Here is a 115,343-nt window from a genome sequence, read left to right as displayed (position 1 = left end):
GAGACCCGCTTCTTTGAGGAATTTACGTGCAGTTTTTTCATTCTCTACGATATAGGTATCAAGGGCATTAATCGTATCAACAAGATAGGGAGTGAAAGATTTTGCGGAGGCATTCTCTGCCAAAGGGACAGGAATCAGGTATAGTACGCCTTTTTTCATTAGTATATTTTTTTTATTGATCAGTCATATCGCCTGCATTACCTGTGGTTACAGTAATGTTTAAGTAAGAATGCAATGGTTTCGTTGTATTTTATTTTTCTGGTATTGTTTATGTGATACAGCATCTTACTCAGGCTATTCCTGCAAAAGAAAAGAATAAATACTTGGAAAGAGAAAATAAGCGCTAATTAATGAATAATAAACAGTTTGAACACTGTAAGCGCCTGTCATCCAATTCTAATCTTTTAGGAGCTGAAAATTGAAATAAACAAATATAAACACTGTATTCTAAACCAAAAGGATAACTAAATTAGGATTCTTAAAGAATTGCATTGCATATATTCTTTTCTGATTAAACTATTGCAGAAGTTTATACTCATAGTGACATAAGGTTAGGTTAGGTATATTAATTCACACACAAATGAAAAACATCATCAAATTGCCGGCGGTTATCCTCGGGCTCATGCTCCTGGTCACCGGTCTCACACAAAACGCAATGGCTCAGGAAGAGGACGACATCACCCTGGAGACATTTTATGAAGAACTGGCACCTTACGGAAGATGGGCGCAGGACCCTGAGTACGGTTATGTTTGGCAACCAAATGTGGACCGTAATTTCAGACCTTACTATACCGACGGGCACTGGACAATGACTGAATATGGTAATACCTGGGTATCTGACTATGAATGGGGCTGGGCGCCTTTTCATTACGGACGCTGGGTAATGAACCGCTATGAACAATGGATCTGGATTCCGGATACAGAATGGGGACCGGCATGGGTAAGCTGGAGAAGCGGTGACGGATATTACGGATGGGCACCATTGAGTCCGGAATATAATAATATCAGCGATTATGGAGGTTATGATGCTCCTTTAAGCTGGTGGTCGTTCATTCCACAGATCAATATCTACAGTAATAATTATCCCAGCTACTATAACAGGGGACAGGATTTTTACAACCGCACTGCCTTTATCAACTATACTTACAGAGGCGGCGGACGTCCATTTTATACCGGCCCGCGCATAGACGATATCAGGAGAGTAACCAGAAGGGATGTTACGGTGTATCATGTGAATACTTCGAACAGGCCAGGAAGATATAGTTTCTCCAATAATAATATTAATGTATACCGTCCAAGGGTAACCGGCGGAAGAGGCAGCGGAAACAACAGCCCTGGTAATCCAGGCAGGCCCAACAATGCCGGAAACGGCCGTCCGGGACAACCGGGCAATGGAAATTCGAACCCGGGACAACCAGGCAGAGGAAATGGAGGCCAGCCGGGCAGAACTGGTTATACTCCATCGAACGGACAAAATGGTCAGCCTGCCGGCAATAACGGCGGAAGGGGCAACAATGACGGTAGAGGCAATAACCAGAACGGACAGCCCTCAGGAACAAACCCCGGCAATCCCGGAAGGGGAAACAATGGCCAGCCTGCAGGAAGTAACGGCGGAAGAGGAAATAACTCAAACCCGGCTCAGCCAGCTGCACAGCCCGGTTCAGCGAATCCGGCAGGCGGAAGACCTGAAGGTTATACTCCAAGAAGAGGAAATGACCAGGGACAGCGCCCGCCGGTCAGCCGCAGGGACGGTATAGACAGGCCACAGCAGATGCAGCAAAACGATGGCCAGCGCGCACAGCAGGACCTTCAGCGCCAGATGCAGATGCAGCAGCGTCAGCAACAGGCACAACAGCAACAAATGCAGCGTGATGGACAGCAGCGGGCACAACAGGATCAGCAGCGCCAGCAGCAAATGCAACAACGCCAGCAGATGCAGCAACAGCAACGTGATGGCCAGCAGGATCAGCAACGTCAGCAACAACAGCAGCAGCAACGTGCACAGCAGGATCAGCAGCGTCAGCAACAGCAACAACAGCAACAACAACAGCGTGCCCAGCAAGATCAGCAACGTCAGCAACAACAGCAGCAGCAACGTGCCCAGCAAGATCAGCAGCGTCAGCAACAACAGCAGCAACAACAACAACAGCGCGCTCAGCAGGATCAGCAGCGTCAGCAACAACAGCAGCAACAACAACAGCGCGCTCAGCAGGATCAGCAGCGTCAGCAACAACAGCAGCAACAACAACAGCAGCAGCAACAAACCAGGCCTGCAAATACAGAGTCTGGCAGGGGCGGCCGCGGAGGCAGAGGTAACTAAAAGTATAACAGAAACCGGTCATGATAATGGCCGGTTTTTATTTTATATATTATATTTATCTTTGCAGCCTTTATCAAGCATTATGCTTAATCCTTTATGATCCACCCCGAAATAGAAAAAAGAAAAACATTCGCCATTATCAGTCACCCCGATGCCGGTAAAACAACCTTAACTGAAAAGTTTCTGTTATTTGGTGGAGCGATAAACACAGCAGGCGCAGTAAAACGTAATAAAGCCAATCAAAGCAGTACTTCAGATTTCATGGAGATTGAGAAACAACGTGGTATTTCCGTTGCAACTTCTGTAATGGGCTTTGAATACAAAGACAAAAGAATCAATATTCTCGATACTCCAGGCCACAAGGACTTCGCAGAAGATACCTATAGAACATTATCCGCAGTTGACAGCGTAATCCTTGTTGTAGACTGCGTAAAAGGAGTTGAAGAACAGACAGAAAAATTAATGGCTGTATGCCGCATGCGTAATACCCCGGTAATCATCTTCGTCAACAAGATGGACCGTGAAGGTAAGGACGCATTTGACCTGCTGGACGAAATAGAAACCAAGCTGAACATCAGCCTCTGCCCGCTTTCATGGCCTATCGGACAGGGACATACCTTTAAAGGGGTGTACAGCATATACAACAAACACCTTAACCTTTTTGAACCGGATAAAACCAAGATTGCCGATCCGGTCATAGAAGTGAGTGACCTTAATGATGAAAATCTGAATAATTTCCTTAAACCCGCAGAACTGTCAGGATTGAAAAGCGATCTCGAACTGGTAGAAGGTGTTTACGGCTCGCTTGATCCAAATATGTATACTGAAGGTTTACTGGCCCCTGTATTTTTTGGCAGTGCGATCAATAACTTTGGGATCAAAGAGCTGCTGGATACGTTTATCAACATCGCCCCAAGCCCTAGAAGCAGGGAAGCTGAAGAAAGAGAAGTGCTTGTGGAAGAAAAGAATTTCTCTGGTTTTGTATTTAAGATACATGCCAATTTAGACCCCAAGCACCGCGACCGTATTGCATTCTTAAGAATCTGTTCAGGTAAATTTGAAAGGAATAAATTTTACTACCATACCCGTCAGGATAAAAAACTTAAGTTTTCCAATCCGATGGATTTTATGGCCAATGAAAAAAGCATCGTTGAAGAAGCATGGCCGGGCGATGTGGTTGGATTATACGACAGCGGCAACTTTAAAATCGGGGACACACTAACTGAAGGAGAGAAACTTCAATTTAAGGGCATTCCGAGCTTTTCTCCCGAGATATTTAAGGAAGTAGAGAACAGAGACCCATTAAGAACAAAACAGCTGGAGAAAGGCATACAGCAGCTAACAGAAGAAGGCGTTGCACAACTGTTTATCCAGCAGCCCGGTAACAGAAAGATTATCGGTGCGGTTGGAGACCTTCAGTTTGAAGTGATCGCATTCAGGCTTGAACATGAATATGGTGCAAAAGCACATTTCCGCATGTTAAGCTATACCAGGTCTAACTGGGTATCATCTACTGATAAAAAGAAGCTGGAAGAATTTGTGAAGCGTAAACAAATGCATATTGGACAGGATAAAGACGGTAATCCAGTTTTCCTGGCGGATAACGATTTTATGATCAATATGACAAAACGGGATTACCCTGATATTGAATTCCATAAAACATCAGAATTCAAATAGGAATCATTCAAGTTATAAACCAGGGTTTACCTGGCTGATTAAAGCACAAAGGGCTGATCAAAATTGATCAGCCCTTTGTGCTTTATAACTAACAGGGATGCTTAGTGATAGAGTTTTACCAGAGCATCCAGATTTATTTCAACTTGCTCAGGGCAGCTTTTATCCTCGGGATCATCTCATTGATATCTTCCAGGGAACATCCGCCAACAGATGCGCGGAACCAGCTTTTGGTTTCATCGGTACCAAAACATGAAAATGGCACAAACGCTGCCAGTGCTTCCTTAATCAGGTAAGAGTTTACATCCGTGCTGTCTTTCAGCAGATCGCCTGATTCAGTAGTTTTACCGATATAATCAATCTTAAGCGTCAGATAGATTGCGCCCATAGGAACAATCGCATCTACGGCAAAGCCTTCACTTTTTAACTGCTGGAAGCCAACATACAAAGCATTCAGGCTTTCCTGGATCTGTTCTTTGAATGAGGTCATAAACTGATCTACCAGTTCTTTATCAGCAAAGTATTTGGCTACAGCTACCTGCTCGGCTTTAGGCGCCCAGGCACCGATATGCGTAAGCAGCGCTTTCATTTTGGAAACCACTTCAGCAGGCCCAAAACCCCATCCTACACGCACACCTGTTGCCGCAAGGCATTTCGAAATTCCATCGATATAAATCACGTGATCTCTCAGTTCCGGACGTAAACTTACCGGGTTGATATGTTCCTTTCCAAATGTCAGCAGTGAATAGATCTGATCATACATAATGTACAAAGGCTTCTCTCCTGCTGCCCTAGACTTGTTTTCTTCGATGACCAGGTCACAGATTTCTTCCAGCTGTTCTTTACTGAACATGGTACCGGTAGGGTTCAGCGGCGAGCAAAGCGCCAGCAGCGTGGCTCCTTTGACATATGGCCTGAGCAGTTCAGCCGTAGGCATGAAGTTAGTTTCGGCAGTAGTCTCAACCGCGATTCCTTCAGCAGAAGAAAGGTGGCAGTAGTGATTGTTGTTCCATGACGGTGCCGGATAAATCACTTTATCTCCCGGATCCACCAGTGCAAGGTAAGTAGCATAAATCAGCGGCCGTGAGCCTCCTGAAACCAGGATCTCATCAGTATTAAAATCCAGTTCATAGCGGTCTTTCAATATCCCGGAAATAGTTTTTCTCAAAGACAGCACACCGTCTGCAGGAGGATAATTGGTATGATGCTCATTATAGGCATTTACAATTTCATCTTTCAACTCCGATGGAATAGGAAAAATTGAGGGGTCAAAATCTCCGATAGTAAGATTCGCAATTTTAGCACCTTTGCTCTTCAGTTCATTAACCTCATGACCAATTTTTATGATCTCAGAACCAATAAGTGACTTTGCTAATACTGATACGCTCATTTTATTTTTTATTAATGGTTAGAATTTAAGCCAGCAATTGCTGGATTGCTGTTTTTGTTTTTTCAAAATTGAACTGATCCAGGATAGCCTCCATCATCTGTTCAATTTCAGGATTGCAAAGGTTTCCAATACTGCCTTCATGCGTATGGTTTACCTCCACCCCGGGTACAAAGTTACCACTTTCTATAGATTCGCCCACAATCTTATAGGCTTCCCTGAAGGGAATACCCTTTAGCGCAAGGTCATTAACAACTTCCACACTAAACAGGTAGTCGTATTTCTTATCTTTTAAGATATCATCCTTAATGTCAATATGCTGCAGCATGTAGGTGGTCATCTCCAAACATTCATTCAGCGAAACCATAGAAGGGAAAAGGTTTTCCTTCAGCAGCTGCAGGTCACGGTGATAACCCGAAGGGAGGTTGGTGGTCATCATTGCAATTTCATTGGGCAATGCCTGGATTTTATTGCAGCGTGAACGGATCAGTTCAAACACATCAGGGTTTTTCTTATGTGGCATGATGCTCGATCCTGTAGTCAGCTCATCCGGAAATTTGATAAAACCAAAGTTCTGGTTGATAAACAGCGTTACATCCATAGACATTTTTGCGAGCGTTGCCGCTACAGACGACATGGCCTGGGCCAGGATCCTTTCTGTTTTCCCCCTGCCCATCTGCGCATAAACCACATTATAGTTGAGATTTTCAAAGCCAAGCAGTTCGGTGGTCATTGTTCTGTTCAGCGGAAAAGATGATCCGTAACCAGCGGCAGAACCCAGTGGGTTTTTATTACAGATCTTCCAGGCAGCCAGCATCACTTCCATATCATCTACCAGGCTTTCTGCATACGCACCAAACCAAAGACCAAATGAGGATGGCATGGCTATCTGCAGGTGAGTATAACCGGGCACTAATTTATTTTTGTGCTCATTGCTCAGGGCAATCAGCTGCTGAAATAAGGTAACCGTATTGTCAACCATAACTTCGATCCTGTCCCTGAAAAACAGTTTCAGATCTACCAGAACCTGGTCGTTACGCGAACGGCCACTATGGATTTTTTTACCGGCTTCACCAATACGCTGCGTAAGCAGCCATTCTACCTGTGAGTGCACATCTTCTACGGTATCCTCTATTTTAAACTCACCGGCTTCAATTTCGGCATAGATCTTTTTCAGGGCCACCTGTATTTCTGCAAGTTCGGGCGCTGTAAGCAGGCCAATACTTTCCAGCATTTCAACATGTGCCAGTGAACCCAGAACATCAAAAGCCGCCATTTCGAGATCCAGTTCCCTGTCTTTCCCTACGGTGAAACTCTCAATATCTTTATTTACTTCTATATTTTTTTGCCAGATCTTCATTGATATCTATTCTGTTATTCCAGAGAAAAGCACACGGTGCTTGTCCTGTGATGAAAGCTCCGAAACGGAGCACCTATTAATTTACGCAAAAATACAACAATTACCAACGCGGGTACTATTTCCCGTTAATCACCGGTTTAAGCATGTCAATATACAATGCTATTCCCGCAGCGATCTCATCTACATACACATATTCATCCGCCATATGTGATCTTGCAGAATCACCCGGGCCTACCTTAACCGAAGGGATGCTGAGTAAAGCCTGATCTGAGGTTGTTGGAGAACCATATGTGGTTCTTCCCATGGCAACGCCCGACTGAACCAGCGGGTGCTCCTTATCGATCGACGAGGGCTTTAGCCTGATTGATCTTGGCTGCACCTGGCAATCTACATTGGTGCGGATAATTTTGAGCACCTCTTCATTTGTATATGCATCAGTAACGCGTACATCTACGGTAAATGTGCAGGTTGCAGGCACTACATTATGCTGCGACCCGGCGTTGATGATCGTTACCGACATTTTTAAAGGGCCAAAAACTTCAGACACTTTAGAAAACCGGTAATTCCTGAACCAGTCGATATCTTTCAGTGCCTTATAAATCGCGTTGTCGCCCTCTTCCCTCGCAGCATGGCCCGCTTTTCCTGTAACAGTACAGTCCAGCACCAGTAAGCCCCGTTCTGCAATGGCCAGGTTCATTTCTGTAGGCTCACCCACAATGGCAAATTCCAATTCTCCAAGATCAGGGATCACAAGCTCCAGACCGTTGTTCCCTGATATTTCCTCTTCGGCAGTAGTGGCCAGGCAAATATTATAAGACAGTCCTTCCTGATCATAAAAATAAAGAAAGGTGGCGATCAGTGATACCAGGCAACCGCCGGCATCATTACTGCCAAGGCCGTAAAGTTTACCCTCTTCAATTACCGGTGCATAGGGGTCTCTGGTATAGCCAGAGTTTGGTTTTACCGTATCATGATGCGAATTTAACAGCACAGTAGGTTTGCCGGCATCATAATGTTTATTGTAAGCCCAGATATTGTTAAGCTTACGGTGTATTTTAATTTCTCGTTCCTGCAAAAATTGCCCGATCAGATCAGCTGTCTTATCCTCCTCTTTACTGAAAGACTGGATACTGATCAATTCTTTAAGCAACTCTAAACTATCCTTTTGCAGTTTTTCTATCATAATTATTTATCCCTTTGTATATAATTCTCCAGCTTTGGTGGCTGCAAGCTTGATGCCTTTGATCAGGGATGAGCTAAAACCATTGTGTTCCATCTCATTTAAGCCGGCAATGGTACATCCTTTTGGCGATGTTACTTTATCTATTTCCTGCTCAGGGTGCGATTGCATCTGCAGCAGCAGGTCTGCCGCACCTTTAGCAGTCTGCACCGCCATTTTAAGGGCCTCATCTGCATGAAAACCAATTTCTACACCGCCCTGCGATGCAGCACGGATAGCGCGCAGGAAGAAAGCAATACCGCAGGCACATAAAGCTGTGGCCGAAGTCATCAGGTCTTCATTGATCTTGATCACTGATCCTACTGTTTCGAACATCCTGGTCACCTCATCGATATGTTCTTTTGAAGCATTATCAGAGGCCACACAGGTCATGGATTGCCCGATGGCAATTGCTGTGTTAGGCATTGCACGGATCACCTCCAGTCCTTCTGCCAGTTTATTGCGGATATCGGCACAGCTAACGCCGGAAGCCACCGAGATCACTACATGTTTATTGATATTGATGACTGCTCCAATCTCTTCCATCAGCTGGTTCAGCTGCTGAGGCAAGACCGCCAGCACAATTACATCCGCAGCAGCAACAACTGCAGCGTTATCTGTGCTGACCCCAAATCCCTGATCAGCAAAATCCTTTAATTTATTGATATTTCTTCTGGTCAGGCTAATCTGATCAGCTTTCACATAATCTGCTTTAACCAAACCTTTGGCCAGCGAAAGTCCGATATTACCACTGCCCAGTATCGCTATATTTCCTGTAAACTGTCCCATAATCTAATCTATTAATCTGGTTCCAAAACCTTCTGTATCAATTTGAGGCAGTTCATCGGCCTTGCCGATATATACCGCTTTAACTCCCTGCCTGATGGCCTCAAAGGCATTATGCAGTTTGGGGATCATCCCACCGGAAACCACACCTTCATCTTTCAGCTGCTCAAATTCATTCCGTTTGATCTCTGTAACAAGAGAAAGATCATCTTCTACATCGCGGAGTACACCTTTTTTTTCAAAGCAGTAAACCAGACGTGTATCATAAACAGCAGACATTGCCACAGCAACTGCCGAGGCAATCGTATCTGCATTGGTGTTTAACAGCTGGGTATCACCGTCATGGGTAATTGCGCAGAGAACCGGTACCAGGCCGCTTTTCAGCAGGCTGTCCAGCGTTTGCACAGAAACAGAAGCTTCGTTCAGGTCGCCCACAAAACCGTAGTCGATGGATCCTACAGGACGCTTTACCGCCCTGATCACATTTCCGTCTGCCCCGCTCAGGCCGATGGCGTTACATCCCCTGGCCTGCAGCTGCGCCACCATGTTTTTATTGATGAGTCCGGCATACACCATCGTTACGATACGAAGCGTTTCAATATCGGTAATCCTGCGGCCATCTACCATTTTAGGCTCAATACCAAGAGAAGTTCCCAGCTCAGTGGCAATCTTTCCGCCACCATGAACCAGTATTTTATCGCCCGGCAAAGCAGTAAAGTCCAGCAGAAACTGATGCAGCTTCTCCGAACTGTCTATTACATTTCCGCCAATTTTTATAATTGTTAACTGCTTCATCTTTATTTTTTTAAAAAAGCATTGATGATCGGAAATTCCTTCTCAGGCTCTTCAACCTGCGGATTGTGGCCTGATTTCTCAAACATCACAAATTCTGCCTGAGGGCAGTATTCTTTATATTTTACCATCATCCATGGCGTTGCCACTCTGTCAAAACGGCCGCCCATAATCAAAACAGGCATTTTTAAATCCTTAAGCTGTTTACGGAAATCAAAAGTCCCGATATCACCGCCCACATAAAAATCACCATCACGTCCCACCATCTGGTAATACAGTTTGGTATTCATGCTGTTTGGGTAAGGCTTTCTGCCGCGACCGGTAAATTTATCCGGATTATACGCGTATAAAAATCCGTAAGGCACCTTTCCATAAATTTCCTGGTGCAGATCATCACTGGAAACTGCCCCCTGCTCCCGGATCTTCATCAGCTCTGCCCAAACTTCAGGGTAATTTGTTTTTATCTCATGGTTTGAATTGTCGTCGTTCTCCTGCCACATTGCATAACTGTGAAAGGTATTTGCCAGTATCAGGTGACTTACATTTGAAGGATATTTCAGGGCATATCCCTGCGCCACGAGTCCACCATAAGAATGGCCTAAAAGCGATATTTTATCCAGTTTTAAGGCTTTTCTCAGCCCTTCGATATCTTCAATATCCCTTTGCAGGCTATATTCTGTCACCAGTTTTGCGGTATCGGATTTACCCCTGCCAAAGGCGTCAAAATAAATCAGCTGGTGATTTGATGCAGCAAGGGCATCAAAGCTGCGTAAGCCGGGATGTGCACCGCCGGGCCCGCCTGCAATAAAGATCAGCGGATCGCCCGTACCTACAGTTACCACATACAGTTTAGCACCGTTTACGGTTACGTATTTACCGTCCGTCCAGCTATCTACAGTCTTCTGCTGCGCAAATGACATTGCTGTTAAAAAAAACATACAAAACAGAAGTCCGGTTTTCTTCATCATCAGATATTGGTTATTTGTTAAGATACTAAGCCAGACCCTGCAGCAGGTCTTTTAAAACAGCCTGTGCTGCCCATAAGCGGTTACCCGCTTCATGGATCACCAGCGAGTTTGGGCCATCCAGAATTTCTGATGAAAGCTCCAAGTCCCTGCGGACAGGTAAACAATGCATCACCTTCGCATTATTGGTATCCTTCAGCTTTTCATTGTTCATCATCCATCCTTCCGGGTAGGTAAGCACTTTACCGTATTCCTTAAAACTCGACCAGTTTTTCACATAGATATAATCTGCTCCCTTCAATGCTTCTTCCAGGTTGTACATGATATTGGCTCCCGGAGTAAAATCTTCAGACAGTTCATACCCTTCGGGCTGTACGATGGTAAAATCCAGCATATCCAAATCCTGTGCTTTGCACATCCATTCAGAAAATGAGTTGGGAACTGCCTGCGGCAATGCTTTAACATGCGGGGCCCAGGCCAGCACAACCTTTGGTTTAACTTCGCCTTTCCAGGTTTCCCTGATGGTTACCAGGTCGGCCAGGCTTTGCAGGGGATGGCGGGTAGCGCTTTCCAGGCTTACTACCGGTACGCCGCAATATTTAATAAACTTATTAAAGAAATCCTCATTGTAGTCTTCATCCCTGTTGGTCAGTTTTGGAAAAGAACGCAGGCCAAGGATATCGCAATACTGGCCCATTACAGCTGCAGCTTCGCGGATATGCTCAACGGTAGTTCCGTTCATCACTATACCATCTTCAGTTTCCAGCGCCCAGCCTTCTTTATCCATGTTCATCACCATTACACTCATACCGAGGTTGATTGCGGCTTTTTGAGTGCTCAGACGTGTACGCAGGCTTGGGTTCAGGAAAACCAGTCCGAGGGTTTTGTTTTTTCCCAGATGCTGGTGTGCATAAGGGTTTTCTTTTAATGCGAGGGCATCTTTTACCAATTGGTCAATGTCTTCAACATCATTTACAGAGGTGAATTGGTTCATCCTTTTAAGGCAATTTTAAAGTTTTCTAAAAAATGATCGGCTTGTTCTTTAGTCAGGTTGAGTGCAGGCAGCAGTCTGATTACGTTAGGCCTGGCCTCTCCTGTAAAGATATGTTGTTTAAATAACAAGTTCTTTTTAACCTGTGATAATTCTTCCGGAAGATCAATTCCTATCATCAGCCCACGTCCCCTTACCTCTTTAATTTCCCCGATCTTCTTCAGTTCGGTGATCAGGTAATTCCCAATCTCCTCTGCATTTTTCATCAGGTTATCCTGCTCCATTACTTCGAGCACTGCCAGTGCGGCAGCACAGGCCAGATGGTTACCTCCAAAGGTAGTGCCCAGCATATAGTGCCATGGCTTAAATTTGGGAGCAATAGAAATTCCGGCTACAGGAAAACCATTTCCCATACCTTTAGCCATCGTATATACATCAGCGTTTACGCCTGCATAATCATGTGAATAGAATATTCCCGTTCTGCCATAACCACATTGTACACTGTCAGCAATATACACGGCATTGTACTGATCGCAGAGTGTACGGATCAGCTGAAGGAAACTCTTTGAAGCCTCTTTAATACCGCCTACGCCCTGGATACCTTCAATGATGACAGAACTGATCTCATTGCCAAAGCTGGCAAAGGCATCTTTTAATGCCTGTTCATCGTTAAAAGGCAGAAAAACCACATTGTCCGTTTCGTTTACAGGAGCAATGATCTTTGGATTATCAGTAGCAGAAACTGCCAGAGAGGTTCTTCCATGGAAAGCGCCTTTAAAAGCGATGATCTTCTTTCTGCCGTTATAAAACGAGGCCATTTTCAGCGCATTTTCATTTGCTTCGGCACCTGAATTACAAAGGAACAGCTGGTAATCAGTTTTGCCTGATACTTTCCCCAGTTTCTCAGCCAGTTCTACCTGCAAAGGAATTTTTACTGAGTTGGAGTAAAAGCCAACTTTAGCCAGCTGATCAGTTAAACGTTTTACATAATGCGGATGGGTATGTCCGATAGAGATCACGGCATGTCCGCCGTATAAATCCAGATATTCCTGGCCGTTGGCGTCCCAGACAGTACTGCCCTGGGCCTTAACAATTTCTATATCATTTAATGGGTATACATCGAATAAGTTCATTTTTAAAAGTTTTGATCCGGAAAATTCCGGAGGATGAATAAAATAAGAATTTTGAGAGGTTTGAAACGGGCACGCTTAGAAAGCGCTTGCCTTTAAGCGCAGTCCCTGCCGCTCGTCAAGCCCAAACATTAAATTCATATTCTGCACAGCCTGTCCGCTCGCTCCTTTTAATAAATTGTCAATGATGCTGATTACCAGAAGCTGATCTCCATGTTTTTCTACATGGACAATCCCTTTACTTGTATTCACTACCTGTTTCAGGTCGATATTATTTTTGCTTACGTGTGTAAAAGGGTGTCCTGCATAGTAATCCTCATAAACCTTCAGCGCCTCTTCGGCCGTCAGGTCGCTTTCTACATACATCGCTGCCAGTATGCCTCTGGTAAAATCACCCCTCTGGGGGATAAAATGCAGGGGCACATCAAATTGTGCATCCAGCTGTACCAGGCTTTGCCCGATTTCATTCAGGTGCTGGTGATCAAAAGCTTTATATACAGAAAGGTTGTTATTGCGCCAGCTAAAGTGCGATGTAGGGCTCAATCCCTGTCCCGCACCGGTTGATCCGGTAGTGGCATTGATATGCACCGCATTTTTAATCAGTCCTTTTGCTGCCAGGGGCAGTAAGCCCAACTGGATACAGGTAGCAAAACAACCGGGGTTGGCAATAAATTTAGCCGTTCTGATACGCTCTCTGTTCAGTTCCGGCAAACCATATACCCAATCAGTGCCGGCAGCTCCAGCTAATCTGAAGTCCTGGCTCAGGTCAATAATTTTTATTCCCTCTTTTACCGGGTTTTCTTCGAGGAATTTCTTTGCCGTACCATGGCCTACGCATAAAAACAGCACATCAATATCTTGCGAAAGCTCTTCGGTAAAACGCAGGTCGGTATCACCAAGAAGGTCGGTATGCACGTCAGAAATCAGGTTCCCGCCGTTGCTGTTGCTGTGTACAAATGCAATCTCCACATCAGGGTGATTGATCAGCAGTCGCAACATCTCGCCACCTGTGTATCCGGCACTGCCAATTATACCTGCTTTAATCTTCATCGCTGTTTACTTTATGCCAGATCATTACCTGGTTGCCAAATATTTTAGAGAATCCTTTTACATCTTCGCCGCTCCAGGCATTGTTCATCTCACCGTAACTGCCAAACTTGTTGCTCATCAGGTCGTGATCAGATTCAATACCAATAATCTGGAACCTGTAAGGAAGCAATTCTACGAACACCGTACCACTAACGGTTTTCTGGGTATCTTCAAGAAAAGCTTCAATGTTGCGCATAACCGGATCGTGGAATTGTCCTTCATGCAGCCAGTTTCCGTAGAAAGAAGCCAGTTGCTCTTTCCATGACAGCTGCCATTTGGTAAGCGTATGTTTTTCCAGGGTATGGTGGGCTTTGATAATCACCATCGGCGCTGCTGCTTCAAAACCTACACGTCCCTTGATTCCGATAATGGTATCACCAACGTGGATATCGCGGCCAATGCCGTAAGGCTGGGCAATCGCCTGCAGTTGCTGGATGGCTTTTACAGGATCAAGTTTTTCACCGTCTATACCTGTAAGTTCTCCTTTTTCAAAAGTAAGTTCAATTTTACGGCTTTCGGTTTCCGAAACCTGGGTTGGCCATGCTTCTTCCGGAAGAGTTTCATTGGAGGTAAGTGTTTCTTTACCGCCTACAGATGTTCCCCATAAACCTTTGTTAATAGAATACCTTGCTTTTTCAGCAGTATATTCTACACCATGATTATTTAAATATTCTATTTCCGCTTCGCGGGATAATTTAAGATCTCTGATCGGTGTAATGATTTCAACGTTAGGAATGATGATATTAAAGATCATATCAAATCTCACCTGGTCGTTACCGGCACCGGTACTGCCATGTGCTACGTAATCGGCACCAATTTTTTTCACATAGTTTGCAATGGCAGTAGCCTGGCTCACGCGTTCGGCACTTACAGAAAGCGGGTATGTGGCATTTTTTAATACGTTACCAAACACCAGATATTTAATACATCCCGCATAATAATTTGCAGTTTCATCTACTACAGCATGAGAAGCAACACCCAGGGCATATGCTCTTTTTTCGATTTCCTGTAATTCTTCATCAGAAAAACCACCTGTATTCACAATCACTGAATGCACTTCAAGACCGCGGTCTTGTGCAAGATGAATACAGCAAAATGAAGTATCTAAACCTCCGCTAAAAGCTAAAACTACTTTCTTTTTCATTAGTTGTCTATTGTTTGTTATCGGTGATGAAGCTTGCATTGCATGCAGGTTTCATTATGTATAATATTGTTTGTTATTATTTAAAAAAGAGCGATGACAGTTGCAGGATAGACTTTAGCCCGCCTTTATCATCAGATTTTGGCTTGAGCACAAGTCTTTGTTTGATGCGCATAAAGCGTTCATACAATTTTGGCTTGCGCTGCAGCTCTTCTGCAAATTTCTTGGCCACATCGTGTTTTTGCGTCGCAGGGTCATACAGCATTGCTGTACACATACAATTTTTGCGGTCCTTGCTTTTCAGGATCTCAAAATTCACACAGCTCTGGCAGCCTTTCCAAAATTCTTCATCCTGGGTTAATTCAGAATAGGTTACAGGCTCGTAACCAAGGTCGGAGTTGATTTTCATTACCGCAAGCCCCGTAGTTAAACCAAATATTTTGGCTTTAGGGTACTTTTGTCTCGACAACTCAAATATTTTTTCTTTGATCGTATGTGCCAGTCCCACTTTCCTGAATTTAGGACTAACTACCAAACCAGAATTGGCCACAAACTGTCCGTGGCTCCAGGTTTCAATATAACAGAACCCGGCCCATGAGCCATCTTTATGAAAAGCAATCACAGATTTCCCTTCAGACATCTTTCCAGCTACGTAGTCCGGGGAACGTTTAGCGATACCTGTCCCTCTTGCTTTTGCAGATTCGGCCATTTCTTCACAGATTTCTTCTGCAAAAACACGATGTTCAGGAAGTGCAACCTGCACTATAAAATCGTTTATATTCATTAATAGTTAACGAAAAAAAATAAATATTCTGATTAATTGGTTTTGAATGGAGAGGACAAACCTCTGGGATAGAGTAAAGATATAACTCAAATACGGGGTGTATAATTTTGCCGGCTGGTTGTTACATAAATGACAGGCTGCAAACGCTCAATATATAAACTCCTCGCAGCAATATTTTTTGCTGTTACAATGGAAAGTTTATGTGTGGCTTGCTTTATCATTTTCTGTATAAATCCCGCTTTAAATTACTGAAGGTGTAAAGGTTTAAATAAATATTGAGTTGTGCAATACGTTTTCAATTTTTTTACATTGAATCAACTCCCGCATCATCCCCTGATGCACATACAAAAATAGGCTTAATTTAAAAAACAGCAGCAAAATAATATTAAATCTATGTTATTTTTTATCGGCCGTCCTATTGGTAAAACCATTTACCAGGCGCCAGATGACCTCTGCTTTTAATACCACCTATCATCGTTTCACAAAAACAATGCCTGATCTGTGTATCTGATTTCTGTCATATGTTATCTGTCAAAACACATATAGAAATATTTTGTGTTACTATCATTTAATTTGTACAAAAAATCAATTCTTATGTCTATCCTTGTATCGCCCTTTAACATCAAAAATGTCCATCTAAAAAACAGGATCGTAGTCTCTCCCATGTGCCAATATTCTGCGAAGGATGGGTTTGCGAACGACTGGCATCTAGTCCATTTAGGCAGCCGCGCTGTAGGCGGTGCGGCCCTGATCATCCAGGAAGCCACCTCTGTATCTCCGGAAGGCAGGATTTCACCTTATGACCTTGGGATCTGGTCTGACGAACATATTTCATTCTTAAAACGCATCACCGCTTTCATCAAGGAAAACGGCGCAGTGCCGGGTGTACAACTTGCTCATGCCGGAAGAAAAGCCAGCTTTGATACGCCCTGGAATGGCAGTAAACAAATCACAGAAGCGGATGGCGGATGGAAAACAGTAGCGCCCAGTGCCATTCCTCATACCGATGGAAATGTTGCTCCTGAAGAACTAAGCATTGAAGGGATTGAAAAAATAAAGGCTGATTTCAGGTCGGCCGCCAAAAGATGTATCGAAGCCGGATATGAGGTATTGGAGCTACATGCAGCTCACGGTTACCTACTGCACCAGTTCCTTTCTCCGCTGAGCAACCAGCGTACCGACGAATATGGCGGCAGTTTTGAAAACAGGATACGTTTTACACTTGAAATAGTTGCCGCTACCCAGGAAGTATGGCCTCCTAAGAACCCGCTGTTTGTACGTATATCCGCTACGGACTGGGCGGAAGGGGGCTGGGCTCCCGAAGAATCTGTAAAACTTTCGGCCATACTGAAGGATAAAGGTGTAGATCTTATTGATGTATCCTCCGGCGGTAACGTCTCTTATCAGCAGATCCCGCTCTCTCCCGGCTATCAGGTACCTTTTGCCGAAGCCATTAAAAAGGAAACAGGTGCTTTAACCGGCGCAGTAGGCCTGATCACGGAGGCAAAACAGGCGGAGGAGATCCTTCAGGAAGGCAAAGCCGATCTGATTATTATGGCCAGAGAACTACTGAGAGATCCTTATTTTCCCCTGCATGCCGCGTATGAACTTGATGAAGAACCAGAATGGCCTGAGCAATACGAAAGGGCCAAACCACGAAAAAAAGGATAAATCTTTAAACCAAAATCCCTTACTTTCGTTTTTAATTTAAACCCAGATTATTATGTTCGATAAATTAATGGCTGCTCAGCAAAAAGCTGAAGAAATAAAAAAACGCCTGGATACAGTTTCTGTTTTTGCAGAAGTTGAGGGCGGTGCAATCAAGGTTACTGCCACTGCCAATAAAGCAATTACGGCAATAGAAATCAACGAGGATTTCTTTAAAGATGCAGATAAAGAAGAAGTTGAAGAACTGCTGCTTACGGCGATCAATAAGGTGCTTCAACAGGCAGAGGATGTGAGTGCAAGGGAAATGCAGGCCGCTACTCAGGATATGCTGGGTGGTTTGGGCGGTATGTTTGGAAATTAGTTAAATATTAAAAAATATGAAATTCACGTATTACGGACATTCTACTTTCCTTCTGGAAGCAGCAGGAAAGAAGTTTCTTTTTGATCCTTTTATTACGCATAACCCACTGGCCTCCGCCGTTGACGTCTCAGCAATTGAAGCGGATTACATCTTTGTGAGCCATGGGCATGGTGACCACACCGGTGATCTTGTACAATTGGGCAAACAAACCGGCGCAAAGATCATTGCAATGGCAGAAGTGGCACAATGGGCAGGAAGCCAGGGCCTCACAAATATTCATGCCATGAATTACGGTACGTATCAATTTGATTTTGGTAAGGTACGCATGGTCTGGGCTACACACTCCAGCTCAATGCCCGACGGCAGTTACGGTGGTAATCCTGCTGGTTTTGTAGTGGAACTGGAAGGAAAATCTGTTTATTATGCGGGTGATACTTCCCTCAATATGGACATGAAACTGCTGGCCGAGCTTTATGCCCTGGATTACGCGATCCTGCCGGTTGGAGGTAATTACACGATGGATCCGGATGATGCGCTGATCGCTGCAAAATTTGTGAACTGTGACCGTATTATTGGCGTTCATTACAATACTATGCCTGAGATCACTATTGATCTGGAAGTAGCAGTGGCGAAGTTTGCAAGAGAGAACAAGCAGTTGATGTTACCAGGTATTGGCGAGACAATCGAATTAGTGTAACTTTATCGGTGTTCGTCGCTGTACAATATTTTTCATCTCTTTACAATATTTGAAGATGATCTGGCTTCGCTGAAAAAAATGATACCCTTTTTCGATGCTGCATTAATTTGCTATGCAAACAAACGCTAGGCATCGAAAAAGGGTATCAATTTTTTTTAAGCTTATCCTGTAGCATGGTGGCTTTTAAAATTCCTCAGACATTAGCTCCTTTTATATCTGGCGCAATAAGGCTACCACAGCAATATTATTCCAAACCCAAGTTTTAATGTGCCTCCAGCCAGGTACTGCCCTCCCCGATCTCGATTTCTATTGGAACGGTTGTTTTGATGGCTGTTTTCATCCGGTGGCTGATGATGGCCTTCATGGCATCCACTTCGGATTTCAATACGTCGAACACAAGTTCATCATGTACCTGCATCGTCATTTTAGACTGTAACTGCTGGTCTTTGATATCCTGATGAATATTGATCATCGCAATTTTGATCATATCCGCAGCAGAGCCCTGGATAGGTGCGTTGATTGCATTTCGCTCCGCAAAACCACGAACCGTCTGGTTAGCCGAATTGATATCCCTCAGGTATCTTCTTCTTCCCATAATCGTTTCCACAAAACCATATTCACGGGCAAAGTTCATGGTATCCGTCATGTATCTTTTGATACCTGGATACTGCGCAAAGTATTGTTCAATCATCTCGGCAGCTTCTTTCCTCGGGATGCCCAGGTTCTGCGATAAACCGAAAGCAGACTGTCCGTAGATAATTCCAAAGTTTACTGCTTTTGCATTTCTTCGCTGGGTTGAAGTCACTTCCTCAATGGTCACGCCATATACCTTTGCCGCTGTAGCAGTGTGGATGTCGATTCCATTGTTGAAAGCGAACAGCATGTTCTCTTCCTTGCTGATATCGGCAATAATGCGCAGTTCTATCTGCGAGTAATCCGCCGAAAGGAGCACATGGTTCTCATCTCTTGGGATAAAAGCTTTGCGCACTTCCCTGCCGCGTTCTGTGCGGATTGGAATGTTCTGCAGATTGGGGTTGTTGGAACTCAGCCTGCCGGTTGCGGCTACGGCCTGGTTATAACTGGTGTGTACACGGCCCGTTTTTGGATTAACCAGCAGCGGCAGGGCATCAACATAGGTAGATTTGAGCTTTTGCAACTGGCGGAAATCCAGGATATCTTTTACGATATCGCTTTTATGGGCCAGGGCAGACAACACATCTTCACCGGTCTGGTACTGTCCGGTTTTTGTTTTCTTTGCTTTTGGATCAAGCTGTAATTTATCAAACAGCACTTCTCCCAGCTGCTTTGGCGAAGCCAGGTTAAATACTACACCGGCTTTATCATAAACACTCTGTTCAAAACGGCGGATATCGATTTCCAGTTCAGCAGAATAACTGATCAGGGTATCCATATCTATTCTTACACCTTCCTTTTCCATATCTGCCAGTACGTATACCAGCGGATTTTCAATATTTGTCAGCAGCTCTTCTGCATTCAGCTCTTTTAGAATAGGCTTAAACACATTGGCCAGCTGCAGCGTAACGTCAGCGTCTTCCGCGGCGTAATTTACTACGGTCTCAACCGGCACATCCCGCATGGTGCCCTGGTTTTTACCTTTAGGCCCAATCAGCGAGGTAATAGAGATAGGTGTGTAACCCAGGTAATTTTCTGAAAGCACATCCATATTATGACGTGTATCCGGGTCAATCAGATAGTGGGCCAGCATCGTATCAAACAGCCTGCCTTTAATATCTACATTATACCATTTCAGTACCAGGATATCATATTTGATATTTTGTCCTGTCTTGGCAATATTTTCATTTTCCAATACCGGCCTGAATTCGTCAACTATGGCCTGGGCCTCCTGCTGATCTGCGGGAACAGGAATATACCAGCCTTTTCCCACGTCGATACAAAACGATAAACCTACAAGTTCAGCAATGTTGGCATCCGTGCCGGTGGTTTCCGTGTCAAACGAGATATCAGCCTGCTGGAGTAGTAAACTGATTAGCTCCTTCCGTTTTTCAGGCGTATCGATCAGCTGATAATCAGGATTGGTATCTGCGATGGTACGGCCCACAGGCGGCTGCTCAAATAAATTAGGGAGCTGGTCGAACATTTTGGCTTTAGACTGTGGTTCATCAACTGAATTCCCAAAAAGATCTGTCTGCTGTGAGACAGCGGCTTTCGCGTCACCGATATTAAAGCCGTCACCAAATACCCTGCGGCCCAGGGTCCTGAACTCCAGTTCTGCAAACAGCGGCTCCAGCAAGTCCCTGCTTGGTTCTTCAAGCAGCAACGAAGCCTCATCAAATTCTACCGGAACATCCAGTATAATGGTAGCCAGTTTTTTTGAGATCAGCCCCTGTTCTGCAAAAGCCTCTACATTTTCGCGCTGTTTCCCTTTTAGTTCGTGGGAATTGGCAATAATATTCTCCATCGAACCATACTGTTTGATCAGCAGTTTTGCGGTTTTCTCGCCAATTCCGGGGATGCCCGGTATATTATCTACCGCATCGCCCCACAGGCCCAGTATATCGATTACCTGTAATACATTCTCTATTTCCCATTTTGCCAAAACCTGGGGCACGCCAATGATTTCCATCTCATTGCCCATCCGGGCGGGTTTGTAGATGAAAATATTGTCAGATACCAGCTGTGCAAAATCTTTATCAGGCGTCATGCAAAAAACGGTAAAACCTTCTTTTTCTGCTTCTTTGGCCAGGGTACCAATGATATCATCCGCCTCAAAACCATCTTTAGTGATCACCGGGATATTAAAGCCCTCTATAAGTTTAAAAATATAGGGCAGTGCCGAGGCCAGGTCTTCCGGCATGGCTTGCCGGTGTGCTTTATAGGCAACAAAATCTGTATGTCTTTCTGTAGGTGCGTCCGTATCAAAAACTACGGCGATATGACTTGGCCTTTCTTTTCTCAGGACTTCCATTAAAGTATTGGCAAAGCCCATTACTGCCGAAGTGTTGATCCCGGTAGAAGTAAACCGCGGTGTCTTACTCAATGCAAAATGCGCCCTGTAAATCAGCGCCATACCGTCAAGCAGGAAAAGTTTTTTCATCAGTTTTATATTTTTATTATTGCCGTTCAAAGTTAACCGCTGCAATTTATGAAAACTAATCAGTAAGCGCTTTACTGTTGTATGAAAAGTGCGGTGACAAAGAATAAATTGTAAAGTGCATGAAGCGCTATAGAATATCTTAAACCATAGAATATCCGGGTAAAACCCAGTACAAGTCCGATCGCCAGCTGTGGCAAAGTATACAGCAGGCCAAAAGGCAGCAGGTCAAGGCCTTTTTGAAAGTTTGCCAGATGCAGCAATGCAAAACAGATAGCTGTAAGATGAAAATGCCAGGGATATACGCGCTTCCAGAATACAAACTTCCTGGTTACGCTGCCGGCAATGGTAAAGCGGTAGACCATAAACAGGATGCCAAAAATAACAGGGCTCACAAGAAATGCCCAGTATGTTTTTAATATTGCACTGAGCAGCGCCCCGCAGATAAAGGATATAAACAGGAGCATCCCCGAAAAGCGTTTCAGCTGCGCCCTGAAAATCAGTTCTTCCAGTATTGGCGCTATCAGTACAGCACCCATAAAAAACTGGAATTTTGACACCGCATTTGGGTCTAAAACCGTTGGGCCGGGATCAGGTATCAGTTTAAAATGTACAAGCATCTGGGAAAAATATCCTGCTGCAGCCCCCGCAAGCAGGCAGATCGCCGTCAGCCTTAATAAAACTAACAAAGGATTTCTTAGCCTGCCCGGAACAGCATGCATCCAGGGCCATTTGATATACCAGAGAAACATGAGGAAAATACTTATCATCCCTATTTTGCTATGCAGCCTTCAATATGATCATTCACCATCCCGGTAGCCTGCATATGTGCATAACAGATGGTTGTTCCAAAGAACTTAAATCCCCGCTTCTTCATATCCTTGCTGATGGCATCAGATATCTCTGTACGCGCAGGCACATCTGCCATCGTTTTGACCTTATTGTTGAGGGGTTCTTTCCCCGGCATAAATCCCCACAGATAATCTGCAAATGAACCAAATTCCTTTTGTATCCCTATAAACAGTCCTGCATTCCCAATTGCCGCATTCACCTTGAGCTTATTTCTGATAATTCCCGGATCATTCATCAGCCGCTCCACATCCCCGGCATCAAATGCAGCTACTTTGTGTACATCAAAACCGGCAAAGGCTTTTCTGTATCCTTCGCGCCGGCGCAAAATAGTGATCCAGCTTAATCCTGCCTGTGCCCCCTCAAGGATCAGGAACTCAAATAAAATACGGTCATCGCGAACAGGCTTGCCCCATTCTTCATCATGATATTTAATATACAGCGGGTCGCTGCCGCACCAGCTGCATCTTTTCAGTTCTTCCTCCATGATTACAGCTCCAGGGCAGGGTCCCAGAAATATTTTTTAAAGTTTTTAACCTGATCATGCTCTACTTCCACGCCTTCGTTTTCCAGCAGCTGCTGCATCAGTTCGGGCGGGGAAAAATGGAAACGGCCGGTGAGCAGGCCTTTGGCATTCACCACGCGGTGTGCCGGAACAGGAGGATGGGTGCCATGCGCATTGTTCATCGCATATCCTACCATCCGCGAAGATTTGGCGGCACCAAGGCTTCTGGCAATGGCCACATAGGATGTTACCCTTCCTGCCGGAATGAGCCTTACCAGCTCATGAACCTGCTCATAAAACGATTGTTCCATTATTCAAAAGAGAATTGTATATAATTGATATTCTTATCTTGTTTTAAATAAATCCGTTCGTAGTGTGTTTTAATTTTCAGCACATCATCATAAAACTCCGACTGATACAGTTCTCCTGTGCTTTTATGACAGATCAGCTTTTCCTGTGCTACCACATCGGCAGTATAGGCATACAGTCCGTCGTTATCAGTTTTCAGGTTGATTTTACCGCCAGGTTTTAAAAAGTGTTTATACTTGTTCAAAAAGCCGGGGAAGGTTAAACGCTTTTTCTCCCTGCTGTCCTGGGGCTGAGGGTCAGGAAAAGTGATCCATATTTCGTCCACCTCGTCTTTTCCAAAATATTCTACGATATCTTCAATCTGGATCCGGAGAAAAGCAAGGTTGCTGATGTTTTCGTCTACTCCCGTTCTGGCACCTCTCCAGATGCGGTTACCTTTTAAATCTATTCCTATAAAGTTTTTTTCAGGGAAGAATTTTGCCATGTTAACGGCATATTCCCCTTTACCGCAAGCCAGCTCTAAAACGATCGGATTGTCATTTTTAAAATGTTGTAATGCCCATTTGCCCTGCAAATCTTTCCCTTCTTCCATCTGATACACATTATGAAAGGTATCTATTTCGGCAAACTTCCTTAACTTATCTTTACCCACTGTTGTTTTTTATGCAAAACTACGATTTAATATTCTTTTGGCTATACAGGTTTCGCCCTCAAAAACGTTGAAGACTGTATAATGTAACAGATAAAAATAATTATATTTACGACATAATCTGTAGACACCTTTAAAAAAAACACCTTGGAAAAGAGCGCAAAAATTTACATCGCAGGACACCGCGGCATGGTCGGATCAGCCATACACCGCAAATTAGTTAAAGAGGGTTATTCAAACATCATTACCAGGACTTCAGCAGAACTGGATTTGCGGGACCAGCAGGCGGTAACGGACTTTTTTGAGCTGGAGAAACCTGAGTATGTTTTCTTAGCTGCAGCAAAAGTTGGGGGCATAGTTGCCAACAATACCTACAGGGCAGATTTCCTGTATGAGAACCTGGCCATTCAGAACAATGTCATCCACCAGGCTTACAAAACTGATGTTAAAAAATTAATGTTCCTGGGTTCAAGCTGTATTTATCCAAAATTAGCGCCGCAGCCCTTAAAGGAAGATTACCTTTTAACAGGTTTGCTTGAAGAGACCAATGAACCTTACGCCATTGCTAAAATAGCCGGAATTAAAATGTGCGATGCATACCGCGCCCAGTATGATTCTAATTTTATCTCTGTAATGCCTACTAACCTCTACGGTTATAATGATAATTATCACCCTCAGAACTCTCACGTGCTTCCCGCACTGATCCGCAAGTTCCATGAGGCAAAAATAAATTCATCACCAGAAGTGGTGGTATGGGGATCAGGATCACCTATGCGCGAGTTCTTATTCGCAGATGACCTGGCAGATGCCTGCTACTTCCTGATGGAAAGTTACAATGAGCCCAACCTCATCAATATTGGTACAGGTGTAGATCTTACCATTAAAGATCTTGCCCTGCTGATTAAAAAGGTAGTCGGTTTTGAAGGCGACCTTAAATTTGACAGCACCAAGCCCGATGGAACACCGCGTAAGCTTATGGATGTATCCAAACTGCATGGCCTGGGATGGAAACATCAGATAGATCTGGAAGAAGGCATACAACTGGCATACCACGATTTCCTGGCAAAATACGTTTAAAAAACACAGTTATCGATAGCTAAAGTTTATATCTTTGTAAAAGAGAATAAACTTTAGCTATATGACTTTAGTACAACTGGAATACATTGTAGCTGTAGATACCTACAGAAGCTTTGTTGGGGCGGCCGACAAATGTTTCGTTACACAGCCTACCTTAAGCATGCAGATCCAAAAGCTTGAAGAGATGTTGAATGTTAAAATATTTGACAGAAGCAAGCAGCCGGTAATCCCTACCGAAATCGGTTCACAAATTATAGAGCAGGCACGACTCATTCTTCAGGAAAGCCATAAGATCAAGGAACTGATCAGCAGCCAGCAGCAGGATATCGTTGGCGAACTTAAAGTAGGCATCATTCCCACCGTTGCCCCCTACCTTTTACCGCAGGTGATTGCGGCGATGATGGAGAAATACCCCGATCTCAAATTGCTGATCTGGGAATATACTACCGAAGATATCATCCACCATCTTAAAACCGGTGTGCTGGATTGCGGCATTCTGGCTACGCCGCTGGCCGATAATGCCATTACAGAGATCCCTCTTTATTATGAAACCTTTGTGACCTATATCAGCAAAAACAGCAAGCTTTTCAAGAAAAAGAATATTGATGCCAATGACCTCGAAGATGAAAATATCTGGCTTCTAAATGAAGGGCACTGCATGCGCTCGCAGGTGCTCAACATCTGCCGCTCTACCAAAGACAACCGCCTGCAGGGCCTTACCTATAACACCGGAAGCGTAGAAACACTGATCCGCATGGTAGACATGAATAACGGGGCTACGTTGCTGCCTGAACTGGCACTGGTAGATCTTACACCAAAGCAGCTGAGCAAAGTCCGCTCCTTTAAATCTCCCGAGCCGGTACGCGAAATCAGCCTGGCAACACACAAAAACTATATTAAAAAGAGAATGCTGAATGCCTTTAAGGAAGAAATCCTTGCAGTAATACCAAAGGCGATGAAGCAGAAGAAAAAGAAAGACGTGGTAGGTATATAGATAAAAATAGGGTGATACGATCGTATCACCCTATTTCAATATTATCCGTTTGCTTTTTTGAAGCGCTCAGCAACAGCGTCCCAGTTCACAACATTCCAGAATGCTGCAATATAATCAGGACGTTTGTTTTGATATTTTAAGTAATAAGCATGTTCCCAAACATCCATACCCAGAATAGGCGTGCCTTTAACTTCAGCAACATCCATTAATGGATTATCCTGGTTAGGAGTAGAAGAAACTACTAATTTATGGTCAGCACCAACACTTAACCATGCCCATCCGGATCCAAAACGGGTAGTACCTGCTTCAGCGAATTTAGTTTTGAAATCAGCAAAAGAACCAAAGGCAGCTTTGATTGCCTCAGCCAGTTCACCTGTAGGCTCACCACCTTTACCATGACCTAAAACTTCCCAGAACAGAGAGTGATTGTAATGGCCACCGCCATTATTTCTCACTGCTGCAGGAAATTTAGAAATATTTTTAACGATATCCTCAATACTGTGAGTTGCTTCAGGTTTACCTTCCAAAGCTTTGTTTAGGTTGGTAACATAAGCCTGGTGATGTTTATCATGGTGAATTTCCATGGTTGTTTTATCGATATGCGGTTCTAGTGCATCTGTTGCGTAAGGTAACGCAGGTAATTCAAAAGCCATATTATTATGTTTTTAAGTTTAAAATTTATTCTTCAACAAAGATAACATTCGAGGTGTAGTTTTGTTCAATAGTTTGTCAAATTAACCCCTCCTGGTCTCAAAAAAGCGTGTCATCAGCCGGCCGCAGTCTGCAGCAAGAACACCGCCCTTCAGCAAAGTTTTGGGATGCAGCAGATTATTGCTTTTGGAACTGAAGCCCCTTTTGGGTTCTGTTGCACCATACACCAGGCGCCCGATTTGTGTCCAGTATGCTGCACCGGCACACATTACGCAGGGCTCAACAGTTACATAGAGCGTACAATCCTTCAGGTATTTCCCTCCCAAGGTCTGGCTTGCGGCTGTAAATGCCTGCATTTCTGCATGGGCGGTTACATCGTTCAGTTGCTCGGTCAGGTTATGCCCGCGGCCTACGATCCTGTTTTTACAAACGATCACTGCACCGATCGGAATTTCTTCGCTTTCAAAGGCCTTCTGTGCTTCATGCAGCGCCATCAGCATATAATGTTCATCTTCTTTATCCTGATCCTTTACATCAGAGAAATCATAGTATGTCATTTAAATCATTTTACTGCCGTTTGGAACTTTGCCATTCAGCGTTGTGAGCACAATATCTCCGTTTTCATCAGCGAAACCGGTTACCAGGAATTCAGACATGAACTTACCGATCTGCTTCCTTGGGAAATTGGTAACGCCTACAATCTGCTGTCCTACCAGCTCTTCTTTTGTATACAGCGCTGTAATTTGTGCGCTGCTCATTCTGATCCCGTATTCGCCAAAATCCACTTTAACTTTATAGGCAGGCTTTCTGGCCTCCGGAAAATCCAGCACTTCCAGTATCGTTCCGGCCCTGAGCTCCACTTTTTCGAAATCGTCCCAGCTGATTGTTTCCATATAAATTGCATTGAATTGGTAATGCCATAAAATTACAAATCTTAGCCATATAAAATGCCCTTTCCAGCCTATTGCTTTTTACTACCTTTGCAGCATGATCGATGTGATACTAAAAAAGGGCAAGGAAAAAGCGGCACTGCAAAAACACCCATGGATATTTTCGGGAGCGATAGATAAAGTAAAGGGCTCTCCCCTGAATGGCGAAGTTGTAAAAGTTCTTGCGGCAGACAAATCTTTTCTGGCCTATGGTTATTATAACAGCGACTCGCGGGTAGCCGTACGGCTCCTGGAATGGGATGAGGAAAAGACGATCGGCAAAGACTGGTACCACAGTAAATTAAAGCAGTCCATCGCTGCAAGGGCGCATGTACTGAACAACGAGGACACCAATACCTGCAGAATGGTCTTCAGCGAAGCTGATTATCTTCCCGGCCTGATCGTAGATAAATATGCTAACTTTCTGTCATTACAGATCCTGAGTGCGGGGATAGAAAATGTAAAAGCAGATATCATCGATATTTTAAGAACAGAACTAAATCCTGCGGGGATATTTGATAAAAGTGATGCTACAGCGCGTACCCATGAGAAACTTGAGCTTTCGCAGGGACTGCTCTGGGGAGAAACGCCTCCGGAGTTTATCGAAGTAAGGGAAAATGGTGTGCGTTACCATATCAACATTGCTGAAGGACAAAAATCCGGCTTTTATTGCGACCAGCGTGATAACAGGGAAATCCTTGCTGCCTATACCAAAGACAGGGAAGTGCTCGATTGCTTCTGCTATAGCGGAGGTTTTACCTTAAACAGTTTAAAAAACGGTGCTAAACATGTAACCAGTGTAGACAGTTCGGCGCTAGCCATAGAAACACTCCAGCACAATCTTGGTTTAAACGGCTTTACTGAAGACCAGCAAACCAGTATTCAGTCTGATGTAAACAAACAACTGCGCGCCTTTAAGGACGAAGAAAGGAAGTTTGACGTGATCATACTGGACCCGCCAAAATATGCACCATCACGCTCGGCATTAGACCGGGCAGCACGCGCCTACAAAGACCTTAACCGTTTAGGTATGCTATTGCTCAATCCAGGAGGCATCATGGCCACATACTCCTGTTCCGGAGCAGTAGATCTAGAAACATTCAAGCAGATTATCGCCTGGGCTGCCCTGGATGCAGGGAAAGAAGTGCAGATCATCAGGCAGTTTCATCAGCCCGAAGATCATCCGGTACGGATTTCATTTCCCGAGGGAGAATATTTAAAGGGTTTGCTGATCAGGGTGCTTTAGCCCGCTAAAACGTTCAGGAATAAGCAAAAACAAACAAATCAGCTATTTATTTGTAGGATAAATATTGTAAATTACATCAACGAAATCCAACCAGATGCTTATTGTCCAAAACATCAGACTTAGCCGTATCCTCAGAAATACATGGCAGATCGATATCATAATGATCATTTCCTGCACAGGAGCATACCTGGCCAGGGAGTTTTTAATTAAACATCATTTTGAATTGCCTTCCATTATCCCTACCGTTCTGGGTACTGCTATTGCCTTTTTTATTGGATTTAACAATAACCAGTCGTACGACAGGTGGTGGGAAGCCCGAAAAATCTGGGGCGCACTGGTCAATGATTCCAGGTCATGGGCAAGATGTATTGTAACGTACCTCTCCGCAGGCGAAATGGAAGATCCGGAATTCAAGGCGCTGAAACGCAGCCTGGTGTTCCGGCAAATCGCATTCCTTTATGCCCTGAAAGCAAACCTCAGAAGCGCTGTGGATGAAAATTATCACACTTATCTGAGCGAAGATGACATGCAGGAAATCAGCAGCCATACCAATGTTCCCAATGCAATCCTTACCCTGCAGTCGAACGACCTTCAGCTGCTGAGCGAAAAGGGGATGATAGACGGGTTCCGTTTTATGGAGATGAACCAGCTGCTGGTAAAATTTACCGATGAAATGGGCATGTCTGAGCGTATCAAAAACACGATATTCCCTACTACCTATAATTATTTCACCAAGGTATTCATCTGGTTATTTGTGGTTTCATTAACCCTGGTGATCAGTCAGTTTGCAGGCCTCTGGTCTATCTTTCTGGGCTGGCTGGTAGGATTTGTATATGTATCTACGCAAATCAACGGAATGAGCCTTGTTGATCCTTTTGAAAATAACTCATCGGCCATCCCACTGAACCAAATTACACGTACCATCGAAATTAACCTGCTGCAGATGATCGGTGAAGAAAATATTCCCAAACCTGTTAAGCCAATCCACAAGGAATATATTCTTTAAACTATTCCTCTTCTTTAAAATAAACCTTATAATAGTTCATCGATTTATCATCATCAAAGCCTTTCTCGATGAGTTCTTTATTCCCGTGGATATAGATATGGAAGTTTTTATCCAGCTTTAATACGCTTTTGAAAACCTTGGCCTGTTTTTTAACCGCAGCGCCCGAAATATCAAAAGTATCGGCAATAGCGGTATCGAATTCCTCTTCGTAGCTTTTTTTGAAGTTTTTAAAAGACTCAATGCCTTCTTTATTACCGATCACCTCGTTGGAGAACTCATCCAGGTCAAAGCTTTCCTTCTCCTTAAAATACTTCATTGACTTATTAAGCAGGTCAATTTTATCGGCCTTGCTGATATCATATTCCTGATCCAGCTTTTCGGTCACGAAGTTCTTGTAAACGCCCATCACATTGCTGGTCTGGTTATAATTATCATTTCTAACCTTCAGCTTCAGAAACTCATCTTTCCAGTACACGGCTTCTGCACTGCGGTTGGTCTGGTCGATCACAGCAACCTTAAAACCTTCTTCTTTCTCGGTATTAAAGATCAGACAGCCTTTATCCAGTTTATTGATATTGATGGCTTCTTCTTCATAACTGAGTTTAAAACCTGCCTGCTCCGGATATACCTTTAAGTACGTTTCTTTGGTTTCCGATTTAAAGATGCCGATGGCATCATGCAATTCACCTTCAATCTGTACATTTTCGAAATAAGCCACATACAGTTCTCCGGCCTTTATTTTGGGGTGACTGGAGATATCATACAGATATTTTGCCAGCTGCACACTGTTCTCGTGAAATTTAGCGCCATCTTCAAACACTTGTGCAATAAAGTGATATACCTCATTTAAGTTCAGGTCATTATTGGGATGCGTAAAGCGGAAGATCTCATTTACCTTCTCATACGGACTGAGGAAATACTGTATGAGCAGGTTTTTCAGCAGTTCGTCCTGAATATGCATGGAAGCTTCAGATAAAACATAGAACTCATCCTGTGCTTTATTGCCTATTCTGTGGATAGAAAGCTCTGCCAGAGAGGCTTCGAAAAAAGTGATCATATTCGCGGCGGTTTAATATTTGTTAAAGGCCCCAAAAATACTTTTCTTCTTCCGTTATTTAAAAGAAACATTGCCATAACTGGCGTCAATCTGAACAGTAGAGCTTCCGCCGTTCCCTATTTTACCAGTGTAATGTTTGGTAGAAGAATGCCTGTTGTCATCATCATCGCCCTGGCTGGTAACCCTTGTGTTATTATCATATCTAAAGTTGCCGTAACTTTTCTGCAGGCTAAAGTCGCCATTGAACGAAGCCGTGAAACCCAGCGTTATATTCACATAATCGGCATCAACAACCAACCTTTTACAACCAGGGTTAATTTCCGACACCGTAAAATGATTGTAGCTCATTTTTAAATTTCCGTCTCCTTTTAATGTTCCGATAGTTACTCCCGTATATTGCGATCTGAGATTAAGCCTGCCAACAGAACCTAATGTGAGGGCGTTATACTGTTGTTTGACCATTGCATTTCCTTTAACCGTGCCCACATTAACAGTAGCATACTGTACATCAAGATCAAGATTGTTGACCGATCCTATCTTTAATCCCGAGCCATACTGCTGTTTGATGGTGGCATCGCCCCTGATGGCAGTGATGTCAACGGCGGCATACTGGGCATTCAGATCGAGTGTCCCCACGCTGCCAATGGTTAAGCCAGAGCCATACTGCTGTTTGATTGTTGCTTTGTTCAGCTCCTGGATGTTTGTTTTTCCATACTGTACAGAGACATAGTTATTCAGGTCAGAAAGGCTGCCTGCATTGAAATCCCCGTACTGCACTTTGGCATTTAGCGGACCGGAGAAATCCCCCATATTCACATTCCCAAACTGCTGGGACAAGTTCAGCGAATTTGAAGCAGGAAGATAAACCACATACCCCACCTTGATCTCTCTTCTTCTGTTCCCGTTGGTCCAGAGGCTGCGCCCGTCCTCAATCTTTGTTTTGCAGGAAATGATATCACCGGTTTTGTCTGCATTAATATCAACCTGATCGATCAGGTTCTGGGCTTCCTTTTCGCTGTTACTGAAAGCTTTGATGGTGATATCGATTTTCACTTCTTTTCTGTCCCATGTTTTGATCGTCATCGAACCATACATATTACTGAGCACAATTTTGTCAGACCTGTCTGCAGGAAAGGTCTTACTGATTGTCCTGGTACGCGCAGCGTCATCATCCCTGTCCCGGGCAGTAGTATGGCCATCCTGCCAATGATCAGCATTCATGTTCGTATTGGTTCCTGTATTTACCGCATAATTTGAATGCGCTGTTATTTCGGGCAGCGGTGTTTCCTGCGCAAATCCCTGCGTAAACGCAGCTGTCAGTAACAATGCGCCCCCTATCATTAATCTGTTCATATCTTATTTTCCTTTTTAAACTCGCTTACTTCGCTGATAATGGACAATTGCTGGCTCAGCAACTGCAGCTGCATTTCAAGGTTCTTTACCATGGCCTTTACAATGATTTGCTGGTTGGGGCTCGACGGCAGTTGTTTCCTCAGGCCGTCATAAGCCGTGCTTAAGGTTTGTAGATCGGCACTGAATTTCCGGTAAAGTTCGGGGTTCATCTCAGCAAAAATCTGTAAGCTATCCCTTTTCTCTTCGATCATACTGGCAAATTTAACCTGCCGGTTTGCATAGGCCGGGTTAACATCGGCAATGCTCATCTTATTTTTCCTGCCCGGATGCGCAAAGAAAAAAGTAATTGACATCAGCACAATCGCCGAAGCCGCAATGCTCATCCACAGCTGGATATTAAATTTCTTTCTTGGTTTTTTTTTGTCAAGTTCCTTTTCAATTTTGTCCCACAGACCGGCCGAAGGACGGTCGGTATCAAATTCCCTTTTGTTCTCTTTAATAAAATCCTCAATTTCTGTGTTCATCTCTTCCTCCTGTCTTTTCTAACATATTTTTTAATTTCATTTTTGCACGCATCAACTGTGAGCGTGAAGTCACCTCAGAGATTTTAAGGATATGCGAAATCTCTTCATGGTCATACCCTTCAAACAGATAAAGCGTAAGTACCACCCTGTAACCATCCGGCAAACGCCTCACAGCGGCCTTTACTTCTTCTACCTTCCATTCCAGCTCCTGATGGTCGTCCGTTTTCTGCTCTGCGATCTCCATTCCGTCTATGCTCACAAACTCGGCCCTTCTCTTTCTCAGGCAGTTGATCGATTTGTTGATAATGATCTGTTTTAACCAGAGTCCGAATGTGGTGTCGCCCCTGAAATCCCCTATCCGTGTAAACGCATCCAGAAAGGCCTCCTGCAAAACATCCTCGGCCTCAGCCTCATGGTTCACGATCCTGAGGGCAGCACTGTACATAGCTTTCTCATACAACTTGTATAATTCAAATTGTGCTTTTCGGTTCCCGTTCCGGCAACCATTAACCAGATCAATATTCTTATCGATGTATACTGCTTCCAATGTTTTCGTATTCGCTATAAATGACGCAGGCTTTTTAGAAACGTTGCACCCGATGGAAAAAACTTTTGAATATACCATGCTAAATCAATAACAGTTGAAATATATGGCTCAAAATGAATATTTTTGCGGCTTAATCCGATTGAATAATGTTAAGAACAACAACTTGCGGAGCGCTGACGATAGATAATTTAGGCGAAAACGTAATTCTGTGCGGTTGGGTGCAGAAATCCAGAGACTTGGGAGGAATGACTTTTATTGACATCCGTGATCGCTACGGCATCGCCCAATTGGTATTTAATATGGATGACAACCGTGAACTGTGCGAAGCTGCCCGTAGTCTGGGCCGTGAATTTGTAATTAAAGCCAGCGGACTCGTTGTTGAACGTTCCAATAAAAACCTGAAAATGCCAACCGGAGAAGTGGAAATTAAAATCACGGCTCTCGAAATATTGAATGCTTCGAAAATACCACCTTTTCTGATAGATGATGAAACTGATGGCGGCGACGATCTGCGTATGAAATACCGCTATCTGGACCTGAGAAGAAACCCGGTAAGAAACAATATGGTGTTGCGTCACCGGATGGCACAATCCGTAAGGAGATATCTGGATGCACTGGACTTTATTGAAGTTGAAACTCCGGTTTTAATTAAATCAACACCTGAAGGCGCAAGAGATTTTGTGGTACCAAGCCGTATGAATGCGGGTGAGTTTTATGCTTTGCCGCAATCTCCGCAGACTTTTAAACAGCTGCTGATGGTATCTGGCTTTGACAGGTACTTCCAGATCGTGAAATGTTTCAGGGACGAAGACCTGCGTGCAGACAGGCAGCCTGAATTTACCCAGATCGACTGTGAGATGTCCTTTATTGAACAGGAAGATATCCTGAATACTTTTGAGGGCCTGATCAGGACGCTGTTTAAAGAGGTTAAAAACTTTGACCTGCCTGAAGTTCCGAGAATGCAGTATGCAGATGCCATGCGCTGGTATGGTTCTGATAAACCGGATACCCGTTTTGATATGCGTTTTGTAGAACTGAATGAACAGACTAAAGGAAAAAACTTCCCGGTATTTGACAATGCAGAACTCGTAATCGGGATCAATGCAAAGGGCTGTGCGCATTACACGCGCAAACAGATGGATGAGCTGACCGATTTTATTAAACGTCCGCAGATCGGCGCTACGGGGCTGATTTACGCAAGACATAATGAAGATGGGTCAGTTAAATCTTCGGTAGATAAGTTTTACAGCGAAGAAGATCTTAAAAAATGGTCTGAGGCACTGCAAACACAGCCGGGCGATTTAATGCTGATCATGGCAGGTGTAAAAGATAAGGTGCGCAAGCAGCTCAGCGAGCTTCGTTTAGAAATGGGAGGCAGACTGGGGCTACGTGATAAAAACGTTTTCAGTGCCCTCTGGGTACTGGATTTTCCATTACTGGAATGGGACGAAGAATCTGAGCGTTACCATGCCATGCACCACCCTTTTACCTCTCCTAAACCAGAAGACATCGCATTACTGGATACTGATCCGGGAGAAGTGAGGGCTAATGCCTATGATATGGTGGTGAATGGAACTGAAATTGGCGGCGGATCTATCCGTATCCATGACAGGACACTGCAGGCGCTGATGTTCAAGCACCTTGGCTTCTCTGCAGAAGAGGCACAGAAACAGTTTGGCTTCCTGATGGATGCCTTTGAGTTCGGCGCTCCCCCGCACGGAGGTATCGCCTTTGGATTTGACAGGCTTTGTTCGATCTTTGCGGGACTTGACAGCATCCGTGATGTGATCGCCTTCCCTAAGAACAATTCAGGCAGGGATGTTATGATCGACAGTCCTTCGACCATCGATGAGAAACAACTGAAAGAACTGAAGATAAAAAGCAGTTTATAATATTAAAAATTCATTTAACTGAAAAAGGAGCCATAAGGCTCCTTTTTCAGTTAATAAGTTTCGCTGTCCGGCGGGATTCCGTAATCTGCAAATGCAGGCGACTTCCCTTTAGACTTTTTTTTAAAAAGCCCCTTTACTGAATTAAATATTCCCGACAGGTGTTCTGCGTCAAGTGTTTTTCCAAATTTACTAGTGGCCAGGCCAACAAGTGTTTTGGTAATAAAGCCCGATCCGCGGAAGAAGGTACTGTTCATCAGTACCGGCAACACCAGCGACATCAGTTTACTGCTGATATTCAGCTTATCATCCACCTTTAAAAAAGATGAGGGGGTTGCATATTTTTTGATCAGGTTCCCGGGCGTAAATTGCTTCACGTACGTTGTGGCGTCGCTCTTCAGCATCGTCTCCTGAATTTTATAATCAACTCTGAGGCTGGTTAACCTGATATTCAGATCGTGCAGGTTATTAATATTATACTTTCTGCTCATCGTCTTCGTCCTCCTCTAATTTTTTAAAATACTTCCTGATGATAAAGTTTACTATCGCCTTTTCAATAAAATTATCTTTTGTGACGAACACAATAATCGCCAGGATCAGATAAATCAGTGCCACACTCCCGAAACCGGCAGTATAACTTCCAAAAATCGAAGAAAGGAATAATGCAAGCGTAATACTGCCCAGAATAAATGCAAGCGTAAAACAAACAGCAACAATAGCTGTCGTGATCATGTCCGCAAAAAGCTTAGAGCCTCTTTTAACAAGGAAAAGCCTTGTATATTCTACCCGGGTATCCAGGTAGGTCTTGGCTTCTGCAAGTATATCCTGAAAATCCTTTTCTTTCTTTTCTTCCATTGGTTTTTATCTATAGGTATTGTTATGGTTTGTTCAACTGGTTATATGACGCGGTTAAGCGTGCTCAACGTCGTCAACAAATTCTTCTTCGGTGTCCTGCAGTTTGCTTTTCACAGAAGTTACTACTTTATCTTTCAGGCTGGCAAGGTGATTGATCTCATCTGCTGCCCTGTCTTTAATCGTATCTCCAAGATCTTTAAGCGACTGGCTCAGCCTGTCACGTGTTTCACTTCCTTTTTCAGGAGCAAACAATAATCCTAATGCCGCACCTGCAGCTAAACCAGTTAAGAGTCCAATTAATACTTTTGAGTTATCGTTCATGACTTTAATTTTTATGTTTAATAATGATTTTTGTAGCGTAAACGGAATGTAATTCTGACAATGGTGCTTATATCCCTTATGATTGTTATAACTCCTCAGATTCGGAAATTGTTTTGATTCTTTCCAATCTTTCGGTGGCCATAGCGCTGGTTTCATATATTTTGATCAGCAGAATAAAATAAGACAGCAATAACGGCCCGAAAACAAGGCCAAGTATCCCAAACAGCGGTATACCGATAACCACACCGATCACAGTGATGATCGGATGGATATTACCTACCCGCTTTGCGATCATAAACCTGATGACATTGTCAATATTGATGATCACAACAAAGCCAAAGATAAGCATTGCCCATCCTGCAGCATTATGCCCGTCAGCAATCTGAAGTATTGCGGCAGGAACAAAGATTACCGGCGGCCCCAGGATGGGAACAAATGAGATAAAAGTAGTAATTACTCCCCAGAACACCGGATCAGAATAGCCAAGGACATAAAAAGAAAGACTCACCAGTGAGCCCTGTACCAGCGCAATAAAGCCCTGCCCCAGCACATTGGCATAAGTGGTATTGCGCATCTCAAGGGCAAAACGCTGTGCATTCTGCGCTCTGAAGGGCGCATATTTAACCAGGGCCGCTTCAAACTGCTCATGCTGTACTAGCATAAAGTATAGCAGAAAATACATCAGCAATAGTCCCAGGATGATATTGAATGCCCCGGATATGAGCGAGGGAAACAGTTCGGTTGCCCAGGTCCCGCTTTTCTTTAAGCCTTCCTGCAGTAAATTCTGGGCATCTGTTCCGAGGGGAACGAGCCTTTTTAGTTTGATCAGGATATTTTGGAAATATAAATGATCGCTCTGCAGCTCATTGATCTTTTGGATCACCATACTGCTCAGCGCATAAAATGGCAAAATGATCACTACAATAGAAAGAAGCAGGAGCAAAATCGCTGAAAAGCTTCTGTTTAGCTTTTTGATTTCAACCAGGTAAATAAACCCCGGCCGCATAATGGTAAACAATACCAGTGTACTTAAAATGGAACCAAAAATCCCCTGCAGCGAATACGCAATCAAACATCCCAGGGCAATGATAATTACCAGGTTGATTGTGTTTCGCTGTTTATAGGTGAAGAGAGACATTCTCGAAAGCTTTTTAGGTATCCAGGTTAATTGCCTTCATTTTATTATACAGCGTTTTTCTGTCAATATTCAGAATTTTAGCCGCTTTCGTTTTGTTAAAATTCACTTCCCTTAAAACTTTCAGGATCGCCTCGTATTCAGCCTCAGAAGCAGCATTCTTCAGATCTCTTGATTTTTCATGATTTTTGTGAATGGTATTTTCAATGGCGGTTACTTTGGCATCAGTAGAAATTTCCAGCGGTAATGCCTTTAACTGGATCTCATCCGTTTCGGTCAGTAAAGTTGCCCTGCGCACCACATTTTTTAACTCTCTGACATTCCCCGGCCAGTTGTAGGTCAGAAAACATTCTTCCACATCCTTTGAGAACCCCTGTACATTCCTGCCCAGTTCTTCATTGGCAAAATCAAGGAACGTTTTGGCAAACACCATGATGTCTTTTCCCCTCTGGCTCAGTGGCGGAAGGTTGATAGAAAATTCATTGAAACGGTGGTACAGATCTTCCCTGAACCTCCCTTTTTGTATGGCAGTAGACAGGTTTTCATTGGTTGCTACAATAATCCTTACATCAAGGTCTATTTCCTTTGTGCTTCCGATGCGTTTGATTTTTCTCTCCTGAACAGTCCTTAATAAGGCTGCCTGAATTTCATACGAGAGATTCCCTACTTCATCCAGGAAGAGCGTGCCTCCGTTAGCCATTTCAAAATGACCAATTTTAGTATTTAATGCCCCGGTAAAAGAGCCTTTTTCATGTCCGAAGAATTCACTGCCAGCAAGCTCTTTGGTGAGCGAACCGCAGTCCATCGCCACAAAGGGCTGATCTCTCCTTGGACTGTTTAAATGAATTGCTTTTGCAACAGATTCTTTTCCGGTACCACTTTCGCCGGTAAGGATAACGCTGTATGATGTTGGTGCAACAAGCTGAATTTGTTTTAACAATTCTTTTGAGGCGATGCTCTGCCCGGCAACAAAGTTCTCCACCTGGTTATAAACAGGCTTCACAGCTTTTATCTTTTGTATCTCCCTGGCGCTTTCTGTAACAGAGTCATTTAAGGCAACCTGGGTATCAATAGCTTTATTTATGGTATTTAAAATCTCATCCGGGTACAATGGCTTGGTGATGTAGTCATACGCCCCCAGCTTGATCAGCTCAACGGCAAGTTTGATATCTGAATAGCCCGTAATAATAATTACACCAGTCTGGGGATAGCTTTCTTTGATCTTGATCAGCATTTCCTTACCGTCAGTATCTTCCAGTCTGTAATCACACAATACAAGATCGTAATGTTCTTTTGTCAAATATTCATGCGCAGAAACACCACTGGTAGCGGTATCTACGTTAAAGCCGTTCCTGGTCAAGAATTTTGACAATAGTAATCCTATATTAACTTCATCATCTATTATTAGTATTCTTTTCATATATAGCACCAATTCTAAACTAATTCGATGATAAATATAAAGAATTATTTTCTATGGGAAATATTTTCTACAGTTTTATCTTAGTATTCCCCCCTTTTATATGTAAATAATTTGTTAACAGCCTGTTAAACAGGGCGTCAAAATTTAATCCATTAATACCAAAGGAGTTACCTTCCTTTAAATACGGGTGCTCTCTTCTCTAAAAAGGCAGAAACACCCTCGTTAAAATCCTCATTGCCAAACCGTTTACCAAATTCCTGGATCTCAGTTTCAAAGCCATTTATCCCTTCACAATAAACTGCATTCACGGCCCGGATAGCCGCAGATATGGCCAATGGTGCCCTTTGCCTGATCTTGTTCAGAATCTCTTCTGAGCGGCTGATCAGATCGCCGGCAGCTACCACATGGTTAACCAGCCCTATTTTTTCTGCCCGCTCCGCAGTAATCATTTCTGCAGTCATGATCATTTCTGCCGCCCTGCCCTTACCTACCAATTGTGTGAGCCGCTGTGTGCCCCCGTATCCTGGGATCAGCCCCAGTGTAACCTCGGGCAGTCCCAGCTTTGCCGTATCTGCCGCTAAGCGTATATGACAGGCCATCGCCAGTTCCAGTCCGCCACCTAGTGCAAACCCGTTTATTGCGGCCAGAAAAGGCTTGCTGGAATTTTCTATCGCATCAAATACTGTGATCTGCCCATTGCGTGCAAGCGCCTCGCCCTGCTCTGCAGTATACGATGAGAATTCAGAAATATCGGCACCCGCTACAAATGCCTTTTCTCCGGCCCCGGTAAGCAGTACAGCTTTCACCTCATCGCTGGTTTGCACAAAAGCAATTACATCAGCCAGCTCTGTAAGGGTATCTTTATTCAGTGCGTTTAACTTTTTTTCACGGTTGATCGTAATGTAAAGTATCTCATTTTTTATCCCGGTGAGTATGTTTTGATAGATCATATTTTAAAAGTTACGGTTTTCGGTAACCCAGTTACGGATGTAGTTCACTATGCTGAGCATGGTGGTCCCGGGAGCAAACAGCTCGCCGACCCCCAGGGCTTTCAGCTTCAGGATATCATTTTCAGGAATGATCCCGCCGCCGGTTAATAACACGCCGGTAAGTCCTTTATCTTTCATCAGTGTAATGATTTTCGGAAAAACAGTCATGTGCGCCCCGGACAGGATGGAAATCCCGATGGCGTCTACATCTTCCTGTAAAGCCGCGTTCACCACCATTTCCGGGGTCTGCCGTAATCCGGTATAAATCACTTCCATACCCGCATCACGCAGCGAAGTAGCAATGACTTTAGCCCCCCTGTCGTGTCCATCCAGACCAACTTTAGCTACTAAAACACGTATAGGCCTGTTTAATGTATTGCTCATAAATTATACCGATAGTCCTTCGTAAATGTAAGTAAATTAGCTCTTTTATATTAACTTTGGGCACAAAATTACAGTTTTTATGAGTGAGGAAAGATCATTGAACTTTATTGAAGAGATCATTGAAAACGATTTAAACGGTGGAAAATACGAGACGTTAGTTACCCGTTTTCCGCCAGAACCAAATGGGTATTTGCACATTGGTCATGCTAAAGCGATTTGCTTAAATTTTGGGCTGACCAAAAAATATGGCGGATACACCAACCTGAGATTTGATGATACAAATCCTGTAACCGAAAAAACTGAATATGTAGACAGCCAGCAGGAAGATATCCGGTGGCTGGGCTTTGAGTGGAAAAATGAATTATATACATCAGACTATTTTGACACGCTGTACGACTTTGCCGTTAAGCTGATTGAAAAGGGACTTGCCTATGTAGACAATGGCACAGCCGATGAAATTGCCGCATTAAAAGGAACGCCAACAGAACCGGGTACAGACAGTCCTTACAGGAACCGCAGCACAGCAGAAAACCTGGACCTGTTCAGCAGAATGAAAGCTGGTGAGTTTGAAGATGGTACTTGTATCCTGCGTGCAAAGATAGACATGGCCAGCCCCAACATGCTGATGCGTGATCCCATCATCTACAGAATTAAACATGCTGAGCATCACCGTACGGGAAATAAATGGTGCATCTACCCGATGTATGATTTTGCACACGGACAAAGTGACAGCATCGAAGAGATTACCCATTCGATCTGTACACTGGAGTATGTATCGCACCGCGAGCTGTACGACTGGTTCATTGCTGAGCTGGGCATCTTCCCTTCCCGCCAGTACGAGTTTGCGCGTTTAAACCTTACGTATACTGTGATGAGCAAGCGTAAGCTGCTGCAACTGGTAAATGAGGGATTGGTAGATGGATGGAATGATCCGCGCATGCCTACCATCAGCGGTTTAAGAAGAAGGGGCTATACCCCGGAAAGTATCCGCGAATTTTGTGAGAGGATCGGTATTGCAAAAAGAGAAAACCTGATTGAACTGAGTTTGCTGGAATTTTGTGTGCGCGAGCACCTGAATAAAACGGCCAACAGGGTAATGGCGGTACTGGATCCGATCAAACTGGTCATTACCAACTATCCTGAAGGAAAGACGGAAACGCTTATCGGAGAGAACAACCCCGAAGCAGAAGATAAAGGCGGTACAAGAGAAATTCCTTTCAGCAATGAGCTTTGGATCGAACGTGAAGATTTCATGGAGGAACCTGCAAAAAAATGGTTCAGACTTGCTCCGGGAGCGATGGTTCGCCTCAAAAATGCTTACATCGTGAAGTGCGAAGATTTTATCAAAGATGCAGAAGGAAACGTCACCGAGATTCGCTGTACCTATATCCCTGAATCAAAAAGTGGTGAAGACACCAGCGAAATCCATGTTAAAGGAACGATCCACTGGGTAAGTACTGCCCATGCAAAAACTGCCGAGATCAGGGTTTATGACCGTTTGTTCTCTGTAGAATCTCCGGATAGCGAGGAAGGTGATTTCAAGGATTACCTGAACCCTGAGAGTATGAAGGTGATTAAAGAAGCTTATATCGAACCTTACCTGGCTGATGCAGACTTAGATTCTCGCTACCAGTTTATCCGTAAGGGATATTATTGCCTGGATAAAGATTCTACGGCTGATCATCTGGTGTTTAACCAGACTGTAGGGCTGAAGGATGCCTGGGCGAAAGTGAAGAAGTAAGATTGGTCAGGGTTTTTTAAAGATCATCCGGCTTCGCTGAAAAAAGAGGTGTATTGTATTCCGGCTGCATTAATTTGCTACGCAAAAGAACGCCAGGCCGGAATACAGTGCAGCTCTTTTTTCTTGGTTTATCCTGTAGCATGATGCTTACAGCAAAACCCCGTGATAAATCTTAAGAAGGGGGGCGTCCGGTAGCATGATGCTTACAGCACCCCCGCCCGGACCATCCCCCAGGATAGTCTTGATCAATTATGGTATACCATATGACGGCCTGGCGTCGTCGAGCGCAGCGAGACTATGAAGCCGGAATATGGTATACTAAAATTGTAAAATATCATCCCCCTTACAACTCCTACATATACTTCCTGTACAGATTAAACAAGATCATCGTATCAGACTGGGTAAGCACCGGTGTGATGTCCGTTTGTACAAAATGACGTTTAAAAGCTATTATCGCTGCTGGCATGTTGCTGATATCATATCCGATAATCCGTAATGCGATAGCCGGGTCAAACTCTGCAGGCGGGATCTGCAGTACATCATCATACCATAATCCAAATCCCTGCTCCGCAAGTTTTTTCCATGGAAACTTATTAGGGTCAATTTTCCTTTTAGGCGCAATATCAGAATGCCCGATAAAGCCCTGTGCCGGAATATTGTATTTCTTTTTCAATGTGGTAAGCACAGCGATCAGGCTGTTGATCTGTGCATCGCTATAGGGTTCATCCCCGTTGTTATCCAGTTCAATGCCCAGAGAGCAGGAATTCAGGTCTGTCTCATTGCCCCATTTGGCCACACCGGCATGATTTGCCCGCAGGTAATCATTTACCATGTGCACTACCTTTCCGTCCCGGCCGATCACATAATGTGCGCTGGTACCGGTGGATTTAAGTGTAAATGTTTTGATGGTCTGGTCAGTGGAAGTCTGCGCTGTATGATGTATGATCACAAAGTTTGGTTTCCTGATGCCAAAGTTTACCGACCCGATAAAGAACTGCTGGTCCGGGGCAACCATTTCGGCAGTTTGTGTTAAAGGCGGCATTTCTTTCAGGGTATTCCCAAACACGTTGGCCTGTTCCTTGTATATTTTATTGGTTGCAGCATACTTATTGGTACTGCAGGCAGCAAGAACAAACAAAGGAATACTCAGGAGTAAACTGCTTTTCCAGTTGTGGGGTTGTTTCATCTGTTTAATATATGTGTTTCATTTGTTACACCAGACCCCCTGATGCAGGGCTGAGAGCAGGTAAATATAGATTGAATTTTATTTCACGCCCAACACATCAGCGCCTTGCTCAAAGATAATATCTACAGGGATTTTTTTGGTGCTTAATCTGTCCAAATCCGATTGCAGTTCTGTTCCGATCTGTGCATTATCTTTTCTCACTTTCTCCACGGCGGCTTTGTCTCCATTTCCCTGAAGGGTAAGGATGAGGCTGCTGAGGCCGTTCATGGCATTTCCAAACTTCGTGTAATCTATCTTATAAGTTCCGTTTGCCGTTCTCGAAAAGGCGCCCTGTGCCTTGAAGTAATTGAAGCACTGCATGTTTGCCTGCCCGTGTGCCTCTGAGGCACCAAATCTTACGGAGCGCAGCAAGCCGGCCATAAATGTGGTATAGTAGGCTTTAATATCTCCGCTAAGGGCTCCTTTTTTTAGCAGTCCGGTTACCATATAAAGCCCCAGGACATCGGCTTTGCCTTCTTCGAGCCAGCTGTATTGTTCTTTGAGCGCGGCTTTAACATAGCCTTTGCCATTTATTGTTTTTTTAATTCCCAGTCCGTGCGCTACTTCATGAAACATGATGTTGGCAAAAAAAGCGTCAAAAACCACATATTTTTGCTGGTCTTTATCGATGAGCTCTGTGGCAATTGGCAGCAGGATCTTGTCGAACTTTGCTTTCATCGTATTTTTCAGCTGCGCTCTCCTGGTGCCTTTCTTTTGCTGGATAAGCGCATCATTAGGCAGATTTACCGCTATGGTCTTTGATCCGGCATTACAATCACCTGCGTAGTATACCACATCATAGGCGTTTAATTCTGAATCAGTGCCAGGTTTCTCCTGTTTGTATTTCTGGGCTACCGGTAAGCCTTTTTGTAATTCAGGAAGGAGGCGCACATATTTTTCCAGGCGTTTGCTCCAGGCTTTATCTTTTACCAAAACATAAGCTTCAAAGGAAGTGCGGGCATTAAATAGTTTGTCCTCGTAATTTTCAATTGGCCCGACAATCATATCGAGGCTATTGTTTTTCATATCCAGCCAGGCGTAGTCGCTCGGAATGTAGTTATCGGTTACCAGCGCATCTGCGCGCAGGTTCAGGTATTTTTTGAACGCGGCATCATCAGTAAGCAGCGCGGCCTGTTTCATCAGTGCAGAAGCCTGCTGTAACTCTGAGGCAAACAGTACGTGGTAAGGAACCACGGCTAAATTGCCGGCGGTATCCTTCTCGATAATAGAGTACTGGTTAAATTTGTCCTTCAGGGTGGATTTCTCCAGATCGGCTTTTGCCATACCGGCGGGATAAAATGTAGCGCCGGCAGGCCTTTGCCCCACACCGGAAACAAATGGCTTATCATTATTTAACCTGTCCCAGGGGCCGTAATTGATCTTTATAAAATTCTTTGTGTCTTCATCTTTTGTAACGGCGAGCAGACTGTCGCGCTGGGGATAGGTTTGTCTCCAGAACAGTTCGTCCATAATCTGGGCTGCCTGAATCAGCAGGGGAAGTACTTTGCGGTCGTTAACGCTAAGAACATTCAGGTTTGTAGTAAGCTTCACAGGTTCATAGATACCTATTCTGCTGTGGACATATGCCGGCAGGCTGTCCTTTACCACCGTTGTTTTTGTTGTCTTCGTGGTTTTTGTGTCTGAATTGCTATTGCAGGATGCAATTCCTGCGATTATCGAGCATCCCGTAATAAACAGGGCTGCCTTGGTATATTTGATCATGTTAGTTTTTTAATAACGCAACTAAATTAGGAAAAATAACAGGGCGTACATAAAGTTTAACCGTCTGGAGTGCATTTATGTAAATATTAGTGATTTCAAAGCGACAGATATTAGTTTCAGCACCTGATTTGCCACTGCAATATAATAGTATTGTTTTTCCGAATGGGATGCTATTTACCAGGAAAAAAGCACTCTGATTGTGCATTAGAGCGCTATGCTTAAGAAATAATTACGTTGTTTCTGCGCATTTTACGCTAAAATAGCGCAGTCGTAACGCAGATATAGCGCACACATTGCGCTCTGATGTAAAGACTACTCTAACGGTCACAAAACAAACGGAGGAAGAATAACCATGATATCAGGTAATCTCTCTTAAGCAGGAAGATGTTTTAAGATAATGTTTTCCAGCTCCTGGATATCAAAAGGCTTGGACAGATAACCGTCTGCCCCGGCCTGATCGGCAAGCAGCATCACATCGTTATTCGCAGAGAAGTAGATCACAGGGATATTCTTCAGCGTTGCATGCCCTTTTAGCTCCCTGGTGGCTTCAATACCACCAATGTCTGGCAACCAGTTATCCATGAAGATAATGTCTGGTATATAGGCCGAAACCTGGTCGATGATATTATTTGAAGTAGAGGAGGTCTTAATTTCATAACCAGCATCCTCGAGAATGAACGTACAAAGTTCAAGAATATCTGTATTGTCATCAAAAATGAAAACCTTTTTTTGCTCAGCCATTTATATTAAAATTAAGACAACAAATTTATAAATTCTGCCATATCTTCAATGCCCAAAGTATAATCTATTTTAGCATGTATGGCAGCTTGTTCTGGCATATAAGCCACTTGTGCGGTAGCAGGGTCCTGTATTACTGCAATTCCTCCCCATCCATTCACACTTTTTAATCCGTTTACCCCATCGGCGTTAGAGCCGGAAAGCAATAAACATACTAATTTTTCTCTGTAAACTTCTGCGGCGGTTTGAAATGTTGCATCTATTGCAGGCCTTGAATAATTAATTTTTTCAGAATAATCCAATGAGAAGGTATGGTCCTGTTCGATCAGCGTATGGTAATCTGAGGGAGCGATATAAACCCTTCCGGCAAGAACCGGCTCCTTCTCATCTATTTCTTTGACGATAAGCCGTGTCCGCCCCGACAATAGCTCCGGCAGCAGGGAGTCTGTACCATGTTTCCTGTGGATGACGATAACGATAGGAAAGCTTAGGTCAGGTCTAAGCAAGGGAAGTACTTTTAGCAGTACATCCAGGCTCCCGGCAGAGCCTCCGATTATTAACGCATCACATTTTCCCATCAGATGACTTTTCTCCAGATTTTTTCAGCAGGAATTCTTTTATAATTTGGAGAGATCGGAGAAAAGTCAAGCGTTTCTTTGGTCCCCAGCGCCAGATAACCGAGCCCTTCAAGACTGTCGTCAAAAAGTCTCAGCACCTTATGCTGCAAATCCCTGTCAAAATAAATCAGTACATTCCTGCATAGTATAAGCTGAAATTCGTTAAAAGAATGATCAGAAACAAGATTGTGTGTAGAAAAAATAAGTTTACTTTTCAGCTCGTCGTTAAACTTGGCCAGCGAGTAATTTGCGGTATAATAACTGGAGAAATCATTGATGCCGCCAGAGAGGATATAATTTTCTGAATATTGCTTCATCTGGCTCATCGCAAACATCCCCTGCGAAGCTTTCTCCAGTACAATAGGATTAAGATCAGTTGCGTAAACCAGCGATTTATGAAGCAGGTTAAGCTCTTTAAGAATGATAGAGATCGAATAAGCTTCCTCTCCTGTTGAACAGCCTGCCAGCCAGATCCTGATAAAAGGATAGGTACCCAGTTTTGGCAAGACAACGTCCCGCAGTGTTTTAAAAAATACCGGGTCCCTGAACATTTCAGTTACGTTTACCGTGATCTGCTCAACAAAACGTTTAAAATAAAAGGTGTCATTGTTGATCCTGTAACGGAATTCTGCAAAACTCAGGGCTTTATCCAGTGAGTACAGCCGCAGTATCCTGCGTTTTATAGAAGCCTTTGAATAGCCCGTAAAATCGTAGCCGTAATGTTCCAGGAGATCTGCCAGCAGAATCTCCACCTGTCCATCGGTGATTGTAGGTAATTCAAGGTTCATTATATATATTTTACCAGCAGGTCCGTTAAGGTATCTACATTAATTGGCTTTGAAACATAGCCCACGGCACCCGCATTTAAACAGCGCTCCCTGTCTCCAAGCATCGCCTGGGCGGTAACAGCAATCACAGGTATACTTTTCAGTTCCGGGTCCTGGCTCATTTTTGCGATGGCTTCATACCCGTCCATTCCCGGCATCATCATGTCCATCAGCACTACGCCAATATTTTTCTCTTCTTCCAGTAGCTGAAGCCCCTCCTCCCCGCCAATAGCAGAAAGGCAATGGTACCCTTTTGCTTTAAGCACGGCTGTTAAAGCAAAAATATTCCTGTTATCGTCATCAATTATCAGTACTTTTTTATTAGTCTCCATATACATAAACACATGGTAATTTCTTAAATTTTATCATAAAGCCATACACGTAACAAAGAAATGAGCTGGTCTACATCCACAGGTTTGGAGATATAGTCTGAGGCGCCCGCAGCGATACATTTTTCACGGTCTCCCATCATCGCTTTGGCTGTAACAGCCAACACCGGTAAATGTTTGAACGCAGGTATTTTTCTAATTTCCTTTGTGCTCTCATATCCGTCCATTTCAGGCATCATCATATCCATCAGCACAAGATCTACCCCAGGGTTCTCTCTCAGCACCTGCAGTGCTTCTTTTCCGTCTGTAGCGGCCAGAATTTTCATCTTATGCTGCTCCAATGCTTTGGTAAGCGAAAAGATATTCCTGACATCATCATCAGCGATTAGTACGGTTTTATTGGCCAGCACCTCATACAGCCCTCTTAAGCCTTCAGAGTTTTTGACCTTTTTACTTTCTACCGTTTTCTCTTCAACCAGATGAAGGAAAAGTGCGGCTTCGTCCAGTATACGCTGGTAAGAATGCGCCGTTTTTACGACAATTGAATCCGCATATTGCTTGATTCTCTGCTCTTCCCCTTTTGACAGGTTCTTTCCGGTGAAAATGATGATTGGCAAGTTTTCAAGCCCTTCAGTTTTTTTAATGGTTTCAAGCGTCAGATAAGCATTCTTGTCTGGCACGCCCATATCCAGGATCACACAATCAACTTCATTTTTTTGGAGCGCATCAACACTCTGCGCAACATTGTTCACTACTTGCGTCTGGATATTAGAGTTGCTGAGAAAATAGCTCAGTGCCTTGGCATGCTGCTCGTTTTCCTCAACAATCAGCACCTTTTTAGGATGGCGGCTCAGGGCAGTTTCCAGTTTCTGGAAGATCTGCTGCATATGCTCCAGCGCAAAAGGCTTATTAATGAAGTCTACCGCGCCCATCAGTAAACTTTCTTTTTTAACTTCCAGGGAAGACATGATATGCACCGGGATCGGTCTTGTTGCAGGATTGGCTTTTAATTCTTCCATTACCTGCCAGCCATCTTTAATGGGCAGCTGTATATCAAGCAGGATCGCAACGGGCTTATAATAGTTGGCCAGCTCAATTCCAATATCGCCCCTTACTGCAACAATACCTTTATAATCCCTTTTACGGGTAAAATTCAGCAGCGTCTTGGCAAATGGGGTATCATCTTCAATAATCAGGATTACCTTATCTCCCGGTTGTATGTCATTCCTGTCATCTTCTACGTCCTGCGGAATATGGTCTACCGTAAAGCGCTCGTGCACCACAACCGGCCTGTCAGTATAGCCTGCCGGTGCAAGGAGCTCCGGGTTAACGACAGAAACAATCTCCTCTTCAGTCTCCGCCCGTACTACCGGCAGCGTAAGTGTAAAAGTACTTCCCTCATATTCTTTACTCTCCAGGTCAATTTCGCCGCCAAGCAATTTGGCAAGCTCCCTGCTGATGGATAAGCCTAAACCTGTACCGCCAAACCGTCTTCTCGTAGAGCCGTCTGCCTGCTGGAAGGCTTCAAATACCAGCGACTGTTTGCTTGGGGCAATACCAATCCCGGTGTCGGTTACACTAAACAGGATATTTCCTGCCTTTGCAGCATTCTTTATGGTTAAAGTAACACTGCCCTTGGTTGTAAATTTGATTGCGTTGGAAAGCAGGTTCTTAAGGATTTGTTCCAGGCGCATTTTATCGGTATAAATGGCTGGAATTGCTTCGCCCATTTCGATCAGCAGTTCCAGGTTCTTATTTTTTGCGATTGGATTAAAGAGCGACCTCATATCGGTTGCCACTTCATTCAACCCAACATCGGCAAGTTCCAGTTTCATTTTACCTGCCTCAATCTTGGAAAGGTCAAGGATTTCATCGATCAGCCCCAGCAGTCCCTGTCCGGAGCTCTGGATCACCTCTGCATATTCAATATATTCAGGATCAAGCTCCTTGTTATCAGACATGAGTTTGGAAAGCAGTAAAATAGAGTTCAGCGGCGTGCGGAGTTCATGAGACATATTGGCAAGAAACTCAGACTTGTATTTTGTGCTCTGCTCCAGCTGTTCTGACTTCCGCTGAATTTCAAGATTATGCTCTTGTATCAATTGGTTTTTTTCTTCGAGAAGTGTGGTTCTTTCTTCCAGCTCCTGATTACTCTGCAGCAGTTCTTCCTGCTGTACGCGCAGTTCTTCTTCAGAGGTCTGGATTTTCTGGCTTTGCGCCTCCAGTTCGGCATTGAGTCCTTCAAGCTCACTGTGCTGTGCCTGCAGTTCTTCTGCCTGTGCCTGCGTTTCTTCCAGGAAGTCCTGTAATTTCTTACGGTTCTGGGATACATGCACCGCAACGCCGATATTGTTGGCTATGCTATTCAGAAAATCCAGCTGTAAGGGTGTAAATACGTTGAGCGAACCTATTTCGATCACACCAACTACAGCCCTGTCCCTCACGATGGGCAGGGCAACAATATTTCTTGGTTTGGTATTTCCGGCAGCATAACTAATCGTCAGCTCGTCATTGGGAATATCGTTCAGCAGGATTTGTTTTCCTGATTTCACCGCCTGTCCGGCAAGGCCCTCTCCCGGTTTTAAAATCTCTTTCCTCTGATCTTCCAGCAGTGCATAACTTCCTGCCAGATGCAGCATCCGGTCTTCTTCAAGCAGGTAAAATGCAGCAACCTGTGCATCGGTATGCTGGATAATGTTCTCCAGGATATCATTTGCCAGCGTACCCAGGCTTTTTTCGCCTACCATTTTATCATTCAGGCTGGCAATGCCTGTTTGCAGCCATTCTTTATCTGCAAGCAGCGAAAAGGAGTACTGCAGCGATTCCGCCATGGCATTTAATGAGCCTGCCAGGCTGCCCAATCCGTCTTTAGTTTCCTCATCAAGCCTGATCTGGTAATTACCATTCGATATCTGACCGGCGATTTCACGGATAACGTCAATGCGGTGATCTATTTCATCATTCTTATGCTGCAGTTCCTGCTGCAGCTGAACGCGCGTATTAAAATCGCTAGATACCCTTCTGTAAAAGAAGAACGTGATCAGAATGGCAAGAAAGGCCGCGAAAATAATCAGGCCCGGCGTGTAACCTGCCAGCTTGTTCTGATCTGCCGTGCGTGTGGCCAGCAGGCTCTTTTCTTCCTTCTCCATTGCCTTGATCACCGTCCGGGCGTCATCCATATATTCCTTGCCGGTAAGCAAGTCGCCCACACTTACCGTGCCGCCTGATTCCTTTAATACAATGGTTTTTTCAATGATGTTCAGCCTGTTTTCTACAATCAGCCTCAGTTTTTTGACGCTCTGCTGCTGAAAAGGGTTGTCGGATGTCTGTGCTCCTACATTATCCAGCAGTACGATGGCCTTGGATTTGGCCCCGGTATAAGGCTGCAGAAATAGCTTGTCGGCAGTCAGCAGATATCCGCGCTGCCCTGTTTCGGCATCCTTTAGGGTAGATATGATTTCTTCCAGATTGGTGATGACCTGGTTACTGTGAGAAACCATCCTGGAACTTTTAACGAGATTGGTGATACTGATATAAGAAGCCAGAGAGCTAATAAAAAGTAACAATAAAGATAGCCCAAGCCCGATACGAAGGTTATTTTTTAGAGTTTTTTGCATAGTGAAAAAAAGTATGTTAATCTGATTCGGTCATTGAAATGAGCGGGATATTGAAATAGAATTCTGATCCCTCTCCAAAAATACTATTTACGCCCACCGTTCCGCCATGCCTCCTGATGATTTCTGCCGAAATGTATAAACCAATGCCCAGTCCCTGGAAATGTATGGCCGTTTCCTCAACCCTGTAGAACTTATCAAAAACATTTTTTTGCTGATCGGGTTGAATGCCTATACCAAAGTCTTTTACAGAAACAATCACACGGTCGCCATCAACTGCAACATGAATATGGACTTCAGTTGTTCCCGGCGCATATTTAATTGCGTTGGTCAGAAAATTTACGATCACCTGCTCAATCCGCATTTCATCAGCAAAAACTTCCTGCGGTACAGTTCCGGTTTTTGTGATCCTGAATTCGGGATTGGACTGATGAATGATTTCGATAATGCTGTCCAGTAAAATATTGAGGTCGAAATTTTTCTTGTTGAATTTAAGTTTGCCACTTTCAATTTTGGAGATATCAAGCAGGTCGGCAATCAGTTCATTAAGTTTATCAAGCTGTTGCTGTGCTTTTTGCAGATGGCGTTTCACAGTAGGGATATCACCTTTTTCGACGCTTCTCTCCAGCAATTGCACATATCCCTTTACACTGGTGAGCGGTGTTTTCAGTTCATGGCTGGCGATACTGATAAACTCATCTTTTTTTCTTTCGGCCTTCTTCCTGAATTCTATTTCTTCGAGCAAGGCACTTTGTATTTCGATGAGTTTTCTGCTCTGCTCATAGATCCTGTAAAAAGTTTTCACTTTGAGTAACAGGATATTCATATCAACAGGCTTTGTGATATAATCCAATCCGCCCGAGGAGTAGCCTTTAGTGATAAAATTAAGCCCTGTATTTGCTGCTGATAAAAAGATAATCGCTGTTTCTTTTGCTTTGCTGTATCCTGAAATCGCTTCTGCCACCTCAAAACCATCCATACCAGGCATCTGAACATCCAGAATAATCAAAACATAAGCGTTTTTAAGAACCTTTTTCAAAGCTTCTTCACCAGAAGAAGCGGTATCGACTTCAAAATTATGTCTTTCGAGAACTTTTTTGAGAGAAATTAGATTCTCCGGTGTATCGTCTACTATCAGGATCATTATTTAGAATAAATTGTTGCTTTCATCATGAACTGCTGCTGGTTATGTGCTGAGCGTTTGGTGTCAAAGTTATACAACTTTACAGAATAACCTATTTTCAAAGCTTTCCCTGCGTAAAATCATACCTATCGATGTCTTCATTAAAGTTTCGAAGTGTTAAAAGTATCACCCTGGCTGATATCCCCGGTATCAAAACCTTTTTTAAACCAGTATACGCGCTGCGCAGAGGTTCCGTGTGTAAAAGCATCCGGCACTACCTCGCCCTGTGCCTGCTTTTGTAACTTATCATCGCCAATAGCGTTGGCCGCATTGAGCGCTTCTTCAAGGTCTCCGGCATCCAGCGCAATATCCTTTGCGTTATTTGCTTTGTTAGCCCATAATCCGGCATAAAAATCTGCCTGCAATTCCAGCTTTACGGATAACTTGTTGTATTCTGTTTCGCTCAGCGAGCCGCGGGCCTGCTGCATTTTATCTGAAGTACCCAGCAGGTTTTGTACGTGGTGGCCTACCTCATGTGCAATCACATAGGCCTGTGCGAAATCGCCGTTTACACCAAAACGGTCTTTCAGCTCCTTATAAAATTCTAAATCGATATAAACTTTATGATCTGCAGGGCAGTAAAATGGCCCCACGGCAGAACTTGCGTAACCGCATCCGGATTGCTGGCCCCCGGTAAACAGCTTGAGGGAAGGATCTTCATATTCCTTGCCCATCTCCTGAAACTGTGCTTCCCATACCCTGTCTGTAGAACCAAGCACGTCTGAAACAAATTTCCCGCCTTCGTCCTGCGGTCTTCCCTGTTTTACATCCGTCTGTTCAGTATTCCCTACAGGCATTTGAGAAACTAATCCGGTAAGGTCTTTCCCAAAAAACATCCCTACGAGAACAATAAGGATACCTATGCCACCGCCAACAACTTTTCCGCCACCGGAGCTGCCGCGGGCATCTTCGATATTATCACTTCCCTTACCGAAAAACTTCATAAAATGTCTTTAATTTGATATAACAATTTGTATCGTCAATTGTTATACCAAATCAGTTCAATTTAATAAACTTATTCGAAAGCGGCCAGTGCTATAGAGATCCTGCTCTGGGTTTCTGCCGTTCCGAGCGTAAAAGCGATATCAAAAACACCTGGTCCAAATTTACCTCCCACCAGCATAATACGGAAAGGAAGCATCAGTTCGCCCGGTTTCAAAGCATGTTCTGCCGCAAGCTCTTTAAATTTTTCTTCCATTTGAATTGCAGACAAACCATCAGTAAGGGAAGCAGCAAAAGCATTAAAAAACGCAGCTTTTTCTGGCGTCCATTTTGCTTTTACGGCAGCCAGGTCATATTCTGCAGGAGCCGCAAAGAAGTATTTGCTCTGGGCAATAAAATCACCGAGCAGGTTACAGCGGTCCTTTACCAGATCGATCACCTTTAAAGCATAGGCATCATCATTCAATGCGATTCCTTTTGCCTCAAACTCCTCCTTTACTGTTGCCAGCAGGTTATGGGCATCCGCACGTTTAATCCATTCATGGTTATACCATTTGGCTTTCTCAAAATCAAATTTCGCTCCGGCTTTACTGATCCTTTCAACAGAGAATTTTTCGGTTAGCTCAGCTAATGTGAAAACCTCCTGGTCAGTCCCGTCATTCCATCCGAGCATGGCCAGTAAGTTTACAAAGGCTTCCGGCATAAAGCCGAGTTCTTTAAACCCTTTGGTCAGGTCTCCGGTTTTAGGATCGGTCCAGTTTTGTGCATATACAGGAAACCCTAATCGGTCACCATCACGTTTGCTCAGTTTTCCGTTGCCATCAGGCTTTAGGATCAGCGGTAAATGTACCCATTGCGGCATTTCATCTTCCCATCCCAGGTATCTCCATAGCAGGATATGTATGGGTGCAGAGGGCAGCCACTCCTCTCCCCTGAAGATATGGCTGATTTCCATGGCCCGGTCATCCGCTACTACGGCAAGATGATAGGTAGGCATCCCGTCTGCTTTTAAAAGCACTTTATCATCAATAAGGTTCGTATCAAAACTCACATGGCCGCGGATCATGTCTATAAAAGAAACATGTTCATCTTCCGGCATCTTAATCCTGATGACATGGGGAGTATGCTGTGCTAAAAGTGCGCTCACTTCATCTGCCGAAAGCGTAAGGGAATTCCTCATCTGCATCCGCGAAGCCTGTCCGTAGAGAAAGTTAGGAACTTCCTTACGTTTGGCATCCAGCTCTTCAGGGGTATCAAATGCGTAATAAGCATTTCCGCTGTCAATCAGCCGCTCTGCATATTGTCTGTATGATGGTTTGCGCTCACTCTGGCGGTACGGTCCAAAGTTGCCCCCCACCAAAGGGCTTTCATCCGGATGGATGCCGCACCAGGCAAGGCAGGATTGTATATATTCCTCGGCACCGGAAACAAAACGGGTTTGATCTGTATCTTCAACACGCAAAATAAACGTGCCATTATGTTTTTTTGCAAACAAATAATTGAATAAAGCTGTGCGTACACCGCCTAAATGAAGGCCTCCCGTAGGACTGGGGGCAAATCTTACTCTAACTTTCTTTTCCATATTCTGAATCACAAAGATATATTTTTTCAGCGCTTGCCGTTCTATTGATATCTTTTTGAATGGTATTTTGTAATTTGCCGGCATAACCTATGAATCCCTACGAAAAAAAGCGGCGCTGGAAGTTCTTCCTGTTAATTTTTGCAATTGTAATTGGTACTGCCTCTGTATTCTACAGCGATTTTTTTGTCAAAAAAATGGAGCGCGAAGAACAAGTTCAGTTTCAGCTATATGTAAAAGTAACCGAGCAATCGCTCGTGATGTATGATGACGACCGCTTTACCGATCTGATCGAGACCATTACCAAGAATACCAAGCTGCCGGTAATCATGACTGACGGCGACGGGCTGATCAACTCCTACCAGGGACTCGACTCTACCAAAACCAATTATGATGTAGAGAAACAGAACAAGAAAACGTACGACCCGGGATATTTTGAACGGGAGCTCCGCAAAATGAAAAAACAGCATCCCGGCACACCCATCATCGGTTTGGACGGAAAAATCTGGCATATCTATCACAAAGACTCGTTTATCCTGACGCAGCTGCGCTATTTTCCCTATATCCAGCTGGCTGTAATTGCGCTGTTCCTGCTTACGGCATACGTAGCCTTCAGCTCGGCCCGGAGATCCGAACAGGACCAGGTATGGGTAGGTATGGCCAAAGAAACTGCCCATCAGCTGGGAACCCCCATCTCCTCACTGATGGCCTGGGTAGAGCTGATGAAATCACGCTTTGATGCAGAAGACGACCCATTGATTGCAGAGATGGAAAATGATATCAAAAGACTGGAAGTAATTACCGACAGGTTTTCCAAAATCGGTTCCAAGCCTGTGCTGGAGGACCATGTGGTGTATACCGTAATCAGTAATTTTATCCAGTACTTTCAGCTGCGTACCTCAGATAAGGTCAAATTTACCATTACCGGAGACGATCAGGTACGGGCATTGCTCAATGTCCCATTGTTCGACTGGGTAACGGAAAACCTGCTGAAAAATGCTGCCAACGCGATAGAAAACGAAGGAAGCATTACCGTTAATATTATTGAACATCTTGCAAAAGAGGAAGTATTTATCGATATTACCGATACAGGCAAAGGGATTCCGAGATCTAAGTTTGATGCGGTTTTCCAGCCTGGTTATACCACAAGAAAAAGAGGCTGGGGATTGGGCCTGTCTCTCACCAAACGTATCGTGGAGAACTATCACAGCGGACAAATATTTGTAAAGGACTCGGAGGTTGGTAAAGGCACCACCTTCAGGATTATTCTGAAAAGCAGTATTACCTATGAACCCACATCAACCTAAAGTTTACGCCGATTATCCAGCACTTGTTAAAGGGGATGCGCTGGAACTCCTGGCACGTCAGGCCACAGAATTCCCTGAATTTTTGGAAAGCCTCAGCCACAAAGCAGGCTATGCTTATGCGCCTGGAAAATGGACCATCGCAGAGATGGCAGGGCATATTATTGATACGGAACGGATTCTCATTTACCGTTTAACGGCGGTTATCCGCGGAGAGCAAAGCCCGCTCCCGGGTTTTGATGAAGATGAATATGTGCTCCGTGCACATTTCCCGGACCGCAGCCTGCAAAGTTTTGCCGAAGAGTTCAATCTAATGAGAAGAGCAAACCTGTTCCTTTTCCGCTCGCTCAGTGAAGAGGAACTGAACAGGACTGGTGTTGCGTCAGGTAAAGAGATCAGTGCCCGCCGCCTAATGCTTACCATCGCAGGGCATCTGCTGCACCACATCGCCATCATCCACGAAAGATATTTATGATCTGGTTCAAAGCATTTGAGCTTCAGTGGCTAAACGATATGCCCAAAAACCATCTTGGCGGTTTGCTGGATATTCGTTTTACCGAGTACGGGGACGACTTTCTAACGGCGACTATGCCTGTTGATGAGCGTACCCATCAGCCTGCAGGTATTCTGCACGGCGGTGCATCTGTCGTCCTTGCAGAAACGCTGGGCAGCATTGCCTCATCCCTGTGCATAGATCCGGCACGTTTCCAGGCGGTAGGACTGGAGATCAACGCCAACCATTTGCGCCCGGTTAAAAGCGGCAGGGTTACCGGAATATGCAAGCCCCTGCACAAAGGCGCAAAAACACACGTGTGGGAGATTAAAATTTATGATGAAAGGGGAAAGATGAACTGTATCAGCCGCCTGACTGTTGCCATTATCCCAAAATCTCAATCATAAAGCCGCCCTAAGGCGCTTTATGTGATACTAATGTACCCTTCCTTTTACGATAGAGCCCAGGAAAATCGCTCCAAATATAAATCCGATGATCGCGCCCAGAATCGTCCATCCAAAGCTTCCTGAAATTACCGCAGCGGTAAATCCACCAAAAAACAGGCCTAAAACGTAATAAACCCAATCAAAATTATTTGTATTTTCTTGCTTAATCATCTTAATATACTTTGTGCCAAAGGTATTGAATTATTTTAAAATACAAATAATTACATCCTTTATCCTCCTCTAATACGTATTATCATTGTCAGGTCTTTGTAATTAATCTTTAAAATTACAACATCTTATAAAAATCAATCAATCGATTGATTAGTTTTGTGCCATCAAATCAGACAATGGAAAAGCCAGACAAAAGAAGCAGCATTTTAGCGGCAGCAGAAGTCCTCTTCTCTGAACTCGGATACGAAGGTACTTCAACCCGTCAGATCGCAAAAGAATCCGGTGCAAACATGTCCATGATCAATTATTACTTCGGTTCTAAAGAAGGAGTGTTTCTGGAGATCATGAACAGGAGAATGGAAAATTTTAAGGCAGAACTTACCATCATTGACGAATACAAAATCTCTCCGATGGAGAAATTGTTCATGGTAGTTGAAGGATATGCACAAAGAATTTTAGCGAACTGCTCATTTCATAAGATGATGCACAGGGAACTTTCCCTTGCTCAGCGCCCCGAGATGTATAATAAAGTAAAAGCTGCGATGACCGGAAACCTGATGGTAATTGAAAGGATTATCCATCAGGGCATAGCAGATGGCAGTTTCAGGCCTATAGACATACGGATGTTAATGGCTTCCCTAATGGGCACCATTACCTATGTGGCTACGATGCCTTCCAAAATTACTGATGGATCTGTATTAGACATCACCATCCCAAAAGATAGGGAAATATTAACTGAACGACTAATTACACACTTAAAGGACCTGGTAATTACGTATTTAACACCCAAACAATGATACACAGAACAATTAAACTGAGTTGCTTCGCTCTCCTGTTGCCAGGCATCCTCTACGCGCAAAACGTAAAAAAACTAACTATACAGGAAGCTATTCAGCTTGGGGTAGAAAATAGCAAGAATCTGAAGCTGTCTCAGAATAGAATTGAGCAGAACATGGCTCAGCTGGATATCGTTAAAGACAATGCTCTTCCTTCTGCAAGTGCAAGCGCGATTTATAATCACGCAGAAATCCCGACAAATCAGCTCACAATTGGTGGTGCTGATCCGATCAACCTGCCTAAACGCGCAGATGCTTATATCGGCCTTGCCTCAGTTTCCCAGCTCGTATATGGTGGCGGCAAACTGAAATATGCAAGGGAAAGCACCAAACTGCTTGCCGATGTTGCCCGCCTCGATGCTGATAAAGTGAAAGAAGAAGTAACTTTTGCAGCGATAGATACCTATTATGCTTTATATAAGTTATCCCAAAGCCACCAGGTAGTTGACCAGAATCTTGAATCCATCGCCAGCCAGCTGAAACAGGCCGAGCGTTTCTTTGAGCAGGGCATTGTAACAAAAAATGATGTACTGAGATTTCAGCTGCAGCAATCCAATGTTACCTTAACCAAACTTGAAATCGAAGGGAACCAGAGGATCGTAAACTATAACCTTGATGTTTTACTGGGCCTGCCGGAAGATACTCAGATTGAAATTGCAGATCCTGCCGGAGATGCCATGGCTATGGAGCCGCTGGCGAACTATCTGGACAGGGGTATGACTACACGTCAGGAACTAAAAGAACTTGATCTTCGTAACAAGGCCGCAGACTTTGATATCAAATCTGTAAAAGCAAATACGCTCCCTACCTTCTCTCTTGGTGCAGATGTATATTACATTAATCCGAGCGGCAATTTCATCCCTTCAAACCATGAATATATTGTACCGATGACTGTCGGCGCTACCCTTTCATGGAATATCGGCAATTTATGGACCAATAAAAATAAGGTCAGCAAAGCCAGGATCCAGCAGGATGAATTCGTGATCCAGAAAACGATCCAGAGCGATAACGTAAGAACAGAGATCAATAAAAACTATCAGAACTATCAGGTAGCTAAAAATAAAATTAATGTCCTTGAAACCTCAATTGCACAGGCAACTGAGAATGACAGGCTTTATGCTTCAAGATACAAAAACAATGTAGCCTCCGTAACCGACAGAATTGATGCCGAAACCTTGTTGTTCCAGGCAAAAATCAATCTTGAAATTGCAAAGGCAGATGCCGGTATAGCTTATTATACCTTATTAAAATCAACAGGAAAAATTTCTCAATAACATCAAATCCACGCTAGTAATGACAACAGAATCAACAACAGAAACGACAATCGAACCTCAGAAGAAAAGTAAAATTGTCCCTATAATATTAGCTGTACTAATCCTTATAGGTGCCATATTCGGCATAAAAGAATATTTGTACTTTAGTAAACACGTTGATACAGATGATGCGCAGATCGACGGCGATATCAGCACTGTAGTTGCCCGTGTAGGAGGGTATGTTAAAGAGATCAAGTTTGAAGAAAACACAGCAGTAAAGGAAGGCGATACGCTGCTGACGCTTGATGACCGCGATTACAAAGTGAAACTGGAACAGGCAATGGCTACCCAAAAAGGTGCAAATGCAGGTGTTGGGGTTTCACAATCCCAGATCATCGCCATCTCTGCAAACACAAGCACAGCAAAATCAAACATTGAATCTGCTAAGGTAAAATTATGGCAGGCACAGAAAGATTTTGACCGCTATGCCAACCTGATCAAAGACGGTTCAATCACACAACAGCAGTTTGACCAAGCCAAAGCAACCAGAGATGTTGCACAGGCTACATATGATGCGGCCAAAGATCAGTATACCGCTGCGATCAAGCAGGTAGGTACTACCAAATCACAGCTTGCAGTAAGCAGCAACAGTGTTTCTGAACGCCAGTCGGAAGTAGATTTTGCCAAACTGCAATTGTCATACACCAATATCACTTCTCCGGCTACAGGTATCGTAGGTAAGAAAAGCATCCAGAAAGGACAATTGATCCAGGCTGGCCAGTCGCTGTTCTCTATTGTAAATGATAACAGTTTATATGTAACCGCGAACTTTAAAGAAACCCAGCTTGAAGAAATTCATTCTGGTTTAAAAGTGGATATCGTTGTAGATGCTTATCCTGATCAGCACATTGCCGGTGAAGTATATAACTTTTCTCCTGTAACAGGTGCCAAAGGCTCATTACTGCCTCCGGACAACGCAACGGGTAACTTTGTAAAAGTTGTTCAGCGTGTTCCGGTAAAAATCAAGATTAAAGCGAACAAAGATATACTGAGTAAATTACGTCCGGGCATGAGCGTGAACGTTTCTGTATCAACAAAAGACTAAATAAAATGGCCGAACAGGGTTTTACAAAATGGATAATCACGTTTACGGTGATCACAGCCTCTTTACTGGAGCTGATTGATACAACTATCGTAAACGTGGCATTACCACAAATTCAGGGAAACCTGGGTGCAACCTTAGAGGATATCGCCTGGATTTCTACCGGGTACGCAGTTGCAAACGTAATAGTCCTGCCCATGTCGGGCTGGCTGGGGAGCCGGTTCGGACGAAAGAACTATTTCCTTACCTCCATCATTGTTTTTACAATCGCCTCTTTCCTTTGCGGCAACGCTACTTCACTGGAAGAACTGATTGCATTCCGTATCCTTCAGGGTATTGCCGGAGGCGGGCTGATTTCTACCGCACAGGCTATTCTTTTGGAGACCTGGCCGCGGGAAGATGTGGGTATTGCAACAGCTTTATTTGGATTAGGTGCTGTTGTTGGGCCTACCGTAGGGCCAACGATCGGTGGATATATCATTGACATCAGCAGCTGGCCATGGATCTTCTATGTAAATATTCCCGTTGGGATTCTCGCCGCATACTGTACCTACACCTATATACGAACGACGCCCAAGACGGGACAGGGACAACCGGTAGACTGGTGGGGCATCGGACTGCTGGCAGTAGCCGTAGGAAGTTTACAAACGGTACTTGAAAAAGGTGAAACGGAAGATTGGTTCGCCACACCATATATCACGGTACTGGCTGTTGCTTCGGTCTTAGGCCTGTTATTGTTTATCTGGAGGGAAATGAGTACCGACCACCCTATTGTGAACTTTAAGATCATGCGCCACCGGAGCTTTTCGGTGGGGATGGTTACGTCCTTTATCCTGGGTTTCGGATTATACGGATCAGTATTCGTATTCCCCGTATTCTGTCAGAATTTGCTGGGCTTCTCTGCATTACAAACGGGAGAGTTGTTGTTCCCGGGTGGTCTTTGTACCATCATGATGATGCCTTTTATAGGGATGTTCCTTAAAAAAGGGATTCCGGCGCAGTTTATGGCTACGATAGGGATGTTCCTCTTCTTTGTTTTCTGTAATATGTTAAGCAAATCGACGCTGGCTTCGGGTACAAATGATTTCTTCCTGCCGCTGGTGATCAGGGGCGTTGGTATGGCATTGTTATTCGTACCGCTGACTACACTTGCGATCCAGGACCTGAAGGGTGCAGAGATTGGCCAGGGCTCAGGATTAAATAACATGATGAGGCAATTGGGCGGATCTTTTGGGATTGCTGCCTTAACAACGCTGATCCATACCCGTCAGGGCTTCCACAGAAGCAACCTGCTCACAAATCTGAATGAAGGAAACCCGATCTTTATCACGCGTTTCAATGCCTTCATCGGTAATTTTATGAGCAAGGGCTTCTCTATGTCTGACGCCAGGCATATGGCCACCCAGGCAATGGAAGGTAATCTGATCAAGCAAAGTTTGCTGTTAACCTATAGCGATGCCTACTGGGTAGCAGGAATGGTGATGCTTTGTTCTATTCCGCTGCTTTATCTGCAGAAATTTAAAAAGAACGTGGAGATTCCGGCAGATGTGCACTAAACAAAAATAGTATGATATGAAAAATGGCTGTCCTTTTGAGACAGCCATTTTTTTTCCAAAAAAATCACGATTTACTGCGATTGTTGCTACACAACAACTTGATTATACTTTTAAATGTTTGAAAAACCTTTCTGAAAGCAATTTATAGTTTATTTGTCAGCAAACCAAAATAAATTTATTAACATTATTCTATAGATCTTACAGTCATTTTTCTTAGCTTCAGCGCGTAAAAATTTACCCTTAGTAATCATGCAGAAACCAAGATTTACAGGCCAGAGAGAATCCATATTCAACAACGAAGTTGTCTCCAGATTTGAACTGTACAATAGCCTGTTCCTAACCCTCCCATTTTATAAAATCAAGGATACAGGTACGCTCCTGCCTCTTTTTATTAAATATTGCGAAGACGGAGTGAAGAATCAGAAGACGCCTGCTGAAATCATTAATGTCTTTTTTGAAAAATATACACAGGCGGCAAATGCCAAAGATATAATAGACTTATTGTTCAGGTTCATTCAGTATATTGAGCGCCAGGTGGTGTTATTTGACGCCGTGGAAGATGCTTCTTTCACAAAATTAAATACTGCCGAAGGCCAGAGCTCACTACGCTCGATGTTAAAAAAGAGCGAATCCAGTGAAGATGTATACCAGAAAACAGCTCAGCTGATCGACGATCTTTCCCTGCGCCTTGTGCTTACCGCACACCCAACTCAGTTTTATCCGGGAAGCGTCCTTTCCATTATTACTGACCTTACTGCGGCCATCAAGATTAACGACATTGTGAGCATCAACCAGCTCCTGCAACAACTTGGAAAAACGCCGTTTTTCAATAAAACCTCCCCTACACCAGTGGATGAGGCCCTTAGCCTTTCATGGTACCTGGAAAATGTGTTTTACTTTGCTGCGGCCAATATCCAATCTGAAATAGACAGCAGCCTTGAAGAATACAACATTCCTACCAAAAAGGCGATTGAGCTGGGCTTCTGGCCGGGCGGCGACAGGGACGGGAATCCTAATGTGCATGCAGAAGATACCATGCAGGTTTCCAAAATGCTGCGCCAGATCCTCTTCCGCTGCTATTACAGGGATTTCAGGAAACTGAAACGCAGGATTACCTTCAGAGGTGTGGAAGAAGTGATCTACAAAGTGCAGGATACGCTGTATAAAAATGCTTTTGATACCAACATTGTTCCTGAAAATATTTCTGATTTCCTGACTGATAACCTTAACCTGATCAAATCTACCCTGATCGAATCCCATGACGGCCTCTTTGCTGATCTTGTGGATGATCTTTTGCGCAAGGTAGAGTTATTCGGCAGCCACTTCGCATCGCTTGATATCCGTCAGGACAGCAGGGTGCTGCGTGATGTACACGCCTACTGCCGTCAGAGCAAGCCGATCATCTCCCTTTTCCCTGAAAACTATGATGATCTGTCAGAGACTGAAAAAATAGAGCAGCTTTCTTTCAAAAGTGCCAAAGTAAATTATACCGGCGAAGCCAGTGCGCTGATCCAGGATACCCTGCAAACTATCGCAGAGATCAAACAGATCCAGCAAAGCAATGGCGAACTGGCCTGTCACCGCTACATTATCAGTAACTGCCAGCAGGCTTCCGATATTTTACAGCTGATTGAACTGTTCCTTTGGAATGGCTGGGAAGAAGATCAGCTGACGGTCGATTTTGTCCCTCTTTTTGAAACTGTGGGCGATCTGCAGGTTGCTGCAGATATTATGGATCTTCTGTATTCACATCCATTCTACAGAAAACACCTGGAAAGCAGGGGCAACAGACAGGATATCATGCTTGGTTATTCAGACAGTACCAAAGACGGAGGTTACCTGACAGCAAACTGGTCTATTTTCAATGCCAAGGTAGCACTGACTGCAATCTCAGAAAAACACAATATCCGGCTGGCATTCTTTGACGGCCGCGGTGGCCCTCCTTCAAGAGGCGGTGGAAAAACACATTTGTTCTATGCTTCCATGGGCAAGGAGATTGCCAACAAGAATATCCAGTTAACGATACAGGGCCAAACAATCAGCTCTCAGTACGGATCTATCGACAGCGCGGGGTTCAACATCAGCCAGCTGATCAATGCCGGTATATCTGCTGGAATGAAGGAAAAACACAATGTGCTGCTGGACCCGCTGCACAAGGATATCCTTAATGTGATGTCGAAGGACAGCTTTGAATCATTTGTGAACCTGAGAGAGCACCCGCTTTTTATGGGTTACCTGGAACGTTACTCGCCGCTCAGCCTGTTATCAAAGATCACGATCAGCAGCAGGCCTGTAAAAAGAAGTTCAGGAGAAAAACTGCGCCTGGAAGACCTCCGCGCGATCAGCTTTGTAACCTCATGGGGACAGCTGAAACAGAATATCCCGGGATTTTACGGTATCGGTACCGCACTGAAAAATCAGGAAGAAGCAGGAAACTGGGAAAATATCCGTCAAACGTACCAGGAATCAGGCTACTTCAAAACGATCATCGACAATTGTATGATGTCCATGAGCAAGGCTGATTTCTCCATTACCGCACATTTTGCCAATGATCCTGAATACGGTGATTTCTGGAAAATGCTGAACAGCGAATATGAACGTTCAAAAGAGATGCTGCTGAAACTTGCCGGTCATGAAACCTTAATGGAAAACTATCCGGTAGAAAAAAGATCCGTTGCCGTGCGCGAGAAGATCATTCTTCCACTGGTGCTGATCCAGCATTTTGCCCTGGAAAAACTCCAGGAAGAACTGAATGAGGAAGAAGTACAATCTTACCAGAAACTGGCGATCCGTACAGTGTACGGAATTGTCAACGCAGGCAGGAATTCTGCGTAAACAGAAATAGTTTGAACAAGAAAGGCGCCCTGCATGCGCCTTTCTTGTTTTATATGATCTTTATCCTATCCTGACTGATGTCATCGTTAATGACCCTCCAACCGCCTTGTCATTAAACAGGCTAACCTCGTCCATATCATTTTGTAAACCCAGTGTGTAAAGCAAGGGCAAATAATGCTCTGGTGTGGGTATAGCCAACATAGCGGCACTGCCCAACCTTTTGTAATCCATCAGAGGCCTGTGATTCCTGTTCATGATCAGGTTCTTAAACTGATCATTGATCTCCATCGCCCAGTCGTAACCGCCGCCGTTCATCATTTCCCAGCTCAGCATTCTCAGGTTGTGCACCATATTTCCGCTACCCATGATCAGCACTCCCTTGCGCCTCAGCTGATAAAGTTCCCTGGCCAGTTCGTAATGTGCTTTGGGATCTTTTGTATAATCCATGCTCAGCTGCAACACCGGGATGTTAGCCTCAGGAAACATATGTGCCAGAACCGTCCATGCCCCGTGGTCAAGCCCCCAGTCGTGATCCAGTTCTACAGTGGTGCTGGTAACGAGACCTGACAGTTCGCGCGCGAGTTCCGGACTGCCCGGAGCAGGATATTCCGCATCAAACAATGCCTGGGGGAAGCCCCCAAAATCATGGATGGTCTTTGGGAAATTCATCGCCGTCACAGCAGTTCCTCTGGTAAACCAATGCGCAGAAACTACCAGTACTGCTTTGGGAACCGGCATCGTACGGCCTATATCCGCCCACTTGCTGCTAAATTCGTTATCTTCAATACCGTTCATCGGAGATCCGTGCCCTATAAACAACACCGGCATTAGTTCATCACCGATGGGAAGATTATCCGTTAAATTTCTGAGTTGCGAGAGGTTTGCCATATTTATATGCAGCCATTTTAATCAAAAGGCTGCATGCAAAAATAAAAGAAATTATCGCGGCAACATTTGATGTATGATAAGAAACAGCCTATTTCAGGGCATTGAAAAAATTAAACTCTGCACGTACCAGGTACATGTTTTTATTGAACCTGCCGTATATACCGCCTGCGGCCTGAAACCTGTAACCCAGGTCAAACCTGGTCCTGCTGTTTAGGATGATCTGAACTGCAGGAGCGAAATCCAGATACGAATTTCCGTTTGCAGGGTTTGTTTTGCCCAGTACTTCAAAATAGACATTAAAATTAGGTTGATTGTAATTTTTATAATGGACAGGCAGCACAAGATATCCGGAGGACAGGCTGTAACTGATCAGCTCATCCGGCTGGGGCATTCCCGCAACACGGCGGCTGTCTTTTACAAAAGCCTTCATATAACTTAAGTTAGCAGACAGGGCTAGTTTATGCAGCAGCTGCGTAACCACGATCCCGCCCTGTGCGCCACTGTTATCCCCTTCCAGATTAATATCTTCTGTATAAAGGGGGCGTTTACTGGTACTCAGTTTGCCATAAGCGCCCGCTCGGAAATGCCTCTGGGACTCGTCCAGGGATAAAAACCGGTACTTCGCATATATACTGCCGCCCTCAAGCCTGTAATTTCCATCCATATCAGACAGGAAAGCCTGGCCATGCACCATCAGGTTTTTATTAAAGCTGAGCATGATTTCCGGAATAGTCCTGTTCATTTTTCCGCCACGGAAAATCCCTTCGTTGGTTAGCCTTAGGCCCAGGGATTTCGCCGGCATATTACTTGCCGGCTCCGTGAAAACATAAAGTTCCTGCGCATATCCAGGCATGGCAATGCCAAGCAGTACTGTGAGTACAGCTGAAATCAAGTATCTCATTTCCCGTCTTTAGATACTCAGGTGAACAATACGCGTTTCTCTGCCCTTTACCGTACCACGGCCACTCTGATAGGAATCCAGCTTTAACTGGGCCACATTTTTTTTGAAGGCCGGAGAACTGATAAAATCCTTGTCAAGCACCTTTGCGGCCACTGGCCCGTCGAGCGTTTTGCTTTTGGCATTGGTAAACCTGAAAACAGTATTGCCTGTTTGCGCCAAACCAGAGCTGTCGATGAAGGTCTGATTGAAATTGATTGTTGCAGACAGCTGTCCAATGGAAAAACCAGCATCCTGAACTTTATCCCTGATCTGATCGAGATTTACCTGCTGGTCTTTTTTAAAAGTGAGCACAAAAATATTTTTTTCCAGGTCGGGCCTGATAGTTTCAATAAAACCGAGGCTTTTTAAAGAAGTTTCTGTTGCTTTTGAGCACATGGAACAGGTTAAGCCGTTTACCTGTAATTCTGCTTTTGAAATTTTTTGGGCAAAAATCTGTCCGCTGGTCAATAATCCCGCTAACAGCATTAAATATTTGAAAGTTTTCATCGTATGTTTTCTAAAAATTTGAACTCAGTAAATTCATTCCACAGGATATTCCTGCAGAAATTCTCAATTCATTCCTGGTCTAATTTCTGAAAACGCAGTGATACGCATAGAGGGAAAAACGCGCAGAAAAGGGCGGCGCCTTATTTTCTATACTGCTGAATAATTTTGGCAGAACATTTTCTATAGCTTCCCATACGAGAGGGAAAAAAAACAGCTGGATGCTAAAGTTTTTTGGAAGGCTGATCGCGGATCCGGACTGATGACTGTCTTTAATTTTTGCATCAACAGCAGTATTTTTACAGCATTTACCGGCAGCTGCCTTTTTTTCAGCAGCCATACAGCCTTTGCATTTGGCTGTCTCCATAAAATGAACTGAGGATAAATTATCTCCGCAAAAATGCAGGCTCAAGGCTACCCCAATTACACTGATCAGGTAAAAGGCGCACAATCCAAGGGCTATTTTTTGTCTTAATTTCATCCGGATATTTAGCTTTTTAGCTATACTGCCTGTCTTTTATCTACCGGCATTACCAGCAAAATTAACAATAAATTATTGAGAATAACAATTTGATTCGTTGAAATTAAATGTGAAGGTACATGTCTTCATATTTTAGAAAAGCAAAATTCTCTCTTAACTTAGCGACAAATAGCAACTATGCGCAAAATTTTAACCTTTCTGCTGGCTATATGCTGCTGTACTGTTTTTGCAGCCAGGCCAAAACATCAGTACGTTAAAATCAAAACCGATCAGGGCGAATGTATCATCCTGTTGTACAACAGTACTCCCCTGCACCGGGATAACTTTATTAAACTCGTAAAAAAGGATTTTTATAATGGCAGTTTATTCCACAGGGTGATCAAACGCTTTATGATCCAGGGCGGCGACCCCGACTCCAAAAATGCCGCTGCGGGTAAAGAGCTGGGAAATGGAGACGTTGGATATACCATACCGGCAGAATTCCGTGACAGCCTGTTCCATAAAAAAGGCGTGCTTGCCGCAGCAAGAGACGATAATCCCGAAAAGGCTTCCAGCGGCTGCCAGTTTTATATTGTTCAGGGCAAGACTTTTAATGATGCACAGCTGGACAGCGTAGAAACCAAACGCCTTCATTTTAAACTTCTGCAATGGCAGCGTGACATCTACAAAAAACAGGGCGGAAGCCCTCACCTGGACAGGAAATATACCGTATATGGTGAGGTGGTCAAAGGCATTGAGCTGGTGGACACCATTGCCCTGATGCCCGTAGACACCAACGACCGCCCGCTGAAAGATGTGAAGATGACAGTGAGCCTGCTCAAAAGAAGAGCAGCACGCAGATTGGAAAAAGCATTCCAAAAAGACCATATTACGATATCAAATTATTAGAATGGATCCTGCGCAGCAAGCTTCATTACAAATAAAAGCAATATAAACAGGATGAAAATAATATCTTACAATGTGAACGGGATCCGTTCTGCAACAACAAAGAACTTTTTTGGATGGCTGCAATCAACTGATGCAGACATGATCTGCCTTCAGGAGGTAAAAGCGCTGCCGGTACAAATCCCTGAGATCATTGAGCTGATCGAACAGCTGGGCTACCATCATTACTGGTTTAGCGCAGAAAAAAAAGGCTACAGCGGCGTAGCCATCTTCAGCAAGATCAAACCCAACCATGTAGAATATGGCTGCGGCGAGGAGTGGATAGATAAAGAAGGGCGCATTTTAAGGGCCGATTTTGACACTTTCTCCCTGATGAGCGTGTATCTGCCGTCCGGCTCTTCCGGAGAGGACAGACAGGCTAAAAAATATGAATTCATGAGATTTTTTGAGGGCTACATCAAAACGCTCAGAATCAACATGCCTAACCTGATTATTTCAGGTGATTATAATATCTGTCACACCGCTATGGATATTCATAATCCAAAATCAAATGCAAATTCATCAGGCTTCCTGCCACAGGAAAGGGAATGGATGCAATTATTCCTTGATGGCGGATTTATAGACACTTTCAGGCACTTTAATAAGGACCCGCACCATTATACCTGGTGGAGTTTCAGGGCCGGGTCAAGGGGCAAAAACCTGGGCTGGCGCATCGATTACCATTTGGCTACGGTACCTATGCTGCACAGACTGCAGAATGTAACCATCCTGCCAGACGCAATCCATTCAGATCATTGCCCGGTACTGCTCGAAATTGAAGCTTAAGTTCTGAAATCGTAAATCTTTTCAGGTGTAAGGCAGAGATCCAGCTTCACATCATGAGCGTGGGCATCAGAGATGATATCCACGCTTTCAAAAAGCGAGAGCCCTACTTTTAGGGTATCCAGTCCTTCCAGGAACCTGTCGTAAAATCCCCTGCCATAACCTACCCTGTATCCCCTGCTGTCAAATGCAAGCAAGGGCACCAGAACCATATCAATTTTTCCGTTGTAGTGTTCATCAAGGACAGGTTCCGGAATATTAAAAAGACTTTTCTGAAGCCCTTCCTCTCCCTGGTAATGATGATGGGTCATCAATGAAGTGCTGAAATCTGCCTTCGGGACAATGATTTTTATCCCGGGATGCTGCGCTTTCAGCCATTTGATCAGCATAAAAGTATCCGGTTCATTTTTCTCTCTGATGGGCAGGAAAAAATGTATGGTCTCAACGTCCTGAAAATCCAGCGTAATAAACTGACTGAGCAATTTTTCACTGAGGCTCAGCACCTGCTCAAAACTTAAAGCTTTTCTGCGTGCCGCTTCCTGTTTTCTGACTTCCGCTTTGTTCATTTGGATAAAGTGTGTACCGGGGATTGACGGTGCAGCATGCAAGATAATACAAAAGCCCGTAAAAAAGTAAGGCTTCGGGAACCACTCCGAAGCCAAAATCAACCTAAACCTAAAACTAAACTATGAAAAATTCTTATTTTACTCTTTCTACGTAATCACCGGTACGTGTATCAACCTTTACTTTATCGCCCTGGTTGATAAACATGGGTACCCTGATCTCCACTCCGGTTTCTACTGTTGCATATTTCTGTGCACTGGTAGAAGTATCCCCTTTAACAGCGGGCTCCGTGTAAGTAATCTCCAGTTCAACGTTTTGCGGCATTGACGCTACAATCGGTTCTTCACTTTCGAATGAGATAATTACGTTCATTCCTTCTTTTAAAAACTTAACGGCTTCACCAAACAAGGTTTTAGGCACGTTATACTGTTCAAAAGAATTGATATCCATTACTACAAGGAAATCTCCATCCTCGTACAAATATTGGTAATCACTGGTTTCTACGCGACAAATCGTTACCTCTTCGTCTGTGCGGAACCTGTACTCCACCAGTTTCCCGGTTTTAACATTCCGCATTTTGGCCTGATAGAAAGCCCTTAAATTACCAGGAGTACGGTGAAGAAACTCTTCCACCTGCGTCAACTCACCGTTGAAACGAAGGATGTTACCGCTTTTTACTTCTGATGCTTTTGCCATTTTATTTGAAATTGTTGCTTTTACGATCAGCGCCATTTCGTGCCGCAAAGGTAAAAACTATTTATGAATCCCACAAGGTTTATTTGAAATTTTATTTATAAAGTTATTTAAAGCCCAATTCATGACACTTTTCTTGCAATTGAGCGCAATATTAATCTTTATAGTCCGTTATACTTATTAAATTTTCGCAAAACGAGTACTCAATTTCCTGATTAGAGCCCACTAAAACCAGCTTTTCTGCGGTAAAATCTTTAATAAGCTCATGATACCAGCCTATTCCCTGTACATCCAGGTTAGAAGTTGGCTCATCCAGCAGCAGTATCGGTGTATCCGTACAGCAGGCAAGCGCCAGCTTTGTGCGCTGCTTCATACCCGATGAAAAGTACTTTAAAGCTTTATCCTGTGATTTGGCCAGCCCAAGGATGTCCATCAGGCCCGCAGAAGACAGGCCGGGATAAAAGGATTTGAATTTGAAATGGAATTCTATGGTTTCCTGCAGGGTAAATTCTTCTACAAGATCAAGGTAGGGAGCCGCAAAGCTCAGCTGCGTATAGATTTTTTCTACCGGGATAATTTCAGCGGCCGTATAGGTCACTGACCCTTCTGAAGGGGCCAGGCTTCCGAGGATCACACTTAACAGGGTAGATTTTCCCGAGCCATTGGGGCCAAGGATAGCATATTTGCCGGCAGCGCTGAACTGGTAGCTGAAATTCCGAAAAATCCACTCCTGGTTAAACCTTCTGCCGGCATCCTTTAAATCGATCGTCATCAATGATGATTAGCTTACTGTACCGAAACCTTTCATTACGCCACGGTTAGAATTGCGGATGAAATCTACAATTTCATCACGGATCTCCGTAGGTGCAAATTCGGCTTCTATTTTGTCAAGTGCTTTAGTCACATTATTGTGCTTCACAAAAAGCACCCTGTATATCTCCTGGATCTCATTTATCTTTTCTGAAGAAAACCCGCGGCGCCTTAGCCCCACAGAGTTGATTCCGGCATAAGATAATGGCTCCCTTGCGGCTTTCACATAAGGCGGAACATCTTTACGCACCAGAGAACCACCGGTGATAAAGGCGTGTGAGCCCACTTTAACAAACTGGTGAATGGCTACCAGGCCAGCCAGGACAACATAACTGCCAATCGTAATATGGCCAGCCAGTGTAGTGCTGTTGGAAAATATACAGTGGTCGCCCACTTCACAGTCATGCGCAATGTGCGAATAAGCCTGGATGAGGCAATTGCTGCCGATCACGGTTTTCCATTTATCCTTAGTGCCCCTGTTGATGGTTACGCACTCCCTGATGGTTGTATTGTCGCCAATTTCAGCGGTAGTTACTTCACCTGCAAACTTCAGGTCCTGCGGAACACCGGAGATCACTGATCCCGGGAAGATTTTACAGTTTTTTCCTATTCTGGCGCCGTCCATGATGACAACATTGGACGCAATCCATGTACCTTCACCAATGACAACGTCTTTGTGGATGACCGAAAAAGGCTCAATAATCACATTATCGCCAATTTTGGCGTCCGGATGTATATATGCTAAAGGTTGTATCATGATACGCGTTCGCTTTCTTTTACTTTTGAAATTTGGGCCATCATTTCTGCTTCCACAACAATTTTATCTCCTACCATGCCCACACCTTTCATTTGTGCGATGCCTCTGCGGATCGGTTCCATCAGATCACATCTGAAAACAATCGTATCACCCGGTAAAACCTGGGCCCTGAACCTCACTTTATCGATCTTCAGAAAATATGTAAGGTAATTTCTTGGGTCCGGAACGGTGCTCAGCACCAGGATTCCGCCTGTTTGTGCCATCGCTTCGATCTGGATCACACCCGGAAGTACAGGAGCGCCCGGGAAATGACCTTTGAAGAACTCTTCGTTCATGGTCACATTTTTCACACCAACAACATGCGTTTTTGATAATTCTAAAATCTTATCAATAAACAGAAAGGGCTGTCTGTGCGGCAGGATATCCATGATCTGCACCACATCATAAAGAGGTTTTACAGAGGGGTCATATACTTTTTGTACTTTTTTGTTTTTTTCTTTTTTAATCGCCGCCTTAATTTTTTTAGCGAATGCAATATTCGCCGCATGGCCTGGGCGAGCTGCCATAATATGACCTTTAAGGTGCATTCCTACTAGCGCAAGGTCACCGATCATATCCAGTAATTTATGACGCGCAGGTTCGTTCTGGTAACGCAGCTCCATATTGTTCAGGATTCCCTGAGGGGCCACATCAATTTTTTCTCTCTTAAATATTTTAGCCAGGTGGTCCAGTTCATCCCTGGTCACCTCTTTATCTACGATAACAATCGCATTATTTAAATCACCGCCTTTGATCAGATTGTTCTGCAGCTGGTATTCCAGTTCATGCAAAAAACAGAAAGTACGGCATGAGGCAATTTCGTCTTTAAATTCAGCAATGCTTGAAATCACCGCATGCTGACTGCCCAGTACGGGAGAATTGTAATCGATCATACAGGTAAACCTGTAATCCTCCAGCGGCATCGCTACAATTTCTACTTTTCTGTCGGTTTCAGTATAGATGATGTTATGGGGGATCTGAAAATATTCGCGGTCAATGTCCTGCTGCACCACACCTGCACTTTCAAGTGCTTCAACAAATAATATCGCGCTGCCATCCATGATCGGAGTTTCCGGCCCATCCAGTTTCATCAGGATATTGTCCAGGTCCATTCCAACAAGAGAAGCCATTACATGTTCTACAGTGCTGATACTGGCACCGTTCTGTGTAATTGTTGTGCCTCTGGCGGTATCCGTTACATTGTCGCAGTCAGCATCTACCACAGGTTGCCCCGGCAGATCGATACGCTGAAATTTAAAACCGTGGTTCTCAGGTGCCGGACAAAAAGTTAAGGTAACATTTGCTCCTGTATGCAGGCCTACCCCCTGTACAGAAACTTCGCTTTTTATAGTTTTTTGTTTAACGTTCATTATTGTTGTGTGTAGTACTAACTATGCTATGATCGGACTCTCTTTTTAGTTCAGCCTCTATTTTTGTAATACGTTTTTCTATATCCGGAAGATGTTTAAACAGTACTGAAGCACGCATCCAGTCCCTCAGGGGCTGGGCTGGCGTACCATGCCATTGTTTATTTTCTTCTGTAATATTAGAATTGATACCCGCCTGTGCGCCGATTTGCGTACCATTGGCGAGCGATAAATGGCCGGCAATGCCTACCTGTCCGCCAACAACAGATTTTTTACCTATTTTACTGCTGCCGGATATTCCTGCCTGGGCAGCAACAACAGTGTTTTCACCAACCTCAACATTATGTGCAATCTGGATCAGGTTATCAAGTTTCACACCTTTTCTGATAAAGGTAGAACCCATTGTTGCCCTGTCGATAGCCGTATTTGCGCCAATTTCCACATCATCTTCAATGACAACGTTTCCGATCTGTGCAATTTTTGAATAGGTGCCGTCCGGCTGCGGTGCAAATCCAAATCCGTCACTGCCGATAACGGTGTTGGAATGGATCACAACACGATCGCCAATCACAGAGCGGTTATAGATTTTTACGCCCGGGTGAATGGTATTTGCTGAACCGATTTTGGAATCCGTGCCAATAAAAACCTGCTGCGACACCTTGGTGTCGTCACCAATTTCTACATTTTCAGAGATATAGGAGAATGCCCCGATAAACACGTTCTTACCGATCTTTGCAGAAGGATGAATAAAACAAGGTTGTTCTATGCCCGATTTGTCAAGAGAGGCGTTGTATGCCTCGTTATACTTTTCGAGCAGCACAGAAAATGCGCTGTACGGATCTTTTACCTTTACCAGCGTACAGCTTACAGGCTGTGAAGGGGAAAAGTCGTCTCCAACAATGACAACAGAGGCGTTTGTTGAATATATATAGTGTTCGTACTTACGGTTCGATAGAAAACATAAGGCACCTTTTTTACCATCTTCTATTTTTGAAAGTTCTGAAACTGTAATGTTTTCATCTCCTTCAACCTTCCCACTTAAAAAGTCGCTTATCTGCTTGGCAGTAAATTGCATTCTACAAAGTTAAATGTTAAATTGATATGAACAAATATTCCCAACACGCTAATTGTATTAGAATGTCTGTAATCGGAAACTAAAAACGGGATAATAATCGAATTATTTTGTTAAAAAATGCTAAATTATTCGTGGATAGCACAGTATGTGCTTTGTAACGGTCTTATCCAGCGATTCGAGATTGGACAAATCCGAAGCTTTGGCGATATCTATGGTCACATTATTTTTCATCAAAATGTTAATTGTGCTGTTTCCCTCGCCGGTATTGTAAGCCCGGTTGCTAATCACGTCTGTAAAAACGAAATAAGAAACTTCGTTTTGGTTAATTTCAAGACTGAGTTCAGTGTTGTCCCGGATAATTTGCATACGGCTTTCTTCAGGCGGATCGTTACTGATCTCTGTTTTTAACAACTGCCGGTCTACCAGCATATTGCACAACAGCGAAAGGATCCTGTCGGGATGCTCCCTCCAAACCTTGACCGAAGCAAAAATATCCTGATCGTCCAGTCTTGCAAACTGTCCAAGATGAAAGTCTGATTCAAGAAACTCGCTTTTCTTTACATCATTCTTCAAAAAATGCTGCAGGGCCGGCGTAGCAAATAAATCTTCCCCGCGTTCTGCCAGTTCTTTTGCCCGTTTCAGGATCTTCACCAGCAACTGCTCCCCTGCAATTACGGTTTTATGCAGGTATACCTGCCAGTACATCAAACGGCGGGCAACAAGAAACTTTTCTATCGAATAGATTCCCTTTTCTTCAATCACAAGGTGGTCGTCAGCCACATTAAACATCTTGATGATCCTGTCAAAGCTAATCACCCCTTCGCTCACCCCGGTAAAGAAACTGTCGCGGTTCAGGTAGTCCATCCGGTCCAGGTCAAGCTGGCTTGATATCAGCTGCTGCAGGAATTTCTTATGGTACTGCCCGGTAAAAACCTCAATAGCAGTAGTGAGCCTTCCCTTAAACTGGTGGTTCAGTTTCTCCATCATCAGCATCGAGATGTCTTCATGATGAATACCTTTTACCAGCGAATGTTCCAGGGCGTGCGAAAAGGGCCCGTGTCCGATATCATGCAGTAATATGGCAATGGTGGCCGCCTCTTCTTCGGCCTTTGTGATCTCCTGTCCTTTGCTCCGCAGCACTTCTATGGCAAGGCTCATCAGGTGCATGGCGCCCAGTGCATGATGAAAACGGGTGTGCAAAGCTCCGGGATAAACCAAATGTGTCATCCCCAGCTGCTTAATATAGCGCAGGCGCTGAAAAAAGGGATGCGAGACCAGATCGAAGATCAGCTCAGAAGGTATATTGATGAATCCGTATACCGGATCATTTATGATTTTCTTTTTGTTCAATCTTTATAAAATAATTTATACGGTACAAAAATTGCTATTTTTATCCGTACTTAAGAACGGGAGCACTCTTTTTTAAGGAATTATTTACACCTTATACATACTATAATGCAGGAAACCAAGATTCTATGGGCCGATGATGAGATTAACCTATTAAAACCACATATTTTACTGTTAAACGAAAAAGGATATCACGTAACAACATTTACCAATGGTAATGATGCCCTTGAAGCCTTTGGGAAAGAACATTTCGACCTCGTATTCCTCGATGAAAACATGCCCGGCATGAGCGGACTCGAAACCCTCTCTGCGATCAAAAATATTAAAAGTGACATTCCCGTTGTACTAATTACTAAAAGTGAAGAAGAAAATCTGATGGAAGATGCCATCGGATCAAAAATTGACGATTACCTGATAAAGCCGGTAAATCCAAAACAGGTTTTGCTGACGATTAAGAAAATCATCGATAACAAAAGGTTGATCAGTGCCAAAACATCTATGGCTTACCAACAGGATTTCAGGCGACTGGGGATGACGCTGAACGACAAACTGAGCTACGAAGAGTGGGTAGAAGTTTACAAAAAATTAGTTTTCTGGGAACTGGAGCTCGAAAAACTTGACGATCCCCAAATGCATGAAATCCTGACCATGCAAAAATCAGAAGCCAATACCCAGTTCTCAAGGTTTATCGAAGACAATTACCTTGGATGGGTAAACGGCAAGGAAAAAGCTCCTTTGTTATCAAATGAGCTGCTGAAGAAAAAAGCTTTTCCGCTGATCAATTCCACTACACCCGTTTTCTTTATCCTGATCGATAATTTACGGTACGACCAGTGGAAGATCATTAACCCCCTGATTACAGAACATTTCAGACTGGATGATGAAGATATTTATTCAAGTATCCTGCCTACGGCAACACAGTACGCCAGGAACTCCATCTTTTCAGGCCTGATGCCACTCGAAATGGAAAAACGTTTCCCTTCGCTATGGCAGAATGACGATGATGAAGGTGGAAAGAACATGCATGAAGAAGAATTTCTGGCCGACCAGATTAAACGCAGTGTGCGCAAGGACTGTAAGTTCAGCTACCATAAGATCCTGACGTATGACGATGGAAAAGCCCTTACAGAGCAGGTAAATAACCTGATGCAGAACGAATTTAATGCCATCGTATACAACTTTGTAGATATGCTTTCCCACGCCCGTACTGATATGGCGATGATCAGGGAACTGGCAAATGATGATGCGGCCTACCGTTCACTGACCTTATCCTGGTTTGAGCATTCGCCTTTGCTGGAACTGCTGAAAAAGCTGTCGCAGAAACAGTTAAAAATTGTGATCACAACAGATCACGGAACCATTCGCGTAAAACATCCGAGCAAGGTGATCGGCGACAGAAACACCAATACCAACCTGCGTTACAAACAGGGCAGAAACCTCAACTACAATGCAAAAGAGGTTTTTCTGATTAAAAACCCGCATGAAGCACAGTTGCCAAAGATCAATATCAGTTCAAATTATATTTTTGCCAAGGAAGACCGTTATTTTGTTTACCAGAATAACTACAACCAGTTTGTAAATTATTACAACGAGACCTTCCAGCACGGGGGTATATCCCTCGAAGAGATGATCATTCCTATCGCTACCTATAGTTCACGTTAGTTAAGGCAAAAATGAATCTTGAAGTTAACAGTCTGACAGCGTTGGGCAGCGCGGCAAAAGCGCTGCTCAGTTTTGCTGAAGAGGAAAAGGTGTTCATTTTTGAAGGAGAAATGGGTGCCGGAAAAACAACCTTTATCAAGGCCCTTTGTGCCGAACTGGGCGTAGAGGATGTGGTAAGCAGCCCTACGTTTTCCCTGGTCAATGAATATGCAATGAGTACCGGGGTTGTATATCACTTTGATTTTTACCGTATCCGGGATATCCGGGAGGCATATGATATCGGTTATGAGGAATACTTTTATTCAGGCAATATCTGCCTCATAGAATGGCCGGAACGCATCGAAGAGCTCCTTCCGGAGCACTACATTAAAGTGGAGATCAAAGTATTATCTCCCGACAGAAGAGCATTTAACTTTAGTAAAAATTACCTTTAGATGCTTGATTTTCATGTTATTTTTATTAATTTCATTCAAATAAACGCTAGATAATGGCTACAGGATTACGGGAAGAAATGGCCTCAATTGCTCAAAAAGGTTTGCTACAGCCAAAAGAGACACTGTCAGAATTAAAACAGAAAAGCAACAGTCTTTATATTGGTATCCCAAAAGAGATTTCATTTCAGGAGAACAGGATTGCCCTTACTCCCCTGTCTGTCGCACTACTGGTAAACAACGGCCATAAGGTATTGCTGGAGAGCGGTGCCGGAACCGGGGCCAACTTTTCTGATAATGACTATAGTGAGCAGGGCGCTATTATCACCTTTAATAAAAAGGACGTTTTCGATGCAGATATTATCGTAAAAATTGCCCCTCCAACCTGCGACGAGATAGAGATGATGCACAAGGGACAGACGCTGATCTCTGCCCTGCAGATGGGTGCGCTTAAAGAAAGCTATCTCAAATCCCTGATGGACAAAAAGATCAATGCCCTTTGTTTCGAAAACTTACGGGATGAAGGAAATATCCTCAGTGTTGTCCGTGCCATGAGCGAGATTGTAGGGGCTACCTCAATCTTTATCGCCGCAGAGTACCTGAGCAGTGTTACCGGTGGTAAAGGCCTGATGCTTGGCGGTTTTACCGGTGTGCCGCCAACGGAGATTGTGATCCTGGGTGCAGGTACGGTTGGCGAGTATGCTGCCAGAACAGCCCTCTCCCTCGGTGCAGAAGTAAAAGTATTTGACAGTTCTATTTATCGCCTCCGCCGCCTGCAGAACAACCTGGGAAGCCGCGTTTTCACCTCCGTGATGCAGCCAATTGTACTGGGCAAGGCCGTGACTACCTGCGACGTTGTGATCGGCGCCATCAGGGCTACACATGGCCGCAGCCCCTGTATAATCATGGAAGAAACTGTAGCGCGCATGAAACCCGATTCTGTGGTGATTGATGTGAGCATAGACCAGGGCGGCTGTTTCGAAACGTCTGAGGTAACGAACCACAAAGACCCTGTATTCAGGAAACATGACGTGATCCACTATTGCGTTCCAAATATTGCCTCAAGAGTACCCAGAACAGCTTCTTATGCGCTGACAAATATCTTTACACCTATCCTGGTGGATATTGGTGATATGGGCGGGCTGATGAATGTGGTATGGAACAGACCCGGGATCAGGGAAGCGCTGTATATCTACCAGGGGCACCTCACCAGCAAAACCCTGGCTAATATGTTTAACCTGCCTTTTAAAGATATCGAACTCTTAGTTGTTGCCAACCAGTAATTTTTTAGGTTTCCATACAAACTGCAGGTAAACCAGAGCAATCAGTGTAATTCCTGTACAAAGGTAAAATGTGGTAGGTATCGCAGAAATATCATCTACAAACAACCAGCCGGCCAGTAGTGCCCCCATGCCAATTCCCGCTTCAAGCGCGATGTACATGGTTGCCACCGCTTTTCCGCGGTGCGCCGGGTCGCTCAGATCTATCGTCCATGCGCTTACCGCAGGAGACAGCATGCCGGTTGCCACGCCATATAAAGCAGAAGCGCACATCAATGATAGAGAGGAAGCGGCAAGCCCGATCCACACCAGTGACACTGCCAGCATGCCAAGCGAAACTTTAAGAATAAGTACTCTGCCGTACTGATCTGAAGCCTTGCCCGCTACAAAACGGATGAGCAGGGATGTCAGCGTAAATACAACAAAGAACAATCCTTTATTGGTTGTACCAAGATACTTGCTCCAGTCGCCGATCACCGTTAAGATTGCCCCGTAACTTACATAGCTCAGCAGGGTAATCAGTGAGGCAGGGATCACGCGCCACTCGATGATATCATTCCTTTTAATTTTAAGCAGCGGCAGGCTGAAACGCTGTTTGTCTGTCAGGGATTCTTTCATATTGGCCAGGATCACTATAGACATCAGTGCAAAGGCAGAGGAGCAGTAAAACAGGATATTTATGGAAAAGTGATCTGTGATCATACTTCCTATCGCCGGCCCTATGGCCAGGCCGGTACTAAAACAGATGCCATGAACGCCCATTGCCTCGCCCCATTTGTTTTCCGGCACCAGGTCTGCCACATAAGCAGCCGTGGCAGTAGGTTTAAAGCCCGTGGAAAATCCATGGATCAACCTGAGAAATAAAAACCCGGCAACGGTAGTCAGCACCGGATAAAGCAGCCCGCAAACAAAACAAACCACAGAGCCTACGGCCATTACAGGTACCCTGCCTATGGTATCTGTCAGTTTACCGCTGAAAGGCCGGGAAAATCCGGCTGTAAGCGTAAATAAGGCGATGATCAGGCCTTTGTACGAAGCTCCGCCCATTGCACTCAGATAAGCGGGTAATTCGGGGATCAGCATATTAAAGCTGGACGAAAACAGAAAGGAACTTAAACAGACCAGTCCGAATTGCAGGGTATAAATCGATTGAGCGTCGTTCTTCATATCCGAACAAAAGTAAAACTAAATCATAAACACTTTCCTTAAAATTCTAATTAATGGATCAGAAGTTCTCGTGGATGCTGGTAATCACCTTTGCCATTTCTTTTTTCAGCTCTGCTACCGGGCTGACAAAATTATTGTTCATAAAAGAGAAACTAAGGGTGCGTCCTTTTTTAGTGAGCACATAGCCGCTTTGGTTATAAACACCTGAAAGCGATCCCGTTTTGCCATATACAAAGGGATGATCAGTTTTTGGATAGGCACTCTTCAGCGTTCCGGTCTTACCGCCGGCAGGCAGCAAACTGAAAAGTTTTTCGCGGTTATTGATTTGCTGATCGATCATTTTCAGCAGGGTGATGATATCTCTGGGCGTAATCAGGTCCATCCGGGATAATCCCGAGCCATCCACCCAGCGGGGTTTGTCTGGCAATCCGGACAGATATTTCTCCTGGATGTATTTTATCGCCTCTGTACCATTTAAGGATGATTGAAACTGGTTGGCATACACCAGTAGCAGCTGCTCTGCAATAAAATTATCGCTCGGCAGCATCATTTCCCTGAGCACCTGCTCTGAAGGCACATTGTAAATTGTTTTTGCGCTGACGGGCATTTCCAGGTGAATAATCCCTACCGCACGGTGTAATGTATCAGCAAGCAGGTTTACCGTAAGGGCTGTACCCGTTTTATAGGGGATCTGCTGCTCGAAATTTGCCGGTAGGCTTATCTTCCCGGGGTAATGCAAAACGTTCTCGTTAAAATCCCTGACAGCGTTAAATGTTCCTGTAAAGGCTGCAGAATCCCTGACCATGCAATCATTAAAAAGCCGCGGAGAAACGGAGACCTTTGCCTTATTGCCAGTGATGGTAATCAGGTTGTCCATTATAGGCAGCTCGGTTATTTCTGCCTGGTAATAGTCGTTGTAATCATCCCATGACCATCCCTGCCCGTAAAAATTACCCGTGTACCTGCCGGGAGAAAAGAACAATTGCTTTTTACTGTCGCGCAGGAACCTGAACGCGTGGTCGCCTTTTAGCCTGCTTTGGAGGAAAGAAGGATCACCGGTTCCCCAGAAAATCAGCGAATCTCCTCTTTCAACATATCTCAGGGAAGGGATAGAATCAGGAAGCAGCTTTAATCCGGCATAAAATGTAAATAACTTGGTATTGGAAGCAGGAACGAAATATTTATCAGCATCTTTTTCATAGATCATCTTTCCTTTATCAAGATCAGAAAGGGCAAAGCCTACAGGATGGCCCTTCAGCAGGGCCGAATTCTTAAATAGGCGTTCTACTTTCCGCTCTGTTTTGCGGTCGGTAGCACATCCTGTCAAAAACAGGATAGAAATCAATGTAATTCCCTTTAGGAGGGGCAACTCCAGGAGTTTAATTATTTTCATTAATAGCTTTATTGTCTTTGATCTAACTAAAGTATTATTTATTTAATTAAAAACGCTTTGCTCACCCAAAAATACCTGACATTAAGCTGGTTGTAACTTTATAATTACACATCTTTGTTACTTTTCGCAATGAATATATTTGAACTCTTAAAAATAAACCTAATAACTGTTAAACTCAATGAACAAAAGGTCAAACTTACTGGCAATTGCCGGTATGTGTTTAATATGTGCATTCAGCAGTGATGCATTATATGCACAGAAGAAATCTAAAAAGAAAACTCCGGCAAGCGGAGCATCTGCAACGCCTCCACCTGCAGCAAAAAAAGAGGGCATTAAGCCCTTCAGCGAAATAATTACCGCAAAAGCGAGAAAAAAAGATGGCCTGTTTAAAACCTATAAGGTAGACGACCGCTGGTTCTTCGATATTCCTGATTCCCTGCTCAACCGCGAGATGCTGATTGTATCGCGCTTAAATAAAGTACCGTCCGGCGTATCGGTGGGCAACCAGCAATATGGCGGTGAAGAATTAAATGAACAGGTATGGCAATGGGAACGCCGCGGCAAACAGGTTTTTGTTCGTGTGCCCAGCTATTCTGTAAGAGCAGACAGTACCTCAGACATGTACCAGTCTGTTAAAAACTCAAACCTCTCTACGATCATTGCCAGCTTTGACATCAAGGCTTACAACAAGGATACAAGCGGAGTGGTAATTGATGTGACCGACTTCTACAATAGTGATATAATGGCGATCGGCGCCACGGACGAACTGAGAAAAGCCTACAAAACCACGGCTCTGGACCCTACCAGATCATATATCGATACTGTAAAAACTTTCCCGCTGAATATTGAAGTGGTAACGAGCAAAACGTATAAAACGATGGAGTCTCCTATCGATAACAGCATCGGGGCTGTTACCTATGAATTTAATACTTCGATGCTGCTGTTGCCAAAAAAACCTGCAAAACCTCGTTTGAACGATGTAAGAGTGGGCTATTTTGGACAAACGCAAACAGATTATGGTACAGATGCGCAAAAAGCTGAGAAAACAGCCTATATCCACCGCTGGGGCCTTGTTCCGAAGGATACAGCTGCTTACCTCAGGGGCGAACTGGTTGAACCGGTAAAACCTATCGTCATTTATATTGATCCTGCCACACCAAAAAAATGGGTACCATACCTGATTGCCGGTATTAACGACTGGCAGGTTGCCTTCCAGGAAGCAGGGTTCAAAAATGCTATTATTGGTAAAGAAGCACCAACAGCAAAAGAAGATCCGGAGTTCAGCGTAGATGATTCACGCTATTCAGTGGTGCGCTATTTTGCGTCGAACATCGCCAATGCTTACGGCCCTCACGTGTCTGACCCGCGTTCAGGCCAGATACTTGAAACTCACATCGGCTGGTACCATAACGTCATGAACCTGCTGAGAAACTGGGTTTTTGTACAAACTGCTGCCGTAGACCCTTCAGTAAGAAAAGCCAAATTTACGGATGAGCAAATGGGAAACCTGATCCGTTTTGTGTCTTCGCATGAAATTGGCCATACTTTAGGCCTGCCGCATAACTTTGGTTCAAGCTACGCCTACCCTGTAGACTCCCTGCGTTCGAAAACTTTTACCAATACCCATGGAACAGCTCCGTCAATCATGGATTACGCACGTTTTAACTATATCGCACAACCGGGGGACGGCGTTACGCAATTGCACCCTACTATCGGCGAATATGATAAATGGGCTATTAAATGGGGCTATACCTGGTTCCCGGGCAATTTATCTCCGGCCAAAGAACGTGAAAAACTTGATGTATGGACTGTTGCCAAAGCAGGAAACCCATTGTATTATTACGGAAGACAAGGTACATCCCTGGATCCGCGTCTGCAAAATGAAGACCTTGGAGACAACGCGATGAAAGCCAGTGCCTATGGTATCGCCAACCTGAAACGTATTCTGCCAAATGTAGAAAAATGGACGTATGAAAAAGGCAAGGACTACAGCGACCTGAAAGAGATATATGGTGAAGTAATCACTCAGTTTAACCGTTATATGGGCCACGTAACAACCAATATCGGCGGAATGAGCGAAAACTTTAAAACATACGACCAGAAAGGTGCAGTTTATACTTACCTGCCAAAAACCAAACAAAAAGAAGCCGTGGCATTTTTAAATGCCCAGTTATTTAATACCCCGCTATGGTTGATCAACAATGCACAATTAAACAAGTTTGATAACGGTGTATTGCTGAATAACATCAAAGCTGTACAGTCTGGCACACTTGGAAGCATCCTTTCTCCTTCACGTATCGCAAGGCTACTGGACAACGAAACTAAAAATGGTGCTACGGCTGCATATACACTTCCTGAGCTCTTCAAAGATCTGCACACGAGTATTATCCCGTCGAGTCGCCCGGATGCGTTTAAACGCAATCTGCAGCGGTCATTTGTAGACCGTTTGGGAACACTGATGACGCAGGAAATGCAGGCGCCTCCGGGAGTTGCTCCTTCACGCATTGCTGATTTTGGTTTGACACCTGTTAATGTTTCCCTTTCTGATATCAGGCCACTGGTGAGAGCGGAATTAAAATCATTGCTGACGATCGCAAAAGCGAGAGCTGTTGCAGGTGATGCGATGACTAAAGCACATTATGATGATCTGGCGATCAGGATCAACGATATCCTGAACCCCAAAAAATAGAGGTAAACCCTCATTCTTAAGCCTCTGCCGGCCAGACCAGATTTCCTTTCTGTCTGCCGGGCAGAGGCTTTTTATTTAGGCACGCTCCGGGTTCTGTCTGAGTGATGTTCGTATCTTGGTCGTATACAGAGGGTTTATAAAAAGGGTTTACGTTAGGTATACCTTAAATTTACAGCGCTTTCAAAGCAGGTTTCTATCGTGTTTGAAACGGCTACAACTCGAATCAAACTCTTTTGAAACAAGTTTGAAAGCCGTTCCAAACCCGTTATATATACGAGGTTGATCTAAGGTAAATACCTCGTAGTAACAAGTAAACACCGAACGAGGTACCTTGCTGGTATCTATTACACATTATCTTATATTTGCGCGAAAACGTTTTGCTGCTATGAAAGTACTCCGATCCCTGTTGCTGATGATAAGTTCCGCTTTGTTATTGCTTGCCTGTAACGGAAAAACTGGCAAAGAAAAACCAGAGCCAAAAACCAAACTGGATCTAAGCCCTATTACAGGGATCAGATATACAGAGGTAAAACGTCGTTTCAGCAATGGACTTTCATACGACAGTATGGGCTTTGCACAGGAGCCCAGCTGGATCATCCAGCTCAAAAAACCTGATACGATGTCTGCCTATGATCCCGCAAAAAAGATCATGCAGGGTTTTTATCTGCAGTACGACCATGGCGATGTTTATAATTTTGCGAAAGAATGGTTCAGGTTTAAACTCATCAGTAAAGACAGCCTGGTTTTTCAGCGCCTGCAGGTTACCCATAAAGAGATTGCTGATGATATCCGCTCTGATGTGAACATGACGTTTTATGCCGACAGCTATATCAAAAACGTTTTACATACCACCCCTGAAAAACTGCAGCGGCCTACCCGGGCAGATACGCTGTTTATTTCAAAACTGGTGGAAAGAGCGAACCGTTATCCGGATCAAACAGACAGTGTATTTGCCGCCAGACAGGTTGCGGTACTGATCCCCCGTGATAACAGAATCTCGGTGGAACGCCTGAGCAATGTAGACCGGCTTAACGGCAAAACAGAAGCCTATGATTATCTTTATCCGGCATACCGCCTGGTCATTCCTGAGGCTTATAAGGATTTTGTTTACGAATTCAATATCCTGGTGGCTCCAGACGGCAAACTGCGCCTTGGCAATTTCTTTACTAACCTTCCTGAGTTCCGGGAAGTCCGCAAAAAAGTTTTAGCAGGCATCACAAGTGTGTATTTACAAAATTTATTAAAAATTAAACCCGGCAGTACATTAGGGATGCCGCATACCAGTGAAGTAACCGTTACGGTAAAAGGCATAAAAGGGAAAAAATAGAGCTTTAAAAATTATATTCATCAAAAAATGAAGCATTTGCATATTATAAAAAAATTATCACTACCTTGCAGACTTAATATTTAATACTTAATACAATGCAAGAAGGAACAGTAAAATTTTTTAATGTAACTAAAGGTTTCGGATTTATCGTACCAGCTAATGGCGATAGCGAGATTTTTGTACATTCAACAGGCCTTATCGATGAAATCCGTGAAAACGACAAAGTAGAATACGATGTTGAAAGCGGTAAAAAAGGTTTGAATGCGATCAATGTTAAAGTAATCTAGATTATTATAACCATATTCGTACAAGCTTCCTGATGTGATATCAGGAAGCTTTTTTTATGCCCTTTAATTTCCCTGCGGAATAAAAAATGCATTTGGATTAGCGCTGTTGCCGCAGCTTTTTTATCTTTAGTTTTATTCCCGTTCAAATGGACCGCAATTACGAAATCTTAATTTCAAAGATTAACGAATTCAGAAGAAAATTTTATCTGAACCAATTGCTGCGTGGCGTCATCTATACCCTTGCCCTACTGCTGTCCCTTTACCTGTTTTTGTTTGTGCTGGTGTACTATATCCGCCCCGCGCCTAATATTAAAACGATTCTTTTCTTTGCCTATCTGCTGTTGCTGTCTGTTTCCACAGCCGCAGGTATTATTAAGCCCATTCTGGCGTATCTCAGCCTCAGCAAAATACTCAGCCTAGAAGAATCTGCCGCCCTGATCGGAAATCACTTTGAGCCCATACGTGATAAATTACTCAATACCCTTCAGCTAAAGGCACTTGCGGATCTAGCACCTTCGCAAAATCAATTGATCCTGGCCGGAATCGATCAGAAAATCGATGAGCTGAAACCTATTCCATTCAGTAAAGCCATCAGCTTTAATGACAATAAAAAATATGTAAAATATTTTCTGGTTCCGCTGGCACTGATCGTGCTGATCGCTGTTACTGCACCCGTAGTCTGGGAGGAAGGAACCCGGAGCCTTATCCATTACAATAAAGAAATTTTACCCGCCGCTCCCTTTAATTTTGTTCTTCGTAACCCCGGAATGACCGTAACACAGGGCGACGACCTGCTCATCGAACTGGAACTGAAGGGCGACCAGCTGCCGCAGGAGGTTTACCTTCAGGAAGGCCTCAATACCTACAAACTCGAACGTAAAGGCAACAGCCGTTTTATCCACTCATTTAAAAACCTGCAGCAGAGCCTGAGCTTTCGCTTCAGCGCCGGCGGCTTTGACTCCAAAGCCTGGCTGTTAACCGTAAAACCACGTCCCTCCATTCTTAATATACAGGCCAGCCTGGTTTACCCTTCCTATCTGAAAAAAAAGAACGAGACCATTGCTAACGCGGGCGACCTGGTACTCCCCGAGGGCACTACAGTCACCTGGAAGATTTATACAGAAAATGCCGCAATGCTGCTGTTTACACTTGGCGGAAAAACCAGGCAATTAAGTTTTTCCGGCAATGAAACCTCTTATCAGGCAAGCCTTAAAAAAAGCCAGGACTATCAGATCGTACCAAAAAACAATTTCTCTGCACATCCTGATTCTGTTACCCATAAAATCGATGTGATACCCGACCTTCCGCCATCCATCAGCATGACAGAAACTATAGATTCACTGAGCAGCAAGGCGCATTATTTTACCGGAAATATTACTGATGACCACGGGTTCAGCTTACTAAAGTTTGTATATGTCCTCAAAGAAGACAACAGAGAGAAAAAGAAGGTAAGCACTGCCATTCCTATTCATACTGCACAGCAGGAAAATGCCTTTCTCTATTACTGGAACCTCAAAAAGCTAAGTATAAAGCCCGGGCAGATGATTGAATATTATCTTGAAGTTGCAGATAATGATGGTGTAAATGGCCCCAAAATTACACGTTCTGCTATTAAGACTTACACACCGCCATCGGATCAGGAACTGGCGAAACAGCAGAATGCAGAAAGCGGCAATCTCAAAAAACAGATGAATTCGGCAATCAGGCTTGCCGCAGAAGTTGAGCGTGGCAGCAAAAAACTGGGCGAAAACCTGCTCGATAAAAAAGACTTGTCTTTTGAAGATAGAAAAGAAATCAATCAGCTGCTGGACAAACAGAAAAAACTGGAAGATGTAGTGAAAGAGATACAGCAGGCAAAACAAAAAAGCAGCAATGAGCAGTCAGATGAGGAGCAATCAAAAATGGCCATTGCAGACAAGCAGAAACAAATTGATGACCTTTTTAAAAACGTGCTCGATCCAAAGACCAAAGCACTGTTGGAAAAACTGCAGAGTTTAATGGACCAGAACAATAAAGATCAGGTACAAAATGAGTTGTCAAAAATGACGATGGATAACAAATCGTTGAAAAATGAGCTGGACAGGGTGCTTGAGCTATATAAGCAACTGGAGTTTGAGCAAAATCTGCAAAGTCAGGTAGAACGCTTAAAAAAGCTTGCAGACTCACAGAAAGAACTGGGTAAAAAAGCACAGGAAAAAAACGCAGAACCCTCAGCTCTTAAAAAACAGCAGGACAAAGCTGCACAGGAGTTTAATGACCTGAAAAAAGATATCAGACAGCTGGACCAGAAAAATAAGGCGCTGGAACGGCCCAATAGTTTCCAGCCTATGGAAAAAGAAAGCCAGTTTGTACAGGAACTGCAACAGCAAAGCCTGGAAAACCTGGAGAAACAGCAGCAGCAGAAGGCTGCTGAAAATCAGAAGAAAGCAGCTGAAGAAATGCAGAAAATGGCTGAAAAGATGGAGGAAAGCAATCAATCTGCTGCAGAAATGGAAAACAATCTGAACACCGAAGAACTGCGCCGGCTGCTTCAGAACATTTTAAAAACCTCGTTCGACCAGGAAAAAGTAGTGCTTAGTTTCAAAAATATCATTACCAGTGACCCTTCCTATACAAAAAATGTACAGCAGCAGCGCGAAATCAAAGACAACATGAAAACGATTGCCGACAGCCTGTATTCCCTGAGCAAAAGGGTTCCCCAGATTGAAAGTACGGTTAGCGGGGAGATGCAGAAAATTAACTTTAATATCAATAAAAGCCTGGAGAGCCTTGGAGAACGCAGAACCGCCGAGGCTGTTAGAAACCAGCAGTATACGATGACCTCCATTAATAACCTTTCGCTGATGCTGAATGAAGCACTTGAACAACTGGAGAAAAACAAGAAAAATGCAAAATCCGGGGGCAAAGGCAAAGGAAAACAATCCATGCAACAGTTGCAGAAAATGCAGGAGCAATTGAATAAAAGCATGGAGCAGGCCAAACAGCAGCTGGAGAAAGAGGGCAATAAAGGCAGCGTACCTAAAGGCAAAATGAGCGAGGGCTTTGCAAAAATGGCACAGCAACAGCAAATGATCAGGGAAGCGCTCCAAAAAATAAATACCGAAGAAAATAAGGACGGCAAGAGCGGCCTCGGCAACCTGAACCAGCTGGTAAAAGAGATGAAAATGACAGAGTCAGACCTGATCAATAAACGTATCGAAGAGGAAACAATCAAACGCCAGAAGAGTATTACCACAAAATTGCTTGATGCCGAAAAGGCAAGCCGCGATCAGGATAAAGAGGGAAAAAGGGAAAGTAAGGCTGGCGGGGATTATCCTCCATCCTATCCGAAACTGCTGGAAGAATTTAAAAAAAGCAATCTCAGTGAAAAAGAATTCCTTCAAAAGCTTCCCCCCACACTCAATTACTATTATAAAAATAAAATAACAGCATATTTTAAATCACTAAATTTGCCAAAGTAAACCATTCATATGCGTAAGGCACCAGTCTATTTTTTCTCTGAAGAAGTAAAGTACACCCTAAAAAATAAGATCCGGATCAGAAACTGGATCAATGAAACGATCGTTGCAGAAGGATATCAGCTGGAAGAGCTGAACTTTATTCTCTGCTCTGACGAATATTTACTGGCTATGAACCAGCAATATCTTAAACATGACACTTATACTGACGTAATTACTTTTGATAACTCTGAGGGGCTTAAAACGATCCTTGGCGATATATTTATCAGTATAGAACGTATACAGGAAAACGCAGGGCAGTTTAAGAGCACCACAGAGCAGGAATTATGCCGGGTAATGATCCATGGAACATTACATTTATTAGGTTATAAGGACAAAGGGAAAGCCGCAAAAACAATGATGACACAAAAAGAAGATCAATACCTTGCGCTGTTAAACCTCAAACCGGCATCCTCACCTTTGTAATATTCTTCATTATACTGAATATCAATATATTACCGTTCTATCAATCCGATTTAGCACCCGGATAACGTCTGCCAGAGGTCAGCAAACAGTAATTTATCACTAATATGCTGCCACTCCCGGCAGATCAATACTATACCGGCAAATTATGTTTACTTTTGCAGGTAATTTCTTATCCTATAATTCGTTAAAAAAATACTTTGAGCACATTAATTGCAGCAGAAAACTTAGGCCATGCCTACCATGATGAATGGTTATTCAAGAATTTAACTTTAGGCATCCAGACCGGGCAGCGCGTAGCACTTGTCGGGATTAATGGTGCCGGTAAAAGTACGCTATTAAAATTATTGGCCGAGCGGTTTAATCCTCTGGAAGGAAAAATCGTAAAAAATAAATTTGTGAAGATTGGTTTCCTGGATCAGGAACCTTCATTCCCGGACGGGTACTCCATCAGTGATTTTATATTTTCACAGGAAAATAAGCAGCAGCAACTGATCAAGGAATATGAAGAATTAATTGAAGACCCAAATCCTGATGAGAAAACGCTGAATCGTTTATATGAAGAACTAAGCGAGCATAACGCCTGGGAATACGAGCATGAAATCAAAACGATTTTAAGCCGCATGGGTATAAATCATTTGCAGCAGCAGATATCTACATTATCCGGTGGTCAGAAAAAACGTTTGGCCCTGGCCAAACTGCTGATTGAAGATCCTGAAATTTATGTTTTGGATGAACCTACCAACCATTTGGATATTGATACGATTGAGTGGCTGGAGAAACTTCTGACAACGGGCAATAAAACTATTCTGCTGGTAACGCATGATCGCTATTTCCTGGATAATGTATGTAATACAATCGTAGAACTGGACAGGGGCAAGATTTATAATTACAACGGAAACTATGCCTATTTCCTGGAGAAGAAATCTGAGCGCGAAGCTTCCGATGAAAGTACTTTCCATAAAAATAAGAACCTCTTGAAAAAGGAACTTGAATGGATGCGCAGAATGCCGCAGGCAAGGGGCACAAAATCCCAGGCCCGGATTGATGCATTTTATGATCTGGACAATAAGACAAAACAACGGACGGATAATAAAAATGTAACCCTGAATGTGAAAATGTCCCGCCAGGGAAATAAGATCCTGGAACTGGATCATATTGGTCAATCTTTTGGTGAAAAGAAAATCATTTCAGACTTTAGCTATGTTTTTAAACGTTCAGACCGTATTGGACTTGCGGGAAAAAACGGTACAGGTAAATCAACCCTGCTGAACATTATTACCGGCTTTCAGCAACCTGAAAAAGGTCATGTAAGTACCGGAGAAACTACAGTGTACGGTTATTACAAGCAAGGTGGTTTGGCTTTCAATGACAAGCAAAGAGTAATTGATATTGTTACTGAAGATGCTGAATATATCAAGATGGCCGACGGACAAACGATCTCCGCATCTCAATTACTGACCCTGTTCTTATTCCCAATTAAAAAGCAGCATGGTATGGTAGAGAAGTTGAGTGGAGGTGAAAAGAAACGCCTGCATTTAATGAAAGTACTCATGCAAAATCCTAACTTCCTGATTCTGGATGAGCCAACAAATGATCTGGACATCGATACCCTGAATGTGCTGGAAGAGTTTCTTGAAAACTTTCCGGGTGTATTGATCCTGGTATCTCACGACAGATATCTCCTTGATAAGATGAGTGAGCAATTGTTTATTATGGAAGGTGAAGGTGTTGTTAACATATATAATGGCAACTATTCTGAATACAGACTGAGTCTTGATTTACCAAAAGAAAAAACACCTGTTGCGGCCGTAAAAGCCAAAGAAACTGTTCCAGCTACAAATAAACTAAGCTATAAAGAACAGAAGGAACTTGATGATGCAGAAGCTCTGATTGCACAGTCAGAAGCCGAAATTGAAAAATTAACTGCTTCCCTCCTTTCCATAGACAGTGCAAACTACCAGGAGATACAAGCCGTGACAAAGTCAATCGAAAGTATTAATAATACATTAGAACAAACAATGGAAAGATGGCTGGATTTGTCTGAAAAGAAAAACAAAACAAGCTAATTTAAAGCGCTGTGGCTGATCCTGATATTCAGACAAGCCTTCAGGACAATATAAAAAACAAACGTTCCACGTGGAACACCAAGCATTCTGGACGCAAATTACAGACCTTGTTCCACGTGAAACATAAAGCATAAATAAAAATGTTTAAAGAATATGATGTAATTGTTGTAGGTGCCGGACATGCGGGATGTGAAGCCGCGGCGGCTGCAGCAAACTTAGGTTCTTCGGTATTACTGGTTACCATGAACATGGAAACCATCGCACAGATGAGCTGCAACCCTGCAATGGGCGGCGTGGCAAAAGGACAGATAGTCCGGGAAATTGATGCCATGGGAGGATACTCCGGAATCGTTAGCGACAAGACAACACTTCAGTTTAGAATGCTGAATTTATCAAAGGGCCCTGCGATGTGGAGTCCACGTGCCCAGATAGACCGCAAGCGTTTTGCAGAAGAATGGCGGCTGGCTTTGGAGCGAACACCCAATGTCGATTTCTGGCAGGACATGGTAAGCGGATTGATCATCAAAGACAATAAAGTGGTAGGTATTAAAACTTCAATCGGAGCCGAAATCAGTGCGAAAAGTGTAGTGCTCACAAATGGTACGTTTTTGAATGGTGTGATCCATATCGGTGAGAAAAAATTTGGCGGAGGCCGGACCGGAGAAAAAGCAGCGACCGGCATTACTGAACAATTAACAGAAATAGGTTTCGAAGCAGGTAGAATGAAAACAGGGACTCCTCCCCGAGTGGACGGAAGATCACTGAATTATTCTCTGATGGAAGAACAATGGGGTGATGAAAATCCGGGAAGATTTTCTTACACAGATGTAGAGAGGCCCACCGATCAACGCTGCTGCTGGATCACGTATACCAACAGCGAAGTACACGAAACTTTGAAAGAAGGCTTTGAAAAATCGCCGATGTTTACCGGAAGGATCAAAGGACTTGGTCCAAGATATTGCCCGTCCATTGAAGATAAAATTAACCGCTTTGCTGAACGTGACCGTCACCAGATCTTTGTAGAACCTGAAGGATGGAATACAGTTGAAATTTATGTGAACGGATTTTCTACCTCTCTTCCGGAAGATGTCCAATACCGCGCTTTAACAAAAATTCCAGGGTTTGAAAATGCAAAAATGTTCAGGCCGGGATATGCCATCGAATACGATTATTTCCCACCTACACAGCTTTCATTGACGCTGGAAACCACATTAATACAAAATTTGTTCTTTGCTGGCCAGATCAATGGTACAACTGGGTATGAAGAGGCTGCTAGCCAGGGTTTTATCGCAGGTATAAACGCGCATCAGAAGGTGGCCAACCAGCATGAGCTGATCATGAAACGTTCTGAATCGTATATAGGAGTATTAATTGACGATCTTGTAACCAAAGGTACGGAAGAACCCTACCGCATGTTTACATCAAGGGCAGAACACAGATTGTTACTGCGCCAGGATAATGCCGATATCCGGCTCTCCCCTATCGGTCATGCTTTAGGATTGATCAGCGACGAACGACTGGAAAAGGTCAACAGGAAGATTGCCGACTCAGATGAGATTGTTGCCTTTACCCGTAAACAAGGTATTGAAATGACGGAAGCAAATGAAATGCTGGAAACTTTAAATTCAAGCGCCCTTACACAGAACGTTAAAATATTCAGTGTGCTGAGCCGACCACAGGTAGGTATTGAAGATCTCAGAAAAGTCAGCAAAAGTTTTGATGAACATCTGAGCACTTTTAACCAGGAAACTATAGAACAGGCAGAAATCAAAATCAAATATGAAAGCTACTTTCTGAAAGAACAGGAAATCGTGAACAAGATGCAAAAGATGGAGGATAAAGATATCAATCCTAATTTTGATTATTCACAGCTTGGATCCCTGTCAAAAGAGGCAAGAGAAAAATTATTGAAGATCAAGCCTCGGACACTGGGCCAGGCTTCACGTATTTCGGGAGTTTCGCCTTCGGATATCTCCGTTTTGATGGTCCATATCAGTAAATAAGAATTACTCAATTGATTATCAATGTCTTAGCATCATAGAAAGTCTATTTTAAATTGGCTTTATTTAAAGAGATATAAGCCAATTTAAAATTTTCTGAATCATATCAATCCAAAACATAGATAAGTTTATTATATCGCATATAAATGGCTAAAAACAACTTATTACAGCTTACGAGAAAATTATTTCCAGCCTTTTTGATCCTATTGATTTTTTCGGGCTGTGCAAGCATTGGAGCCGGACCTCAGGGCGGGCCAAAAGACAAAACCCCACCAAAAATCCTTTCTGTTACTCCAAAAAATCTGACCCGAAATTTTACAGCAAAAAAAATTGTAATCCAGTTTGATGAATATTTTAAACTGGTAGATCAGCAGAAACAATTTTCCATATCACCGGATGTAGAAGTTTTGCCGGTATTAAAAGTAAAGAACAAATCTTTGGAGATTACCCTCCCAGACACTCTTGAAAAAAATACTACCTACACTTTGAATTTTGGTAAAATGATTGCAGACGTAAATGAAGGCAATGTGGTTAAAAACTTCAGTTATGTATTTGCAACAGGAACTGAACTTGATTCATTAAGCATCTCTGGTAACATTAAGGATTCGCAAACGGGAAAACCTGTAATTGAAGGTGTGGCATTTGTATTTCCACTTGCAAGGGATACCCTGTTTGGAAAAAAGAAAGCATCTATCTATACACTGACAGACAGCAGCGGAAATTACAGGATCAATAACCTGAGAGCAGAAAGCTATAAGATCTATGCACTCAAAGAGCAGGGAAGTGATAAAATCTATCAGCAAAGCTCTGATGAGATTGGCTTTGTTAAAGAACCAATCTCTTTAAAAAGAGATACTCAAAACGTAAACATGGTTATCTTTAAGGAAGAGGCCAAAGTGTTCAGGGTAAATGACAGAAGATTAAACCAGGATGGAAGTATCACGATTGCTTTTAACCAGAAGCTGAAAAAACCCGGGATCACCATCATGGAACCAAAAAATATTGATGCGGGAAAAATAGTAAAATTCAACAAAACAAACGATTCTGTTAAGGTTTGGCTAAACGACCTTAGCTTTGACTCTACCAAGGTAAGCATTACAGATGATGGTAAACTGCTCCAAACCATCAAGCTAAACAGGGGGAAAAAAGATACTTACACCCGTACGGTAACAGCTACAGATAATATTGAAGCAAATTTGTTAAACCCTAACAGGCCGCTCCAACTCTCTTTTGGCATCCCTGTAGAAGAGGTAGACCCTACTAAAATTACAGTGCTGGAAGATTCTGTAGCAGTAACAGGCTTTACACTTCGCAGGGACAGTGCAGACCTGCTCTCCTACAACTTTATCTATCCATGGAAGGCAAATACCCCATATGACATCAAGTTTGCAGCAGGGGCCTTTACAGCGATTTTTAAGGTTAAGAATAAAGAGTTTAGCAAGAAATTCCAGCTGGCCAAAAGAGATGACTACGGCACGCTGGTAGTCAAAATCGTGGTGCCCGAACCTGATAAGCAGTACCTGCTTGAAATCACAAACGAAGCAAAAGCCGTGGTAAATACACTTATTGTAGCACACGATACGACTGTGAAGTTTGCAAATTACCGTGCCGGAAGATATTTTATCAGGATTATCTACGACAGTAATAAAAATGGGATATGGGATACTGGGGACGTAAAAGCAGGCTTACAGCCCGAAAAAATATGGAACGAAACAAAGGAACTTTCCATCCGCGCAAACTGGGACAGAAATGAAACGATCACTCTTCCAAAAGAACAATAATGATTGCAACCGACTGGCTTCACTATCTGAACCAGCCGGAATACATGATATAATTATCAGGTAATTTATTCAATAAAGCCCGTTGCTCTTCAGTAATGGGCTTTATTTTTTTTGCAGGTACACCAGCATACAAATAACCGCTCTCACACACTGTGCGCTCCAGTATCACCGAACCGGCTGCTATAATACAATATTCCTCCACAACTGCATCATCCATCACAATCGCTCCCATACCTACTAAAACATGGTCTCTGAGCGTGCAGCCATGCACAATTGCATTATGCCCTACAGAGACCCTGTTTCCTATATATGTTGCCGCTTTCTGATAAGTAGCATGGATTACAGCACCATCCTGGATATTGGAATCGTTACCAATCGTGATGCTGTTTACATCACCTCTGATAACAGCATTGAACCATACAGAGCAGTTGTTGCCCATAGTGACATCCCCAACGATAGTAGCATTTGGTGCTATAAAAGAATTGTCGCCCCATACCGGGCTTTTATCTAAAACAGGAAGAATAACTGGCATAATTAAAATTAAAAAATAGTATCCACAAGTTCATCTGCGTGGCCGGGATAATCAGTGGTATAATGTAATCCCCTGCTTTCTTTACGCGACATCGCCGATTTTATAATAACAAATGCAACCTGGATCACATTACGCAGTTCGCAGAGTTTTACTGAAACCTGATTCGCTTTATAAAAAGCTTCTGTTTCCTCATGTAATAAAAACAGGCGGCGCATTGCACGGTCAAGCCTGAAATCGGAACGCACAATACCTACATAATCACTCATTAATTTCTGTGTTTCGCGTAGATTATGCGTAACCAGGATATCTTCGTCAGACTGTACTACTCCATGGTCATTCCAGTCGGGGATGTTATCCGGTATGGTATTATTCTTAAATCTTTCGATCGCGTCCAGGTAAATTCTGTGTGCAAATACCGGGGCTTCCAATAATGAATTTGATGCAAGCCGGTTAGCCCCATGCAAGCCTGTGGACGAACATTCGCCGCAGGCATACAGATGATTGATAGATGATCTTCCATAGTCATCCACCAGGATACCTCCGCACATATAATGCGCAGCTGGGGTAACAGGGATCAGATCATTGGTCATGTCTATACCTATTGATAAACATTTTGCATAAATATTCGGAAAGTGTGCCAGTATGTCAGTCTTTTTACGATGCCTGATATCCAGATAAACAAAGTCTTCTCCGGATTTTTTCATCTCAGAATCGATTGCACGTGCTACGATATCACGTGGCGCAAGCGAGCCCCGCTCATCATATTCATACATAAATTCTTCGCCGTTTTTCCTTTTTAAAACGCCTCCAAAGCCTCTTACAGCCTCCGATATCAAGAAGGAAGGATACTCTCCGGGGTTATACAGGGCCGTTGGATGGAACTGAATAAACTCCATGTTTCGCAATTTGCCCTTAGCGCGGTACACCATAGCCATACCATCGCCTGTGGCAATCACGGGATTTGTGGTGCTGGAATACACATGCCCGGCGCCGCCTGATGCAAGGATAGTCACCTTTGCCAAGATCTTTTCAACATCGTTAAGTTCTGTATTAAAGGCATATACACCAAAACAGTTAATATCTTTAGAGGCCTTGTCAACAAACTCACCAAGGTGATGCTGGGTAATTAACTCTAAACAGAAGTAATGTGTTAATATCTCTATATTGTCATTTTCGTGGATCTGCCTCAGCAGGGCGCTCTCAATTTCATATCCTGTAACGTCTTTATAATGTAAAATCCTGTGGTCAGAATGCCCGCCCTCTTTGGCCAGATCATACACCCCGGCTGGGTTTTTATCAAAGTTAATTCCGTAGTCGATAATCTCCTGGATGCGCTGTGGACCTTCTTTTACAACGATTTCAACAATATCCGGATCACAGAGCCCGTCTCCCGCAATTAAAGTGTCATGAATATGTTTTTCGAAAGAATCGTCCTTATTTACAACCACAGCCACACCGCCCTGGGCATATTTTGTGTTTGATTCATCTTCATTTGATTTGGTAATGATAATTACCTTGCCGTGTTTGGCTGCCTTTAAGGCGAAGCTTAAACCGGCAATACCTGAGCCTATTACTAAAAAATCCGCGTTTCTCATTGATTCTTGCTAATTCCACCGCTTTGTTAACAACGTTGGAAAAGTGTTAATTACATGTCTAAATAAATAGAGGAACTATTTAAGAATGTTTAAAGCTAAGGGAAAATGAGAATTACACACAATATTTTAAGTTATTTTTGAGCAACTTTGCATCAGTTATTAACTTTTTACTACACTACTAACAATTAACATATTCATATTGATAAGTTTTAAGTTCTAAAAATATCTGATTGTAAATCAGCGGTTATTTGTCAGTAAAATCTCATTTATATGTTGGTAACTATAGAACAAATCATTTAAACGAATAAAATACCCGGAGTTACAAACATTACTAACACACTAATAAACAATAGAAGTCTATTTATATTAAATAATTATTAATTATTGAAACGTTGAAAATGGATACCTTAGAAGAATTAAACAGAAGAGGATTTGTAGAAGAAAGTATCGACCCAACACTTGATCTTTTTGATGAAATTGAAAAGCTAAAAAAGGAGAAAAATGCAATAGTGCTGGCGCACTACTATCAAGAACCTGATATACAGGATATTGCGGACTATATAGGGGATAGTTTAGGCCTTTCCCAGGAAGCCGCAAAAACCGAAGCTGATGTGATTGTATTTGCCGGGGTGCATTTTATGGCAGAAACCGCTAAAATACTTTCTCCTGAAAAGACAGTTCTTTTACCTGATGTTAAAGCAGGATGCTCATTAGCAGACAGTTGTCCTCCACATTTGTTTAAAAAGTTTAAGGAGAAATACCCGGACCACCTTGTGATTACCTATGTGAACTGTACAGCTGAACTAAAAGCGATGAGCGACATCGTTTGTACTTCTACCAATGCGGTTCAGATTGTAGAAAGCCTGCCAAAAGAGCAGAAAATTATTTTTGGTCCTGATAAAAACCTGGGCGCATGGGTGGCAAAGAAAACTGGGAGAGACCTGGTGTTGTGGAACGGTGCATGTATGGTTCATGAGATATTTTCAAGGGAGAAAATCACAAAACTAAAAGAGCGTCACCCAGGTGCTAAATTTATCGCACATCCTGAATGTGAAGAAGCAGTGCTGCAGATGGCAGATTATATAGGCTCTACTACAGGCTTGCTGAATTACGCTATAAAAAGCGATGCAAAAGAGTTTATTGTGGCAACAGAGAGCGGCATTATCCATCAGATGGAGAAAGCTTGTCCCGGTAAAACATTTATACCGGCACCGCCAAATAACAATTGTGCATGTAATGATTGTCCTTACATGAAAAGAAATACATTGGAAAAGCTCTATCTGTGTTTGAAAAACGGTACGCCGGAAGTTACTGTACCGGCAGATATCATTGCCGCAGCGAGAAAACCAATCGAAAGAATGCTGGAAATATCAGCCAGTCTGGGATTATAAAGAAAAAAATATGTTTGAAAATAAAGAACGCACAGATCTGGCAGAATTAGGTGAATTTGGCCTGATCAGGCACCTTACTGATAATTTTAAAATCAGGCATGAAAGCAGTATCAAAGGTATTGGAGACGATGCTGCAGTACTACATGCCGGGGATAAAGAGATGCTGATCTCTACAGACCTACTGCTGGAAGGAATTCATTTTGATTTGGCTTATGTACCGCTGATGCATTTAGGCTATAAGGCCGTTCAGGTCAATTTAAGCGATATTTATGCTATGAATGGAGTAGCAAGCCAGATCACGGTTTCGCTGGGCTTATCGAGCAAATTTCCGCTTGAGGCCGTAGAGGAAATTTATAAGGGGATTGAACTGGCCTGTAATAAATTTAATATTGACCTGATTGGCGGGGATACTTCGTCGAGCAAACAGGGCCTGGTGATCAGTGTAACGAGCATAGGATTTGCTGAGAAAGCCGATATTGTATACAGGAACGGTGCTCAGGAAGGGGATTTGTTATGTGTATCCGGAGATCTTGGCGGTGCATATGTTGGCTTACAGATCCTGGAGCGTGAAAAGCAGATTTTTCTTGAAAATCCTAACATCCAGCCTGATCTGGAAGGAAAAGATTATATCATTGAAAGACAGCTGAAACCGGAAGGAAGAAGAGATATCGTAGATCTGCTTGCACAAATGAAGATTATCCCTACATCGATGATTGATGTTTCTGACGGACTTGCCTCTGAGATTATGCATATCTGCAAAGAATCTGATAAAGGCTGTACGATCTATGAGGATAAACTGCCGATAGATCCAATGACCTATGAAACTGCAAGGGAGCTGGGTATAGATCCCACGGTTTGTGCATTAAATGGCGGAGAGGATTATGAGCTGCTTTTTACGATCAGACAGGATGATTATACCAAACTAAAACACGATGTAGACATCAGTGTGATCGGCCACATCACGGATAAACCATCAGGATGCAAAATGATATCCAAATCAAATGTAGTCCATGAACTGAAAGCTCAGGGATGGAACGCATTTAAACTATAAAATATCGTCTTCAGTTAAGGCTGGGTCCAGGAATTTATGATCAATTTGTTTCGTAGTTTTTGCACCCAGCTTTTTTATTTTATCAGCGGTTGCAGCTAAATTTCCGGTACCGGAAGAGAGCTTACTGATGGCCTTGTCATAGGCATCATGGCTTTGTTTAATGTTTCTGCCGATACTTTCCATATCTGAAAGGAAACCTACAAATTTATCGTACATCGTACCGCTGAGGCGAGCGATTTCAAGCACATTCCTGTTTTGCCGCTCCTGTTTCCATATGCTGGAGATCGTACGTAGTGTAGCCAGTAATGTTGAGGGGCTTACGATGACTACCTTTCTGTCCCAGGCATAGTTGAAAAGCTCCGCGTCTTTCTGCACTGCAATACCAAATGAAGATTCTATCGGAATAAAAAGCAATACAAAATCCGGTGAATTGATCTGGTAAAGAGCATGATAATTTTTACCAGCAAGATCCTGTATGTGGTTTTTCAAAGATAAGAGATGCTGTCTGACATAGATTTCCCTATCTTCTTCTGTTTCTGCAGAAACATACTTTTCATAAGCAATAAGGGAAACCTTGGCATCCACCACAATGTGTTTATCATCAGGAAGATCAATAATCACATCAGGCTGTACACGGTTCCCGGTTGAAGTACTGAAACTTGATTGTATGCGGTATTCTCGGTCTTTTACCAGGCCCGAGCGTTCCAAAACCCTCTCCAGTATAATCTCTCCCCAGTTTCCCTGTTTTTTATTATCTCCCTTGAGCGCTTTAGTGAGGTTGTTTGCATCTTCCTGTATCTGTCTGCTTTGATCCATCAGTTGTGAGATGACGCCCTTGAGTATATTGCGCTCGTCTGACTCCGCTTTGTACACGCGGTCTACCTTTTCCTCAAATGCCTTTATATTTTCCTTCAGCGGGCTTAAAATGAGTTCCATGCTGGCTTTGTTCTGTAATGTAAACCTGGAAGTTTTTTCTTCAAGGATCTGGCTGGCTATCTGTTCAAACTGAAGTTTAAACTGTTGCTGCAGTTCTGCGATATATTTATCCTGCTGGACCTGTTTTTCTATCTGTGCGTTCAGGATCTCTTCAGCCTTTACTGCCCTGCTCCTTTCGTTCATAAATCCTGTACGGAGATCTGCCAGTTCATCTTCCAGACGCTGTTTTTCTTCCCTGTAATACGTTAGGTTGCGCTGGTGTTCTGCCTCTTTCAAACTAAACATCTCCAACTGTCCGCCGGTATCCGCCACTGGTTTTTTGAACAAAAGGAAAAATAGAGCGGCCATTACCATAACCAGCAATACAATGATGATACTGTTCATTTACTAATATTTTTATCAAAAATCTGTATTATAAACCAGTTTAACAAACCTATTAGTATTTACAGGGGATGTAATTGGTTTTTATGATGTTTTTTATGGACATAATACATATATATATTGGACAAATGGGCAGAACATAATCGTGTTTTTTGGCCATATGAGCCGTAATACACTGATTTAGGCTATTTTTTAAATTATTAAGCAGATTGTAGTTGGGTTAGGAACAATTTTTGTTTTACCAGGAATGAGAAAATACACGATAACAAGATGGGAACCTATTTGTTTTTTATAATTCCGATGCTAATTGCAAGTATGTTTGTGCAATGGAAATTCAGGAGCAAATTTTCCAGATACGCCGAAATGCAATTGAATTCTGGTCTTTCCGGTCATGAAGTGGCCGAAAAGATGCTGCACGATAATGGCATATATGATGTAAGGGTAATGAGTTTGGACGGACAACTGACCGACCATTATAATCCTGCGGATAAAACAGTTAACCTGAGCACTGACGTTTATTATGGAAGAAGTGTAGCTGCGGCCGCTATAGCGGCCCATGAATGTGGTCATGCAGTTCAGCACGCAAAGTTATACCACTGGCTGGAGCTGCGTTCTGCGATGGTCCCAATTGTTAGTATATCATCCAATCTTTTACAGTGGGTACTCATCATTGGGATCCTGCTGATCGGTTTTACCGGTAATCCCATTGTACTGGGTATTGGTGTGGCAGGACTTGCGCTGATTACTGTTTTTAGCTTTATCACCCTTCCGGTAGAATTTGATGCCAGCAAAAGAGCATTGATCTGGCTAAAAAATAATCGTGGTGTGATGAATACCGCAGAAGAAAATTCACAGGCCAAAGATGCACTGTGGTGGGCGGCAATGACATACGTAGTGGCGGCATTGGGTGCCCTTGCAAACCTCCTGTACTATGCCTCGATGCTTTTTGGAAGAAACCGGAATTAATTTAAACGGTAAGGTACGATGAGCTGAAATTCCGGAATATCCACGCTGAAGTCTGTTTCATCGGTAACACGGTGCATCAGATAGGTACCTGACATCGCACCAATATCAGTTGTTAAATTGCAGCCTGACACATAAGAATAGCTTTCTCCGGGTTCTATTACCGGCTGAATACCTACAACACCTTCTCCCTCTACTTCTCTCTGCGTACCATTGGAATCAAAAATAAACCACTGGCGGCGCATGAGCTGTACGGCATAGTCAGACAAATTTTCTACTGTGATCTGGTAAGCAAACATAAAATGCTCTTTCTCAGGATTTGAGTATTCTTCCTGATAGACCGTATCTACTGAAATTTTAACGCCCTGTGTAATCGCTGTAACCATTTTAAAGATATTTATGTTCAGTGTTTTCAAAAATCACGCCATTTCTCCGTCGGGCAGGATGTATTGATATTTATCTGACACTTCGTCTAATATAGCGTGGATGATTTCGATATTATCTTCTTTCACCAGCAACATCCTGTAATTTTTAAAATCCGGCAAACCTTTGAAATAGTTGGCATAATGGCGTCTCATCTCAAATATACCAACTTTAGGGCCTTTCCAGGCAATAGATTTATCAAGATGGGTACGGCAAACCAATACCCTTTCTTCTACAGTAGGGCCGGCCAGTTTTTCACCGGTTTTAAAGTAATGGGCAATCTCTCTGAAAATCCATGGATAACCTATGGCAGCCCTGCCGATCATAATGCCATCGACCTCAAATTCACGGCGCCACTCGAATGCTTTTTGCGGACTGTCTATATCGCCATTGCCAAAAACGGGGATCTTAATACGCGGATTTCTTTTAATATCGCGGATCATCCGCCAGTCGGCTTCTCCCTTATACATTTGTGAACGGGTCCTGCCATGAATGGTCAGTGCCTGGATCCCTATATCCTGGAGCCTTTCAGCCACTTCGTCAACGTTTTTGGTATTATCGTCCCAGCCCAACCGGGTTTTTACGGTTACGGGTAAATGAGTAGCCCTCACTACGGCATCGGTCATTTTCACCATCTTGTCAATATCCTGCAGTAAAGCAGAACCGGCACCTTTACAGGCCACCTGTTTTACAGGGCAGCCATAATTGATGTCGATAAGGTCTGGCTTGGCCAGAGTAGCAATTTCCGTAGCTTCGTGCATCGTAGAAATTTCGCTGCCAAAAATCTGGATACCTATTGGTCTTTCGTATTCAAAAATATCTAGTTTCTGACGGCTTTTTGCGGCATCGCGGATGAGTCCTTCAGAAGATATAAATTCTGTGTACATCATGTCTACCCCGCTTTGTTTACAAACAAAACGGAATGGGGGATCGCTTACATCTTCCATGGGCGCAAGCAATAAAGGGAATTCTCCCAGGTCAATATTTCCTATCTTTACAGACATATTTCTATCTTCAATCCAAAATTTAAGATACAAAGGTACAAAAATCCCTAATAATGAATTTCAGTCTGGCCCCGAGAGAAGAAAAATCTGCTTATACCCAATTGCTTATCCTTGCCTGTTATGCGCTCGCAGGAGCTGTTTTAGGATCAGTTTTAAGTATCATTGCACTGGTCTTGCTGTATGGATCAGGGATCATGCAGAATGCTATGGGATTATCGGGGGGAGATCCGGCTTACCTCGACGGACTAAGAATAGCGCAGGGACTTACCTCGGCATGTTTGTTCCTGATGCCGCCTATCCTGCTTGCTATCACTGAAAAAACGCGTATCACTACTTTTTATGGGTTTAAAAAACCGCAGCCTGCACTTCTGCTGGTTGTATTGCTCCTGATGATCTGCTCTCTTCCGCTGATGGAGTGGATTACCCTGATCAATCAGAAAATGATTTTACCTGATTTTTTAGAATCCCTGGAAAACTGGATGCGGGAGAAAGAGGATGCAGCGATGAATATGACGATTTTATTACTAAGGATCAGGGGTTTCGGAGAGTTTCTGATCAATATATTGATCATTGCACTGTTACCTGCTGTAGCAGAAGAATTCCTTTTCAGGGGAGGGATACAAAGATCTTTCAGCAGGATGTTCCATAATCCGCATATCGCGATATGGGTATCTGCTTTTATTTTCAGTGCGATCCATGTGCAGTTTTTCGGCTTTTTTCCACGGTTGTTACTGGGAGCTGCATTTGGGTATATCTACCTGTGGACGGGAAGTTTATGGTACGCGATGTTTGCCCACTTTCTGAACAATGCGTATGCGGTTTGCCAAGCCTGGTATTTGCAGGCACACCATATCCCACTGGACCAGGCAGATAATTCTGCATATTTTCCATGGTATGCATATGTTATTAGCTTAATTTTGACCATATTTTTATTTAAATACTTTAGGGATAAAACCACACAGGGCAATGGAGAACAATTGGATTAAGGTTTATACAACACAGGATGCGATTACCGCAGAGATCATTAAACAAGGATTAATTGAAAATGAGATTGCGGCAGTAATTATGAATAAAAAAGATTCTTCTTACCAGACATTCGGTACGGTTGATGTGATGGTTAGTGAAACTGATCAGGACGCTGCCGAAGCCTATATTAAATCGACGGAGAGCGAATGAAAACAAGGGCGATAACGGCATTTTTCTTCACTATTGTGATGCTGGGCTCGATCTTTCTGGGCGCTTATACTTTTACAGGATTTTACTTGCTGCTGAGTGTTTTAGCGCTGGCAGAGTTTTATAAACTGATCAGGACGGCTGATGTGAAGCCACATGCTGGGGCTGGGCTAATCCTTAGCGGTTTGGTTTTTCTCCTGATTGCGGCGTATCATTTCTTTGAGGTAGAGAGCAAATACCTGTTGCTGCTGATCCCGCTGATATCTTCGGTGTTTTTATTTGAACTGTACAGAAAGGCACAATCGCCTTTTACCAATATAGCATATACATTTACAGGTTTATTTTTTGTGACCATTCCCTTTTGCTTTTACTATTCCCTTGGGTTTCTGAGCGACTGGAACCTGTACAACTTTCATCTGCCCCTGGCCTTTTTACTGATGTTATGGGCAAGTGATACCGGTGCATACTTATTTGGCAGGAAACTGGGCGCACATAAACTGTTTGAGCGGCACTCACCGAAGAAAACCTGGGAAGGTTTTTTTGGCGGAATGTTTACCAGTGTACTGGTTTCATTTATCATATCATTCTTTTTTACAGAAATCAGTTTCCTGATCTGGGCCGGAATGGCAGTGCTGATCGTGAGTTTCGGAACGCTGGGCGATCTTGTAGAATCTATGCTTAAAAGGAGTTTAAATGCGAAGGATTCGGGTAATCTGCTGCCCGGCCATGGTGGCTTGCTAGACAGGTTTGACGGCCTGCTGATCGCTGCGCCTATCGTTTATGCTTATTTGTACCTGGTATTCAACTAGCGGCCTCTTCTGATCGGCTGGAGCAGATACTCCAGCCCGTTTAGCCTGATCTCATACATCGTCCCTAAAAGCTCTCCAAGCTTGCCGGGAGGAAAACCCTTACTGTGGAACCAGACCAGGTAAGTTTCCGGAAGGTCGCAAAGCAGCCTGTCTTTGTACTTGCCAAAAGGCATTTTCATGGTGACAAGGTCGGTTAACAGGTTTGGGTTCATTCTCTTTTGTGGTTAAATTATTTTAAGAAGGCTACTGCGCTACCATTTCAAGCATTTCTATTGAATCTTCAACAGTTTTGAGATCTTCAAAAGCTATCCGCAGCGTATCTTTTACTTCTTTCAGGTTGCACATTCTTGGGTGCTGCTGGGCAAAGTTCAGGATCTTGTGAAACATAGCTGAGTCAAAGAAATTGGATTGCTTATTGTTGATGAAATATCCCCTGAGCACCCCCTTTTTGAAACTTAGTTTTTCAAAACCCAGTTTCTTGGCAGACCATTGCAGCCTGAGTACGCTCAGCATCGTTTTTACAGGTTTTGGAACATTGCCAAAACGGTCTTTTAACGAGGTTTCAAAGGCGGTCAGCTGCTCTTCAGTATCCAGTTTTGATAACTCTGTATACAGGTTATAGCGTTCCGTAATATTGGTTACATAGTCGTCAGGAATATATAGTTCCAGGTCTGTATCTATTTGGGTAAAGGTTACAAAAGGACGTTCCTTGTCATCTTTAAAGAGATCCTTAAACTCGTCTGACTTCAGTTCCTGAATGGCTTCATCCAGGATCTTATGGTACATTTCGAAACCTATTTCTGCGATAAAACCGCTCTGTTCGGCACCCAGCAGGTTTCCGCTGCCGCGGATATCCAGATCGCGCATAGCAATGTTAAAACCACTGCCCAGGTCTGAAAATTCTTCGATTGCGCTTAAGCGTTTACGCGCTTCGGAGGTTAGCGTGGATAAAGGCGGGCTCAGCAAATAACAGAAAGCCTTTTTATTGGATCTTCCTACACGTCCGCGCATCTGGTGCAGGTCGCTAAGTCCAAACATATGCGCATGATTGATGATGATCGTATTCGCATTTGGAATATCCAGTCCGGCCTCAATAATCGTGGTGGCCACTAGGACATCTTTTTCCCCATTGATAAAATCCAGCATTACATCTTCCAGGGCGTCTCCGTCAAGCTGACCGTGTGCAATACCGATCCTGGCCTTTGGAACCAGCCGCTGGATCAGTCCGCCCAGCTGCGGCAGGTCATTTACGCGGTTATGGATAAAAAACACCTGTCCCCCCCTGTCCAGTTCAAACTGAACGGATTCCTGTATCAGTTTATCGTTAAACACGTGCAGTTCGGTATTTACGGCCTGACGGTTTGGCGGCGGCGTGCTCATAATTGAAAGGTCCCTTGCGCCCATTAATGAAAAGTGCAGCGTTCTCGGGATTGGGGTAGCTGTCAGTGTTAGTGTATCTACGTTTACACGCAGCGCACGTAGTTTTTCTTTGGCAGTTACACCAAACTTCTGTTCTTCATCGATGATCATAATGCCCAGCGATTTAAACTTGACGTCTTTACTAAGCAGCCTGTGGGTGCCGATGATGATATCAATCTTGCCTTCGGCTACCTGCGCCAGGGTCTCCTTGATCTGCTTGCTGGTCTTGAAACGGTTGATATAGTCTACCCGGCATGGAAAGTCCTTCAGACGGCCTGAAAATGTTTTAAAATGCTGCAGCGCAAGGATGGTAGTAGGTACCAGAACTGCCGCCTGCTTACCATTGGCTACAGCCTTAAAGGCCGCACGTATAGCTATCTCTGTTTTTCCGAAGCCTACATCACCGCAAACCAGGCGGTCCATCGGATGAGGGGCTTCCATATCTTTTTTTACATCATTGGTAGCCTTCATCTGATCAGGGGTATCCTCATAAATAAATGAAGCTTCCAGTTCAGTTTCCAAGTAACCATCGGGATCAAATGCAGTACCTACCTGTGATTTTCTCAGGGCATAAAGTTTGATCAGGTCCCTGGCAATGTCTTTAACTTTTTTTTTTGTGGTTTTCTTAAGTTTGTCCCAGGCTTCGGTGCCCAGTTTATTCATTTTTGGCGCTGTTCCGTCTTTACCGCTGTATTTTGCAATCCGGTTAAGCGAGTTGATATTCACATACAGGAGGTCATTATCAGCATAGATAAGTCTGATCATTTCCTGGGTTTTACCGTTTACTTCTACTTTCTCCAGTCCGGCATATTTACCGATACCGTGGTCGATATGCGTGACGAAATCTCCGGGTTTAAGGTCGCGGAGGTCTTTCATGGTGATCGCCTGGCTGCGCTGGTATCCTCTTTTGAGCTTGTATTTGTAAAACCTGTCGAAAATCTGGTGGTCGGTATACATCGCAATCTGCTGCTGCGGATCAATAAAACCTTCGCGCAGCTGGATATTTACCGGAACAAACTTGATGGTTTTATCGATATCATCGAGTATCGCGTATAAGCGTTCTGTCTGTTTTGGGGAAGAACTGGAGATAAAATTAAAAATACCGTTCTTCTCATTCTCTTTGATGTTGTTGATCAGCAGGTGGAAGTCTTTATTGAAAGAGGGCTGAGGTTTGGTATCAAACAGGATCACATTTTCTGAACGGTAAAAGAACTGTTTACCAAATTCTACCAGTGCAAAATCATGTACGATATCCCCTATCATTTTTTCATCAGAAAAAGCAAATTTAGGATCTATCCAGTCCAGGTTTTCCTGTTTTTCTTTCGCCGGCAGTGCTTTCCACAGCTCCACGGCTTTTTTATACCCGCCTTTGATGATATCAAGGGTAAACTCTACATCTTTAAACCAGAGCTGTGTATCCTTTTCAATATAATCCAGCAGGTTAATATTGCTTTCCGTAAGATATTTAGACTGAACATTAGGGATAATCGTCAGCGTTTTTACATCTTCTACCGAGAGCTGGGTATCAATTTCAAAGGTCCTGATACTTTCTACCTCATCGCCAAAAAATTCGATCCTGTATGGCAGATCATGGGAGAATGAGAAAATATCAACGATTCCGCCCCTGATTGAAAATTGCCCCGGTTCATAAACAAAGTCTGTACGCTCAAAATCATAGTCGATCAGGAATTCGTTGATAAAATCGATCCCTAATTTGATGCCGAGGCTGATTTCGAGCGTATTTTTTTCCAGAACTGTTCTGTCAATGACCTTTTCGGCAAGTGCTTCGGGATAAGTAACCACGATTTTTCCGAAGGACGACTGATGGTTAAGCTCATTGAGCACCTCTGCCCTGGCCAGTACATTTCCGGTATCTACCTGGGTAAAATCAAAGGATTTACGAAAAGATGAAGGAAAAAGGAGCACTTCCTTTTCGAGGATACTTTCCAGGTCGGCCATAAAATAAGCCGCCTCTTCCCTGTCGGGCAAAATAAACAGCTGAGGTTTATGCAGCAGGAAATAGGTTGCGATAGCGATAACAGCATCGGCAGAACCCACTAAGCCCTTTAGCTGAAGTTTAGTACCTTTACCCAGGTTGAGGGTCTTTGCCAGCGCTTCGATGCGCTCATCAGTTTTATATCTGTTGATCAGGTCGCGAATGTTCACTCTGCAAATGTAAGATTTATGAATTGCTAATCTGTAACAATGCCGCCATTAATGACTCTAAAATTCAAAAGAGGGAACCCAAAGTGGTTAAAGCGTTTTCCTTTGGAGCTGATATTCTGGATTGCGGCTATGATGTTTCTGGCCATGGCAAAACCTGCAGCACATCCGGAGGCAATACATTTTACCTTTTGTCCTCTGGCTAACCTGGGACTGAGCTGGTGCCCCGGCTGCGGATTAGGAAGAGCAGTGACGCATGTCCTGCATGGCAACATCCGCGAAAGTTTTAATTACCACTGGCTTGGCATACCTGCCGTACTGATCATCAGTTACAGAATTGTAACGCTTGCAGGGTACGAACGGAATAAATTAATGAACAAAAGAAAGGAGAAATAATTATGTACAATTCACCATTTATGATGCTTCCGGGCATCTCGCCACAAGAGTTTTCTTATCTGCAAACTGCAACTACGGGCTTTAGTGAACAGCAACTGAATGGGTTTCTTCTGGTATACAGCAGTAAGAGAAGAAGCCCCGACGATATGATCCTGTACTGTGTACTGGGATTTTTTGTTCCCGGATTGGCGCGTTTCCTGGTTAACCAGATTGGTATGGGGATCCTGTATTTCTTTACCTACGGACTTTGTGCGATCGGGACGATCATCGACCTTGTAAATTATAAAAGCCTTGCATTTGAATACAATCAGAAAATGGTTTTCGAAAGTTTGCAATTGGTAAAAATGGGCAGCAGCATCCAATAATTGCTGCCGGCATCGTATATTTACGGGATGAGACTAGCGCTATTGATCAAACATCTTGAAGAATATGCCCCGCTGAACTATCAGGAAGATTATGATAATTCCGGCTTGCTTACCGGAGACCTGAACCAGGAAATTACAGGGGCGCTGGTTGCGCTGGACTGTGTAGAGGAGATCGTTGATGAGGCTATTGACAAAGGCTGTAACCTCATCATTACCCACCATCCTATTGTTTTCAAAGGACTAAAAAAGCTGACAGGAAAAAACTATGTTGAACGCGTGGTACTGAAAGCTATAAAAAATAATATCGCATTGTATGCGATCCATACCAATCTTGACAGCGTTCACAATGGCGTTAACGGTGTGATCTGCAAAAGGCTGGGACTAAAGCAGCCCAGGATCCTTGAGCCGCGCAGCGGACTGCTGAAAAAACTCGTTACCTTCTGCCCCACTGCCCAGGCGGGCCGCGTCAGGGAAGCCCTATTTGCTGCCGGTGCGGGGAATATCGGTGGGTATAGCGAATGCAGCTTTAATGCTGATGGCGCAGGTACATTTAAGGCAGGACCGGGTACGCAGCCTTTTGCGGGCGAAAAGGGCATACAGCATCAGGAAGCTGAAACCCGGATAGAGACTGTATTTCTGATTCAGAATGAGCGCAAAGTGTTACTTGCACTGCTTGAAAACCATCCTTATGAAGAGGTCGCCTATGATATTTATCCGCTTGAAAATAAATTGGACAGCGTTGGTACCGGCATGATTGGCTGGCTGGAAGAAGAAATGGAAGCGGCAGAATTTTTGGCTTTACTGAAATCCAGGATGAATGTCACGGTGATCAGGCATACCCGCCCTACAGGTAAAAAGATCAAAAAAGTGGCTGTTTGCGGTGGTTCGGGCAGTTTTCTGCTGGGACATGCGATTGCCGCGGGGGCTGATGCCTTTGTGACTGCCGATTTTAAGTACCATGAGTTTTTTGATGCAGATGGAAAACTGGTGATTGCTGATATCGGACACTTTGAGAGTGAACAATTTACATCTGATTTGTTGATAGATATTATTCGGGAAAAATTTCCTAACTTTGCGATCCGTTTAACGGAGCATAATACAAACCCCATAAATTATTTCATTTAATGGAACAAACTGTAGAGCAAAAGCTAAAAGCTTTATACGAATTACAAACCCTTCATACAAAAATTGATAAAATCCGTCAGATCCGTGGTGAATTACCTATGGAAGTAGCTGATTTAGAGGATGAGGTTGCAGGATTGGAAACGCGTATACAAAAATTCAAGGCTGAATTGGATGAAACTGAAGATGCCATTGTAACACGTAAAAACATGATCAAGGAATCTCAGAACCTGATCAAGAAGTATGATACTCAATTAAAAGAGGTAAAAAATAATCGTGAATACGATGCTTTAACAAAAGAAGTGGAAATCCAGTCTTTAGAGATCCAGGTTTGTGAAAAGAAAATCAGAGAGCACGGATTTGAAATTGCTTCGAAAACTGAGATCTACGAAAAAGCATTAGCTGATCTGGAATCCAGAAAAGGTGATCTTGACATTAAAAAAGGGGAATTGCAAACGATCACTGCTGAAACGGAAAAAGATGAACTTGCTTTATCTAAAAAATCTGAAAAAGCAGAAGCAGCTATTGAAGACAGATTACTTGTTGCCTACAGAAGACTGAGAGGAAATGCAGTAAACGGACTTGCAGTAGTAACGATTGACCGTGACTCTTGCTCAGGATGTTTTAACCAGATCCCTCCTCAGCGTCAGCTTGATATTCGTCAGCGCAAAAAAATCATCGTATGTGAACACTGCGGCAGGATTTTAGTTGATGAGGCCTTAACACAGGAAGCAGTACCGGCTTAATCGGCAGGATACCATATAACAGACGGTCAGGTGTAAATCTGGCCGTTTTTTTATGCAGTCAACCTTCCCGGTGGATTTAAATCTTACCGGTTAGAAAACAATCCTCCAAGTTGTAAAACAATATTCCCGTTACAATCGTTACTTAATATTGTTTAGTTCTAGAATTTTTAATGTATGCCTGCTAAAAGGAGTTTTACTCTACTGATTAAATACACAGTTTTTTGCCTTTTTATAGCCCTTCCAAATACTGTTCTTGCCAATTTTGATTTCAATGCCAATTGCCTCAAAGCCTATCAGCTGATCTTTGAGCTGAAACTGAATGCTGCCCGTCAGCTGATTGCCAATGAAAAAAGGACGCATCCCAAAAATGCCATTGTCCCTCTTTTAGAAAATTACGCGGATTATTTTTATCTGATTACCTCAGAGAATAAACAGGATTTTGAACGTTTGAAAGAAGAACGCTCCCGGAGGCTGGACCAGATTAGCGACGAGGACAATAATTCGCCGTATTACCTTTATGCTCAGGCAGAGATCAACCTGCAATGGGCCCTGTTAAGAAGCCGTTACGGCGAGTTTTTTACTGCCGCAAGGGAAATCAGGAAGGCGAATTCACAATTGCAGGAGAACAGCAAAAAATATCCCGGATTTCATCTCAATAGTAAAGGTATCGGCCTGATCAATGTGTTTCTTGGAAACCTTCCGGACGGGATCTTAAAAAGTGCATTGTCTGCCTTTGGGATAAAAGGCGATGTACAAAAAGGGCTGACTTTACTGGATAACCTGGCCCAGAACCTGCCCCGGTCTACTTACGAACCTTTTTATGAAGAAGTTGTATTTTACTATTCCTTTGTACTATCAGATATTGTGCATGCGCCAGACGCCTATGCTAAAACAATGAAATATACAGCAAGGATTGCCGACAGCAGTTTACTAAAGGCATATTTGCAGGCATATGTATGTGCCAGAAACGGACATACTGACGAAGCTATTGCTATATTGGGCAGCCGTCCCTCCGGAGAAGCTTATCAGGCCTTCCCCTATCTGGAACTATTAATGGGTACTGCTAAACTTAATAAACTGGATTATTCTGCATCTGTAAACTTTAAGAAATTCCTGGCGTTGAATAAAGGCGTAAATTACATCAAGGACGCAAACCTTCATCTGTCATGGGTGGCCTTGTTAAACGGCGACACGGGAGCTTATAATGCGTATACAGCAAAGGTTAAGGGCGTAGGTTATACTTTTGGCGAAAGAGACAAGCAGGCGCTGAACGAAGCAGGCCCGCCGGCTCCGGATACCGGTTTGCTGAGAGCCAGGTTATTATTTGACGGCGGATACTATACAAAGGCGCTTGATGCCTTGTCTGAACACAGCGGAGCGGATTACAGGGCCGCGAAAGATAAAGCTGAGTACTATTACCGTGCAGGAAGGATTTATGACGCAGTTGAGAAGGATGACCTGGCTTTGCTGAACTATCAGAATGCCATTAACTGCGGTAAAAACCTGAAGTATTACTATGCTGCCACTTCAGCTTTGAACATGGGCAAAATCTATGTGAAAAGAAAAAATAATTCACGTGCAAGGGCATTCTTTAGTCAGGCCATCAATATGAAAGATCATGAATATGAAAACAGTATTGAAGCGCAGGCTAAAGATGACATGAAAAGAATTAAAGATTAATTATTTTGGTTTGTTCTTGTCTTTCAGCGTTGCTTCGGCAGTGGTAAGGGCGCCAACAGCTCCAACCAGGCCCACCACTGCCATTGTTTTTGCATAGCCGGTAGCTCTGGAATTAACGATTACATCTCCCCTGTTATGTTTGAACTCATATAGCTCCTCGGGGTTGGCATTTGTTTTTATCATTCCGGAAACATAAAATTCCTGCTCCATACTGAATGTTTTAGCATTGTTTTCCTTTACCGTATAGAGGGTTAGATAGCTTTTAAAATTTAAGGGGGTATTTCCGGCATCAAAAATGGCTCTTTTTGCCGGGACCTGGCCTGATCCGTCATCATAATTTAAAGATGTATTGCGGAAATCTGATTGAGGTAATTCAGCCATCCCTACATTTTTAAGAACATAAATGGTTCGGGTTATTTTGGAATGTGGCGGAATAAAGCTTTCATACGGGCTTAGTTTTGCGGTTGCAGAAATAGAGCCGTCGCTTACTGTACTGCCTCCCCTGCCATATCGGGTACTGATTGATGATGTAGTTCCTTCTATACTGATGATATCACTTGCATAGCTGTAAGCTTTATCTTTCGCGATCAATGCAGATTTAGCCCAGTTAACATACAGGGGTTCATTGAGCTTATTAAAAACCTCGATATTGATCGGCTCATTTTCTCCCTTGAAATTATAGCTTAGGGCAAGGGAATCGTTTTCTACTTTGAACACACCTGTGGAATCCAGGGCTGTACTGCTGCTGGATATTGTGCTCAGCTGATAAGCCTTGCAGGACGATAATAATACTACTGAAGCAATAAATAGGATGATATTTTTCATGGCTTTCATCGGTTTACTCAAAAATAAACAACTGAAAGCATAAAAAATTATCTGTATTAAAATTTATACACAAATGCGTTAATATGCATTCCTGCTCCCACTGAGGTAAATATGGCATATTCGCCTTTTTTGACTGCATATCCTTCAACCTGGCCTTTGCGCACCAGATCTAGTAAAGTAGGAATCGTAGCCACAGAGCTGTTCCCCAGCCAGGAAATGGTCATCGGCACCAAATTTTCAGGTACCGTATCCATATCATAGAGCTTAAACAATCTTTTCATGATCGCATTATCCATTTTGCCATTGGCCTGATGAATAAATACGGTTTTTATATCTGTAATGCTGATACCAGATTTATCAATCGCCATTTTTACCACCTGCGGAACATTGACTACTGCAAACTCATAGAGCTTCCGCCCGTTCATTTTCAGGTAAGTATTTCCATCTGTTACTGTTGGGTTGCCGCTTGGCCCCATAACCAGTAAGTTCGCCCAGTTGCCTGCATAGGTACTGGTTTTATGGGCGATGATGCCTGTAGGTTCGGTTGATTCT

Annotated in this window: 107 protein-coding genes (2 of these 107 cut by a window edge); 43 read left to right on the top strand and 64 right to left on the bottom strand. The window is 43.5% G+C overall.

Annotated elements, in window-relative coordinates; translation table 11 throughout:
- Nucleotides 1-159, bottom strand: the 5' end (the start) of a protein-coding gene (locus FN831_RS14015; RefSeq protein WP_142528802.1) for an SAM-dependent methyltransferase. 549 nt of this gene lie to the left of the window's left edge; the window shows 159 of its 708 coding nt (coding positions 1-159); the start codon lies at nt 157-159; its stop codon lies beyond the left edge, outside the window.
- Between the two features lie 421 nt (nt 160-580).
- Between FN831_RS14015 and FN831_RS14010 the strand changes: the two genes are divergently transcribed.
- Entirely contained in the window at nt 581-2,320 is a 1,740-nt protein-coding gene (locus FN831_RS14010; RefSeq protein ID WP_142528801.1) for a DUF6600 domain-containing protein, read from the top strand.
- 96 nt (nt 2,321-2,416) lie between these two features.
- On the top strand, nt 2,417-3,997 hold the full coding sequence (locus FN831_RS14005) for a peptide chain release factor 3 (protein ID WP_142528800.1): 1,581 nt from the start codon (nt 2,417-2,419) through the stop codon (nt 3,995-3,997).
- Between the two features lie 133 nt (nt 3,998-4,130).
- On the opposite strand, the gene FN831_RS14000 is transcribed toward FN831_RS14005, so the two are convergent.
- From FN831_RS14000 to FN831_RS13950, 11 genes are all read right to left on the bottom strand, one after another.
- Nucleotides 4,131-5,384: a pyridoxal phosphate-dependent aminotransferase gene (locus FN831_RS14000; protein WP_142528799.1), complete on the bottom strand. Its 1,254-nt coding sequence runs from the start codon at nt 5,382-5,384 to the stop codon at nt 4,131-4,133.
- 25 nt (nt 5,385-5,409) lie between these two features.
- Nucleotides 5,410-6,741 (bottom strand): argininosuccinate lyase, encoded by a 1,332-nt coding sequence (gene argH / locus FN831_RS13995; RefSeq protein WP_142528798.1) that lies wholly within the window; start codon nt 6,739-6,741, stop codon nt 5,410-5,412.
- Nucleotides 6,742-6,856: 115 nt separating this feature from the next.
- Entirely contained in the window at nt 6,857-7,924 is a 1,068-nt protein-coding gene (locus FN831_RS13990; RefSeq protein ID WP_142528797.1) for a M20 family metallo-hydrolase, read from the bottom strand.
- 6 nt (nt 7,925-7,930) lie between these two features.
- A complete protein-coding gene (proC, locus tag FN831_RS13985; RefSeq protein ID WP_142528796.1) occupies nt 7,931-8,749 on the bottom strand; it encodes a pyrroline-5-carboxylate reductase in 819 nt (272 codons plus the stop codon).
- 3 nt (nt 8,750-8,752) lie between these two features.
- Nucleotides 8,753-9,541 (bottom strand): acetylglutamate kinase, encoded by a 789-nt coding sequence (gene argB / locus FN831_RS13980; RefSeq protein ID WP_185960476.1) that lies wholly within the window; start codon nt 9,539-9,541, stop codon nt 8,753-8,755.
- Between the two features lie 2 nt (nt 9,542-9,543).
- Nucleotides 9,544-10,506, bottom strand: coding sequence for an alpha/beta fold hydrolase (locus FN831_RS13975; RefSeq protein ID WP_142528794.1), 963 nt, complete (start codon nt 10,504-10,506; stop codon nt 9,544-9,546).
- Nucleotides 10,507-10,531: 25 nt separating this feature from the next.
- Nucleotides 10,532-11,497 carry a Rossmann-fold NAD(P)-binding domain-containing protein gene (locus FN831_RS13970; protein ID WP_142528793.1) on the bottom strand — a complete coding sequence of 322 codons (966 nt, stop codon included), beginning with the start codon at nt 11,495-11,497 and terminating at the stop codon, nt 10,532-10,534.
- Entirely contained in the window at nt 11,494-12,627 is a 1,134-nt protein-coding gene (locus tag FN831_RS13965) for an aspartate aminotransferase family protein (protein WP_142528792.1), read from the bottom strand. Before FN831_RS13965 ends, FN831_RS13970 begins: the two co-directional genes overlap by 4 nt.
- A 75-nt stretch (nt 12,628-12,702) precedes the next feature.
- Nucleotides 12,703-13,674 carry an N-acetyl-gamma-glutamyl-phosphate reductase gene (argC, locus tag FN831_RS13960; protein WP_142528791.1) on the bottom strand — a complete coding sequence of 324 codons (972 nt, stop codon included), beginning with the start codon at nt 13,672-13,674 and terminating at the stop codon, nt 12,703-12,705.
- On the bottom strand, nt 13,664-14,857 hold the full coding sequence (gene argG, locus FN831_RS13955) for an argininosuccinate synthase (protein WP_142528790.1): 1,194 nt from the start codon (nt 14,855-14,857) through the stop codon (nt 13,664-13,666). The genes argC and argG overlap by 11 nt, the downstream gene beginning before the upstream one ends.
- Before the next feature lie 76 nt (nt 14,858-14,933).
- On the bottom strand, nt 14,934-15,638 hold the full coding sequence (locus FN831_RS13950; RefSeq protein WP_142528789.1) for a GNAT family N-acetyltransferase: 705 nt from the start codon (nt 15,636-15,638) through the stop codon (nt 14,934-14,936).
- A 594-nt stretch (nt 15,639-16,232) separates the two neighbouring features.
- On the opposite strand from FN831_RS13950, the gene FN831_RS13945 reads away from it, so the two are divergent.
- Genes FN831_RS13945 through FN831_RS13935 form a run of 3 tightly spaced genes read left to right on the top strand, consistent with a single transcriptional unit; the run spans nt 16,233 to nt 18,364 of the window.
- Nucleotides 16,233-17,309 carry an NADH:flavin oxidoreductase/NADH oxidase gene (locus FN831_RS13945; RefSeq protein WP_142528788.1) on the top strand — a complete coding sequence of 359 codons (1,077 nt, stop codon included), beginning with the start codon at nt 16,233-16,235 and terminating at the stop codon, nt 17,307-17,309.
- Between the two features lie 52 nt (nt 17,310-17,361).
- On the top strand, nt 17,362-17,667 hold the full coding sequence (locus FN831_RS13940; protein ID WP_142528787.1) for a YbaB/EbfC family nucleoid-associated protein: 306 nt from the start codon (nt 17,362-17,364) through the stop codon (nt 17,665-17,667).
- 16 nt (nt 17,668-17,683) lie between these two features.
- Nucleotides 17,684-18,364: a metal-dependent hydrolase gene (locus tag FN831_RS13935; protein WP_142528786.1), complete on the top strand. Its 681-nt coding sequence runs from the start codon at nt 17,684-17,686 to the stop codon at nt 18,362-18,364.
- A 262-nt stretch (nt 18,365-18,626) separates the two neighbouring features.
- Here the strand turns inward: FN831_RS13935 and polA are convergent, their stop codons facing one another.
- The 5 genes from polA to trmB form a co-directional block, all read right to left on the bottom strand.
- The gene (gene polA / locus FN831_RS13930; RefSeq protein ID WP_142528785.1) at nt 18,627-21,440 is read right to left on the bottom strand and encodes a DNA polymerase I; all 2,814 of its coding nucleotides are present in this window, start codon (nt 21,438-21,440) and stop codon (nt 18,627-18,629) included.
- 71 nt (nt 21,441-21,511) lie between these two features.
- Nucleotides 21,512-22,207: a CPBP family glutamic-type intramembrane protease gene (locus tag FN831_RS13925; protein ID WP_142528784.1), complete on the bottom strand. Its 696-nt coding sequence runs from the start codon at nt 22,205-22,207 to the stop codon at nt 21,512-21,514.
- 2 nt (nt 22,208-22,209) lie between these two features.
- Entirely contained in the window at nt 22,210-22,773 is a 564-nt protein-coding gene (locus FN831_RS13920) for a DNA-3-methyladenine glycosylase I (protein ID WP_142528783.1), read from the bottom strand.
- A 2-nt stretch (nt 22,774-22,775) separates the two neighbouring features.
- Nucleotides 22,776-23,102: an MGMT family protein gene (locus FN831_RS13915; protein WP_142528782.1), complete on the bottom strand. Its 327-nt coding sequence runs from the start codon at nt 23,100-23,102 to the stop codon at nt 22,776-22,778.
- Complete coding sequence (gene trmB, locus FN831_RS13910; protein WP_142528781.1) at nt 23,102-23,752, bottom strand: tRNA (guanosine(46)-N7)-methyltransferase TrmB; 651 nt, start codon at nt 23,750-23,752, stop codon at nt 23,102-23,104. The genes FN831_RS13915 and trmB overlap by 1 nt, the downstream gene beginning before the upstream one ends.
- A gap of 144 nt (nt 23,753-23,896) precedes the next feature.
- Between trmB and fcl the strand changes: the two genes are divergently transcribed.
- Both fcl and FN831_RS13900 read left to right on the top strand, forming a co-directional pair.
- Nucleotides 23,897-24,826, top strand: coding sequence for a GDP-L-fucose synthase (gene fcl, locus FN831_RS13905; protein ID WP_142528780.1), 930 nt, complete (start codon nt 23,897-23,899; stop codon nt 24,824-24,826).
- A gap of 61 nt (nt 24,827-24,887) precedes the next feature.
- On the top strand, nt 24,888-25,820 hold the full coding sequence (locus tag FN831_RS13900; RefSeq protein ID WP_142528779.1) for a hydrogen peroxide-inducible genes activator: 933 nt from the start codon (nt 24,888-24,890) through the stop codon (nt 25,818-25,820).
- A 41-nt stretch (nt 25,821-25,861) separates the two neighbouring features.
- Here the strand turns inward: FN831_RS13900 and FN831_RS13895 are convergent, their stop codons facing one another.
- The 3 genes from FN831_RS13895 to FN831_RS13885 all read right to left on the bottom strand — a co-directional run bounded on the left by FN831_RS13895 (nt 25,862) and on the right by FN831_RS13885 (nt 27,364).
- Nucleotides 25,862-26,473, bottom strand: a complete 612-nt coding sequence (locus FN831_RS13895) for a superoxide dismutase (protein ID WP_142528778.1) — start codon at nt 26,471-26,473, stop codon at nt 25,862-25,864.
- A gap of 81 nt (nt 26,474-26,554) precedes the next feature.
- Entirely contained in the window at nt 26,555-27,028 is a 474-nt protein-coding gene (locus tag FN831_RS13890) for a nucleoside deaminase (RefSeq protein WP_142528777.1), read from the bottom strand.
- A complete protein-coding gene (locus FN831_RS13885; RefSeq protein WP_142528776.1) occupies nt 27,029-27,364 on the bottom strand; it encodes a tRNA-binding protein in 336 nt (111 codons plus the stop codon). It lies immediately after the preceding gene.
- Nucleotides 27,365-27,458: 94 nt separating this feature from the next.
- Here FN831_RS13885 and FN831_RS13880 point away from each other — a divergent pair, with 94 nt between their 5' ends.
- Entirely contained in the window at nt 27,459-28,646 is a 1,188-nt protein-coding gene (locus FN831_RS13880) for a class I SAM-dependent rRNA methyltransferase (RefSeq protein ID WP_142528775.1), read from the top strand.
- Between the two features lie 94 nt (nt 28,647-28,740).
- Nucleotides 28,741-29,652, top strand: coding sequence for a bestrophin family protein (locus FN831_RS13875; RefSeq protein WP_142528774.1), 912 nt, complete (start codon nt 28,741-28,743; stop codon nt 29,650-29,652).
- A 1-nt stretch (nt 29,653) separates the two neighbouring features.
- Here FN831_RS13875 and FN831_RS13870 read toward each other — a convergent pair whose 3' ends face one another.
- From FN831_RS13870 to FN831_RS13855, 4 genes are read right to left on the bottom strand one after another with little or no spacing between them, the layout of a single operon-like run.
- Nucleotides 29,654-30,709 (bottom strand): nucleoid-associated protein, encoded by a 1,056-nt coding sequence (locus tag FN831_RS13870; RefSeq protein WP_142528773.1) that lies wholly within the window; start codon nt 30,707-30,709, stop codon nt 29,654-29,656.
- Between the two features lie 54 nt (nt 30,710-30,763).
- Nucleotides 30,764-32,062 carry a hypothetical protein gene (locus FN831_RS13865; RefSeq protein WP_142528772.1) on the bottom strand — a complete coding sequence of 433 codons (1,299 nt, stop codon included), beginning with the start codon at nt 32,060-32,062 and terminating at the stop codon, nt 30,764-30,766.
- Complete coding sequence (locus FN831_RS13860) at nt 32,059-32,586, bottom strand: hypothetical protein (RefSeq protein ID WP_142528771.1); 528 nt, start codon at nt 32,584-32,586, stop codon at nt 32,059-32,061. The genes FN831_RS13865 and FN831_RS13860 overlap by 4 nt, the downstream gene beginning before the upstream one ends.
- Entirely contained in the window at nt 32,570-33,133 is a 564-nt protein-coding gene (locus FN831_RS13855; RefSeq protein WP_246101515.1) for an RNA polymerase sigma factor, read from the bottom strand. Before FN831_RS13855 ends, FN831_RS13860 begins: the two co-directional genes overlap by 17 nt.
- A gap of 146 nt (nt 33,134-33,279) precedes the next feature.
- Between FN831_RS13855 and aspS the strand changes: the two genes are divergently transcribed.
- A complete protein-coding gene (gene aspS, locus FN831_RS13850) occupies nt 33,280-35,025 on the top strand; it encodes an aspartate--tRNA ligase (RefSeq protein WP_142528769.1) in 1,746 nt (581 codons plus the stop codon).
- A 50-nt stretch (nt 35,026-35,075) separates the two neighbouring features.
- On the opposite strand, the gene FN831_RS13845 is transcribed toward aspS, so the two are convergent.
- The 7 genes from FN831_RS13845 to FN831_RS13815 all read right to left on the bottom strand — a co-directional run bounded on the left by FN831_RS13845 (nt 35,076) and on the right by FN831_RS13815 (nt 40,126).
- Complete coding sequence (locus tag FN831_RS13845; protein WP_142528768.1) at nt 35,076-35,513, bottom strand: hypothetical protein; 438 nt, start codon at nt 35,511-35,513, stop codon at nt 35,076-35,078.
- Complete coding sequence (locus FN831_RS13840; RefSeq protein ID WP_142528767.1) at nt 35,497-35,877, bottom strand: phage holin family protein; 381 nt, start codon at nt 35,875-35,877, stop codon at nt 35,497-35,499. Before FN831_RS13840 ends, FN831_RS13845 begins: the two co-directional genes overlap by 17 nt.
- A gap of 54 nt (nt 35,878-35,931) precedes the next feature.
- The gene (locus FN831_RS13835) at nt 35,932-36,198 is read right to left on the bottom strand and encodes a YtxH domain-containing protein (RefSeq protein ID WP_142528766.1); all 267 of its coding nucleotides are present in this window, start codon (nt 36,196-36,198) and stop codon (nt 35,932-35,934) included.
- An 85-nt stretch (nt 36,199-36,283) separates the two neighbouring features.
- Nucleotides 36,284-37,336 carry an AI-2E family transporter gene (locus FN831_RS13830; protein ID WP_142528765.1) on the bottom strand — a complete coding sequence of 351 codons (1,053 nt, stop codon included), beginning with the start codon at nt 37,334-37,336 and terminating at the stop codon, nt 36,284-36,286.
- Nucleotides 37,337-37,349: 13 nt separating this feature from the next.
- Nucleotides 37,350-38,753, bottom strand: a complete 1,404-nt coding sequence (locus tag FN831_RS13825; RefSeq protein ID WP_142528764.1) for a sigma-54-dependent transcriptional regulator — start codon at nt 38,751-38,753, stop codon at nt 37,350-37,352.
- A 167-nt stretch (nt 38,754-38,920) separates the two neighbouring features.
- Complete coding sequence (locus FN831_RS13820; RefSeq protein WP_142528763.1) at nt 38,921-39,703, bottom strand: enoyl-CoA hydratase/isomerase family protein; 783 nt, start codon at nt 39,701-39,703, stop codon at nt 38,921-38,923.
- A 3-nt stretch (nt 39,704-39,706) separates the two neighbouring features.
- Nucleotides 39,707-40,126 carry a cobalamin B12-binding domain-containing protein gene (locus tag FN831_RS13815; RefSeq protein ID WP_142528762.1) on the bottom strand — a complete coding sequence of 140 codons (420 nt, stop codon included), beginning with the start codon at nt 40,124-40,126 and terminating at the stop codon, nt 39,707-39,709.
- Between the two features lie 79 nt (nt 40,127-40,205).
- On the opposite strand from FN831_RS13815, the gene FN831_RS13810 reads away from it, so the two are divergent.
- Nucleotides 40,206-41,867, top strand: a complete 1,662-nt coding sequence (locus FN831_RS13810; RefSeq protein WP_142528761.1) for a glutamine--tRNA ligase/YqeY domain fusion protein — start codon at nt 40,206-40,208, stop codon at nt 41,865-41,867.
- 352 nt (nt 41,868-42,219) lie between these two features.
- Here the strand turns inward: FN831_RS13810 and FN831_RS13805 are convergent, their stop codons facing one another.
- The 10 genes from FN831_RS13805 to gltX form a co-directional block, all read right to left on the bottom strand.
- Nucleotides 42,220-43,053, bottom strand: coding sequence for an N-acetylmuramoyl-L-alanine amidase (locus FN831_RS13805; protein ID WP_142528760.1), 834 nt, complete (start codon nt 43,051-43,053; stop codon nt 42,220-42,222).
- A gap of 78 nt (nt 43,054-43,131) precedes the next feature.
- Nucleotides 43,132-44,814: a dipeptidyl-peptidase 3 family protein gene (locus FN831_RS13800; protein WP_142528759.1), complete on the bottom strand. Its 1,683-nt coding sequence runs from the start codon at nt 44,812-44,814 to the stop codon at nt 43,132-43,134.
- Between the two features lie 372 nt (nt 44,815-45,186).
- Nucleotides 45,187-45,555 carry a response regulator gene (locus tag FN831_RS13795; RefSeq protein WP_142528758.1) on the bottom strand — a complete coding sequence of 123 codons (369 nt, stop codon included), beginning with the start codon at nt 45,553-45,555 and terminating at the stop codon, nt 45,187-45,189.
- Between the two features lie 11 nt (nt 45,556-45,566).
- Nucleotides 45,567-46,130 (bottom strand): chemotaxis protein CheB, encoded by a 564-nt coding sequence (locus tag FN831_RS13790; RefSeq protein ID WP_142528757.1) that lies wholly within the window; start codon nt 46,128-46,130, stop codon nt 45,567-45,569.
- The gene (locus tag FN831_RS13785; protein ID WP_142528756.1) at nt 46,130-46,957 is read right to left on the bottom strand and encodes a CheR family methyltransferase; all 828 of its coding nucleotides are present in this window, start codon (nt 46,955-46,957) and stop codon (nt 46,130-46,132) included. Before FN831_RS13785 ends, FN831_RS13790 begins: the two co-directional genes overlap by 1 nt.
- Nucleotides 46,957-47,328 carry a response regulator gene (locus tag FN831_RS13780; protein WP_142528755.1) on the bottom strand — a complete coding sequence of 124 codons (372 nt, stop codon included), beginning with the start codon at nt 47,326-47,328 and terminating at the stop codon, nt 46,957-46,959. Before FN831_RS13780 ends, FN831_RS13785 begins: the two co-directional genes overlap by 1 nt.
- Nucleotides 47,329-47,351: 23 nt before the next feature.
- A complete protein-coding gene (locus tag FN831_RS13775) occupies nt 47,352-50,942 on the bottom strand; it encodes a response regulator (protein ID WP_142528754.1) in 3,591 nt (1,196 codons plus the stop codon).
- A gap of 16 nt (nt 50,943-50,958) precedes the next feature.
- Nucleotides 50,959-52,083 (bottom strand): hybrid sensor histidine kinase/response regulator, encoded by a 1,125-nt coding sequence (locus tag FN831_RS13770; RefSeq protein WP_142528753.1) that lies wholly within the window; start codon nt 52,081-52,083, stop codon nt 50,959-50,961.
- A 140-nt stretch (nt 52,084-52,223) separates the two neighbouring features.
- Nucleotides 52,224-53,066, bottom strand: a complete 843-nt coding sequence (gene ypfJ / locus FN831_RS13765) for a KPN_02809 family neutral zinc metallopeptidase (RefSeq protein ID WP_142528752.1) — start codon at nt 53,064-53,066, stop codon at nt 52,224-52,226.
- 71 nt (nt 53,067-53,137) lie between these two features.
- The gene (gltX, locus tag FN831_RS13760) at nt 53,138-54,646 is read right to left on the bottom strand and encodes a glutamate--tRNA ligase (RefSeq protein ID WP_142528751.1); all 1,509 of its coding nucleotides are present in this window, start codon (nt 54,644-54,646) and stop codon (nt 53,138-53,140) included.
- Nucleotides 54,647-54,735: 89 nt separating this feature from the next.
- On the opposite strand from gltX, the gene FN831_RS13755 reads away from it, so the two are divergent.
- Genes FN831_RS13755 through FN831_RS13745 form a run of 3 tightly spaced genes read left to right on the top strand, consistent with a single transcriptional unit; the run spans nt 54,736 to nt 56,847 of the window.
- Nucleotides 54,736-55,950, top strand: coding sequence for a sensor histidine kinase (locus tag FN831_RS13755; protein ID WP_142528750.1), 1,215 nt, complete (start codon nt 54,736-54,738; stop codon nt 55,948-55,950).
- The gene (locus FN831_RS13750) at nt 55,931-56,422 is read left to right on the top strand and encodes a DinB family protein (protein ID WP_142528749.1); all 492 of its coding nucleotides are present in this window, start codon (nt 55,931-55,933) and stop codon (nt 56,420-56,422) included. Before FN831_RS13755 ends, FN831_RS13750 begins: the two co-directional genes overlap by 20 nt.
- Complete coding sequence (locus FN831_RS13745; protein ID WP_142528748.1) at nt 56,419-56,847, top strand: hotdog fold thioesterase; 429 nt, start codon at nt 56,419-56,421, stop codon at nt 56,845-56,847. The genes FN831_RS13750 and FN831_RS13745 overlap by 4 nt, the downstream gene beginning before the upstream one ends.
- Nucleotides 56,848-56,874: 27 nt before the next feature.
- Here FN831_RS13745 and FN831_RS13740 read toward each other — a convergent pair whose 3' ends face one another.
- Nucleotides 56,875-57,057, bottom strand: coding sequence for a hypothetical protein (locus FN831_RS13740; RefSeq protein WP_142528747.1), 183 nt, complete (start codon nt 57,055-57,057; stop codon nt 56,875-56,877).
- A 176-nt stretch (nt 57,058-57,233) separates the two neighbouring features.
- Here FN831_RS13740 and FN831_RS13735 point away from each other — a divergent pair, with 176 nt between their 5' ends.
- From FN831_RS13735 to FN831_RS13715, 5 genes are all read left to right on the top strand, one after another.
- Nucleotides 57,234-57,854 (top strand): TetR/AcrR family transcriptional regulator, encoded by a 621-nt coding sequence (locus FN831_RS13735; protein WP_142528746.1) that lies wholly within the window; start codon nt 57,234-57,236, stop codon nt 57,852-57,854.
- The gene (locus FN831_RS13730) at nt 57,851-59,167 is read left to right on the top strand and encodes a TolC family protein (protein WP_142528745.1); all 1,317 of its coding nucleotides are present in this window, start codon (nt 57,851-57,853) and stop codon (nt 59,165-59,167) included. Before FN831_RS13735 ends, FN831_RS13730 begins: the two co-directional genes overlap by 4 nt.
- Before the next feature lie 19 nt (nt 59,168-59,186).
- On the top strand, nt 59,187-60,251 hold the full coding sequence (locus FN831_RS13725; RefSeq protein ID WP_142528744.1) for an HlyD family secretion protein: 1,065 nt from the start codon (nt 59,187-59,189) through the stop codon (nt 60,249-60,251).
- Nucleotides 60,252-60,256: 5 nt separating this feature from the next.
- Nucleotides 60,257-61,804 carry a DHA2 family efflux MFS transporter permease subunit gene (locus tag FN831_RS13720; RefSeq protein WP_142528743.1) on the top strand — a complete coding sequence of 516 codons (1,548 nt, stop codon included), beginning with the start codon at nt 60,257-60,259 and terminating at the stop codon, nt 61,802-61,804.
- 249 nt (nt 61,805-62,053) lie between these two features.
- Nucleotides 62,054-64,639: a phosphoenolpyruvate carboxylase gene (locus FN831_RS13715; protein ID WP_246101514.1), complete on the top strand. Its 2,586-nt coding sequence runs from the start codon at nt 62,054-62,056 to the stop codon at nt 64,637-64,639.
- Between the two features lie 60 nt (nt 64,640-64,699).
- Here FN831_RS13715 and ygiD read toward each other — a convergent pair whose 3' ends face one another.
- The 4 genes from ygiD to FN831_RS13695 form a co-directional block, all read right to left on the bottom strand.
- Nucleotides 64,700-65,527 carry a 4,5-DOPA-extradiol-dioxygenase gene (gene ygiD, locus FN831_RS13710; RefSeq protein WP_142528741.1) on the bottom strand — a complete coding sequence of 276 codons (828 nt, stop codon included), beginning with the start codon at nt 65,525-65,527 and terminating at the stop codon, nt 64,700-64,702.
- Nucleotides 65,528-65,615: 88 nt separating this feature from the next.
- Nucleotides 65,616-66,428 (bottom strand): hypothetical protein, encoded by an 813-nt coding sequence (locus tag FN831_RS13705; RefSeq protein ID WP_142528740.1) that lies wholly within the window; start codon nt 66,426-66,428, stop codon nt 65,616-65,618.
- A 9-nt stretch (nt 66,429-66,437) separates the two neighbouring features.
- A complete protein-coding gene (locus FN831_RS13700; RefSeq protein ID WP_142528739.1) occupies nt 66,438-66,974 on the bottom strand; it encodes a heavy-metal-associated domain-containing protein in 537 nt (178 codons plus the stop codon).
- 79 nt (nt 66,975-67,053) lie between these two features.
- The gene (locus tag FN831_RS13695) at nt 67,054-67,452 is read right to left on the bottom strand and encodes an HYC_CC_PP family protein (protein ID WP_142528738.1); all 399 of its coding nucleotides are present in this window, start codon (nt 67,450-67,452) and stop codon (nt 67,054-67,056) included.
- A 177-nt stretch (nt 67,453-67,629) separates the two neighbouring features.
- On the opposite strand from FN831_RS13695, the gene FN831_RS13690 reads away from it, so the two are divergent.
- Complete coding sequence (locus FN831_RS13690) at nt 67,630-68,340, top strand: peptidylprolyl isomerase (protein WP_142528737.1); 711 nt, start codon at nt 67,630-67,632, stop codon at nt 68,338-68,340.
- 51 nt (nt 68,341-68,391) lie between these two features.
- Complete coding sequence (locus FN831_RS13685) at nt 68,392-69,162, top strand: exodeoxyribonuclease III (RefSeq protein WP_142528736.1); 771 nt, start codon at nt 68,392-68,394, stop codon at nt 69,160-69,162.
- Here FN831_RS13685 and FN831_RS13680 read toward each other — a convergent pair.
- From FN831_RS13680 to FN831_RS13650, 7 genes are all read right to left on the bottom strand, one after another.
- Complete coding sequence (locus FN831_RS13680) at nt 69,159-69,725, bottom strand: 5-formyltetrahydrofolate cyclo-ligase (RefSeq protein ID WP_142528735.1); 567 nt, start codon at nt 69,723-69,725, stop codon at nt 69,159-69,161. The genes FN831_RS13685 and FN831_RS13680 overlap by 4 nt on opposite strands.
- Nucleotides 69,726-69,858: 133 nt before the next feature.
- The gene (efp, locus tag FN831_RS13675) at nt 69,859-70,419 is read right to left on the bottom strand and encodes an elongation factor P (RefSeq protein ID WP_142528734.1); all 561 of its coding nucleotides are present in this window, start codon (nt 70,417-70,419) and stop codon (nt 69,859-69,861) included.
- 151 nt (nt 70,420-70,570) lie between these two features.
- On the bottom strand, nt 70,571-71,188 hold the full coding sequence (locus FN831_RS13670) for an ABC transporter ATP-binding protein (protein ID WP_142528733.1): 618 nt from the start codon (nt 71,186-71,188) through the stop codon (nt 70,571-70,573).
- A gap of 9 nt (nt 71,189-71,197) precedes the next feature.
- Complete coding sequence (gene lpxA / locus FN831_RS13665; protein WP_142528732.1) at nt 71,198-71,983, bottom strand: acyl-ACP--UDP-N-acetylglucosamine O-acyltransferase; 786 nt, start codon at nt 71,981-71,983, stop codon at nt 71,198-71,200.
- On the bottom strand, nt 71,980-73,392 hold the full coding sequence (locus FN831_RS13660; RefSeq protein WP_142528731.1) for a bifunctional UDP-3-O-[3-hydroxymyristoyl] N-acetylglucosamine deacetylase/3-hydroxyacyl-ACP dehydratase: 1,413 nt from the start codon (nt 73,390-73,392) through the stop codon (nt 71,980-71,982). The genes lpxA and FN831_RS13660 overlap by 4 nt, the downstream gene beginning before the upstream one ends.
- The gene (lpxD, locus tag FN831_RS13655) at nt 73,382-74,464 is read right to left on the bottom strand and encodes a UDP-3-O-(3-hydroxymyristoyl)glucosamine N-acyltransferase (protein ID WP_142528730.1); all 1,083 of its coding nucleotides are present in this window, start codon (nt 74,462-74,464) and stop codon (nt 73,382-73,384) included. The genes FN831_RS13660 and lpxD overlap by 11 nt, the downstream gene beginning before the upstream one ends.
- A 120-nt stretch (nt 74,465-74,584) precedes the next feature.
- The gene (locus FN831_RS13650) at nt 74,585-75,814 is read right to left on the bottom strand and encodes an HD domain-containing protein (protein WP_142528729.1); all 1,230 of its coding nucleotides are present in this window, start codon (nt 75,812-75,814) and stop codon (nt 74,585-74,587) included.
- Nucleotides 75,815-75,919: 105 nt separating this feature from the next.
- Between FN831_RS13650 and porX the strand changes: the two genes are divergently transcribed.
- The 3 genes from porX to FN831_RS13635 are packed head-to-tail and all read left to right on the top strand — an operon-like array spanning nt 75,920 to nt 79,187.
- Entirely contained in the window at nt 75,920-77,473 is a 1,554-nt protein-coding gene (porX, locus tag FN831_RS13645; protein WP_142528728.1) for a T9SS response regulator signal transducer PorX, read from the top strand.
- A gap of 11 nt (nt 77,474-77,484) precedes the next feature.
- Nucleotides 77,485-77,907 (top strand): tRNA (adenosine(37)-N6)-threonylcarbamoyltransferase complex ATPase subunit type 1 TsaE, encoded by a 423-nt coding sequence (gene tsaE / locus FN831_RS13640; RefSeq protein WP_142528727.1) that lies wholly within the window; start codon nt 77,485-77,487, stop codon nt 77,905-77,907.
- Nucleotides 77,908-77,960: 53 nt separating this feature from the next.
- On the top strand, nt 77,961-79,187 hold the full coding sequence (locus FN831_RS13635; protein ID WP_142528726.1) for an alanine dehydrogenase: 1,227 nt from the start codon (nt 77,961-77,963) through the stop codon (nt 79,185-79,187).
- On the opposite strand, the gene FN831_RS13630 is transcribed toward FN831_RS13635, so the two are convergent.
- Nucleotides 79,167-80,351 carry an MFS transporter gene (locus FN831_RS13630; RefSeq protein ID WP_142528725.1) on the bottom strand — a complete coding sequence of 395 codons (1,185 nt, stop codon included), beginning with the start codon at nt 80,349-80,351 and terminating at the stop codon, nt 79,167-79,169. The genes FN831_RS13635 and FN831_RS13630 overlap by 21 nt on opposite strands.
- Before the next feature lie 58 nt (nt 80,352-80,409).
- Nucleotides 80,410-81,744 carry a D-alanyl-D-alanine carboxypeptidase/D-alanyl-D-alanine-endopeptidase gene (locus FN831_RS13625; protein ID WP_142528724.1) on the bottom strand — a complete coding sequence of 445 codons (1,335 nt, stop codon included), beginning with the start codon at nt 81,742-81,744 and terminating at the stop codon, nt 80,410-80,412.
- 178 nt (nt 81,745-81,922) lie between these two features.
- On the opposite strand from FN831_RS13625, the gene FN831_RS13620 reads away from it, so the two are divergent.
- From FN831_RS13620 to FN831_RS13585, 8 genes are all read left to right on the top strand, one after another.
- Nucleotides 81,923-84,433 carry a zinc-dependent metalloprotease gene (locus FN831_RS13620; protein ID WP_142528723.1) on the top strand — a complete coding sequence of 837 codons (2,511 nt, stop codon included), beginning with the start codon at nt 81,923-81,925 and terminating at the stop codon, nt 84,431-84,433.
- A 385-nt stretch (nt 84,434-84,818) separates the two neighbouring features.
- Nucleotides 84,819-85,760 carry a hypothetical protein gene (locus FN831_RS13615; RefSeq protein WP_142528722.1) on the top strand — a complete coding sequence of 314 codons (942 nt, stop codon included), beginning with the start codon at nt 84,819-84,821 and terminating at the stop codon, nt 85,758-85,760.
- Nucleotides 85,761-85,855: 95 nt separating this feature from the next.
- The gene (locus tag FN831_RS13610; protein ID WP_037441187.1) at nt 85,856-86,047 is read left to right on the top strand and encodes a cold-shock protein; all 192 of its coding nucleotides are present in this window, start codon (nt 85,856-85,858) and stop codon (nt 86,045-86,047) included.
- A gap of 146 nt (nt 86,048-86,193) precedes the next feature.
- Nucleotides 86,194-89,508 carry a DUF4175 family protein gene (locus tag FN831_RS13605; RefSeq protein ID WP_142528721.1) on the top strand — a complete coding sequence of 1,105 codons (3,315 nt, stop codon included), beginning with the start codon at nt 86,194-86,196 and terminating at the stop codon, nt 89,506-89,508.
- Nucleotides 89,509-89,517: 9 nt separating this feature from the next.
- Complete coding sequence (ybeY, locus tag FN831_RS13600; protein ID WP_142528720.1) at nt 89,518-89,970, top strand: rRNA maturation RNase YbeY; 453 nt, start codon at nt 89,518-89,520, stop codon at nt 89,968-89,970.
- 197 nt (nt 89,971-90,167) lie between these two features.
- The gene (locus FN831_RS13595) at nt 90,168-92,036 is read left to right on the top strand and encodes an ABC-F family ATP-binding cassette domain-containing protein (protein ID WP_142528719.1); all 1,869 of its coding nucleotides are present in this window, start codon (nt 90,168-90,170) and stop codon (nt 92,034-92,036) included.
- Nucleotides 92,037-92,176: 140 nt separating this feature from the next.
- Nucleotides 92,177-94,039: a tRNA uridine-5-carboxymethylaminomethyl(34) synthesis enzyme MnmG gene (gene mnmG, locus FN831_RS13590; protein WP_142528718.1), complete on the top strand. Its 1,863-nt coding sequence runs from the start codon at nt 92,177-92,179 to the stop codon at nt 94,037-94,039.
- 143 nt (nt 94,040-94,182) lie between these two features.
- A complete protein-coding gene (locus FN831_RS13585) occupies nt 94,183-95,817 on the top strand; it encodes an Ig-like domain-containing protein (RefSeq protein WP_142528717.1) in 1,635 nt (544 codons plus the stop codon).
- 22 nt (nt 95,818-95,839) lie between these two features.
- On the opposite strand, the gene FN831_RS13580 is transcribed toward FN831_RS13585, so the two are convergent.
- The gene (locus FN831_RS13580) at nt 95,840-96,349 is read right to left on the bottom strand and encodes a gamma carbonic anhydrase family protein (protein WP_142528716.1); all 510 of its coding nucleotides are present in this window, start codon (nt 96,347-96,349) and stop codon (nt 95,840-95,842) included.
- An 8-nt stretch (nt 96,350-96,357) separates the two neighbouring features.
- The gene (gene nadB, locus FN831_RS13575) at nt 96,358-97,944 is read right to left on the bottom strand and encodes an L-aspartate oxidase (RefSeq protein WP_142528715.1); all 1,587 of its coding nucleotides are present in this window, start codon (nt 97,942-97,944) and stop codon (nt 96,358-96,360) included.
- A gap of 398 nt (nt 97,945-98,342) precedes the next feature.
- On the opposite strand from nadB, the gene nadA reads away from it, so the two are divergent.
- Nucleotides 98,343-99,335 (top strand): quinolinate synthase NadA, encoded by a 993-nt coding sequence (gene nadA, locus FN831_RS13570; protein ID WP_142528714.1) that lies wholly within the window; start codon nt 98,343-98,345, stop codon nt 99,333-99,335.
- A gap of 10 nt (nt 99,336-99,345) precedes the next feature.
- A complete protein-coding gene (gene thiL / locus FN831_RS13565; RefSeq protein WP_142528713.1) occupies nt 99,346-100,386 on the top strand; it encodes a thiamine-phosphate kinase in 1,041 nt (346 codons plus the stop codon).
- On the opposite strand, the gene rmuC is transcribed toward thiL, so the two are convergent.
- Nucleotides 100,381-101,706 carry a DNA recombination protein RmuC gene (gene rmuC, locus FN831_RS13560; protein ID WP_142528712.1) on the bottom strand — a complete coding sequence of 442 codons (1,326 nt, stop codon included), beginning with the start codon at nt 101,704-101,706 and terminating at the stop codon, nt 100,381-100,383. The two genes, thiL and rmuC, sit on opposite strands and share 6 nt — an antisense overlap.
- Before the next feature lie 267 nt (nt 101,707-101,973).
- Here rmuC and FN831_RS13555 point away from each other — a divergent pair, with 267 nt between their 5' ends.
- Nucleotides 101,974-102,669, top strand: a complete 696-nt coding sequence (locus FN831_RS13555; RefSeq protein ID WP_142528711.1) for a zinc metallopeptidase — start codon at nt 101,974-101,976, stop codon at nt 102,667-102,669.
- Here FN831_RS13555 and apaG read toward each other — a convergent pair.
- Both apaG and dusB read right to left on the bottom strand, forming a co-directional pair.
- Nucleotides 102,666-103,052: a Co2+/Mg2+ efflux protein ApaG gene (gene apaG, locus FN831_RS13550; RefSeq protein ID WP_142528710.1), complete on the bottom strand. Its 387-nt coding sequence runs from the start codon at nt 103,050-103,052 to the stop codon at nt 102,666-102,668. The two genes, FN831_RS13555 and apaG, sit on opposite strands and share 4 nt — an antisense overlap.
- Before the next feature lie 33 nt (nt 103,053-103,085).
- Complete coding sequence (gene dusB / locus FN831_RS13545; protein ID WP_142528709.1) at nt 103,086-104,093, bottom strand: tRNA dihydrouridine synthase DusB; 1,008 nt, start codon at nt 104,091-104,093, stop codon at nt 103,086-103,088.
- 53 nt (nt 104,094-104,146) lie between these two features.
- Here dusB and FN831_RS13540 point away from each other — a divergent pair, with 53 nt between their 5' ends.
- The 3 genes from FN831_RS13540 to FN831_RS13530 are packed head-to-tail and all read left to right on the top strand — an operon-like array spanning nt 104,147 to nt 106,075.
- A complete protein-coding gene (locus FN831_RS13540) occupies nt 104,147-105,079 on the top strand; it encodes a CPBP family intramembrane glutamic endopeptidase (RefSeq protein WP_142528708.1) in 933 nt (310 codons plus the stop codon).
- Complete coding sequence (locus FN831_RS13535; protein WP_142528707.1) at nt 105,060-105,269, top strand: putative signal transducing protein; 210 nt, start codon at nt 105,060-105,062, stop codon at nt 105,267-105,269. The genes FN831_RS13540 and FN831_RS13535 overlap by 20 nt, the downstream gene beginning before the upstream one ends.
- Complete coding sequence (locus tag FN831_RS13530) at nt 105,266-106,075, top strand: phosphatidate cytidylyltransferase (RefSeq protein ID WP_142528706.1); 810 nt, start codon at nt 105,266-105,268, stop codon at nt 106,073-106,075. Before FN831_RS13535 ends, FN831_RS13530 begins: the two co-directional genes overlap by 4 nt.
- Here FN831_RS13530 and FN831_RS13525 read toward each other — a convergent pair.
- Both FN831_RS13525 and mfd read right to left on the bottom strand, forming a co-directional pair.
- Nucleotides 106,072-106,287, bottom strand: a complete 216-nt coding sequence (locus tag FN831_RS13525; RefSeq protein WP_142528705.1) for a DUF3820 family protein — start codon at nt 106,285-106,287, stop codon at nt 106,072-106,074. The genes FN831_RS13530 and FN831_RS13525 overlap by 4 nt on opposite strands.
- Nucleotides 106,288-106,318: 31 nt before the next feature.
- Nucleotides 106,319-109,660, bottom strand: coding sequence for a transcription-repair coupling factor (mfd, locus tag FN831_RS13520; protein WP_142528704.1), 3,342 nt, complete (start codon nt 109,658-109,660; stop codon nt 106,319-106,321).
- A gap of 51 nt (nt 109,661-109,711) precedes the next feature.
- On the opposite strand from mfd, the gene FN831_RS13515 reads away from it, so the two are divergent.
- The 5 genes from FN831_RS13515 to FN831_RS13495 all read left to right on the top strand — a co-directional run bounded on the left by FN831_RS13515 (nt 109,712) and on the right by FN831_RS13495 (nt 113,966).
- Nucleotides 109,712-110,053 carry a DUF2752 domain-containing protein gene (locus tag FN831_RS13515; protein ID WP_142528703.1) on the top strand — a complete coding sequence of 114 codons (342 nt, stop codon included), beginning with the start codon at nt 109,712-109,714 and terminating at the stop codon, nt 110,051-110,053.
- A gap of 2 nt (nt 110,054-110,055) precedes the next feature.
- Nucleotides 110,056-110,418: a TM2 domain-containing protein gene (locus tag FN831_RS13510; protein WP_142528702.1), complete on the top strand. Its 363-nt coding sequence runs from the start codon at nt 110,056-110,058 to the stop codon at nt 110,416-110,418.
- A 27-nt stretch (nt 110,419-110,445) separates the two neighbouring features.
- Nucleotides 110,446-111,543, top strand: a complete 1,098-nt coding sequence (locus FN831_RS13505) for a Nif3-like dinuclear metal center hexameric protein (RefSeq protein ID WP_142528701.1) — start codon at nt 110,446-110,448, stop codon at nt 111,541-111,543.
- Nucleotides 111,543-112,286 (top strand): zinc ribbon domain-containing protein, encoded by a 744-nt coding sequence (locus FN831_RS13500; RefSeq protein ID WP_142528700.1) that lies wholly within the window; start codon nt 111,543-111,545, stop codon nt 112,284-112,286. Before FN831_RS13505 ends, FN831_RS13500 begins: the two co-directional genes overlap by 1 nt.
- 174 nt (nt 112,287-112,460) lie before the next feature.
- Nucleotides 112,461-113,966, top strand: coding sequence for a tetratricopeptide repeat protein (locus FN831_RS13495; protein WP_142528699.1), 1,506 nt, complete (start codon nt 112,461-112,463; stop codon nt 113,964-113,966).
- On the opposite strand, the gene FN831_RS13490 is transcribed toward FN831_RS13495, so the two are convergent.
- Both FN831_RS13490 and FN831_RS13485 read right to left on the bottom strand, forming a co-directional pair.
- Nucleotides 113,967-114,791, bottom strand: coding sequence for a hypothetical protein (locus FN831_RS13490; protein ID WP_142528698.1), 825 nt, complete (start codon nt 114,789-114,791; stop codon nt 113,967-113,969).
- Between the two features lie 56 nt (nt 114,792-114,847).
- Nucleotides 114,848-115,343: the 3' portion of a 3-oxoacyl-ACP synthase III family protein gene (locus FN831_RS13485; protein WP_142528697.1), read on the bottom strand. It continues 584 nt past the right edge of the window; the window shows 496 of its 1,080 coding nt (coding positions 585-1,080); its start codon lies off the right edge, out of view — the gene reads right to left on this strand; its stop codon occupies nt 114,848-114,850.

This window comes from Pedobacter westerhofensis, assembly GCF_900182595.1.
In the GTDB taxonomy this organism is placed as follows: Bacteria; Bacteroidota; Bacteroidia; order Sphingobacteriales; family Sphingobacteriaceae; genus Pedobacter; species Pedobacter westerhofensis.
This window is presented reverse-complemented; position numbering and strand designations above follow the sequence as displayed.

Coding starts and splice junctions, on each gene's coding strand:
- FN831_RS13715 (WP_246101514.1), top strand. CDS start 62,054: ATGCAGAAACCAAGATTTACAGGCCAGAGAGAATCCATATTCAACAAC.
- FN831_RS13810 (WP_142528761.1), top strand. CDS start 40,206: ATGAGTGAGGAAAGATCATTGAACTTTATTGAAGAGATCATTGAAAAC.
- FN831_RS13695 (WP_142528738.1), bottom strand. CDS start 67,452: ATGAAATTAAGACAAAAAATAGCCCTTGGATTGTGCGCCTTTTACCTG.
- ygiD (WP_142528741.1), bottom strand. CDS start 65,527: ATGGCAAACCTCTCGCAACTCAGAAATTTAACGGATAATCTTCCCATC.
- FN831_RS14005 (WP_142528800.1), top strand. CDS start 2,417: ATGATCCACCCCGAAATAGAAAAAAGAAAAACATTCGCCATTATCAGT.
- FN831_RS13525 (WP_142528705.1), bottom strand. CDS start 106,287: ATGAACCCAAACCTGTTAACCGACCTTGTCACCATGAAAATGCCTTTT.
- FN831_RS13965 (WP_142528792.1), bottom strand. CDS start 12,627: ATGAACTTATTCGATGTATACCCATTAAATGATATAGAAATTGTTAAG.
- FN831_RS13935 (WP_142528786.1), top strand. CDS start 17,684: ATGAAATTCACGTATTACGGACATTCTACTTTCCTTCTGGAAGCAGCA.
- FN831_RS13860 (WP_142528771.1), bottom strand. CDS start 32,586: ATGAACACAGAAATTGAGGATTTTATTAAAGAGAACAAAAGGGAATTT.
- FN831_RS13970 (WP_142528793.1), bottom strand. CDS start 11,497: ATGAACCAATTCACCTCTGTAAATGATGTTGAAGACATTGACCAATTG.
- rmuC (WP_142528712.1), bottom strand. CDS start 101,706: ATGAACAGTATCATCATTGTATTGCTGGTTATGGTAATGGCCGCTCTA.
- mnmG (WP_142528718.1), top strand. CDS start 92,177: ATGTTTAAAGAATATGATGTAATTGTTGTAGGTGCCGGACATGCGGGA.
- FN831_RS13690 (WP_142528737.1), top strand. CDS start 67,630: ATGCGCAAAATTTTAACCTTTCTGCTGGCTATATGCTGCTGTACTGTT.
- FN831_RS13865 (WP_142528772.1), bottom strand. CDS start 32,062: ATGAACAGATTAATGATAGGGGGCGCATTGTTACTGACAGCTGCGTTT.
- tsaE (WP_142528727.1), top strand. CDS start 77,485: ATGAATCTTGAAGTTAACAGTCTGACAGCGTTGGGCAGCGCGGCAAAA.
- FN831_RS13670 (WP_142528733.1), bottom strand. CDS start 71,188: ATGACGATCGATTTAAAGGATGCCGGCAGAAGGTTTAACCAGGAGTGG.
- apaG (WP_142528710.1), bottom strand. CDS start 103,052: ATGGTTACAGCGATTACACAGGGCGTTAAAATTTCAGTAGATACGGTC.
- FN831_RS14000 (WP_142528799.1), bottom strand. CDS start 5,384: ATGAGCGTATCAGTATTAGCAAAGTCACTTATTGGTTCTGAGATCATA.
- FN831_RS13770 (WP_142528753.1), bottom strand. CDS start 52,083: ATGATCCTGATAGTAGACGATACACCGGAGAATCTAATTTCTCTCAAA.
- argG (WP_142528790.1), bottom strand. CDS start 14,857: ATGAAAAAGAAAGTAGTTTTAGCTTTTAGCGGAGGTTTAGATACTTCA.
- FN831_RS13730 (WP_142528745.1), top strand. CDS start 57,851: ATGATACACAGAACAATTAAACTGAGTTGCTTCGCTCTCCTGTTGCCA.
- FN831_RS13505 (WP_142528701.1), top strand. CDS start 110,446: ATGAGACTAGCGCTATTGATCAAACATCTTGAAGAATATGCCCCGCTG.
- FN831_RS13870 (WP_142528773.1), bottom strand. CDS start 30,709: ATGATCACTTTTTTCGAAGCCTCTCTGGCAGAGCTTTCTATCCACAGA.
- FN831_RS13490 (WP_142528698.1), bottom strand. CDS start 114,791: ATGAAAAATATCATCCTATTTATTGCTTCAGTAGTATTATTATCGTCC.
- FN831_RS13835 (WP_142528766.1), bottom strand. CDS start 36,198: ATGAACGATAACTCAAAAGTATTAATTGGACTCTTAACTGGTTTAGCT.
- FN831_RS13540 (WP_142528708.1), top strand. CDS start 104,147: ATGAATTTCAGTCTGGCCCCGAGAGAAGAAAAATCTGCTTATACCCAA.
- FN831_RS13515 (WP_142528703.1), top strand. CDS start 109,712: ATGACTCTAAAATTCAAAAGAGGGAACCCAAAGTGGTTAAAGCGTTTT.
- FN831_RS13495 (WP_142528699.1), top strand. CDS start 112,461: ATGCCTGCTAAAAGGAGTTTTACTCTACTGATTAAATACACAGTTTTT.
- ybeY (WP_142528720.1), top strand. CDS start 89,518: ATGCGTAAGGCACCAGTCTATTTTTTCTCTGAAGAAGTAAAGTACACC.
- FN831_RS13920 (WP_142528783.1), bottom strand. CDS start 22,773: ATGGAGGAAGAACTGAAAAGATGCAGCTGGTGCGGCAGCGACCCGCTG.
- FN831_RS13510 (WP_142528702.1), top strand. CDS start 110,056: ATGTACAATTCACCATTTATGATGCTTCCGGGCATCTCGCCACAAGAG.
- thiL (WP_142528713.1), top strand. CDS start 99,346: ATGTTTGAAAATAAAGAACGCACAGATCTGGCAGAATTAGGTGAATTT.
- FN831_RS13945 (WP_142528788.1), top strand. CDS start 16,233: ATGTCTATCCTTGTATCGCCCTTTAACATCAAAAATGTCCATCTAAAA.
- argH (WP_142528798.1), bottom strand. CDS start 6,741: ATGAAGATCTGGCAAAAAAATATAGAAGTAAATAAAGATATTGAGAGT.
- FN831_RS13925 (WP_142528784.1), bottom strand. CDS start 22,207: ATGATAAGTATTTTCCTCATGTTTCTCTGGTATATCAAATGGCCCTGG.
- FN831_RS13555 (WP_142528711.1), top strand. CDS start 101,974: ATGGGAACCTATTTGTTTTTTATAATTCCGATGCTAATTGCAAGTATG.
- FN831_RS13615 (WP_142528722.1), top strand. CDS start 84,819: ATGAAAGTACTCCGATCCCTGTTGCTGATGATAAGTTCCGCTTTGTTA.
- FN831_RS13630 (WP_142528725.1), bottom strand. CDS start 80,351: ATGAAGAACGACGCTCAATCGATTTATACCCTGCAATTCGGACTGGTC.
- FN831_RS13720 (WP_142528743.1), top strand. CDS start 60,257: ATGGCCGAACAGGGTTTTACAAAATGGATAATCACGTTTACGGTGATC.
- FN831_RS13825 (WP_142528764.1), bottom strand. CDS start 38,753: ATGAAAAGAATACTAATAATAGATGATGAAGTTAATATAGGATTACTA.
- FN831_RS13795 (WP_142528758.1), bottom strand. CDS start 45,555: ATGGCTGAGCAAAAAAAGGTTTTCATTTTTGATGACAATACAGATATT.
- FN831_RS13625 (WP_142528724.1), bottom strand. CDS start 81,744: ATGAAAATAATTAAACTCCTGGAGTTGCCCCTCCTAAAGGGAATTACA.
- FN831_RS13785 (WP_142528756.1), bottom strand. CDS start 46,957: ATGAACCTTGAATTACCTACAATCACCGATGGACAGGTGGAGATTCTG.
- nadB (WP_142528715.1), bottom strand. CDS start 97,944: ATGAGAAACGCGGATTTTTTAGTAATAGGCTCAGGTATTGCCGGTTTA.
- FN831_RS13745 (WP_142528748.1), top strand. CDS start 56,419: ATGATCTGGTTCAAAGCATTTGAGCTTCAGTGGCTAAACGATATGCCC.
- FN831_RS13900 (WP_142528779.1), top strand. CDS start 24,888: ATGACTTTAGTACAACTGGAATACATTGTAGCTGTAGATACCTACAGA.
- FN831_RS13705 (WP_142528740.1), bottom strand. CDS start 66,428: ATGAGATACTTGATTTCAGCTGTACTCACAGTACTGCTTGGCATTGCC.
- FN831_RS13950 (WP_142528789.1), bottom strand. CDS start 15,638: ATGAATATAAACGATTTTATAGTGCAGGTTGCACTTCCTGAACATCGT.
- FN831_RS13875 (WP_142528774.1), top strand. CDS start 28,741: ATGCTTATTGTCCAAAACATCAGACTTAGCCGTATCCTCAGAAATACA.
- FN831_RS13830 (WP_142528765.1), bottom strand. CDS start 37,336: ATGTCTCTCTTCACCTATAAACAGCGAAACACAATCAACCTGGTAATT.
- dusB (WP_142528709.1), bottom strand. CDS start 104,093: ATGTCTGTAAAGATAGGAAATATTGACCTGGGAGAATTCCCTTTATTG.
- FN831_RS13750 (WP_142528749.1), top strand. CDS start 55,931: ATGAACCCACATCAACCTAAAGTTTACGCCGATTATCCAGCACTTGTT.
- FN831_RS13580 (WP_142528716.1), bottom strand. CDS start 96,349: ATGCCAGTTATTCTTCCTGTTTTAGATAAAAGCCCGGTATGGGGCGAC.
- FN831_RS13500 (WP_142528700.1), top strand. CDS start 111,543: ATGGAACAAACTGTAGAGCAAAAGCTAAAAGCTTTATACGAATTACAA.
- FN831_RS13775 (WP_142528754.1), bottom strand. CDS start 50,942: ATGCAAAAAACTCTAAAAAATAACCTTCGTATCGGGCTTGGGCTATCT.
- FN831_RS13975 (WP_142528794.1), bottom strand. CDS start 10,506: ATGATGAAGAAAACCGGACTTCTGTTTTGTATGTTTTTTTTAACAGCA.
- FN831_RS13820 (WP_142528763.1), bottom strand. CDS start 39,703: ATGATCTATCAAAACATACTCACCGGGATAAAAAATGAGATACTTTAC.
- FN831_RS13880 (WP_142528775.1), top strand. CDS start 27,459: ATGATCGATGTGATACTAAAAAAGGGCAAGGAAAAAGCGGCACTGCAA.
- FN831_RS13530 (WP_142528706.1), top strand. CDS start 105,266: ATGAAAACAAGGGCGATAACGGCATTTTTCTTCACTATTGTGATGCTG.
- FN831_RS13790 (WP_142528757.1), bottom strand. CDS start 46,130: ATGGGAAAATGTGATGCGTTAATAATCGGAGGCTCTGCCGGGAGCCTG.
- FN831_RS13815 (WP_142528762.1), bottom strand. CDS start 40,126: ATGAGCAATACATTAAACAGGCCTATACGTGTTTTAGTAGCTAAAGTT.
- argC (WP_142528791.1), bottom strand. CDS start 13,674: ATGAAGATTAAAGCAGGTATAATTGGCAGTGCCGGATACACAGGTGGC.
- aspS (WP_142528769.1), top strand. CDS start 33,280: ATGTTAAGAACAACAACTTGCGGAGCGCTGACGATAGATAATTTAGGC.
- FN831_RS13845 (WP_142528768.1), bottom strand. CDS start 35,513: ATGAGCAGAAAGTATAATATTAATAACCTGCACGATCTGAATATCAGG.
- argB (WP_185960476.1), bottom strand. CDS start 9,541: ATGAAGCAGTTAACAATTATAAAAATTGGCGGAAATGTAATAGACAGT.
- FN831_RS13635 (WP_142528726.1), top strand. CDS start 77,961: ATGGCTACAGGATTACGGGAAGAAATGGCCTCAATTGCTCAAAAAGGT.
- FN831_RS13895 (WP_142528778.1), bottom strand. CDS start 26,473: ATGGCTTTTGAATTACCTGCGTTACCTTACGCAACAGATGCACTAGAA.
- FN831_RS13885 (WP_142528776.1), bottom strand. CDS start 27,364: ATGGAAACAATCAGCTGGGACGATTTCGAAAAAGTGGAGCTCAGGGCC.
- FN831_RS13800 (WP_142528759.1), bottom strand. CDS start 44,814: ATGATCAAATATACCAAGGCAGCCCTGTTTATTACGGGATGCTCGATA.
- nadA (WP_142528714.1), top strand. CDS start 98,343: ATGGATACCTTAGAAGAATTAAACAGAAGAGGATTTGTAGAAGAAAGT.
- FN831_RS13840 (WP_142528767.1), bottom strand. CDS start 35,877: ATGGAAGAAAAGAAAGAAAAGGATTTTCAGGATATACTTGCAGAAGCC.
- FN831_RS13535 (WP_142528707.1), top strand. CDS start 105,060: ATGGAGAACAATTGGATTAAGGTTTATACAACACAGGATGCGATTACC.
- FN831_RS13805 (WP_142528760.1), bottom strand. CDS start 43,053: ATGAAACAACCCCACAACTGGAAAAGCAGTTTACTCCTGAGTATTCCT.
- FN831_RS13890 (WP_142528777.1), bottom strand. CDS start 27,028: ATGACATACTATGATTTCTCTGATGTAAAGGATCAGGATAAAGAAGAT.
- lpxA (WP_142528732.1), bottom strand. CDS start 71,983: ATGATACAACCTTTAGCATATATACATCCGGACGCCAAAATTGGCGAT.
- FN831_RS13990 (WP_142528797.1), bottom strand. CDS start 7,924: ATGATAGAAAAACTGCAAAAGGATAGTTTAGAGTTGCTTAAAGAATTG.
- FN831_RS13610 (WP_037441187.1), top strand. CDS start 85,856: ATGCAAGAAGGAACAGTAAAATTTTTTAATGTAACTAAAGGTTTCGGA.
- FN831_RS13725 (WP_142528744.1), top strand. CDS start 59,187: ATGACAACAGAATCAACAACAGAAACGACAATCGAACCTCAGAAGAAA.
- gltX (WP_142528751.1), bottom strand. CDS start 54,646: ATGGAAAAGAAAGTTAGAGTAAGATTTGCCCCCAGTCCTACGGGAGGC.
- FN831_RS13660 (WP_142528731.1), bottom strand. CDS start 73,392: ATGAACGTTAAACAAAAAACTATAAAAAGCGAAGTTTCTGTACAGGGG.
- FN831_RS13685 (WP_142528736.1), top strand. CDS start 68,392: ATGAAAATAATATCTTACAATGTGAACGGGATCCGTTCTGCAACAACA.
- efp (WP_142528734.1), bottom strand. CDS start 70,419: ATGGCAAAAGCATCAGAAGTAAAAAGCGGTAACATCCTTCGTTTCAAC.
- FN831_RS13740 (WP_142528747.1), bottom strand. CDS start 57,057: ATGATTAAGCAAGAAAATACAAATAATTTTGATTGGGTTTATTACGTT.
- FN831_RS13735 (WP_142528746.1), top strand. CDS start 57,234: ATGGAAAAGCCAGACAAAAGAAGCAGCATTTTAGCGGCAGCAGAAGTC.
- FN831_RS14010 (WP_142528801.1), top strand. CDS start 581: ATGAAAAACATCATCAAATTGCCGGCGGTTATCCTCGGGCTCATGCTC.
- FN831_RS13780 (WP_142528755.1), bottom strand. CDS start 47,328: ATGGAGACTAATAAAAAAGTACTGATAATTGATGACGATAACAGGAAT.
- porX (WP_142528728.1), top strand. CDS start 75,920: ATGCAGGAAACCAAGATTCTATGGGCCGATGATGAGATTAACCTATTA.
- polA (WP_142528785.1), bottom strand. CDS start 21,440: ATGAAAAAACTTTTCCTGCTTGACGGTATGGCGCTGATTTACAGGGCG.
- FN831_RS13755 (WP_142528750.1), top strand. CDS start 54,736: ATGAATCCCTACGAAAAAAAGCGGCGCTGGAAGTTCTTCCTGTTAATT.
- proC (WP_142528796.1), bottom strand. CDS start 8,749: ATGGGACAGTTTACAGGAAATATAGCGATACTGGGCAGTGGTAATATC.
- ypfJ (WP_142528752.1), bottom strand. CDS start 53,066: ATGAAGTTTTTCGGTAAGGGAAGTGATAATATCGAAGATGCCCGCGGC.
- FN831_RS13620 (WP_142528723.1), top strand. CDS start 81,923: ATGAACAAAAGGTCAAACTTACTGGCAATTGCCGGTATGTGTTTAATA.
- FN831_RS13680 (WP_142528735.1), bottom strand. CDS start 69,725: ATGAACAAAGCGGAAGTCAGAAAACAGGAAGCGGCACGCAGAAAAGCT.
- FN831_RS13700 (WP_142528739.1), bottom strand. CDS start 66,974: ATGAAAACTTTCAAATATTTAATGCTGTTAGCGGGATTATTGACCAGC.
- lpxD (WP_142528730.1), bottom strand. CDS start 74,464: ATGCAATTTACTGCCAAGCAGATAAGCGACTTTTTAAGTGGGAAGGTT.
- FN831_RS13940 (WP_142528787.1), top strand. CDS start 17,362: ATGTTCGATAAATTAATGGCTGCTCAGCAAAAAGCTGAAGAAATAAAA.
- FN831_RS13605 (WP_142528721.1), top strand. CDS start 86,194: ATGGACCGCAATTACGAAATCTTAATTTCAAAGATTAACGAATTCAGA.
- FN831_RS13585 (WP_142528717.1), top strand. CDS start 94,183: ATGGCTAAAAACAACTTATTACAGCTTACGAGAAAATTATTTCCAGCC.
- FN831_RS13915 (WP_142528782.1), bottom strand. CDS start 23,102: ATGGAACAATCGTTTTATGAGCAGGTTCATGAGCTGGTAAGGCTCATT.